Source organism: Streptomyces griseoruber, from assembly GCF_001514205.1.
Taxonomy (GTDB): domain Bacteria; phylum Actinomycetota; class Actinomycetes; order Streptomycetales; family Streptomycetaceae; genus Streptomyces; species Streptomyces griseoruber.
The window spans coordinates 113,661-226,679 of record NZ_KQ948776.1 but is presented as its reverse complement, the minus strand read 5'-3'; the positions used below and the strand labels follow the sequence as shown (position 1 = coordinate 226,679).

The following is a 113,019-nucleotide window of genomic DNA, read 5'->3' as shown; positions in this document are numbered from 1 at the left end:
CATCATCAAGATGCGGTACGGCATCGAGGACGGCCGGGAGCGCACCCTCACCGAGGTCGGCAAGGAGCACGGCCTGACGCGTGAACGCATCCGGCAGATCGAGAAGCACGCCCTGCTGGAACTGAAGAAGCTGGCCCGCGACACCGGGTTCGAGGCCGCGGCCTAGGCGGCGGGGGCTTTTCCTCGGATCCTCGGCACACCCGGGGCACGCCGGTTCCGCCCGCGTGCGCCGGGTGCCGCGACCCCGCGCGAACATGGCGATACAACGTCGCTTCAATGCCGAGGACCGGGGAACAAGACTTCAGGGCACGGGAGTTCGAGACCCACGACCCCGTCCCGCTCCCCGAGGACCACGTCCCGACGCACCATCCCCCCGGCGCCGGGACTTTCCCCGAGCCGGGCTTCGGCGCCTTCCCCCGGGCGCCGGGCCCGGCTCGCCCTCGTCCGCCCGCCAGGTTTCCCGCGCACACCTGCCCGGCTTCCCTCGTTCACCTGCCGGGCTTCCCTCGTCCGCCCGCCCGGTTTCCGCCGACGCCGAGGTGGGCGGGTCACCCCGTACCTGAACCACGGGGTGGCCCGCCCGGATGGCAGATTGTGCCACATGGGCATAGCCTGCCGAGTGTGACCAGCTCCACCCCCGCCACGGCCTCCCTGACCGAGCGGCGCAAGGCGGCGACCCGGATGGAGATCGCCAGGGCCGCGGCGGGCCTCTTCGTCGCCCATGGCCTCAAGGCCACCCGCGCCGAGGACATCGCCCAGGCCGCCGGCATCGCCCCGCGCACCTTCTACCGCTACTTCGCCACGAAGGAAGAGGCCGTCGCCCCCCTCTACGCGGCGGGCGCCCAGCGCTGGGTGGAAGCGGTCCGCGAGGCCCCGCCCGCCCTCCCGCTCCCCGACGCCCTGGCCCACGCCGTCCACCACACCCTCGTCCCGGGCCGGGGCGTCTCGGCCGCCTCCTGGGAATGGGTCCGCACCCTGATCCGCCTGGCGGGGGCCGTGCCCGCCCTGGGGAAGGTCTGGGCGGAGGTCTGCCAGACGTCGGAGGAGTCACTGGCACTGGTCCTGGCGGCACGGCTCGCCGGGAACGGTGGCACAGGCGACGGTGGCGTCGGGAACGGTGGCGCAGGCAGCGGTGGCGCCGGGAACGGTGGCGCAGGCAGCGGTGGCGTCGGGAACGGTGGCGCAGGCGACGGTGGCGCCGGGAAGGGCGGGGTCACGCCGCACCTGCGTTTCGGTGCCGCCGTCGTGAGCGCCGCGGTCCGTGTCGCCGTACAGAGCTGGGCCGCGAGCGACACCCCCGCCACCGCCCCGGACGGCCCGGCAGCCCTGGCACTGCGCAATCTGGAAGCGCTGCGGGAGTTCGCCTGGGAGCCGGAGCGCACCTGACTCAACGCGCGCCCCCCACACCTCCCGCCCGCCCCAACCGCGCCCCCAACTCCCTGACACACTCCACCAGTTCCCGAGGCTCCCGCACCGAGAACTCGCACCCCAGCATCGCCAGCCGCACCGCCAGCCACTCCACCGGATCACCGGTCGTCCCCCGCAGCCGGCTCCCGCCCGCCCCGTCCTCCACCGGCCGGCCCATCCACGCGGGCAGCCGCGCCGCGACGGCCTCCGGCGGCTCCGGGAAGGTGACGTCGAACGCGTACTCGTGCGCCTGCCCCTGCAAGGACCGCCTCAGGTACTCCGCCGCGTCCCCCGTCGGCAGTTCCCGGGGCGCGAACCGCGCCCCGGTCGCGAACGGCTCGCTCACCCGGTCCACCCGGAACGTCCGCCAGTCCGCCCGGTCGACGTCGTACGCCACGAGGTACCAGCGCCGCCCCGTCGACACCAGCCGGTACGGCTCGGTCAGCCGCCGCGACCCGGTGCCGTCCTTCGCCCGGTAGGCGAACCGCAGCCGCTCGTGCCCGGCGACCGCGGACGCCATCACGGTCAGTGTCTCCGGCGCGATGGTCGCCCCGTCCCCGCTGGTCAGCGGGGTGGTCGCGGCCTGGAGCGTGGTGACGCGGCGGCGCAGCCGGGCGGGCAGCACCTGCTCCAGCTTGGCCAGGGCCCGCACGGACGCCTCGTCCACGCCCGCCACCGCGTGCCCGGCGCCCGCCCGCAGCCCGACCGCGATCGCCACGGCCTCCTCGTCGTCCAGCACCAGCGGCGGCATCGCCTTGCCCGCGACCAGCCGGTACCCGCCGTCCGCGCCCTTGCTGGCCTGCACCGGATACCCCAGCTCCCGCAGCCGGTCGATGTCCCGCCGCACGGTACGCCGGGACACCCCGAGCCGCCGGGACAGCTCGCCGCCGGGCCACTCGCGGGGCGTCTGGAGGAGGGAGAGCAACTGCAGCAGCCGTGCCGGAGTGCCCGTGGTCATGCGCCGAGCATGCCGCAGAAGTAGGACGGTTTCCGGCCTAGTGCCGCGGCAGGCAACGTTTGCCCGTCAAGGAGCGGCGTCCGGTGCGTGCTCTCGGCGTGCCGGCCGGAAGTCCTCGTACTGGACGTACTTGGGCTTTCGGCCGGTGCGGCGAGAGTGCGTGCCGGGCGTCGCGACGGGGCGAACGTTGCCTGCCGCGGCACTAGTACCTGATCCCCCGACGTCTCCTGATGTTTTCTGGCTTCCCCTGGCGTTTTCTGGCTCCTCTTGGCGCGTAAGTCCGTTCATGTCCGAATCAAGCCCGAACCTGTTTACTTTCCGGAAATCCGGGCGTAGCCTCGGCTCGAAACCACAAGTTCGGGCATGAGTCGGAAGCGAGCGGACATGTACGCACCGGAGCGGCAGCAGGAGATCCTGCGGCTCGCCCGTGAGGGCGGCCGGGTGGACGTCCTGTCGCTGGCCGAGGAGTTCCAGGTCACCGCGGAGACCGTCCGCCGCGATCTGAAGGCCCTCGACCGCGCCGGCCTGGTGCGCCGGGTCCACGGCGGTGCCATACCGGTCGGACGCCTCGACTTCGAACCGGACCTCGCCGAACGCGAGGGCACCTCCACCGACGAGAAGGACCGCATCGCCAAGGCGGCCCTGACGGAACTGCCCTCCGAAGGAACGATGATCCTCGACGCCGGCACCACGGTCGCCCGCCTCGCGGCCGCGCTCCCGCTGGAGGCCGAGCTCACCGTCGTCACCCACAGCCTGCCCATCGCGGCCCGCCTCGCGGACCACCCCGGTATGCAGCTCCATCTCGTCGGGGGGCGCGTACGGCACCGTACCCGCGCCGCCGTGGACGCCTGGGCGCTCCGCGCTTACGGCGAAATCCGAGCTGATGTACTTTTTGTGGCGGCCAACGGTTTCTCCACCGAGCACGGACTGACCACCCCCGACCTCGCCGAGGCCGCGGTCAAGCGGGCGGCCGTCGCCGCGGCGCGCCGGGTCGTCCTGCTCGCCGACTCCGCCAAGCACGGCCAGGAGCACTTCGCCCGCTTCGGCGACCTGAGCGACGTGGACCTGCTGATCACCGACAGCGGGCTGAGCGACGACGACGCGGCCGCCATCGAGCGCGGCGGCACGGAAGTAGTACGAGCATGAGCGGCACCCCCACGAGCCCCGGGGGCGTGATCCTCACGGTCACCCCCAACCCCTCCCTCGACCGCACCTACGAGGTGCCCTCCCTCGACCGCGGCGAGGTCATCCGCGCCACCGGCGAGCGGATGGACCCCGGCGGCAAGGGCGTCAACGTCTCCCGGGCGGTCGCCGCCGCCGGCCGGCGCACGATCGCCGTCCTGCCCCTCGGTGGTGCGCCCGGCGCACTCGTCGCCGAACTCCTCGACGCACAGGGCATCGAGGTCGCCCCCGTCCCGGTCGCCGGAGCCACCCGCTCCAACATCGCGCTCGCCGAGTCCGACGGCGTCCTGACGAAGATCAACGCACCGGGTCCCGAGCTCTCCCCGGACGAGCAGGAACTGCTCCTGGAGACCGTCCGCGAGCAGTCCCGCGACGCCGACTGGATCGCCTGCTGCGGCAGTCTGCCCCGCGGCCTCGCCCCCTCCTGGTACGCCGAGGTCGTCGCCCGGGCGCACGCCGGGGGCGCACGGATCGCCCTGGACACCTCCGGACGCGCCCTCCTCGAAGCGCTGCGCGAGCGGCCCGACGTGGTCAAGCCGAACGCCGAGGAACTCGCCGAAGCCGTCGGCCGCCCCCTGGCCACGGTGGGCGACGCGGTCAAGGCCGCCGAGGAACTGCGCGAGATGGGCGCCCGTACCGTCCTCGCCAGCCTCGGCGCCGACGGACAGCTCCTCGTGGAAGACGCGGGCACCTGGTTCGCGAGCGCCCGGGTCGACGTCGTCCGCAGCAATGTCGGCGCCGGCGACTCCTCCCTCGCCGGGTTCCTCATCGCCGGCGGGCGCGGCCCGGCGGCGCTCGCCTCCGCCGTCGCCCACGGCGCGGCGGCCGTACAACTGCCCGGCAGCGTCATGCCGACCCCGGGCGACCTGGACCCGGCGGCCGTGACGGTCACCGCGCAGGTGCCGGTGGACCGCGAACTGAAGGAGCCGGCGTCATGACGACCCTCCTGTTACGCGCCGCCCCCCTCCCCTCTCCCCACCCCACCCCCACTCCCGTCCCCACCCTCACCCGCGCCCACCCCACGTCCCGGGCGATACGCGTGCGAAGGAGCCCGCGATGAGCGACATGATCACCGCGGACCTGGTCGACCTCGACCTGTCCGCCGACACCAAGGAAGCCGCGGCGCGGTCCCTCGCCGCACGCATGGTGGCCCAGGGCCGGGTGACCGACCTGGACGGCTTCCTCGCCGATGTGGCCGCCCGCGAGGCCCAGATGCCCACCGGCCTCGACGGCGGCATCGGCATCCCGCACTGCCGCAGCGAACACGTCACCGAGCCGACCCTCGCCTTCGGCCGCAGCACCGGCGGCATCGACTTCGGCGCGGCCGACGGCCCCGCCGACCTGATCTTCCTGATCGCCGCCCCCGCCGGCGCCGACGACGCCCACCTCACGATCCTGTCGTCCCTCGCCCGCCAGCTGATGAACACCGAGTTCACCGACGCACTGCGCGCGGCCGGCGACCCGGCGGCCGCGGCGGCCCTGATCCGAGGCGACGAAACCCCGGCCACCGCGGCCGAGGGCGCCTCCTCGGGCACTTCCGAAGACTCCGTGTCGGTGTCGGCGGCGGCCTCCGCCGACACCGACACGGCCACCACCCCCGAGCCCGCGCCGCGCCCCTTCCGGATCGTCGCCGTCACCTCCTGCCCCACCGGCATCGCCCACACCTACATGGCGGCCGAGTCCCTGGAGAACGCGGGCCGCGAGGCGGGCGTCGAGGTGACCGTCGAGACCCAGGGCTCGGCCGGCTTCACCCGGCTCGACCCGGCCGTCATCGCCGCCGCCGACGGCGTGATCTTCGCCCACGACGTCCCCGTCCGCGAAAAGGACCGCTTCGCCGGAAAGCCCACCGTCGACGTCGGCGTGAAGGCGGGCATCAACCGCCCCGCCGAGCTGATCACCGAGGTGCGCGGCAAGGCGGAACGCGGCGAGGTCACCGCCGCGGCCGCGCCCGGCACTCCGGTGGAACGCGCGGGCGACTCCTCCGAGGGCTATGGCACCAAGCTCCGCAAGTGGCTGATGTCCGGCGTCTCGTACATGGTCCCGTTCGTCGCGGCCGGCGGTCTGCTCATCGCCCTCGGCTTCGCGATCGGCGGATACAAGATCAACAAGGCGCCGTCGGTCATGGACCACTTCGTGTGGACCCAGGGCGACAGCTGGGCCGCGCTGCTCTTCCAGATCGGCGTCGTCTCCTTCGGCTTCCTGGTCCCCGTCCTGGCCGGCTACATCGCCTACGGCATGGCGGACCGACCGGGGCTCGTGCCCGGCTTCGTCGGCGGCGCCATCTCCGTCACCATCAACGCCGGCTTCCTCGGCGGCCTCGCCGCCGGTCTGATCGCCGGTGGTGTGGTGCTGTCGATCCAGAAGGTGAAGATCCCGCCGGCGGTACGCGGCATCATGCCCGTCGTGGTGATCCCGCTGATCTCCTCGGCGATCGTCGGGTTCCTGATGTTCGTCGTCATCGGCAAGCCCATCGCCTCCGCCCAGAAGGCCCTCACCGACGGCCTGAACGGCCTCACTGGCACCAACGCCGTCCTCCTCGGCGCCCTCCTCGGCCTGATGATGTGCTTCGACCTCGGCGGCCCCGTCAACAAGGTCGCGTACACCTTCGCCACCGCCGGCATCGCCGTCGCCAGCCCCAGCGACTCCGCCATGAAGATCATGGCCGCGGTCATGGCGGCCGGCATGGTCCCGCCCCTCGCGATGGCCCTGGCCACGACCGTGCGCGGCAAGCTCTTCACCGAGACCGAGCGCGAGAACGGCAAGGCCGCCTGGGTCCTCGGCGCCTCCTTCATCTCCGAGGGCGCGATCCCGTTCGCCGCGGCCGACCCGCTGCGCGTGATCCCCTCCTCGATGGTGGGCGGCGCGGTCACCGGCGCCCTGTCGATGGCCTTCGGCGCCACCCTGCGCGCCCCCCACGGCGGCATCTTCGTGGTCCCGCTGATCGGCAACCCGTTCCTCTACCTGATCGCCATCGCGGCGGGCGTCTGCGTCACCACGGCCCTGGTCGTCGTCCTCAAGGGCCTGCGCAAGCCGGCACCCGGCAGCACGCCCACCACGGCGACCCGGGGCGACGCGACCGCCACCGCGGCGGAGACGAAGCAGCCGGTCGCGGCCTGACCCACAGGCCCTGAGCCACCCGCACCAGCGGCCGGTCGCAACCCCACGCAACGGGGCGGCGACCGGCCGCTCGGCCTGTGCCCGACATCCTGCCGACGGTCAGGAGACCTGCGCCGCCCGGCGCTCCATCGCCTCCCGGGCCTCGGCCTCCGACTCGTACACCTCGCACATGTGCCGCCCGTCCGGCGTCGCCGTGTGCTCCACCTCCCACAGGGAGATCTCCCGCCCGTCACGCAACAGGAACGCGTGCTCGTACAGCGAGAAGCCCAGACCGGCCCGGCCCGCCCGGCAGGGCCGCCCGAACGCCTGCGTGATCTGGTGCGCGAACGCCGACCTCAACAGCTCGGCGGTGTCCGCACCCGGCCGGTCGGTGTTCTCCGCGCGACGCAGCAGCCGACGCGCATGGTCCGCCGAGTCGTCCGGAACATACACATGCCGGGGCGCGGACACCGGCTCCAGCGGCGCCAGCACCGGAAGCTCGAAATCCGGCTCGTCCGGCGGCAACGGCAGCCGCGCGGTCGCCGTCCGCAACTCCTCCTCGTCGACGTACACCTCATGCTGCGGTTCGCTGCCCGGAGCGGTGTTGTGCACCAGCTCCCACAGCGTCAGCGCACACCCGTCGGCCAGCAGCCAGGTGTGCCGGTAGGTCTCACGGTGCAGACCCGCGCTGTGATGCGCGGAGTGCAGCGAGCTGTCGTGCGCCAGCGCGCAGTCGAGCCGCCGAAGGACGTCGTCCGGCAGCTCGAACGAGTTCAGGGCACGACCTAGCAGCCGCGCGAGATGCTCCTCCGGAGACTCGGGCGACTCGGCTGGTTCGTACGCTGCAGTCTCGTACGGAACGCTCAAGGTTTCTCCCGGCGTTGCTGCATGTCACCTTGTGGGTGCATACCGTAGCCCCTCGGTCCGACATCATGTCCAGGAACCGAGAAACCTACGTCGGGGAAAACGCGCGGGCCGCGCGAAAAGTTCCCGCGCGGCCCCAACGATCCCTCAGAAACCGCCGGTGGGAGGCCTCTTGCCCCGGAACACCGGCATCCGTATCGCCCCGCTCAGGCCGCGCTCCCCGCGGTCCACTCGGCCCACGACATGTTCCAGCCGTTGAGCCCGTTGTCCGGCGCCACCGTCTTGTCCGGCGAGTTCTTCACGATCACGACGTCCCCGATCAGCGAGTTGTCGTAGAACCACTTCGCCGTCGTGTCGCCCTGCGCGCCCTGCACATCGGCGAGCCCCACGCACCCGTGGCTCGTGCCCACCCGACCGAACGGCGGATTCCCCTTGTCGTACCAGTAGTTGCCGTGGATGAACGTCCCCGACGTCGTCAGCCGCATCGCATGCGGCACGTCCGGGATGTCGTACTCCCCGCCCAGACCGACCGTCTGGCTGTTCATCCGCGTCTGCGTGAACTTCTCCGAGATCACCATCTGGCCGTTGTACGTGGTGTGCTGCGGGCTGCCCGAGGAGATCGGCACCTTCCGCAGGACCTGCCCGTCCCGCACGACCGTCATCATCTCCGTGTTCACGTCCACCGTGGACACCTGCGAACGCCCGATCTCGAAACTGACCGTCTTCTTCTGCACCCCGTAGACGCCGTTCGCGCCCTCGACCCCGTCCAGGTCGATCTTCATCGTGACCTTGGAGCCGGCCTTCCAGTACTCCTCGGGCCGGAAGTCGAGCCGCTGCGCCCCGAACCAGTGCCCCACCACCTGCTGCCCACTGCTGGACGTCACCGTGATGTGCGACTGCACGGCCTTCTTGTCACTGATCACCTTGTCGAACGTGAACGACACCGGCATCCCCACCCCGACCGTCGTCCCGTTGTCCGGCGTGTACGTCCCGATGAAACTGTTCGCCGAAGTGACCGTGGTGAAGATCGAGTTGGCGGCGGCGACCTTGCCGCTCCCGTCCTTCGCGGTCGCCGATATCTCGTACTTCGTCCCGCGCTCCAACTGCTCCTTCGGCTTCCAGCTGCTGCCGTCGGCCGACAGGGCGCCCGCGACGGCCTGCGCCGTCCCGGCCACCGTCATCTTCACCTCGGTCAGCCGCCCGTCGCTGACCTTCACCCCGGTCGTGTTGATGGACGCATCCGTCGAGCCGTCCTTGGCCGAGATGACGATCTTCGCGGTGGACGTCTTGGGCGAGGTCCCCTTACCGCCCTTGCCGTCGTCACCGCTCTTGGCGTTGGCGCTTCCCCCACAGGCGGTCAGGGTCAGGGCGCCGACCACCAGGACGGCACAGGCTCCCAGTACGCGCCGCGCTGCTATGTCCGGCGTTGTCACGGGCTGCTCCAGCTTCGTGTGATGTGCGTGATCCGCTCCAGTACGTGAGAAAGGAGGGTCCCGGCACCCGCCGGGGTTCCCTCCTTGGCCCAATGAACGCGATGACGTGACAGAACCAGGACAATCGCCCGCCGCCGGCTCCTCAGCCCCCGTACAACTCCGTGTACGACGGCCAGGCCCCGCCCGGCCCCTCCACCGACACTGCGGCCCGCACGGCCCGCACGATCGCGCGCGTCACCACATCGGCGCCCGCCGCGAGAATGTCGTTCAGGGCCAGGGGATGCGCGGGGGCGAGCGGACGGGCGCCCGTGGCCAGGGTGAACACGGTGTCGCCGTCGTGCAGCAGATGCACCGGACGCACCGCGCGCGCGATCCCGTCATGCGCCGTACCCGCCAGCTTCTGCGCCTGCGCCTTCGTCAGTTCCGCGTCGGTGGCGACCACCGCGAGCGTCGTGTTCAGCGGGGGAGGAGCGTTCCGCGCGGCGCCCTCGGCGAGCCGTCGGCGTGCCACCTCATGCACACCCGCCTCCGGATACTCCACCCGCCCCTGGAACAACTCCCCGTACAGCACCCCCGTCTCCGGATCCGCCACCGACCCCACCGCGTTGGCCACCACCAGCGCCCCCACCGTGATCCCCGAGCCGAGGACGACACTCGCACTGCCGACCCCACCCTTCATCGCCCCGACCGCCGCGCCCGTCCCGGCCCCGACACACCCCTCCGGCACCCGCGCACCCGGCGCGCTCGCCGCGGCCGCCTCGACCGCGGCCCGCCCGAGCTCCGCACCCGGCCGGGCCCGGAAGTCACCGCCCCGCCCCAGATCGAAGACACAAGCGGCGGGCACCACCGGCACCACGTGCGCGGGATCCGGCCCCACGGGCACCCCGCGCCCCCGCTCCTCCAGCCAGGCCATCACCCCGGACGCCGCATCGAGCCCGTAGGCACTGCCGCCGGTCAGCACGACCGCGTCCACCCGCTGCACCACATTGCGCGGATCGAGGGCATCGGTCTCCTTGGTACCGGGACCACCCCCGCGCACGTCCACGGCGGCCACGGCGCCGCCCTCCGGCGCGAGCACGACCGTGGTGCCCGTGAGCCAACCGTCGCCTGCCCGGGTGGCATGCCCCACCCGCACGCCCGCGACATCCGTCAGAGCGTCAACTGTCATGGCAGCCAGTCTCGCCCGGCCCCGGCCCCGGTACGGCTATCCCACTCCGTCCGAAGCGACTGCCGCGCTCTCGCGCGCGGCAGCGCGCGCCGTCAGCGTCGTCCCCGTCGCCACCGTCAGCGCCGCCACCAGGCCGGCCGCGAGGACCGCCCAGTCGCCGAGGAAGGTGCAGCAGATCATCAACAGCGCGGCACCGGGCAGCACCAACTGCTGGGCCAGGCCCACCTTGAAGTGTCGGGCGTGCAGCACCCAGACCGTCAGCAGATACAGCGCCGTGGGCAGCGTCACCGCCGCCGACGCGGCCGGCGTCGACAGATGCGCCTTGCCGACCGCCTGCTCCACGGCCACCTCCAGGCCCGCACCGATCGCCGCGGCAGAGGCGAACACGAAGTAGTGACCGTAGCCCCACACGAACGACTGCTGGTTGGAACGCAGATGACCGTGGATGGGCACCACGAAGTAGATCCACCACGCGGCGAAGACGATCAGCAGACCCCCCACCGCGATCGGCAACAGCTCGCCCAGCGCGTCGCTCTCGTCGACGGCCGACTTCACGGCGACCGTGGCCGCCGCGATCGTCTCGCCCAGCACGATGATCGTGAACAGCCCGAACCGCTCCGCGATGTGATGCGGATGCCAGGTCGTCGGATGGTCCTTCTCCGCGTACACCGGCACGCACATCTCGAGCACCGCCATCACCAGGAACAGCCAGGCCCTGGCGCCCTCCGGCAGGACCAGCAGCCCCACCCAGCCCACCTGGCACAGCAGTACGCCCCCGGCGTACCGCAGCGCCATCGTCCGCTCCGGGCCCTCGGCCGACCACGCGACGCGCAGCCACTGCCAGCTCAGCGCGAACCTCATGATCACGTAGCCCAACCAGACGACCACGAAGTCGTGGTCCTCGAACGCCCGCGAGACGCCTGCCGCCAGCACCAGCACCCCGGCGATCTGCACCAGCGTGACCACCCGGTACAGCACGTCGTCGTTGTCGTACGCCGACGCGAACCACGTGAAGTTCATCCACGCCCACCAGATGGCGAAGAACACCATCGCGTAGTTGAGGATGCCCTCCCCCGCGTGGGACTCGGCCACCGCATGCACCAACTGCACGCCCGCCTGGGCGACGGCAACCACGAAACACAGGTCGAAGAAGAGCTCGAGCGGGGAGGCGACCCGATGCGCCTCCCCGCGCCCCCGCGCGGTGAGTTTGCGCAGGGGTCTCGCGTGATCGCGAGCAGTACTGGACGTCATGGGCCACAGCACAGCAGATGCGCGCCGAAAAGTCCTGACCGGGGGAGACGTACCCTGGAGGCATGAGCACCCCCGCCGCACCCGAGCCGCGCGACCCGAAGGCCACGCTGTCCTTCGACGACCCGCTGGACCAGCAGTCCTCGGACGACACCGACGGTGGCTGGGGCGAGCGTCCGGCCTCGTCCGTCGACAGCGCGGCCGACCTCAGGCGCTTCCTGGACGAGAAGCCGCCCCACCACCTCTGAACCGTGCCGCGCAACGTCTGAACGGCGCCGCACAGCCCCCGGAGAGCGGCGACTACCGCCCGGCGGACCCCGGACCCCGCTGGGTCACCATCACGTCGCGGATCTCCTTCAGCACCTGCAGCTCGGTCACCTCGATGACCTCCTTCGTGCCCTCGCGCGCCTTCCTGCGGGCCTCCACCCGGGACAGGTACTTCGCCATCGGCAGCACCATCAGGAAGTACACCACCGCCGCGGTGATCACGAAGTTCAGCGCCGCGCCCAGGACGGTGCCCCACAGGATCGGCACACCGCTCGTGACCGTCCCGTCCGCCGCGACCTTGCACGGGTCTTCCAGGCAGGAGCTGTAGCTGTCCAGGTTCTTGGTCCCGATCGCGCCGACCAGGGGGTTGATGATGCCCTTCACCACCGAGTTCACGATGTTCGTGAAGGCCGCGCCGATCACCACCGCCACGGCCAGATCGACGACGTTCCCTCGCATCAGGAAGGCCTTGAAGCCGTGCCAGATGCTCGGATTCTTCTTCTCGCTCACCGCGGGAACTCTCCTTGTATGGGCGCTTTGTGGCACATGGGGTGACACAAGTTGTGGAACGAACAGCTCCGCAACCTACGTCACCCTGAGCCACGCGTGCCCAATCCGGTAGCTCCAACGAAGGACTTGACTTCTTCTTCACCACAGAGTCACCGCCAGCCGGGCCGATGCGCTCGCGCCCGCCAGACGCGTCGCGGTGGAGCGGGACACCGACAGCACGACCAGCGCTCCTCCGTCACCGTCACCGGTGACCGCGGACGGGTCCACGGGCTCGGGCACCTTCGTCACGAGCGCCCGGCGCGCGATCACCCGCGCCTCCCCGTCCGCAGCCGTGGGGCCGTCCGCGGGTACGGCGATGACGTCTACCCGGTCACCGGGCCGCAGCAGCCGAACGGTCGCCGCATCGGCGATCCGCACCGGCGCCGTCACCTTCGCCTGCCCGCTCGCGGGGCGCCTGCGGACGGGCTCGCCCGATGACGAGTGAGCGCGGGCGGGTGCGTCGCCATCCGGATGTCCGCGCGCCGGAGCCGGCGCACCGTCCCTCGGGCCCGCCGCCACCAGCGCGGCGGCGGTGACGGCGAGGCCCAGTGCCACGGCGCGCTGCCGATTCCGCACGAGCCGGCGCAGCAGACGCCACCCGCCCTTGACTCGCACGGGAGCGAACTGCGGCACCTCGTACGGCGGAGGGACCGGGTGGGGCGGAGACGAGGGGGAGGAGGCGGAAGGAGAGGGGGAGAAAGCGGACAACGGGATCACCACCTGCGGCGAGGGATCGGCTAGCCAGGCCACGATGCCCGCTCACGCCGCCGTCCGCCGGAACCGGTGGATCATCCACGGATTGTGGAAAACTCCCTCACCCGAACGACGAGTTCCGCTACGGCAGCTCGAACCCCGGATCCATCCCGCCCAGCGCCTTCCCGCACGCGCAGTCCCGCGCCTCGTCCGGCGGCAGCGCGGCCACCGCGTCGAACAGCACACCCCGCAGCCGGTCCACGTTCGCCGCGAACACGGTCAGCACCTCCTCGTGCGACACGCCCTCACCGGACTCGGCGCCCGCGTCCAGGTCGGTGACCAGGGTCAACGACGTGTAGCACAGCTCGAGTTCACGGGCGAGCGCGGCCTCCGGGTGGCCTGTCATGCCCACAACCGACCAGCCCTGTGCCTGGTGCCACAACGACTCGGCACGCGTCGAGAACCGGGGCCCCTCGATCACGACCAGCGCCCCACCGTCCACCGGCTCCCACTCCCGCCCGCGCGCCGCCTTCAGCGCGGCCGCGCGCCCGGTGGGGCAGTAAGGGTCGGCCAGGGACACATGCACCACGTTGGGCACCGTGCCGTCGGGCAGCGGCAGCCCGTCGAAGTAGGTCCCCACCCGGGATTTCGTACGGTCGACCAGCTGATCCGGCACCAGCAGCGTGCCCGGCCCGTACTCGGGGCGCAGCCCGCCCACGGCGCACGGGCCCAGGATCTGGCGCGCCCCCACCGAACGCAGCGCCCACAGATTGGCCCGGTAGTTGATCCGGTGGGGCGGCAGATGGTGCCCCCGCCCGTGCCGGGGCAGGAAGGCGACCCGCCGGCCGGCGATCTCGCCGAGGAAGAGGGAGTCGCTGGGCGCCCCGTAGGGGGTGTCCACCTGGATCTCGGTGACGTCGTCGAGGAACGAGTAGAAGCCCGAGCCGCCGATGACGCCGATCTCTGCGTTCGCCATGACCAGCACAGTAGCCGGAATCGAACACGGTCAGTCCCCGACAGGGGAAACACCTAGGACCCTGCCGTCGTACGACGACAGGGTCCTAGGAGGAAGCCTTACGCGGCGGAGGTACCCGCAGAGGTGCCGGAGCTCGACTTCGAGTCCGAGGAGGACGACGAAGACGAAGAAGAGGACGAGGAGTCCGTGGAGGACGACGAGGAGGTCGACGGCTTCGACGAGGCCGGCGAGCTGCTCGAAGAGGAGCCGCGACTGTCGTTGCGGTAGAAGCCCGAGCCCTTGAAGACGATGCCGACCGCGGAGAACACCTTCTTGAGGCGCCCACCGCAGTTGGGGCACTCGGTCAGGGCGTCGTCGGTGAACTTCTGCACCGCCTCGAGGCCCTCGCCGCACTCGGTGCACTGGTACTGGTAGGTCGGCACTGTCTTCCTCCTGGCACTCTCACTCAATGAGTGCTAACGACGGTCCATAGTGACGTATTCCTGAGGATCAGTCCACTGTCAGCGGCACGCGGTGACCGACGCCACGTGCCACGGTACGGCCCCGGGGGTGCGCCACCAGCCGCGATCGGAGCGCCAGCAGCGTGGTCAGGGCGAGCAGCGTGCCGCCCAGCGGCACCAGGAATCCGGCGCCTCCCCAGAAGCGGTCCTCCAGCTGGCCGGCGACCGTGACGGCGGCCGCCTGCCCGAGCGCGACCGCGCCCGTCAGCCAGGTGAATGCCTCGGTGCGTGCCTGGGCCGGCACCAGGCCCTCGACCAGCGTGTAGCCGGTGATCAGCGCGGGAGCGATGCACATGCCGACCAGCAGGCCCAGGCACGCCAGCAGGAGCACCGACTGCGCGGCCCACAGGCCGGAGGCCGTCAGCGCCAGCGCGGCGTATCCGACGACCAGACGGCGCTGCGGGGCGGTCTTCCAGGCGATGGCACCGCAGACCAGGCCGGAGAGCATGTTGCCGGCGGCGAACGTCCCGTACAGGACGCCGTTGAGGCCGGGCTCGCCGATCGACTCGCTGAACGCGGCCAGCGAGACCTGCATGCCGCCGAACACCGAACCGATGCCCAGGAAGGCCACGACCAGCACGCGCACACCGGGGATGTGCAGCGCCGAGGCGTGCTCCACGCGTGCGTGCCCGACGGTGGCGGTCTGCGGCTGGGTGCTCTTCTGTGCGGCGAACAGCAGACCGCCGATCAGGGTCAGCGAGGCCTCGGCGACCAGTCCGGCGGCCGGGTGCACAGCGGTGCACAGGGCAGTCGCCAGCAGCGGGCCGACGACGAAGGTCAGCTCGTCCGTGACGGACTCGAAGGCCGCCGCGGTGGTCATCAGCGGCGACCCCTTCAGCTTCACGCCCCAGCGGGCCCGCACCATCGGCCCGATCTGCGGCACCGAGGCACCGGTGGGCACGGCCGCGGCGAACAGCGCCCACAGGGGCGCGTCGGCCAGGGCGAGCGCCGTCAGCGTCAGGGCCGAGAACCCGTGCACGAGGACGCCGGGGACCAGCACCGCGCGCTGTCCGTAGCGGTCGGCGAGACGCCCGCCGTAGGGCGCGAACAGGGCCATGGAGACCCCGGTGACCGCGGCGGCGGCACCTGCCACGCCGTAGGAGCCGGTGGTGTGCTGCACGAGGAGCACGAGGGAGATGGTGAGCATCGCGAACGGCTGGCGCGCCGCGAGACCGGGGAGCAGGAACGTCCACGCGCCACGCGTGCGCAGCAGCCGGCTGTATCCGATGGAGACCGTGGATGCCACGGCCGTGCCTTTCTGCCGCCTGGTAGCGCGACCCCACTGTGCGGGCGAGGGGCGCCGAGAGCTGTCCTCTTGCGCTACTGCGGTAGATACCGGGCCTGTGAGGGAGGCGTCCCGGCCGCCATACGGTCGCGCCAGCTCTGCGTCAGGCAGAGTTGGTTCGATCAAGGTGCGGGTTCATCGTACCGGGCGTGGCGTGCTCATGGCCTGTGAGAGTGAGCACGCCGAAACCTGCTCTTAACGGGTTGCGGACCTGACCGGACGCGACGAGGGACGTGCCCTCAGCGGTCTCGGCCGGTGCCCAGCCACCCGGCCAGCTTGCCCCCGTGTCCCACGGCGCGCAGCCGCTTCTCGGCGGCGTCCCGGACGGGGTCGGTGGCGACGACGAGAAGTTCGTCGCCGTGCCGCAGCACGGTCGTCGGCAGCGGAACGAACGATTTTCCCTCGCGGACGACGAGGGTGACGGCGGCCCCTCCCGGCAGCCGCAGCTCGTTGACCTCGACGCCGTGCATCTTCGACCCCTCGGGGATCGCGACGGAGAGCAGATGCCCGCGCAGCCGCTCCAGCGGCGCCGACTCGACCCCGAGGTCGGCGGCCTCGGAGTCCTCGCCCAGGCGCAGCTTGCGGGCCAGCCAGGGCAGCGTCGGCCCCTGGACCAGGGTGTAGACGACGACCAGGACGAACACGATGTTGAAGATGCGGCGACTGGCCTCGATGCCGCTGACCATGGGGATGGTCGCCAGGATGATGGGGACGGCGCCACGCAGCCCCGCCCAGGACATCAGGGTCTGCTCCTGCCAGGGCACCCGGAACGGCGTCAGGCACAGCACCACGCTCAGCGGACGCGCCACCATCGTGAGTACCAGGCCGATGACGAGTGCGGGCCACACGTCGTCGCCCAGTTCGTGCGGGGTGACCAGCAGGCCGAGCAGGACGAACATGCCGATCTGGGCGATCCAGCCGAGCCCGTCGGCGAACCCGCGCGTGGCCGGCCAGTGCGGCAGCTTCGCGTTGCCCATGACCATCGAAGCGAGGTAGACGCCGAGGAAGCCGCTGCCGTGCGCCAGGGCGCCGGCCGCGTACGCCGTGACCGCGATCGCCATGACCGCGATCGGGTAGAGGCCGGAGGCGGGCAGCGCGACGTGCCTGAGGCCCCAGGAGCCGAGCCAGCCCACGGCGAGTCCGATGGCCGCGCCGATGGCCAGCTCCAGGGCTATCTCGCCCACCAGTACGTACCAGTGCTCGACGGGGCCGGTCTGGGAGAAAGCCACCACCAGGATGACCACGGGGGCGTCGTTGAAGCCGGACTCGGCCTCCAGCGTGCCCGTCACGCGCGCGGGGAGCGGGATACGGCGCAGGACGGAGAACACCGCCGCCGCATCCGTGGAGGACACCACCGCGCCGATGATGAGGGCCTGCCGCCATTCCAGCCCGGTCAGATAGTGCGCACCGGCTGCGGTGACCCCCACGCTCACCGCGACGCCGGCGAGTGCCAGCGCGGAGGCGGCCGGAAGGGCCGGCTCGATCTCCTTCCACTTCGTGCCCAGACCGCCCTCGGCGAGGATCACGACCAGGGCCGCGTATCCGATGACCTGGGTGAGCTCGGCGTTGTCGAAGCGGATGTCGCCGATGCCGTCCTGGCCCATGAGGACGCCGATGCCGAGGTAAACGAGCAGGCTGGGGAGCCCGCTGCGTGAGGAGACGCGTACCGCTGCGACGGCGACGAGCAGGACGAGCGAGCAGACGAGCAGGAGCTGGTTGAGGTGGTGGACAGTCAGCGGCGGTTCCCTTCCCTGGCGCGCACGACTCGCGCGCGGGCGCACACGTACATGGGACACGAAGCTGTCCGCCCCGAGCCCAACTACTTCATTACCTTACCTAACTCTTGACGATTTCTTGACGCTCGAAGAGGCAAGATCGAACATCCTTCCGTGCTGGTACCCGACTCCGCGTCAAGTGGCGCAGACCCCTGCGCCTATGGTTGCTCCAGCACTCCAGGACCGCCTGCCGCTCGCGTTAGGACAGCAAGGACAGCGATGCCCCCCAACACCACCGCCTCAACGGGTGACAAGCCCGGCAAGTCCGGCAGGAAGAAGGGGCGAAAAGCCCGTCTTATCGTGCTCGTACTGGTGCTGGCCGTCATCGGCGGCATCGCTTTCGGCGCCTATTGGTCCATCAGTACGGTCCGTGCCTCCTTCCCGCAGACCAAGGGTTCGATCACCCTCGAAGGCCTGTCCGGGCCCGTGGACGTGAAGCGGGACGGCTACGGCATCCCGCAGATCTACGCGTCCTCCGACGAGGACCTGTTCATGGCGCAGGGCTACGTTCAGGCGCAGGACCGGTTCTACGAGATGGACGTGCGCCGCCACATGACGTCCGGCCGCCTGTCGGAGATGTTCGGCAAGAGCCAGGTCGACAACGACGAGTTCCTGCGCACCCTGGGCTGGGACCGGATCGCCAAGAAGGAGTACGACACCACACTGTCGGACTCCACCAAGAAGTACCTCCAGGCGTACGCCAAGGGAGTCAACGCCTACCTCAAGGGCAAGGACGGCGCGGACATCTCCCTGGAGTACGCGGCGCTGGGCTTCACCAACGACTACAAGCCGGCCGAGTGGACCCCGGTCGACTCGATCTCCTGGCTGAAGGCGATGGCCTGGGACCTGCGCGGCAACATGCAGGACGAGATCGACCGCGCCCTGATGACGAGCCGCCTCGGCCCGCAGCAGATCGCCGACCTGTACCCGGAGTACCCGTACAAGGTCGACGGCGAGTCCAACACGATCGTCCAGCAGGGCGAGTACAACGAGCTCACCGAGGCGTTCGAGGACAGCGACGGCACCAGCACGGGCAGCGGCTCCACGGGCGCCGGCAGCTCGACGAGCGGCTCCGGGACCTCCTCCGGGACTTCCGGGGACACCGCGGGCCTGCAGGGGCAGCTGGAGGGCCTCTACAACGTTCTGGACGACCTGCCCACGGCCGTCGGTGTGAACGGCAACGGCATCGGCTCCAACTCCTGGGTCGTCTCCGGCGACCACACCATCACCGGCGAGCCGCTGCTGGCGAACGACCCGCATCTGTCGGCCTCGCTGCCCTCGGTCTGGTACCAGATGGGCCTGCACTGCCGCACCGTCTCCAGCACGTGTCAGTACGACGTCTCCGGCTACACCTTCGCGGGCATGCCCGGTGTGATCATCGGACACAACCAGGACATCGCCTGGGGCATGACCAACTCCGGCGTCGACGTCACCGACCTCTACCTGGAGAAGCTGTCCGGCGACGGCTACCTCTACGACGGCAAGACGAAGCCCTTCGAGACACGCACGGAGACCATCAAGGTCGCCGGCGGCAGCGCGAAGAAGATCGTCGTCCGCAAGACCGAGGACGGCATGCCCCTGCTGTCCGACCGCAGCAAGGAACTCGTCAAGGTCGGCCAGAAGGCCACCGTCGACAACGCGGCACCCGACCGCGGCGACGGCTACGGCGTCGCCCTGAAGTGGACCGCGCTGGAGCCCGGCACCACCATGGACGCCGTCTTCGCGCTGGACCGGGCCAAGGACTGGGACGACTTCCGTGACGCGGCCAAGCTGTTCGACGTGCCCTCGCAGAACCTGATCTACGCCGACACCGACGACAACATCGGCTACCAGCTGCCCGGAAAGATCCCCACGCGCGCGAAGGGCGACGACGGCTCGGTCCCGGTGGCGGGCTGGAACTCCAAGAACGCGTGGACCGGCTACATCGACTTCAAGGCACTGCCCTACGAGCTCAACCCGAAGCGCGGCTTCATCGTCACCGCCAACCAGGCCGTCGTCGACGACACGTATCCGTACACGCTCACCACGGACTGGGGCTACGGCACCCGCAGTCAGCGCATCACCGACCTGATCGAGCAGAAGATCAAGGGCGGCGGCAAGATCTCCACCGACGACATGCGTCAGATGCAGATGGACAACAGCAGCGAGATCGCCAAGCTGCTCGTCCCCACCCTGCTGAAGATCAACATCGACGACCCGGACGTCCGTCAGGCGCAGGAACTGCTCCAGAACTGGGAGCGCACTCAGGACGCCGACTCGGCGGCGGCCGCCTACTTCAACGCCGTCTGGCGCAACATCCTCAAGCTCGCCTTCGGCAACAAGCTGCCCAAGGAACTGCGGGTCGAGGGCCAGTGCCTGTGGGTCGACCCGGCGAACGCGACCAACGCCGTCGACGACACCGCGAAGGTCCGCGAGTGCGGTCAGCGCGACGCCGACCAGGCGCAGCCCGACGGCGGCGACCGCTGGTTCCAGGTCGTGCGCAACCTCATGGACAAGCCGGACAGCGACTGGTGGACCACGCCCAAGTCGGCCACCGGCCGCGAAGGCGCCGACCGCAACCGCGACGACCTGTTCAAGCGCGCCATGATCGACGCGCGCTGGGAGCTCACCGCGAAGCTCGGCAAGGACATCGACACCTGGAGCTGGGGCCGGCTGCACCGCCTGTTCCTGAAGAACCAGACCCTCGGCACCAGCGGCCCCGGCTTCCTGCAGTACATCCTCAACCGCGGCCCCTGGAAGCTCGGCGGCGGCGAGGCGGCGGTCGACGCGACCGGCTGGAACGCGGCCGGCGGCTACGGCGTCGTATGGGTGCCGTCGATGCGCATGGTGGTCAACCTGGAGGACTTCGACAAGTCGAAGTGGATCAACCTCACCGGTGCCTCCGGGCACGCCTTCAGCGCCCACTACACCGACCAGACCAGCAAGTGGGCCAAGGGCGAACTGCTCGACTGGTCCTTCTCGCAGAAGGCGGTCACCAAGAACACCAGCGACACCCTCGTGCTCAAGCCATGAGCGACTGAGAGCGACCACCAAGAAGGGGCCCTTCACGCACACACGCGTGAAGGGCCCCTTCCTCTCAGGAGGCACGTCAGGAGAAGCGCCGCACCCCCGACGGTGTCACTACCGCCCGCACCGGCAGATCGTGCGGCTCCTCGGGGACGTGCTCGACGACCTCGTTGTCGTACAGCAGCACCACCAGCGAGGGGCGTACGCCGGCGCGTTCCAGGCGGGCCAGGACGCGGTCGTACGACCCTCCGCCGCGCCCCAGGCGCATCCCGCGCGTGTCGACCGCGAGCCCCGGCAGCAGCACCACGTCCGCGCCCGTGACGGCGTCCGCGCCGAGCCGCTCGCCGACCGGCTCCAGGAGCTCCATCTTCCCGCCGTGCCGGACCGGAGCGAGGGAGCCCGGACCGTCGTAAGCGCCCCAGTCCAGATCGTTGTCGGGCAGCAGCGCGGGCAGCAGCACGCGCACGCCCCGGGCGCGCAGGGCGTCCAGGAGCGCGAGGGTGCCTGGCTCGGTGCCCACGGAGACGTACGCCGCCACCACGCGCGCGTGCGCCAACTCGGGCAGCTCCAGGGCGTGCCCGGACAGCGCCGCGGCCGCCGTGTGCACGTCGTCCGCCGTCAACCTGTTCCTCATGTCGAGGAACCCTCGCCGCAACACAATTTTGTCAGAGTCCGCTGTGCCGTTCCCACGGCCCATGGATCGCATCCACACTGCTCCAATACGCTCAAATGAACACTTATTAACCGGAGCTACAGATTCCTCTCAAAGTCACCGGATAAGGTTGCGGACATGACTCAGTCTCACCCCAGGATCAGTAAGGCTGTCATCCCCGCAGCGGGCCTCGGCACCCGGTTCCTGCCGGCGACGAAGGCCACTCCCAAGGAGATGCTGCCGGTCGTCGACAAGCCCGCGATCCAGTACGTGGTCGAAGAGGCCGTGTCCGCCGGCCTCGACGACATCCTCATGGTCACCGGTCGCAACAAGCGCCCCCTCGAGGACCACTTCGACCGCAACTACGAACTCGAGTCGGCGCTGGAGAAGAAGGGCGACGCCCGGCGACTCGCCAAGGTCCAGGAGTCCAGCGACCTCGCCACCATGCACTACGTCCGCCAGGGCGACCCCAGGGGCCTCGGCCACGCCGTCCTGTGCGCCGCCCCGCACGTCGGGAACGAGCCGTTCGCCGTCCTGCTCGGTGACGACCTCATCGACCCCCGCGACCCGCTGCTGCAGCGCATGATCGAGGTTCAGGAGCTGTACGGCGGCAGCGTCGTCGCGCTCATGGAGGTCGCGCCCGAGCAGGTCCACCTCTACGGCTGCGCGGCCGTGGAGAGCACCGGCGACCGCGACGTCGTCAAGGTCTCCGGCCTGGTCGAGAAGCCGGAGCCGGCGGACGCCCCCTCCAACTACGCGATCATCGGCCGCTATGTCCTCGACCCAGCCGTCTTCGAGGTGCTGCGCGAGACCGAGCCGGGCCGCGGCGGCGAGATCCAGCTCACCGACGCCCTCCAGCTGCTCGCCCAGGACGAGAAGGTCGGCGGCCCGGTGCACGGCGTCGTCTTCAAGGGCCGCCGCTATGACACCGGCGACCGCGGCGACTACCTGCGTGCCATTGTCAGACTCGCGTGCGAACGTGAAGATCTGGGTCCGGACTTCCGGTCCTGGCTTCGCAGTTACGTCACCGAGGAGATGTAGCCACTTTGAGCACCGCCGCGCCCCGCCCCACCGACCAGGACCACCTCTGGTCGGTGGACGAGCACCTGGAGGACATCCTCGCCACCGTCCGCCCCCTGGAACCCATCGAGCTGCAACTCCCCGACGCCCAGGGCTGCGTCCTGGTCGAGGACGTCACGGTCGCGCTCTCCCTGCCGCCGTTCGACAACAGCTCCATGGACGGGTACGCGGTACGGGTCGCGGATGTCGCGGGCGCGAGCGAGGAGTTCCCGGCGGCCCTGGAGGTCGTGGGGGACGTCGCGGCGGGCCAGGCGGCCGACCTGCTGTACGTGGGGCCCGGCCAGGCCGCCCGCATCATGACCGGCGCCCCGCTGCCCAACGGCGCCGAGACCGTCGTCCCCGTGGAGTGGACCGACGGAGGCCTCGGCGAGGGCCCGGTCACCGGCATGCGCGCCCGCAGCCTCGCCCCCGAGCAGGCCTCCGGGCACGTACGCGTGTACCGCCCGGCGGAGGCACGCGCGCACGTGCGCGCGAAGGGCAGCGACGTCCAGGCCGGGGACCGCGCCCTCGACGCCGGCACCGTCCTCGGGCCGCCCCAGATCGCCCTGCTCGCCGCGATCGGCCGCGGCACCGTCCGGGTGCGCCCGCGCCCGCGCGTCGTCGTCCTGTCCACCGGCAGCGAGCTCGTCCAGCCCGGCGAGGAACTGGGTGCCGGCCAGATCTACGACTCCAACAGCTTCGCCCTGACCGCCGCCGCCCGTGACGCCGGCGCCATCGCCTACCGGGTGGGCGCGGTCGCCGACGACGCCGAGACCCTCCGCTCCACCATCGAGGACCAACTGGTCCGCGCCGACCTCCTGGTCACCACCGGCGGCGTGAGCGTCGGGGCGTACGACGTCGTCAAGGAGGCCCTGTCGCACGTCGGCGACGAGGACGAGGCCGGCAGCGGCATCGAGTTCCGCAAGCTCGCCATGCAGCCGGGCAAGCCCCAGGGCTTCGGCTCCATCGGCCCCGACCACATCCCCCTGCTGGCCCTGCCCGGGAACCCGGTCTCCTCGTACGTCTCGTTCGAACTGTTCGTCCGCCCCGCGATCCGCACCCTCATGGGACTCGAGGACGTCCACCGGCCCACCACGCGCGCGAGGTTGGCCGCCGACAAGGCGATCCGCTCGCCCAAGGGGCGCAGACAGTTCCTGCGCGCCACCTGCGCCGACGGCACCGTCCGCCCCGTCGGAGGCTCCGGCTCCCACCTGGTGGCCGCCCTCGCGCACGCCGACGCGCTGATCGTCGTCCCCGAAGACGTGGAGTCCGTCGAACCGGGCACCGACGTCGAGGTGGTCCTGCTCGGCTGAGCACCCCTCGTTGGGGGTACCGTGTCGCGCACAACAGGCCCGGACCGGGAGCGCCGCACCAGCATGAGTACGCCAGACCGACTGACGCACATCGACGACGCGGGTGCCGCCCGCATGGTCGACGTATCCGGCAAGGACGTCACGGCACGCACCGCGCGTGCCAGTGGGCGCGTCCTCGTCTCGCCCCGGGTGGTCGAGCTGCTGCGCGGCGAGGGCGTCCCCAAGGGCGATGCCCTCGCGACCGCGCGGATCGCCGGGATCATGGGCGCCAAACGCACCCCGGACCTGATCCCGCTGTGTCACCCGTTGTCGGTGTCCGGTGTGAAACTGGACTTGTCGGTCGCGGACGACGCCGTGGAGATCAGCGCCACCGTGAGGACGACGGACCGCACGGGCGTCGAGATGGAGGCGCTCACCGCGGTCTCCGTCGCCGCGCTCACCGTGATCGACATGGTGAAGGCGGTCGACAAGGGAGCGGTCATCACGGACGTGCGCGTGGAGGAGAAGACGGGCGGCAAGTCGGGCGACTGGAGTCGGGCATGACCTTGGACGCGTCGATCGGAGGTGCCCTCCTCGCGCCCTACAGTGCGCTGGTGGTCACCGCTTCCAACCGGGCCTCGGCCGGTGTGTACGAGGACCGGGGCGGCCCGCTGGTCGCCGAGGGACTCAGTGGCTTCGGTTTCGTCGTCGACGGGCCGCAGGTCGTGTCCGACGGTGACCCCGTGGAGGAGGCGTTGCGGGCGGGCGCGGAGGCCGGTTTCGACGTGATCGTCACCACCGGCGGCACAGGTGTGTCGCCCACCGACCGCACCCCCGAGGCGACCCGCCGGGTGATCGACTACGAGGTGCCGGGCATCGCGGAGGCCATCCGGGCGTACGGCCGTGCGAAGGTGCCGACCGCGGTCCTCTCCCGGGGCCTGGCCGGCGTCGCGGGCGGGACCCTGATCGTCAACCTGCCCGGCTCCACCGGCGGCGTGAAGGACGGCCTCACGGTCCTCGAGCCCCTGCTGAAGCACGCCGTGGACCAGATCCGGGGCGGAGACCACCCCAGACCGGCCGCCAGTACGGGGGGTGCGAGCTGAACGGCGCATCCTGGCCCGTGGTGCTGGCGGAGGGCGACATCGTCCTGCGGCCGATAAAGCTGCGCGACCAGCGGGCCTGGCGTGAGGTGAACCGGCGCAACCGGGACTGGCTGCGCCCCTGGGAGGCGACGATTCCGCCGCCCGCGCCCAGCGGGCCGATCGCGCACCGGCCGACCTACCGCCAGATGGTCCGCCACCTGCGCTCCGAGGCGAACGCGGGACGCATGCTGCCGTTCGTCATCGAGTACCAGGGGCAGCTGGTCGGGCAGCTGACCGTGGCCGGGATCACCTGGGGGTCGATGTGCTCCGGGCACGTCGGCTACTGGGTGGACGAGGCGGTGGCCGGCCGCGGGGTGATGCCCACGGCTGTGGCGCTCGTCGTCGACCACTGTTTCCGGACCGTCGGGCTGCACCGCATCGAGGTCTGCATTCGCCCCGAGAACGGGCCCAGCCGACGGGTCGTGGAGAAACTCGGATTCCGGGAGGAAGGGCTGCGGCCGCGCTATCTGCACATCGACGGCGCCTGGCGCGACCACCTCGTGTTCGCGCTGACGGCGGAGGAAGTGCCGGAGGGCATGCTGGGCCGCTGGAGACGTGCGCGCTCACAGAACGCCTCCAATTGAATACGGCGCTCCGGAACCCGGTCGGGAAAAGCTCCGAAGTTCCCGAATAAACGTTCGAAAGTGATCGGTTGATCGCACTGGTCGCAAAAAAAGCTCGAAATATCAGCCAGATCGTGCGACACACCGGCCCAATTGGCGGATGGCCCCATGCGAATCCCTCTACCGTGTGAGGCGTGAGCAGCAGCGGCCTCATCTACGCAGTCATTGTCGGGGCCTGGGCCGCCTACTTGGTGCCGATGTGGCTCCGTAGGCAGGACGAGCTGAACGAGGCCCGTCCGACGGAACGCTTCAGCACCGCCATCCGGCTGCTGTCCGGACGGGCGGGAATGGAGCGCCGGTACGCCAAGGACCTGCAGGCGCGCTCAACCGAGGAGGGGGAGCGGGACGCCGGCGCCCCGGACGCCGTCACCGATTCGGTGGACGTCCGGGCCTTCGCCATGCCTCCGACCCGCCCGCAGGTGAAGGCGCCGGTCCAGGAGCGGACGCAGGAGCGGGCGGCGGAGCGCGGCCACGCGCGCCCGGACACGGCACGCGACCCGGGGCGCGACCCCAAGCGCGATCCGGCACCCAAGTCCGCACGCGCCCACGCCCCCGACTCCGCACGCGCCCACGACCCCGCGCCGGCGCCCGTGCACGAGGGGGGCGCCGCCCCGGCGCGCCAGCGTGTACCGGCCGCGCGGCGCACTCCCGGCGGGCAGGCGGCCGCAGCACGCGCCCAGCGCTCGAAGGCGCTCGCGCGCCGCAGGCGCACCACGATCCTGCTCTTCCTCGCCTTCACGCTCGGCGCGATCGTCGCCGCCGTCGGAGGGCTCGCGTTCCTCTGGGCGCCGGGCGTGCCCGCCGTCCTGCTCAGCGGGTACATCGCCTATCTCCGTGCCCAGGAGCGCCGGCGTTTCGCCTTCCAGATGGACCGCAGACGCGCCGAGGCCGCCGCGCAGCGGCTCCGCGAGCGCCAGCCCCGCCGCCGTGCCTCGGCTCCGGCCTCGGCCGCCGCGACCGCCGAGGCCGCCGCGGACGCGGGCGCAGAGGAGCCGCACGAGGCTGCCGAGCCGGAGACCGACCCGGGCCTGCTGGCCCTCGCCGCCGACCGCAGGGCGCTCGTCGAGCAGACCGATCACGCGGAGTGGGTCGATCAGCAGCGCGAACGGCAGCGCCGGCCGGGCCACGGCGACAGCTGGGACCCGGTACCGGTCCCGCTGCCCACGTACGTGACCGCGCCGGTCGCACCCCGGGCCACCTCCGACGTGGACCTCGGCGCCCCGGACGCGTGGAGCTCCGCCCGCTCCAGCGCGGTGGTGCCGGAGCAGGACACGGCGGACGCCACGGCCGTACCGGACGCGGACCCGCAGGAGCCGGACCACGCGGACGACGGGACGGCGGACGGCGACGAGCGCAGCGATGCGCGGCGCGCGGCCTCGGCCCGGCGCTCGCGCGAGCGCGGCCGGACCCCGCTCTTCGACCAGTACGAGGACGGCGAGCGGCCCCGGGCGGCCAACGAGTGACACGCGCGGGCGCCCCGCAGCGGGTCCCGGAAGCATCCCGGCCCCCGGGCCGCCGGCCTCCGGGAACGGATTTTCAAGCAGCCCGATCGGGGTGCTAGAGTTTCACTCGTTGCAAGGGCCTGTGGCGCAGTCCGGTAGCGCACCTCGTTCGCATCGAGGGGGCCAGGGGTTCAAATCCCCTCAGGTCCACGCAGCATGAAGGTCCGCCCCCATCGGGGGCGGACCTTCTGCCATGTCCGCGGTGACTCGTTCATCCCGGGCAAGCAGCCCGCCGCGCGGCGGACACCGCGGCGGACACCGCCACCGGCACGACCGCCGCCCCCACCGCCAGCACCGCGCACGCCGCCGTCACCACGCCCAGAGCCGGCCAGGGCACGACGAGCGTCGCCGGCGCCGACAGCAGACGCAACGCGCCCCACATCCCCGCCAGGTTGACGACCGTCACCAGCAGGCCCAGCACGGCACCCACCCCCACGACCGCCAGCGCCTCCGCCGCGGTCAGCCGCAGGATCTGCCCGTCGGTGGCCCCCGCCAGCCGCAACACCGCCCGCTCCCGCCCCCGTTCCGCGGCCGCCATGACCAAGGTGTTGGCGAGTGAGATGCCGGTGTACACCAGCGCGATGCCCAGGACGAGCAGCACCCCCAGCCGGGTCGTCCGGTTGGTCTGCGGAGAGGCCGCAGCCACCCACTGCGCCCGGCTCAGCACCCGCGCCCCGCCGACCGCACGCAGCCCCGCCGCGACGCCCTCCGGATCGGCGCCCGCACGCACGCGTACATCGACACGGTCCACCGCCGCGCCCCCCGCATCGGCCGCGCTCACCCACACCCCGCTCTCCCCGGTCCCGGTGGCCAGCACGGCGGCGATCCGCAGCGACCGGGACGTACCGTCACCGAGCCACACCCGAACCCGCTGCCCCACCCGGTGCCGCGACCACTCCTCGGTCACCACGATCGAACCGTCGTCGAGATCCGCGAGCCGGCCCGCCGTCACCGGCAGCCGTACGGGCATGCCGAGCGGCCCCGGATCGACGGCCCGCGCCTCGGACTTCACCAGTGCCACCCCGTCCTCCAGCGTGTACACGGCGGTCGCCGCACTCGCCGACACCAGGGCGCCGGGAACCTTCCGCAGCCGGGCCACGGCATCCGCCGTCAGCGCCGTACCACTCCCCGGTGTCACCACGAAGTCCGCCACCGTCCGCTGCCGTACCTCCACCGTCCGCGCCTCGGTCAGCGTGGCCGTCGCGCCCAGCAGGGAGCCCGCCAGCGCCACGGTGACCAGCACGGGCGCGGCCACGGCGGCGGTACGGCGGACCCCGGCGACCGCGTTCTCCCGCACCAGCAGCCCGATCACCCCCGGCAGCCGCGGCACCAGCGGGCGCACCAGCGCGGGGGACAGCAGCGCCACCGCAGTGATCACGAGCAGGGGGCGGCTGATGTACGTCTTGCGGTGCAGCAGGTCGCCCGGATCCGTCAGCAGGGCGTACGACAGGGTCGCGCACGCCGTGAGAAGCAGCGCGGCACCGAACCACCGGCGCCCGCCCGTCAGCACGCGCCCGTCGACCGAGACCTCACGCAACGCCTGCGCCGGCGCGACCCGCCCGGCCCGCAGACTCGCGGCCAGGGCTCCGCACACGGCGACCGACAGGCCCGTCCAGAACGCGAGATGATAGGGCCACAGATGGCCGCCGATCGTGTACCAGGCCGGCGCGAGGCCGCCGTCGACCACCAGTGCGGCCAGCCACGGAGCGCCGTACGCGCCCAGCGCGCAGCCCGCCGCCGAGGCGAGCGTGCCCACCAGCAGTGCCTCCGCCAGTACCGACCGCCGGATCTGACCCGGTGTCGCACCCGCGGTGCGCAGCAGCCCGAACTCGCGGCGGCGCCGGTCCACGGCGAACGCGAACGTGGAGGCCACCACGAACACCGAGACGAACGCCGTCACCCCGCCCGCCGTGCCGAACAGGGCGTTCAGCGCGGTCAGCGCCTCGGCGTCGCGATCGGGGTCCGCGTCCGCGAACCGTCGGTCGTCACCCGTGAGCACGCGCGCGCTGTCGCCGACGGCCGCGCGGACCGCCGCCGCGTCCGCCGCCACCACCACCTGCTCCGACCTGGGCTCCAGGCGGGCGGCCCGCGCGTCCGTGTAGAACACGGCGTTCTCGAAGTCGCGTGCACGCGCGCGTACGTCGGAACGGGCCGCCCGTTCCGTGCCGCCACGCGCGCGTACCGCGTCATCGCCCGCGCGTCCCGTACCGCCACGCGCGCGTACCGTGCCGACCACCCGCACCGGTCCGTGGCCCGTCTCGAGCCGGTCGCCCACGGACGCCCAGTCCCCGGTGGTCACCACCTCGTCGGCCGTGCGTGGCGCACGGCCCGCGGTGAGGGCGTACGGGGCGAAGCGCGCCGTCGACCAGGGGTGACCGGTCAGACCGGCCGGGCCGTCGGCCGCACGGACCGGGAAGGAACGGTCCTGCACGACCGGGCCGAGGGCGCGCAGCGCGGCGACCGTGGCGGCCGGCACCGCGCGCGGCACCGCCAGCTCCGCCGTCCGCACCCCGACCGGGGTCGTCACCCGCAGGGTGTCCTGCCCCCGCACCACCACCGGCGCCGCGGCGAACCGTTCCGGCGTGCGCACCGGAGCGTCCGCCGAGGCGGCCAGCGCCTGCCCCATCACGGTCAGCAGCCCCACCCCCAGGGCCAGGGCGACGAAACTGCCGGCGAAGGCGGCCCAGCGCGCACGCAGGGTCCGTACGGCGACGCTCAGCACGGGGCGGCCTCCGCGGTGACGCAAGCGCGCGCCGCGCCGCCCGCCACCGGCCCCGGCCCGGGTCCGGGTCCGCCCTCCAGAGCGGCCATCCGCGCCGCGATCCGTTCCGCGCCCGCCCCGGCCAGTTCGCCGTGCACCCGGCCGTCGACCAGGAACACCACCCGGTCCGCGCGGGAGGCTGCCAGCGGATCGTGGGTGACCATGACGACCGTCTGCCCGTGGGCGTCGACCAGGGCGCGCAGCAGGACCAGCACCTCGCGGCCGGTCGTGGAGTCGAGGGCGCCGGTCGGTTCGTCGCCGAAGAGCACCTCGGGGCGGGTGATCAGGGCGCGGGCGAGGGCGACCCGCTGCTGCTGGCCGCCGGAGAGTTCGGCGGGCCGGTGTCCGGCCCGTTCGGCGAGGCCGACCCGCCGCAGCGCCTCGCGCACCTCCGCCTTCGCCGGGCGGCGGCCGGCCAGCCGCAGCGGGAGGGCGACGTTCTGGGCGGCGGTGAGGGCGGGCAGCAGGTTGTACGACTGGAAGACGAATCCGATGCGCTCCCGCCGCAGCAGGGTGAGCCGGCGCTCGCTCAGCCCGGTCAGCTCGGTGCCGGCGATCCGCACCGACCCGGACGTCGGCCGGTCGAGCCCGGCGGCGCACTGCAGCAGTGTCGACTTCCCCGACCCCGACGGGCCCATGACGGCGGTGAAGGAACCCCGGGGGAGGGCGAGCGTGACGTCGTCGAGCGCGGTGACTCCGGTCTCGGCGGTGCCGTATCGCCTGCTCACGGAGGTCAGTTGGACAGCGGGTGTGGTCATGGGTCCACGAAACCGCGGGCGGGGGTGCGCAGTCGGTCGGCCAGGGGCGAGAGTCGGGGTAGGGGCAGCCATACCCCCGGGGCTCGGGCAGGAGGGATGGTCCGCCCGCCGGGCGCCCTTCTACGGTGATCCGTATGGACCCCCGATACCCCAGGGACGTGTGGCAGGCACTGACCCGCCCGCGCTATCTGCTCTCGCCGTGGCCCTGGCGTGCCGCCGCCTATCTGCTGACGGGGGCGGTCCTCGGGGCCGTCCTGCTGGTCGGGCTGGCGGCCTGGGTGACGGTCGGCGGAGTCCTCGCGATCGTGCTCGTGGGGCTGCCCCTGCTCGCGGCCACCGTCCTCGCCGGGCTGCCCGTGGCCGCGCTGGAGCGGCGCAGGCTGGGGTGGATCGAGAGGAAACGCGCGCCCGGCGCGCACGCCGACCCTTCCAAGCCCGGCGCGCACGCCGACCCTTCCAAGCCCGGCGCACACGCCGCCCCCTCCAAGCCCGACGCGCACGCCCGCCCGCTCGCCCCGGACGCGCACGCCCGCCCGCTCCCCCCGGACCCGCACGCCCGACCCTTCGCCCCGGACCGGCACCTCCACCCCCTCGGCCCGGACCGGCATCTCCGATCCCCCGCCCCGACCCCCCACATCGATCCCCCCGCCCCCGGCCTGCGCGCCTGGCTCAGCACCCGGTTGCGGGAGGGGGCCACCTGGCGGGAGTTCGGCCACGCTCTTCTCACCGCCTGCCTCCTCTGGCCGGCCGAGGCGCTCCTGTTGCTCGTCGCGCTGGTCTCGCCCCTCGCGATGATCGCGACCCCGGTACTGCTCGCCACGGCCGGCGGTGGGCGCGAGGTGAAGGTGCTGAAGGTGTGGACGGTCACCGGTCAGCCCGCGGCGTTCGCCGCGGCCGCGCTCGGGGTGCTGCTGCTCGCGGCCGGGGCGTACGCCCTCGGTCTGGCCGCCGCGGCGCGTGCCGCGCTGACGCGCCGTCTGGTCGCCCCGCCCGACGGCGGCACGCGCGCGAGGGTCGCCGAACTCACCCGCTCCCGCGCCCGCCTGGTCGACGCCTTCGAGGCGGAGCGGCGCCGGATCGAACGCGATCTGCACGACGGCGCCCAGCAGCGCCTCGTCGCCCTCACCATGAGCCTCGGCCTGGCCCGGCTCGACGCCCCGCCCGGCGGCCCGCTCGCCGAACAGCTCACGCGCGCGTGCGAGGAGGCGGGCGCGGCCCTGGCCGAGCTGCGCGAGCTGATCCACGGCATCCACCCCCAGGTGCTCGCCGACTACGGCCTGGAGGCCGCCGTCGCCGACGCCGCGGACCGCTCCCCGGTCCCCGTGGACGTCGGGTTCGTGTCGCCCCTGCCCCGGCTTCCGCAGGCGGTGGAGGCCGCCGCGTACTTCGTGGTCCGTGAGGCGCTCGCCAACGTCGCCCGGCACAGCGGGGCGGGGCGGGCCCGTGTCGAGGGGGAGTACGGCGACGGGCGGCTCGTCCTGGAGGTGTCGGACGACGGCCGCGGCGGCGCGGACCCCGGCCGGGGCACGGGCCTCACCGGTCTCGCCGACCGGGTGTCAGTGCTCGATGGAAGACTGTCCGTGACCAGCCCGACGGGCGGACCGACCCTGCTGCGTGTGGAGATCCCTTGCGAGCCGACACCGAAGGACGGACCCTGCGTGTGGTCCTCGCCGAGGACGGCGTCCTCCTCCGCGACGGCCTGACGGCCCTGCTCACCCGCTTCGGCCACGAGGTCGTCGCGGCGGTCGGCGACGCCCCCGCCCTCCTCGCCGCCGTCGCCGTCCACACCCCCGACGTGGTCGTCACCGACGTCCGGATGCCGCCCGGGTTCCAGGACGAGGGGCTGCACGCGGCGGTCCGGCTGCGCAGCGAGCGCCCCGGTCTGCCCGTCCTCGTCCTCAGCCAGTACGTCCAGCGCGCCTACGCCGCCGAGCTCCTCGACTCCGGCGACGGCACCGGTGTCGGCTATCTCCTCAAGGACCGGGTCGGCCAGGTCGAGGAGTTCGTGGCCGCCCTGCACGAGGTGGCGGCCGGCGGCACGGTCGTCGACCCGGAAGTCGTACGGCAGTTGCTGCGCCGCCGCCGCGACCCGCTGGCCCGGCTGACCCCGCGTGAGCGGGAGGTGCTGGCGCTGGTGGCCGAGGGCAGGTCCAACGGCGCGATAGCCAGGGCGCTGGTGGTCTCCGAGGCGGCCGTCGGCAAGCACATGGGCAGCATCCTCACCAAACTGGACCTGCCCCCGGCGGACGACACCCACCGCCGGGTGCTCGCGGTGCTGGCCTACCTCAGAGGCTGAGTTCCCCGGCGGCGAGCGGCTTGGCGAAGCACCGGCTCGAGTCGTACTCCCGGTAGTAGCCGAACTTGGTGCACGGCTCGTACCCGCTGGAGGTGTACAGGGCGATGGCCTCGGGCTGCTCGGTGCCGGTCTCCAGGACCATCCGCACCCGGCCGGCCGCCCGCGCGTCCTCCTCCAGCGCGGTCAGCATCCGCCGCGCCAGCCCGCGCCCGCGCATCTCCCGGATCACGAACATCCTCTTCAGCTCGGCGTCCCCGTCCTCGTTGCCCTCGCCGTTGCTGTCCTGGCTGCGCCAGCCGCCGGTGGCGACGGGCCGGTCGCCCTCGTCGTAGGCGATGAGGTAGACGCCGCTCGGCGGCTCGAAGTGGGTCGGCTCCAGGACCGTGGCGTCGCCGCCGTCGCCGTAGCGTTCGTGGTACTCCGCCTGGACCTCGTCGTTGAGTTTGACGGCATCGGGGTGGTCGAAGGAGACCCGACGTATGTTCATGCGGCTCACAGTACTTCTATGCATAATCCGGCGGAAACTGATTTCTGGACCTCGTCCAGTGTGCCGGTATCGTGCCCGGGTGCTGACTGTGACCTCCGTCAATGTGAACGGTCTGCGTGCCGCCGCGAAGAAGGGCTTCGTGGAGTGGCTCGCGGACACCTCCGCCGATGTGCTGTGCCTCCAGGAGGTGCGCGCCGAGCCGGAGCAGCTGCCGGAGGCGGTCCGCGCGCCCGCGGGCTGGCACGTCACGCACGCCCCCGCCGCCGCCAAGGGCCGGGCCGGCGTCTCCCTCTGCACCCGCCGCGAACCGGACGCCGTCCGGATCGGTTTCGGTTCGTCCGAGTTCGACGGCAGCGGCCGGTACGTCGAGGCCGACCTGCCCGGTGTGACGATCGCCTCCCTCTACCTCCCCTCCGGCGAGGTCGGCACCGACCGCCAGGACGAGAAGGTCCGCTTCATGGACGCGTTCCTCGTCCACCTCAAGGACCTGCGCGAGCGCGCCGCCGCCGACGGCCGCGAGGTCCTGGTCTGCGGCGACTGGAACATCGCCCACCAGCAGGCCGACCTGAAGAACTGGCGCTCCAACACCAGGAACTCCGGCTTCCTCCCCGAGGAGCGCGCCTGGCTCACCCGGGTCCTCACCCCGCAGGACGGCGGCTACGTCGACGTCGTACGCGCCCTGCACCCGGACCTGGAGGGTCCGTACACCTGGTGGTCGTACCGGGGCCGGGCCTTCGACAACGACTCAGGGTGGAGGATCGACCTCCACGTCTCGACGCCCGGTCTCGCGGGCAAGGCCGTCAAGGGCCTCGTGGAGCGCGCCGCCACGCACGCCGAGCGCTGGTCGGACCACGCGCCGGTGACGGTGGTCTACGACCTCTAGGCCTCCCCGGAAGCCCCCTCGGTCCCCTCGGTCCCGTCGGTCCCCTCGGTCCCCTTCCGTAGTCGCCGGTCCAGCGCCAGTGACAGCTCCGCCTCCACCACGCTCCGGGCCAGCGGGCGCAGCCGGGGGAGGTCGGACTCGGTCGCGTGGCGCAGGATCAGGGTGGTGAAGAGGTCGGCGAGGGCGTCGGCGTGTGCGCGGACGCGGGCGCCGGCCGCGAGGACCTCGGCGAGGGGGATGCCCTCGCGGACCAGGGCGGAGGAGACGTCCAGGAGGCGGCGGCTGATGTGGACGATCTCGTCGCCGTCGGTGCCGAGGTAGCCGAGTTCGAGGGCGGCGGCGAGGTTCTCGGGGGTGACCTGGCCCTCGAAGCGGGCGGCGAGCTCCTCGGGGGTGAGGCGGATGGGCTCCTCCTCGGTGGGGCCGCCGACGCCGATCAGGTCGGCCACGTCCCGCCCGTGGTCGAGGGCGTCGGCCAGCTCGGCGATGCCGGTCAGGGTGTGGCCGCGCTCCAGGAGGGCGGCGATCGTGCGCAGCCGGGCCAGGTGATGGTCGTCGTACCAGGCGATACGGCCCTCGCGGCGCGGTGGTGCGAGCAGCTTGCGCTCACGGTAGAAGCGCAGGGTGCGCACTGTGATGCCGGCCTGGCCGGCCAGCTCCTCCGTCCGGTATTCGCGCTTGTCCGCCACGGCGGAAGCCTATGTCGAACCGCCGGTAACTTTCCTTTCCCCGGACCCTACCGCTGAGTACGGAGCTGCTCTACAGTCCGATTGCGCCAGTGTTCACTGGCGCGGTCGCGAGGAGTCGTGGCGTCGTGGGGAGTCGTGGCGTCGTACGGCAGGAGGAGTCGGCATGACCGAACACGTGCGGGTGGCGGTGATCGGGTCCGGGTTCGGCGGACTGGGGGCCGCCGTGCGGCTGCGCCGCGAGGGGATCACCGACTTCGTCGTGCTGGAGCGCGCCGACAGCGTCGGCGGCACCTGGCGGGACAACAGTTACCCGGGATGCGCCTGTGACGTGCCCTCCCACCTCTACTCCTTCTCCTTCGCGCCCAACCCCGACTGGCCGCGCACGTTCTCCGGGCAGGAGCACATCCGCGCCTATCTGGAGCACGTCACGGACACGTTCGGCCTGCGGCCGCATCTGCGGTTCGGCTGCGAGGTCCGGCGGATGACCTGGGACGCGCAGGAGCTGCGCTGGGACATCGAGACGAGCGGCGGACGGTACGCCGCCGACGTCGTCGTCTCCGCGACCGGGCCGCTGTCCGACCCCAAGGTCCCGGACGTCCCCGGCCTCGACACCTTCCCCGGCACGGTCTTCCACTCCGCCCGCTGGGACCACGGCCACGACCTCACCGGCAAGCGGGTCGCGATGATCGGCACGGGCGCCTCCGCGATCCAGATCGTGCCGGCCCTCCAGCCGGGCGTCTCGCGGCTCACCCTGTTCCAGCGCACCCCGCCGTGGGTGATGCCCCGCGTCGACCGGGCCGTCAGCGGTGCCGAACGCGCCCTGCACCGGGCCCTGCCGGTCACCACGCGGATGCGGCGCGGACTGCTGTGGGGCATCCGTGAGCTCCAGGTCCAGGCGTTCACCAAGCACCCGAACGAACTCGGTTTCGTCGAGCGGCTCGCCAAGCTCAACCTGGCCCTCTCCATCAAGGACCCGGCCCTGCGCGCCAGACTCACCCCCGACTACCGCATCGGCTGCAAGCGGATCCTGCTGTCGAACAGCTACTATCCGGCCCTCGCGCAGCCGAACGTGGACGTCGTGGCGAGCGGGCTGAGCGAGATCCGCGGCTCCACACTGGTGGCGGCCGACGGCACCGAGGCCGAGGCCGATGTGATCGTCTTCGGTACGGGGTTCCACGTCACCGACATGCCGATCGCCGAGCGGGTGGTGGGCGCCGGCGGGCAGACCCTCGCGGAGAGCTGGAAGGACGGGATGGCCGCCCTGCGCGGTGCGTCCGCCGCCGGCTTCCCCAACTGGATGTCGATCATCGGCCCGAACACCGGCCTCGGGAACTCTTCGATGATCCTGATGATCGAGTCCCAGCTGAACTACATGGCCGACTATCTGCGGCAGCTGCGCGTCCTCGGAGGGCGCGCCGCCCTCGACGCCCGGCCCGGCGCGGTCGACGCCTGGAACGCGTGCGTGCAGGAACGTATGAAGAGGACCGTGTGGAACACCGGCGGCTGCACCAGCTGGTACCTCGACGCGAACGGCCGCAACACCACCGTCTGGCCGGGCACGACGAGCGAGTTCCGGCGCGCGACCCGGCGGGTGGATCTCGCGGAGTACGAGCTGCTGCGGGCGCCCGCCCCGGTGGCGCAGGCACCGGACGGCGCCGGGAAGAGCGAGGTCACTGCATGAGCGTGAGCATGAGCACGAGCCCCGCCCGTGAACTCACCGCCGTCTCCGCCGACGGCACCCGGCTGCACGTCGAGGTGTACGGCCCCGAGGACGCGCCCCCGGTCGTCCTCGCCCACGGCTGGACCTGCTCCACCGCCTTCTGGGCGGCCCAGATCGGGGACCTCGCCGCCGACCACCGGGTCGTCGCCTACGACCAGCGCGGCCACGGACGCACCCCGCCGTCCCTGGTGTGCAGCACGGACGCGCTCGCCGACGACCTGGAAGCGGTGCTCGCCGCGACCCTCGGGCCCGGGGAACGCGCGGTGATCGCCGGGCACTCGATGGGCGCCATGACCGTGCTGGCAGCCGCCGCGCGCCCCCGGATGCGGGAACACGCCGCCGCCGTCCTGCTGTGCAGCACCGGCGCCTCGCGCCTGGTCGCCGAGTCCACCGTCCTGCCGCTGCGGCCGGGCCGGCTGCGGACCTGGCTGACCGGGCGGGTCCTCGGCTCGCGGGCGCCCCTCGGGCCGGTCACCCCGGTCGCGAAGTCGATCCTCAAGTACGCCACGATGGGCGCCGCTTCCGCCCCGCACCTGGTGGAGACGTGCGCCCGGATCGTGCACGCCTGCCCGCGCAGGGTGCGGCACGCCTGGTCGCGGGTGCTGAGTGTGCTCGACCTCGACCACGCCGTGGGGGAGTTGCGGGTGCCGACGGCCGTCGTGGTCGGCACCGGGGACCGGCTGACCCCGCCGGTGCACGCCCACCGGATCGCGGCGGCGCTGCCGCACTCCTTGGGCGTGACCGAGCTGCCCGGGCTCGGCCACATGACGCCGGTCGAGGCGCCCGAGGTGGTCACCGGCAGGATCCGGGAACTCGTCCGTACGTACACGCAGTCGAAGGAGGGCGCATGAGCAGGGTCGGTCTCGAGGGACAGGTCGTCGTCGTCACCGGTGCCGCGCGGGGGGTCGGTGAGCTGCTCGCCCGCAAGCTCTCCGCGCGCGGGGCGACGATCGCGCTGGTGGGGCTGGAGCCGGACGCGCTCAAGCAGGTCTCCGAGCGGCTGCACGGCGACAGCGGCCACTGGTACGCCGACGTCACCGACCACGAGGCGATGACCCGGGTCGCGGCGGAGGTGAAGGAACGCTTCGGCAAGGTGGACGTCGTGGTCGCCAACGCCGGTGTGGCGTCCGGCGGTCCGTTCGTCGACTCCGACCCGCAGGCCTGGCGCCGGGTCGTCGAGGTCAACCTCATCGGCTCCGCGGTCACGGCCCGCGCCTTCCTCCCGGTGCTGCTGGAGAGCCGCGGCTATCTCCTCCAGATCGCCTCCCTCGCCGCGATCACCCCCGCGCCGATGATGACCGCGTACTGCGCGTCCAAGTCCGGTGTGGAGGCGTACGCGCACAGCCTGCGCGCCGAGGTCGGTCACCGGGGGGTGCGGGTCGGCGTGGGCTATCTGTCCTGGACCGACACCGACATGGTGCGCGGCGCCGATCAGGAGGAGGTCATGCGGGAGTTGCGGCAGCGGCTGCCGTGGCCGTCGAACAAGACGTATCCGCTCGGGCCGGCGGTGGACCGGATCGTCGCCGGCATAGAGCGGCGGTCGTCCCATGTGTACGGGCAGTGGTGGCTGCGCGGGATGCAGGGCGTACGCGGCTGCCTTCCCGGGATCATCGGGACCGTCGGGCAGCGGGAGATGAGGCGGTTCGCGCCCAGGTTGCAGGGGATGCGGACGGGGTTGGTGGGAGCGGGCGGCGCGGCCGACGAGGCGGCCCGTGCTACGCACCGTAGTTGATCGAAATGCGCTGCGTGTCCGCCCGTGTGAATCTGGTCGAGGCCCCACCACGGGGCCCGAACCCCTCATCTCCCTACAGGAGTGAACCCACATGGGCATGAAGGACAAGGCGCAGGACCGGTCCCCGCAGTGGCAGCAGCAGGCCAAGCAGAAGGCCCAGCAGGCCAAGGAGCAGGTCCAGCAGCGTGGCCGCCGCCGTGAGACGGACCCGGAGACGGAGCGGATGCAGCGCGAGGAAGAGGACCGGCTCAACCAGGACTACGACGTGTAGTCGCTGCGCCGGGCTTCGGCCGTGAACGTGGGGTGCCCTTCCCTCCGGGGGAGGGCACCCTGCGTGTGGTGGCGCTCGCGGTGCGGTCGACGGCGCCGCCGACGCAGACGGACAACCGGGTGCTGTGGGATCCGAACGCCCGGACCTTCGACACCCTGCACGGCGGGGCGCTCAACGCCCGTCGGGCCTCGGTCGGGCCGCCGCCGGTGGACGACGTCCACGCGTGCGTCTTCACCGACCGTCCCCGGCCGGCCGCCGACCCGTCCCGGGGCCGTGGCGGGAGACCCCGAGCTCGACGTCGCGCACACCGGTGCGTGGATCCTGCCGGACGAACACCCGCCGCCGTACGGGGCGGGCCGGGTGGCCGCCCTGGGCATCGGGGCGGCCCACGACGGCATCCGCACCGACGGGGCGGCGGTGGCGGCGCGGCCGCTGCTCGCCGTCGCAGGCAGGCCGCTGCTCGCCGCCGCCGGCCCGGTGGGGCCTCAGGCGCGGGGCGGGAGTTTCGGGCGGGAGCGGTCCGGTACGGCGCTGTAGTCCGGTGGGGACGCCGGGGGGTTGGTGTCGAGGAGGTCCAGGGCCAGCCGGACCGCGTCGTCGAGCTGGGCGTAGCGGCCCTCCGCCCAGTCCAGCGGGGTGCGGAGGATCTCCAGGTCGGGGAGGACGCCGCGGTTCTCGATGGTCCAGCCGTAGGCGTCGAACCAGGCCGCGTTCATGGGGACGGTGATGACGGTGCCGTCGCCGAGCTGGTGGCGGCCGGTCATGCCGACGACTCCGCCCCAGGTGCGCTGCCCCACCACCGGCCCGAGCTTGAGCAGCTTGAACGCGGCGGTGATCATGTCGCCGTCCGAGGAGGTCGCCTCGTCGGCGAGGGCGACGACCGGGCCGCGGGGGGCGTTCGAGGCGTACGACACCGGCTGGGCGTTGCGGGTGAGGTCCCAGCCGAGGATCGTGCGGGTCAGCTTCTCCACGACCAGTTCGCTGATGTGGCCGCCCGCGTTGCCGCGTACGTCCACGATGAGCGCGGGCCGGGACACCTCCATGCGCAGGTCGCGGTTGAACTGGGCCCAGCCGGAGCCGCCCATGTCGGGGATGTGGAGGTAGCCGCACCGGCCGCCGCTCAGCTCCCGCACCACCTCGCGCCGTTTGGCGACCCAGTCCTGGTAGCGCAGGGGGCGCTCGTCGACGAGGGGGACCACGGCCACGCGCCGTGCGCGCCCCGCGCTGCCCTCCGCCGGGGTGAACGTGAGCTCCACCGTCGTACCGCCCGCCCCCGCCAGCAGGGGATACGGGCCGTGGAGCGGGTCCACGGGGCGGCCGTCGACATGCGTCAGCACCGCGCCCTCGCGGATGCCGGTGCCCGCGAGGGGTGAGCGTGCCTTGGAGTCGGAGGAGTCGCCGGCCAGGATGCGCTTGACGGTCCAGCCGCCGTCGCGCCGTACGAGGTTGGCGCCCAGCAGGCCCTGCCGGCGCTGGTAGTGCGGTGGTCCCTCGTTGCGGCGGGCGGGCGTGACGTAGGCGTGCGAGGTGCCCAGTTCGCCGAGGACCTCGCGCAGCAGGTCGGCGAACTCGTCGGGGGAGGCGACCCGTTCGACGAGCGGGCGGTACTGGTCGAGCACCGCGTCCCAGTCGATGCCGCACATCCCCGGGTCCCAGAAGTAGGCGCGGATGAGCCGGCCCGCCTCCTCGTACGACTGCCGCCACTCGGCGCCGGGGTCCACCTCGTGCATGATGCGGCGCAGGTCGATCCAGACGGTGGTGTCGAGGTCGCCGGACTCGCTCGACGGCACGGCCCGCAGATCGCCCTCGTCGACCACGACGAGCCGGGAGCCGTCGCCGCTGAGCGCGAACCAGTCGAGATGGCCGACGAGTTCGGACTTCTTGGCCTTGCTGATGGTGAAGTACTCCAGTGTGGGCCGGCCGCTCATGTCGTCCGGGTTGGCGAAGGTCTCGCCGAGCGCGCCGGAGATCGGCCAGCGCAGCCAGACCAGTCCGCCGCCCGCGACCGGGTGCAGCGAGGAGTACTTGGAGGCGGGGACGGGGAACGGGGTGACCCGGCTCTCCAGGCCCTCGACCTCCACGGTCACGGTCCCGTCGCCGCCCTCGTCCTCCTCCACCGGGTCCAGCCCCCCGGCGGCCGGCCGGCCCTCCGGGTTGAGGGCGAAGGGAGAGGGGGTCGCGGAGGACAGCGGGACGAGGTAGGGGCGGCAGCCGAGCGGGAAGGAGAGGTCGCCGGTGTGGACGTCGTACACCGGGTCGAAGCCGCGCCAGGAGAGGAAGGCGAGGTAGCGGCCGTCCCGGGTGAACACGGGGTTCTCGTCCTCGAAGCGGCCGTTGGTCACGTCGACGATCAGCCGCTCGCCCTGTCCCACACCGGGGATCCGGGCCATCTTGATCTGCCGCAGGGATCTGCCGATGCCGGGGTGCGACCAGGTCAGCCAGGTCCCGTCGGGGGAGAAGGCGAGGTCGCGGACGGGCCCGTTGACGGAGGTGATCAGCTCGGTGACCGCGCCTGCCCCGGACTCCGTCCGGGAGGCGCTCCCGGAGTCCTCGCTCGTGTCGAGGAGGAGCAGCCGTCCGTCGTGCGCGGCGATGGCGAGCCGCTCGCCGTCCGGGTCGGCGACCATCTCCAGGACCCGGCCCAGTTCCCCGGAGGCCAGCCGGCGCGGCTCGCGGTCCCCGCTGGCGCGCGGGAGGTAGGCGATCTCGACGGCGTCCTCGCCCTCGGCGTCGGTGACGTACGCGAGCTGTCCGCCCGAGCCGAGCATCTCGGGGAGCCGTACCCGTACGCCGGGTGTGTCGGTGATCGTGCGGGCGGGTCCGTCGCGGTGGGTCAGCCAGTACAGGCTGCCGCGGACGACGACGGCGCTCGCCCGCCCGGTCTCGTCGACCGAGAGGCCGTCCACGTGCTGGGCGGCCGGGATCTGGTAGCGGCGCCGGCCGGCCCGCGGCCCGCCCAGCCGTACGTCGATCCGGCGCGGTGCGGAGCCGGCGGCCAGGTCGTCGACGAGCCACAGGTCGCCGGCGCACTGGTACACCACGCGCGTGCCGTCGGTGGCGGCGTGGCGGGCGTAGAAGGCGTCGTGGTCGGTGTGCCGGCGCAGGTCGGAGCCGTCGTGGGCGCAGGAGTAGAGGTTGCCGACGCCCTCGTGGTCGGAGAGGAAGGCGATCCGGCCGCCGGCGAAGAGGGGGGAGTGGAGGTGGCCGTCGAGGTTCTCCAGGAGGCGCTGTCCGTGCAGCCACAGGCGGCCCGTGGCGCCGCCCCGGTAGCGCTTCCAGCCGGCGGGTTCGTGCGGCGGAGTGCCGGTCAGCAACAGGGTCCTGCGTTCGTCGTCGAGGTCGGCGACCTGGATGTCGGAGACCGGGCCCCAGGGCAGTTTGCTGCCGGGGGAGCCGTCGGTGGGGACCTTGTAGGCCCAGGTGAAGTAGGAGAAGGGTTCGCCGTGGGAGGCGACGGCGAGGATGTCGCCCTCCGGGGTCCAGCCGCACACCTGGGTGTCGGGGCTGCCCCAGTAGGTCAGCCGGCGTCCCGGTCCGCCGTCCACCGGCACCAGGTGGATCTCGGGGACGAGACTTCGCCAGCTCGTGTACGCGATGTGGCGGCCGTCGGGGGAGAAGCGGGGGTGTCCGGTCTTCGTGCGGTCGACGGTGAGCCGCCAGGCGCGGTCCGGACCGTCCAGCCGGGTCAGCCACAGGTCGTCCTCGGCCACGAAGCACAGGAGGTCACCGCTGAGATGGGGCAGGCGCAGATAGCTCACCTCCCCATGCTTTTCCGGCGAAACGGGCCGGGCAACTTCTCGGCGCCCCCCGCCCGCTCTTATCCGCTCTTCACGGACGTGAGTCAGCACACGTACGAAACGGTTTCGTTTCGTTGAGTCTCGGGGTATCTTCATAGGTGTACGGGACCACTGGGTGACGGAGCCGAAAGGTGAGCGGGATGACCGAGACCGCAACCGCGCGTCGCAGTCGGATCACACCCGAGCGCGAGGCCGAGCTGTACGGCGCCGTGCTCGATCTGCTCCGTGAGGTCGGCTACGACGCCCTGACCATGGACGCCGTCGCCGCCCGCACCCGTTCCAGCAAGGCCACGCTCTACCGCCAGTGGGGCGGCAAGGCCGAGCTGGTGGTGAAGGCCATCAAGCACGACAAGCCGGGACTGGCCGACGAGGTCGACACCGGCACGCTCCACGGCGACCTGCACGCGCTGATGGCGCGCGAGGACGACTGCGCCATGGAGCGCAACTCCGCGCTGATGCGGGGGGTGGCCATGGCGATCCACAACGACGAGCATCTGCGCGAGGTGTTCCGCAGCCAGCTGGTGGAACCCGAGATGGCCGCGTTCCGGCGCGTCCTGCAACGGGCCGTCGACCGGGGCGAGATCCGCGCGGACTGCCCGGCGCTGGAGTTCCTGATCCCCATGATGGTCGGGGCCTTCGCCACCCGGGCGCTGATCGACGACCGGCCCCCCACCCGGGCCTACCTCACCTCGTACATCGACGCCGTGGTCCTCCCTGCCCTCGGCGCACCCACCCGCTGACCCTTCCCCGCAGCCCCACCTGACGTCACCGCTCACGTCGTCGGGCCGATCACCCCTGCCTCCCCGCCCAGGTGATCACCCCTGCCCTCGGGGCCCGTGTCGGCCCCCCACCCCACGACCTGACCGGGAGTAACGCCTCCGTGGCCACGTTCCTCTACAAACTCGGCCGGTTCTCGTTCCGGCGGCGGCATTTCGTCGCGCTGCTCTGGATCGCCCTGCTGACGCTCGCCGGCGTCGGTGCCGCCTCCGCGCCCGCCGCGGGGTCCTCCTCCTTCTCGATCCCCGGCGTCGAGGCCCAGAAGGCCTTCGACCTGCTGGAACAGCGCTTCCCCGGCTCCAGCGCCGACGGCGCCACCGCGCGGGTCGTCTTCAAGGCGCCCGACGGGGAGAAGATGACCGACGCCGCCCACAAGGCGACGGTCGAGAAGACCGTCAAGGAGCTGGGCGACGGCTCCGAAGTCGTCTCCGTCACCGACCCCTACACGACGAACGCCGTCAGCAAGGACGGCACGGTCGCCTACGCCTCCGTGAAGTACGAGGTCTCCTCCGTCGAGCTGAAGGACTCCTCCAAGGAGGCCCTGGAGACCACCGCCGACCAGGCCAGGGACGCCGGACTGACCGTCGAGATGGGCGGTGACGCCCTCCAGGCCGAACCCGATCAGGCCGCCACCGGTGAGATCATCGGCCTGGCCCTCGCCGCGGTCGTCCTCGTCGTCACGCTGGGCTCGCTCGTCGCCGCCGGACTGCCCCTGCTGACCGCGATCATCGGCGTCGGCATCGGCGTCTCCACCATCACCGCGCTCGCCAGCGCGCTGGACCTCGGCGACACCACCTCCACCCTCGCCCTGATGATCGGCCTCGCCGTCGGCATCGACTACGCGCTGTTCATCGTCTCCCGCTACCGCGCCGAACTCGCCGAGGGCCGCAGCCGCGAGGAAGCGGTCGGCCGCGCCACCGGCACCGCGGGCTCGGCCGTCGTCTTCGCCGGCCTCACCGTCGTGATCGCCCTCGCCGGACTCTCCGTCGTCGGCGTCCCGATGCTGACCAAGATGGGGCTCGCGGCGGCCGGCACGGTCGTCGTCGCCGTCCTCATCGCCCTCACCATGATCCCGGCGCTGCTCGGCTACGCGGGCCGCAAGGTCAAGCCGGCCGGCGAGAAGGGCAAGCGGTTCGGCCGCCGTACCGCCGAGGACACGGCAGGGGCCGCGGGAGGGGCCGCGGGAGGGGCCGCGAAGCCCAACATGGGCGCCCGCTGGGCCAGTTTCGTCGTCCGCCGCCCCGTCGCCGTCCTCCTGCTCGGCGTGGTGGGCCTCGGCGCGATCGCCCTGCCCGCCACCCAGCTGGAGCTGGGCCTGCCCGACGACGGCTCACAGCCGACGTCCACCACCCAGCGCCGCGCCTACGACCTGCTCTCCGAGGGCTTCGGCCCCGGCTTCAACGGCCCGCTCATGCTCGTCGTGGACGCCAAGGGCAGCGCCGACCCCCAGGCCGCGGCCACCGCGGTGAGCGACGAGGTCAAGGGCCTCAAGGACGTCGTCACCGTCACCCCCGCCACCTTCAACAAGGCCGGCGACACCGCGATGATCACGGTGATCCCGGACTCCAAGCCGTCCTCGACCGACACCGAGGACCTGGTGCACGCCATCCGTGACGCCGGCACCGGCGTGACCGCCGACACCGACGCCAAGGTGCTGGTCACCGGCACCACGGCCATGAACATCGACTTCTCGCAGAAGCTCACGGACGCGCTGATCCCGTATCTCGCCCTGGTGGTGGGCCTGGCCTTCCTCCTGCTGATCGTGGTCTTCCGCTCGATCCTGGTCCCGCTGAAGGCCGCCCTCGGCTTCCTGCTCAGCGTGCTGGCCGCGCTCGGCGCCGTCGTCGCGGTCTTCCAGTGGGGCTGGCTGGCGAGCCTGATCGGCGTCGAGGAGACCGGCCCGATCATGTCGATGATGCCGATCTTCATGGTCGGCGTGGTCTTCGGCCTGGCCATGGACTACGAGGTGTTCCTCGTGACCCGGATGCGCGAGGCGTACGTCCACGGCGAGAGCCCGGGCCAGGCCGTGGTGACCGGGTTCAGGTACAGCGCCCGGGTGGTCGCCGCCGCCGCGGTCATCATGATGGCCGTGTTCGCCGGCTTCATCGGCTCCGGCGAGTCGATGATCAAGATGATCGGCTTCGGCCTCGCGATCGCCGTCTTCTTCGACGCCTTCGTCGTCCGCATGGCGATCGTCCCCGCGGTCCTCGCCCTGCTCGGCAAGAAGGCCTGGTGGCTGCCGAAGTGGCTGGACCGCGCGCTGCCCAACGTGGACGTCGAGGGCGAGGGACTGCGCACCTCCGCCGACGCCAAGGACACCGACCCCGACGAGGACAGGGAGCTCGTACGGGCGTGATCCGACCGCTCGGGTGAAGACCGCCGGTGAGGGTTCCGTGGGGACGGGGCGCCCTCACCGGCTTTTTGTTCTCCTCGCCCGTTGTGACCCACTTTCGGGTGACGGCGGATCACCGCGACCGCCCGGAGGGTAGATCTGACAACGACTCAGAGCGTTCAGTACATAGATGGACATAGAAGGTTACTGTCACTGAAATATGGATGATTCGTAACGTGAGGCGTCAATCGGATGCTTGCGGGACGTGTGATGGTCAAGTGTGGGTTCTGCGGCCGATGCGGTCGTAACTCGCACAAAACTAGGAGACCTTGTGTCCGCTTCCGTTGTTTCCGCCCGCAGTCTGGCTGCCGCCACCCTCGCGGCCGCCGCCGTGGTCGGCGCCGTGGCGCTCCCGGCGTCCGCCGCCGGCTACCCCCGCGCCGAGCGGCCGAAGGTGGAGATCAGCGCCGTCCAGTACGACGCACCGGGCCGTGACGACCGCTCCAACCGCTCCCTGAACAAGGAGTGGGTCGAGCTCACCAACACCACCCGCCACGCGGTCAACCTGGACGAGTGGACGCTGTCGAACCGGGACGGCGACACCTACACGTTCGGCGACTACCGCCTGGCCCCCCGCGCCACCGTCCGGATTCACACCGGTGAGGGCCGCGACACCCGCACCGACCTGTTCCAGGACCGCCGCCGCGAGGTGCTGGACGACCGCAGCGACACGGTCACCCTGCGCAACGACCGCGACCGCTTCGTCGACGACGAGTCCTGGGGCGGCCGCCGCCACCACGGCTGGGGCCGCCACCACGGCGACGACCGCCGTGACTACCGCGGCGACTACCGCCACCACGGCGACGACCGCCGTGACCACCGCGGCGACTACCGCCACCACGGCGACGACCGCCGCGACCACCGCGGCGACCGTGGCGACCGCCACTGACGCACCCGCACCGGCGGCGCGCCCGACCCCTTCTGCCAGGGGCGGGCGCGCCGTCGTGTGCCGTCCCTCTGTCCCGCGTTGTCCGGGCTGTCGTGCGTGTCGTCGGGGTACGCCTGCGCGTTGGGGGTGGTCATGAACGAGGTTGTGGACGAGTCGGGTTGGGACGTCGAGCCCGGCGACGAGATCGAGCCGGTCGTACAGGCGGTGGGACGCCTGCTGAGGGTGTGCCGGGAGTCGGCGGGGATGCGGCCCGGTGAGTTCGGCGAGTTCATGGGCCACGGCGAGGACTTGATCCGCAAGATGGAACGCGGACATCGCATTCCCCGGCCCGAGTTCGTGGACAGGGCGGACGAGCCGCTGAGGGCCCAGGGGCATCCGCGAGTGTTCATGGAGGACATGAGGAAGGCGCGGTACCCGAAGAAGGTGCGGCGACTCGCGGACCTGGAGGCGCGGGCCGTCGAGCAACTGCTGTACAGCAACCACAACATCCACGGTCTGTTGCAGACGCCGGCATACGCGAAGGCGCTGTTCGAGATGACGCAGCCGCCCCTCTGCCGGAAGTCATCGAGCGCGAGGTGGCCGCGCGACCGGACCGCGCCGCGGTCTTCCGGAGGGACGATCCGGCGCCTGCGCTCAGCTTTGTCTCAAGTTCGACGGCGGCACGGCGATCGGGCGTTCCGAGGGAGCATTCAACGGTCGCCCCGTCTCAAGTCCGAGGGATCTTCGTATCCTTGAAATGCGCTATGGGATGATCCGAGCCCAGGCCCTCCCGCCGAGGGAGTCACTCGCCTTCATCGAGAAAGCGCTGGGGAGACCATGAGCGCCACGGAACTCGGCTGGTTCAAGAGCAGCTACAGCAGCAGCGGCGAGCCCGGCGACTGCGTCGAAGTCGCCACCACCCCCGCCACCATCCACATCCGCGACTCCAAGAACCCCGCCCACGGCACCCTCGCCGTCTCTCCCGTCACCTGGACCGGGTTTCTCGCCGGCGTCGGATGAGCACGCGCGTCCGGATACACCAGGTCCGGCAGGGCGGCGGTACCGGGCTGCGGGTGATCCGGGCGGCGCCCGCCCCCGTACGGCTGGCCCTGCGGGACGACCGGCACTGGCTGTCGATGTACGCCGACCGGGAGGGCGCGGGGCGGCTCGTCGAGCTGTGGGCGCTGGCCGCCCGGTCCGCGCACTCGCTGGTGTATCTGCCGATCCGGGCCAACGCGGCGCCCGAGGGCGTGCCCGGCGACGGTGAACCGGTCGCGCTGGACCTGGTGCTGCTCCACCACAGCCTCCAGTTCCCCACCGCGTCCTGGAAGGAGGTACGGGGACGGCTCGGGGCGGGGAAGCCGCACACCGCGTCCACCCCCGACCGGGACTTCCCCGACGAGACGGACGTCGACCACGGCCGGTGGCGCCACCAGGAGTACCGCGACCACCTCGACTTCCACGTCGCGGCGCACACCCTCTTCGTCGTCGGCAGTTCCACCGCCTTCAGAGAACACGGCGCGGCACTGCGCGGTCTCGTCGACGAGGCGCCCTCCTACCTGCACCGCCACCCCGGTGCCTCGCACTACTGCGTCGAACTGGGCCCCGGCCCCTGGCCGCACGCGAGGACCCGCCGTCAGGTACCGGGCAGCCTGCACATCCAGTACGCCGACACCTGGCGCGTCTAGGGGGAGTCCGTCAGTCGAGGATCGCGGTCGCCTCGATCTCCACCAGGTGCTCGGGGATGTGCAGAGCCGCGACGCCCAGCAGGGTGACCGGCGGGGTCGCGGTGACACCCATCCGGCCCGCTGCGCGGGCGACGCCCGCCATGAACGCCGGCATCTTCTCCGGGGTCCAGTCGACGACATGGACGGTCAGCCGGGTGACGTCGTCGAAGCCGGCGCCCACCCCGGCGAGGGCGGCGCCGACATTGACGTAGCACTGCTCGACCTGGGCGGCGAGATCGCCCTCGCCGACCGTGGTGCCCTCGGCGTCCCAGGCGACCTGCCCGGCGACGGAGACGAGCCGGGAGCCGGTCCCGACGGACACCTGGCTGTAGGCGTCGGTCTTCGGCAGTCCGGGCGGATTCACGAGCGTGACGGGCATGGGGCGCCTGCCTTCCGTAGGAGCGGTCGTGCTCTCTTGTGGTTACTGGGAAACCGTAGGAGAGTGAGCGCTGACATGGAAGAACGCACTTTTCGGTGACTGGGGAACCTGATGGTGACCAAGCAGTACACGGGCACGCCCGACGAGCAGGCGGACCTGAGGAGGGCCGACTCGCTCGGCCGGGAGATCTTCTCGGACGTGGCCAACAAGTGGGCGCTGCTGATCATCGAGGCGCTCGGCGAACGCACCCTGCGCTTCAGCGGGCTGCGCGACGAGGTCGAGGGCGTCAGCCACAAGATGCTCACCCAGAACCTGCGCATGCTGGAGCGCAACGGCCTGGTGGTGCGGACCGTGCACCCCACCGTGCCGCCGCGCGTCGAGTACACCCTGACCGAGGCGGGGCGGGGACTGCGGGCCACGGTCGACGGGATGTGCGAGTGGACCTACCGCTACTTCGGGCACATCGAGGACTCCCGCCGCCGCTTCGACGGCTGAGCACGAGGCGGGGCGGGTAACTCCGTCGCGTGGCCCCTACAGCGACCGCTAGCGTGCCGTGCATGACGACCACCACCGGTGCCCACCCCCGTTTCGCCGAGGCCCTCACCGAGCTGGGGCTCGACGATCTGACCGCCCGGGTCCGCCGCTTCCCGGCGGCGACCCGCACCGCCGCCGAGGCGGCCGCCGCGATCGGGTGCGAGCTGAGCCAGATCTGCAAATCGCTGATCTTCGCGGCGGACGGGGTGCCGGTGCTGGTGCTGATGGACGGCGCGTCCCGGGTCGACGTGGAGCGGGTGCGCGAGGAACTCGGCGCCGAGAAGGTGACGAGGGCCGACGCGGGCGTCGTACGCGAGACCACCGGGTACGCCATCGGCGGCGTGCCGCCCTTCGGGCATCGCACCCGCACCCGGGTCCTCGCCGACCGCGGTCTCCTCACGCACGAGGTCGTCTGGGCCGCCGCCGGCGATCCGCACGCCGTGTTCCCCATGACCCCGGACGCCCTCGTCGCCCACGCGGCCGCCACCGTCGTGGACGTCCGCGAGCGCACCGCGTGACGCCACTGGTCACCGCCGCCGTGCTGCTGGCGGCGGTCACCCACGCCGGCTGGAACGCCATCGCGCACAACATCACCGACAAGCTGGTCGGCTTCACGCTGATCGCGGGCGGCGGCATGCTCATCGGCCTCGTCCTCGCCCCGTTCGTCGCGTTCCCGGCGGCCGGGGCGTGGCCGTACCTGCTGTGCTCCGCCGTCATCCACATCGCGTACTACGCGCTGCTGATGCGGTCCTTCCGGCTCGGCGACTTCGGGCAGGCCTACCCCCTCGCGCGCGGCTCCGCGCCGCTCGTCGTCACCGTCCTCGCCGCCGTCTTCGCGCACGAGGTGCCGGGCGGCTGGGCGGCCGCAGGCATCGCGCTGTCCTGCGCGGGCCTGACCGGCGTCGCCCTGTGGGGCCTGCGCGGGCGGAAGCCGAACCGGGCGGCGATCGGCGCCGCCCTGGCGACCGGGCTGACCATCGCCGCATACACGGTCGTCGACGGCCTCGGGGTGCGCGCCGCCGGCTCCTCCCTCGGCTACATCGCGTGGCTGATGGCCGTTCAGGGCGCGGTGATCCCGGCGTACGCCGTCACCCGCTGGCGCGGCGGGACCGTCGCCGTCCTGCGCCCCTTCGTCGTCCTCGGCCTCCTCGGTGCCGCCCTGTCCGTCGCCGCCTACGCCCTCGTCCTGTGGGCCCAGACCCGCGCCGAACTGGCCCCCGTGGCCGCCCTGCGCGAGTCGTCCATCATCGTCGGCGCCGCCATCGGCGCCCTCTTCTTCAAGGAGACGTTCGGCGCCCGGCGCATCGTCGCCGCCTGTCTGCTGGTCGTGGGCATCGGCCTGATGCTGCACGCCGGTTGACCGCCATGGACCCCTCTTCCCTGAGCCGTGAAGACCTCGACGCCTACTGCGAGCGCATCGGCCACCACGGTGGCCGGAACGCCGACGCGGGCACGCTGCGCGCGTTGCACCACGCGCACGTGCGCGCGTTCCCCTTCGAGAACCTGGACCCCGTGCGGGGTGTCGTGCCCTCCCTGGCCCCCGCCGATCTGATGGCCAAGCTGGTGCGGGGCCGGCGCGGGGGCTACTGCTTCGAGCAGAGCACGCTGTTCGCGGAGGTGCTGGTGGCCCTCGGGTTCCGGGTGACCCGGCTCGCGGCACGGGTGGTGCTGGGCGCGGCGCGTGCGGAGGACCGTCCGATGACCCACATGGCGCTGCTCGTCGAGGCCCCCGGCGACCGGCAGCCCCGTCTCGCCGACGTCGGCTTCGGCGCCCCCGGCGCACCGCTGGAGCCGGTCCCGCTGGCCCCGGGCGAGCACTGCGGCGCCGGACGCCGCCACCGGCTCGTCCGGGTCCCCTCCGACGGGCCGCTGGAACTGTGGTCGCTGGAGTTCCGTACGGAGGACGCCTGGCAGGCGCAGTACGTCTTCACCCTCGCGCCCTTCGCACGGCCGGACTTCGAGGTCGCCAACTGGTACATCGCCACCCACCCGCGCTCCCCGTTCCGCAGCCGTCCGCGCGTCCTGCGCCTCACCCCGGACGGCGGCCACCTCCTCCTGGACGGCCGCCGGCTCGTGCGCACCGGCGCCGACGGCCGGGTCGTCGAGCGGGAGCTGACCGGCCAGGCCCAGGTGCGGCGGATCTGCGCGGAGGAGTTCGGCATCGACGTGCCCGAGGGGCCGGTCCTGCCGGGCTGAGCCCGCGTGGGTGCGGGCGCCGGTCCGGAGGAGCACCCTGGAAGCAGGAGTTCCGGAGGTGACCGACATGATGCACACCGCTGTGGGATGGCACGTCGAGCTGGAGTTCAAGGAGGACGACCAGCACACGAGAGCCGCCGCGCTGGTCCGGCTGCCCGACGGGACCGAGGTACGGTCCCACGGGCACGCCAGCCGCCACCGGATTGACAGCAACCAGCCCCGGGTCGGCGAGGAGATAGCGGGCGCCCGCGCCCTCAACGAACTCGCCATGCAGCTGCTGACGAAGGCCCACGGGGAGATCGACGACGCGTCGGGGCGGACGTCTCATTCGATCAACATCTGAGGTCCGTCAGGTGGTGGTGATCGCCGTCCGGACCGCCCGCAGCAGCGCCTGGGCCCTCGGGTCGGCCGTCACGCTCGTACGGAAGCCGTTGGTGACATAGCCGAAGGCGATGCCCGACCCGGGGTCCGCGAGGCCGAGCGCGCCGCCGCGGCCGGGGTGGCCGAAGGAGGTGGGGGACAGCAGCGGGGACGCACCGCCGTGCAGCATGTAGCCGAGGCCGAACCGGGTGGTGACCACCAGCACCCGGTCCGGTCCTGCGGACTGCTCGGTGCGCGCCAGGGCGGCCGTCTCGGGGGCGAACAGCCGCACCCCGCCCTCGACTTCGCCGATGAGCGAGGCGTAGAAGCGGGCCAGGCCGTCGGCGGTGGCGATGCCGTTGGAGGCGGGCAGGGCGGCCGCGCGGTAGGCGGGGTCGTTCTCGTCGGGCAGCGGGGTGATCGCGGCGAAGGCGCGGCGGGTGAGGGAGGCGGGGTCGGCGTAGGCGTCGGCGACGGACCGCTTGGGCCGGGTCCGCAGCCCGCCGGCCGGCCCGGGTGCGTCGATCTGCCCGACGCGCCCCACGCGCGCGTGCAGCGACGGCGGCAGCCCCAGCCACAGACCGGCCCCGAGCGGTCCGGCGATCTCGTCGGCGATCCACTCGCCGATCGGCCGCCCGGTGACCCGCCGCACCAGCTCGCCGGTCAGCCAGCTGTAGGTCTGCGCGTGGTACCCGTGGTCGCTCCCCGGCTCCCAGACGGGTGCCTGCGCGGCGACCGCCGCCGCGCCGAGATCGGGGTCGGCGGCCTCGGCGGGCGTCAGCGGCCGGTCGAGGACCGGCACACCGGCGCGGTGCGCGAGCAACTCCCGCACCAGCGTGCGCTCCTTGCCGGCCGCCTTGTACTGCGGCCAGTACGCCCCCACGGGCGCGTCCAGGTCCAGCTGGCCGCGCTGGTGCAGCAGCAGGAGTACGGCGGCGGCGACGCCCTTGGTCGCGGAGCGCACGATCTGCGCGGTGCCGTGCTCCCAGGGTGCCGTGCCGTCCACGTCCCGCGTGCCGCCCCACAGGTCGACGACCTTGCGCCCGTCCCGGTAGACGGCCACCGCCGCGCCCCGCTCCCCGAGCGTCTCGAAGTTCCGTACGAACGCCTCCCGGACCGGCTCGAATCCCTCGGCCACCGCACCGTTCGCGCTCATGTTCACGCCCGGACCCTTTCACTCGCTTGCGACAGTGAGTGAAACACGGCGGGTGCGCCTTGGATTCCTTCGGGGCCGGGGCCGGGGCCGGGGCGCGTGGGCTTCAGCCCAGCAGAATCGTCACGTCGATGTTGCCGCGGGTGGCGTTGGAGTACGGGCACACCTGATGGGCCGCGTCGACGAGTTTCTCGGCGAGGCCCTGGTCGAGGACGGGCAGCGAGACGCTGAGGGCGACCGCGAGGCCGTAGCCCTTCGTCTTGTTGGGCCCGATGCCGACCTTCGCCGCGACCGTGGAGCCGGTCAGGTCGAAGCCCGCGCGGTTGCCGACGAGGATCAGCGCGTTGTGGAAGCAGGAGCTGTAGCCGGCCGCGAAGAGCTGTTCCGGGTTGGTGCCGTTGCCGTCGCCGCCCAGCTCCGGCGGCATCGCCACCTTCAGCTCGATATGGCCGTCCTGGCTGGTCACATACCCGTCGCGTCCTCCGTGCGCGGTCGCCTCGGCGACGTACATGATCTTCGTCGGACGGGTGTCGACGGCGTCGACGGCGGCACCTTCGCTCACAGCGGGACCCCTCCCCCAGAAACGTTCCCCAATTACATCGTGCACAAGGTACCGGCCGGTAGGTCGGGGTGTATCCAGCAGGGGGTGGTAACCGCGGGTAACCTCAGCTCGCGCGGGCTAGCGCGGGCGGCCCGACGCGCCGTGGGCGCGCTCCGCGAGGCCCCAGAGTTCCTCGCGGAGGCGGGCGACCTCGGCCGCCTCCAGGCCGGTCGCGGTCATCAGGGCGCCGGGGACGCGGGCCGCGCGGCTCCTCAGCTCGTCGCCGCGGCCGGTGCAGGCGACGAGGACCGTGCGCTCGTCGCGCTCCGAACGCTCCCGGCGGACCAGGCCCGCCGCCTCCAGGCGCTTCAGCAGCGGCGACATCGTGCCGTAGTCCAGCCGCAGGGCCGCCGCCAGTTCCTTGACCGTGGTCTCGCCGCGCTCCCACAGGGCCAGCAGCACCAGGTACTGCGGGTAGGTGAGCCCCAGCTCGTCCAGGACCGGGCGGTAGGCGGAGGTCACCGCGCGCTGGGCCGCGTACAGCGCGAAGCACAACTGCTCGTCGAGCAGCGGCGTACGCTCGGCCGTCCGGTTCTCGTCGGTCACGCGCCCATCTGTCACGCACCCATTGTGACGGAGCGCGGGTCGAACCCGAAGGGCAGCTCCAGGCGATGCGCGTTCATCAGTGCCTCGTCGGCGAGGAGTTCGCCCGTGCGGCCGTCCGCGGCGATCACGCCCTCGCTCAGGATCAGCGAGCGCGGGCACAGTTCCAGGGCGTACGGCAGGTCGTGCGTGACCATCAGCACGGTCACGTCCAGCGAGCGCAGGATGTCGGCGAGCTCACGGCGCGAGGCGGGGTCGAGGTTGGAGGACGGCTCGTCCAGGACGAGGATCTCCGGCTCCATCGCCAGGACGGTCGCGACGGCGACCCGGCGGCGCTGACCGAACGACAGGTGGTGCGGCGGGCGGTCCTTGAACTCCGCCATGCCGACCTGTGCGAGCGCGCGGTCCACCCGCTCCTCCAGCTCCGCGCCCTTCAGCCCGGCGGCGGCCGGACCGAACGCCACGTCCTCGCGGACCGTCGGCATGAACAGCTGGTCGTCCGGGTCCTGGAAGACCAGGCCGACCTTGCGGCGGATCTCCGCCATGTGCCGCTTGCCGACGGGCAGTCCGGCGACCGTCACCGTGCCCGCCCCGCCGGTCAGGATGCCGTTGAGGTGCAGCACGAGGGTCGTCTTGCCGGCGCCGTTCGGCCCGAGCAGCGCGACCCGCTCCCCGCGCGCGACGCTGAAATCCACGCCGAACAGCGCCTGATGGCCGTCGGGGTAGGCGAAGGCGAGGCCGGAGACCTCCAGTGAAGCAGTCGGTGAAGCAGTCACAGTGTCCATCCCACCACGCAGACGACCAGGGCGGCGACCGGCAGGGCGAGGGCGTACGACCACTGCGCCCGGGACGCGGTCACCTCGTCGATCACCGGCATCGAACCGGCGTACCCCCGGCTGACCATCGCCAGATGCACCCGCTCGCCGCGTTCGTAGGAGCGGATGAACAGCGCGCCCGCCGACTTGGCGAGGACGCCCCAGTGCCGTACGCCCTTCGCCTCGAAGCCGCGCGACTCGCGCGCGATCCGCATCCGCCGCATCTCGTCGGTGATGACATCGCCGTAGCGGATCATGAAGGACGCGATCTGCACCAGCAGCGGGGGCAGCTTCAGGCGCTGGAGGCCGAGGAGCAGCTCCCGCAGCTCCGTGGTGGCCGCCAGGAGCACGGAGGCGGCGACGCCCAGGGTGCCCTTGGCGAGGACGTTCCAGGCGCCCCAGAGGCCGTTCACGCTGAGGGAGAGCCCGAGGACGTCCACCCGCTCGCCCTCCGCCACGAACGGCATCAGCACCGCGAACGCGACGAACGGCACCTCGATCAGCAGACGTTTGAGGAGGAAGCGAGCGGGCACGCGCGCGTGCCGGGCGACGGAGGCGAGCAGCACGGCGTACAGGCCGAACGCCCACATCGCCTCCCGGGGCGTCGACACGACGACGACCACGAACGCGAAGACGGCGGCGAGTTTGGTGTGCGGCGGCAGCCCGTGCACGGGCGAGTGTCCGTGCCGGTAGAGCCGGTGCGCGTGTCCCGCTCCCACGCCGTCAGACGTTCTCTACGGCGGTGGGGGAGGCGTCCGCCGTACGGCGCCGGCGCACCGCCCAGAACACCGCGCTGCCCGCGACGACGGTCACGCCCACGCCGATCACGCCCGCGAGACCGCCGGACAGCCGGGCGTCCGTGACGTCCTTGACGCCGTAGCCGGCGAGCGGGGAGTCCGCGCTCGCGTGGCCCTCGGTCCTCTGGTCGATGCCCTGGTCGGCGGCGACCTTCTCCAGGCCGTCGGGGTTCGCGGAGGCGTAGAAGCTGACGAAGCCCGCGAGGACCAGGGAGGTGACCAGGCCGGTCACCCACAGCGTGCGCCGCGAGGTGCGCGCCGGGGCGGGCGCCGGGTGCGCGGCGGGGGCGTCGACCAGTTCGCCGTTCACGCGCAGTCTGAGCCTCTGCTGGAGGCCGCGCGCGCCGTACACGAGATCCGGTCGTACGGCGATCACGGCGCCGACCGTCAGCGCGGTGATGGCGGCCTCGCCGATGCCGATCAGCACGTGCACGCCGACCATCGCGGTGGCGACCTTGCCGATCGCCACGTCGGTGGTGCCGCCGATCCAGTACAGGAACGTGAAGACCACGGCCGCCGCGGGGACGGACAGCAGGGCGGCGACGAAGGAGGCGACCGTGACCGAGCGGCGGGTGCGCGGCAGCACCTTCACCAGGCCGCGGAAGACGGCGTACGCCACGACCGTCGTCACGATCGCCATGTCGGTGATGTTCACGCCGAGCGCGGTCAGCCCGCCGTCGGCGAAGAGGATGCCCTGCATCAGCAGCACCACGGACACGCAGAGGACGCCGGTGTAGGGGCCCACGAGTATCGCGGCCAGCGCGCCGCCCAGCAGATGGCCGCTGGTGCCCGCCGCGACGGGGAAGTTCAGCATCTGCACGGCGAAGATGAACGCCGCGACCAGGCCGGCCAGCGGGGCCGTCCGTTCGTCGAGCTCACGGCGCGCGCCGCGCAGGCTCACGGCGATGGCGCCCGCGGCGACGACTCCGGTCACGGCGGAGGTCGGGGCGTTGATGAATCCGTCGGGTACGTGCACCCGTCGATGATAGAGGCTTAATGCGAATGGTTCGCAAGAGCGAGGGGCTTGTGAATCGAGGCGCTTCGTGCGGCGTATCGCACATGTGAGATACCCCCGCTCGGAGGAGCGCATTCCGGAAAATATGCGACATTGGAGGGGGAGTCGACACACAGCTTCCCCCTGGGTCACGCAGCGTGAGAGGGCCGGCCGATGTCCGTAGTCGAGCAGTACGAGCGAGCCCACATCGTCACGGACGCGGACCTGGTCGCGGAGGAGCGCGACGCCGTTCCCGTCGTCCTGCGCTACGACCCCGAGGACGATCCGCGGTCCGTGCGGGTGGGGCTGCCCGACCGGCACGAGTGGACGTTCGCGCGGACCCTGCTGGAGCAGGGGCTGCGGGCGCCGGCCGGGACGGGGGAGGTGCGGGTGTGGCCGCTCGGGCGGGTGCAGGCGGTCGTCGAGTTCCACTCCTCGCAGGGTGTTTCGGTGGTGCAGTTCGATGCGCAGGCGCTGCTGCGGTTTCTGCGGCGGACCTATATGGCGGGGGAGCCGGTGGCGCGCTAGGGCCGCTGATCAGCCGCCCATCTTCAGGAGTGCTGCCACGATGGGCCCGGCGGTGTCTCCCCCGTGGCCGCCGGCCTGGACCACTCCCGCCGCCGCCAGGTCGCCCTTGTAGGCCGTGAACCAGCCGTTCGGCTGGGACTGGCCGTCGACCTCCGCCGAGCCGGTCTTCGCGCCGTAGTCGGGGCCGAGGCCCGACATCGCCTCGGCGGCGGTGCCGTAGGCCGCGGTGTAGTTCATCAGCTCGCGCAGCTGGGACAGGGTGGACGCGGACATCGTGCGGGAGGCCGTGGCGAGGGTGCGGTGGTCGACCGACGGGGAGACCAGGTACGGCTGGTGGAAGGCGCCCGACTTCACCGTCGCCGAGACCGACGCCATGTTCAGCGGGTTCATCCGCACCCCGCCCTGGCCGATCAGGGACGCCGCCATCTGGGCCGCCGACTGCACCGGCACCGAGCCGTCGAACGACGGGACGCCGATGGCCCAGTTGTTCATCGACAGACCGAACACCTCCTGCGCCTGCTGCGTCAGGGTGTCGTCGTCGAGCTCACCCGCCTGGCTGATGAAGGCCGTGTTGCAGGAGCGCGCGAAGCTCGCCTTGAAGGTGCCGCCCTTGATCTGGAAGTCGTCGTCGTTGTGGAACTTCCAGCCGCCGTAGGTGAACGTCTTCGGGCAGGGGTGCACCTTGTCCGCCGACGCCAGCCCCTTCTCGATGAGCACCGACGAGCTGACGATCTTCCAGGTGGAGCCGGGCGCGAGGGAGCCGTTGAACGCGGTGTTGAAGCCGTGGCCGGTGTTGGCCACCGCGAGGATCTCGCCGGTGGAGGGGCGCAGGACGACGACGGACGCGCGCGCGGTCTTCGCGACCTGCTGCTCGGCGGCGGCCTGGAGGGTCGGGCTCAGGGTGGTCCTCACGGTGCCCGGGGTGCCCTTGCCGAGCTCCAGGAGGGTCTTGTCGGAGGCCTTCTTCGCCTTCGACGCCTTGCCGCGCACCACCCGCAGTTCGACGCCCGCCGTACCGCCCGCCTTCTTGCCGTACTTCTCCCGCAGGCCGTCCAGCACCGTGCCCAGGGAGGGGTACTCGGCGGCCGTGATCTCGCCGCCGTCCCGGTCGAGCGCCCTGACCGGGGGGTTGCCCGCCTCGCCGGTCACCAGGGTGTCCCCGTCGGAGAGGTCGGGGTGGACGACGGACGCGTGCCAGTCGACGGTCGCCCGGCCGTCCTTCGCCCGGCGTACGACGGTCAGCGCGCTGTCGTACGACAGCGGCTTGCTGACCTTCTTGTACGTCACCGTCCCCTTCACCGAGAAGGCGACGGTGTCGCCCGTGCGCCGGCCGGCGGTGAGGGTGACGTCCGAGACCCGGGCGTCCTCGGTGTAGCCGGTGAGCAGGGCGGTGGCGGCCGTGGAGTCGTCGGTGGCGGCCGCCGCCTTCGCGACCGAGCCCTGCTGCCAGGCCGTGAGGAACGTACGGGCCGCGGTGGTCACCTCGGTCGCCGACAGCGGGCCGGTCTTGACGACCGGCTTCGGCTTCGCCGCCGTTCCGGCCCCGGCCGCCGCGCCGCCGTAGAGCGCGTAGACGCCGATCCCGGCCCCGACGACGACGACGGCGACCATGCCGCCGACGACGGCGGGCCGTCGTGTGCTGCGCCGCTCGTCGACGCGCCTTCTCTTGCCCACAGCCTGTGATCCTCCGGATCCCCAGGGGGCTCCCCTTGCCCCAGTGCCCTCGTTGCCCTCACTCACCCCAACGACGGCAACCACCCTAGAGTCCCGTGCTGTGGGGGTGACGTCATGTGTGACGTCACCCACTCACCTGTTACAGACTTGAACCGGCGGATTCGGCGTGACGTCACCCGGCGCGCAGGACCTGCGCGACGAGCGGGCCGGACGCGTCCACGCCGTGGCCGCCGTCCTGGACCAGAGCCGCGGCGGCCACGTCGTCGCGGTAGCCGGTGAACCAGCTGTCCGACTTGGCCTGGCCGTCGACCTCGGCGGAGCCGGTCTTCGCGCCGATGCGGCCGCCGAGGCCGGACATCACCTCGGCGGCGGTGCCGCTGGTCGCGGTGCGGTTCATCATGGCGCGCAGTTGCTCCACGGTGCTCGCCGACAGCCCACGCGCGCGTGCCAGTTCACGGTCGTCCAGGCTCTGCGGCACGATCACCGGCTGCCGGAAGGCGCCCGTCATCGCGGTCGCCGTCACCGAGGCCAGGTTCAGCGGGTTCACCTGGACCTGGCCCTGTCCGATCAGGTTGGCCGCGGTGTCCGGGCCGCCGGAGGCGGGGACCGAGCCGTCGAAGGACGGGATGCCGGTCTTCCAGTCGAGGCCGATCCCGAAGCGGTCCTCGGCCTCGTTGGTGAGGGAGTCGACCTTCACCTCGTCGGCGAACTTCACGAAGGCCGTGTTGCAGGAGCGGGCGAAGCTCTCGGAGAGGGTGGCGTTCTCGTCGGGGGGCATGTTCTTGATGTTGTGGAAGGTCTGGCTCTGCCACACGGCGTCGGCGGGACAGGGCGCGGGCCCGTTCGCCGTGGTGATCCCGTTGTCGATGAGGGTGGCGGCACTGACGATCTTCCACGTGGAGCCGGGGGCGACCTGGCCGAGGAACGCGGCGTTCCAGCCGTCGGTGCGGTTGTTGGCGACCGCCAGCACCTCGCCGGTGCTCGGCTTGACGGCCACCACCGAGGACTGGGAGTACTTCGTGACCGCCTTCTCGGCCGCCGCCTGCACGCTCGCGCTGAGTGTGGTGGGCAGCTTGCCCGCCTTGCCCTGCGCGAGGGTCAGCAGCGGGGTGTCGGCGGTGTCCGGGGCGGCGTGCCGGATCGCCAGCTCGATGCCCGGGGTGCCGCCCGCCTTGTCGCCGTACTTGGCGCGCAGCTCGTCGAGGATCGGGCCGAGCGAGGGGTACTTCTCCTTGGTGAGCACCTTGCCGCCGCGGTCGACGGCCTCGATCGGCGGGGCGGACGCGTCGCCGGTGACCAGGGTGTCGTCCATGTCCTTCAGCCCGGGGTGGACGACCGACGGCTGCCAGTCCACGAGCGCCTTCCCGGTGGTCAGCCCGCGCACCACGGTCAGCTCGCTCCTGTAGTCCAGCGGCTTGGACTTCCCCTCGTACGACACGGTCGCCCTGACGCTGAACGGCACGGTGTCCCCGGTGGCGGCGCCCGGGGTGATCTTCACGCCGCCGATGTGGGCGGTCCCGCCGTACGCGGTCAGCAGCGGCTCCGCCTTCTCCGCGTTGTTGGTGAGCGCGGCCGCGCTCGCCGCCTCGCCCTTCTCCCACGCGGCGAAGAACTTCGTGCTGGTGTCCTTCACCTCGCCGCTGCTCGGCGGCCCGGTCTTCACGGGCGCGGGCCCACCGCCGCCCGCGCCGCCCCCGCTCACCGCGTTCACGATGTTGAAGGCCCCGTACCCGGCCCCGCCCACCATCACGACGAACACCGAGCCGACTATCGCCGCCTTCGCCCCCTTGCGCATGTGCGAATCCTCCCCGTCGACACCCTCACGGCATTTCTGAACACGTTCAGAAATCTCTGCTCAGGCTCACAGTAAGCAGAAAGGAAGGGGCGGGCGACGGGAGTTTCCGCAATCGTTAGCCGAGGGTGCTCAACCGCATACGTGAACGCCGGCTACACCCACGTATCGATCCACATCCGCGACCGCCACTGGTCGATCGGGATCGACGTCCCCGTGAACAGCGGCCAGAAGTAGATGAAGTTCCAGGCGATCAGGAGGACCAGGACGCCCGCGCCGGTGGCGCCGGCCACGCGGCGGGTGTCCGTGGAGCCCGGGGGGCCGATGATCGCGCCGAGCATCATCGCGACCGCGAGGCACAGGAAGGGGAGGAAGACGACGGCGTAGAAGAGGAAGATCGTGCGCTCCTGGTACATGAACCAGGGGAGGTAGCCGGCCGCGATGCCGCAGGCGATCGCGCCCGCGCGCCAGTCACGGCGGAAGAGCCAGCGCCACAGGACGTAGAGGACCGCGAAGCAGGCGGCCCACCACAGCAGCGGGGTGCCGATCGCGAGGACCTCGCGGGCGCACTTCCCGCCCGCGTCGACGGGGCAGCCGTCCGTCCCGGGGGAGGGGGACTCGTAGAAGTAGGAGACCGGGCGGCCGAGGACCAGCCAGCTCCACGGGTTCGACTGGTAGTTGTGCGGAGAGGTGAGGTGGGTGTGGAACTCGTACACCTCGTGCTCGTAGTGCCACAGGCTCCGCCACCAGTCCGGGAACAGCCAGGTCCAGCTGCCGCCCTTGCCGTCGGTGGCCGCCCAGTTGCGGTAGTAGCCGCCCGAACCGTCGCTCGGGGAGAGGATCCAGCCCGTCCAGGAGACCAGGTAGGTGACCAGGGCGACCGGGATCGTCGCGAGGAAGGTCAGGCCCGTGTCGTGCCTGAGGACCGCCCGGTAGGGGCGGCGGGCGCCGGCCACCCGGCGGGAGCCCACGTCCCAGAGCAGGGTCATCAGAAGGAACGCGGCCATGATGTACAGCGCGTTCCACTTGGTGCCGATGGCCAGGCCGAACATCAGACCCGCCGCCCAGCGCCAGGGGCGCAGCCCGAGGCGCGCGGTCTCGGCGATGTGCGCGTCCGGGCGCACCCGGCCGTCCCCGTCCGGCGGCAGGGCCGCGGCGAGCCGCGCGCGAGCCCGGTCCCGGTCGATCACCAGACACCCGAACGCCGCCAGCACGAAGAACATCAGCACCCCGTCGAGCAGCGAGGTGCGGCTCATCACGAAGGCCAGCCCGTCCACCGCCATCAGCGCGCCCGCGAGACAGCCGAGGAAGGTGGAGCGGAAGATGCGGCGGCCGATCCGGCACAGCAGCAGCACGGACAGCGTGCCCAGCAGCGCCGTCATGAAGCGCCAGCCGAACGGATCGAACCCGAAGATCAGCTCGCCCAGCCCGATGACGTACTTGCCGACCGGCGGATGCACGACGTACGCCGCGTCGGTGGGGACGGCGACATGGCCGCCTGAGGAGAGGATGAGGTCGTTGGCGTTCTTGTCCCAGTTGACCTCGAACCCGCGGTGGACGAGCGCCCACGCGTCCTTGGCGTAGTACGTCTCGTCGAATATCACCTTCTTCGGGTTGCCCAGGTTCCAGAACCGCATGACGCCCGCCACCAGTGTGACCAGCAGCGGACCGCCCCAGCCCGACCAGCGCGTGATCCGGTCCGCCCACACCGGCGGCAGCCCCAGCGTCTGCCACAGCCGGGGACTGGGCCGCGTGTACGGCGGCACCAGCCTCGCCCGGACATCGGCCGCGGGCTCGGCCGCGTACCCGAAGCGGCGCAGCCGCTCCCGCCACGACGACGGCCGCCGGTCGTGCGGGCCGTCGTGCGCGGTCGCTGCGGTCGCTGCGGGCCGGTGGTCAGTGGAGCCCGTGGAGCCCGTGGAGTCCATGGAGGACGCGGTACTGGTCACCGCGCCATCGTAGGGAACAGGGCTGTGTGAGTCCCGTGCATGGGTCCAGTCGGCCGGTCACGCCGGGCGTCACGCCGGGCGTCACGCCGGGCACACGGCGCCTGCGAGGATGGGGAACGTGACAGACACGCCCGCTCTCGCGCCCGGAACCCTCGTCCTCGCCGGCACCCCCATCGGCGACGTCTCCGACGCCCCGCCGCGGCTCGCCGAGGAGCTGGCCGGTGCCGATGTCGTCGCCGCCGAGGACACCCGCAGGCTGCGCCGGCTGACCCAGGCCCTCGGTGTGACGCCCAAGGGGCGGATCGTGTCGTACTTCGAGGGCAACGAGTCGGCCCGTACGCCCGAGCTCGTCGAGGACCTGCTGGGCGGCGCGCGCGTGCTGCTCGTCACCGACGCGGGCATGCCGTCGGTCTCCGACCCGGGCTACCGGCTGGTCGCCGCGGCCGTCGAACGGGACATCCGGGTCACCGCCGTGCCCGGCCCGTCCGCCGTGCTCACCGCGCTCGCCCTGTCCGGGCTGCCCGTCGACCGGTTCTGCTTCGAGGGGTTCCTGCCGAGGAAGGCGGGGGAGCGGCTGTCGCGGCTGCGGGAGGTCGCCGAGGAGCGGCGCACCCTCGTCTACTTCGAGGCCCCGCACCGCCTCGACGACACCCTCGCCGCGATGGCGGAGGTGTTCGGCGCGGACCGGCGGGCCGCGGTCTGCCGTGAGCTGACCAAGACGTACGAAGAGGTCAGGCGCGGCCCGCTGGACGAGCTGGCCGCGTGGGCGGCGGAGGGCGTACGCGGGGAGATCACCGTCGTCGTCTCCGGTGCGCCCGAGCGCGGCCCCGAGGAGCTCGACGCGGCGGAGCTGGTGCGGCGGGTGCGGGTGCGCGAGGAGGCCGGAGAGCGCCGCAAGGAGGCCATCGCGGCGGTCGCGGCCGAGGCGGGACTGCCCAAGCGCGAGGTGTTCGACGCGGTGGTGGCGGCGAAGAACGCCGGGGGTCTGTGAGGTTCGAGAAGGTGTCGTGAAGGCGTTCGCAGGAGTGCCGTGAGGCCGCTCACACCCCCTCTGAGCAGGGCGCATGTCGGATGAGCGTGCGCCCCATGTGCGGGCAAAGGGCGCCGGGTCTTGTGGCAAGGGACGCCCAAATCGGCTTCAACACTGCACAGATCGGGTGCCTTTCGGCCGGTGCGAGGCATCCACTGGATGACGGGACGTGACACGTCCCTCCAGCGGACAACAGGAGCTGGCCATGAGTGAGATCACAGGGCAGACCGGCCTTCGCAACGGGGCGACCGGCGTGGTCAACGAGTCGTACTCCTTCGCCTGCATGCGCTGCGGGCACGGGTGGGAGCAGTCGTACGCGATAGAGCACCACATCGACGCCGGCGGACACGAGTTCGTGCAGTACGTGGCGGACGGGCGCGTCGTGCCGTCCCCGCTGAGCCGGCCCGCGTGCCAGAACTGCGACGGGCACGTGGTGCGCATCATGCGGGCCGGACAGGTGTCGTCGGTGCAGGGCGCGGCCCGCCGGGAGCGCGCGGTGTCCCCGGCGGGACCGGTGGAGGTGCCCGAGGTGCCGGCGCGGACCGGGGAACCCCATCACTGGCATCTGTCCGACCTCCTGCACCCCTTCCGCAGGGCGAGCTGAGCGCACGGCGGTCCGCGCGGGCGGAGCGCGGGCGGGGGCGGGGCATGCCCCTTCCGTAGGATCGGGGCATGCCTTCCTCCAGCGACAAGAACGCGGCGCCGCCGCTGCCGGAGCCCCTGCGGGTGCCGGTCGCCGACTCCCACACCCACCTCGACATGCAGTCCGGCACGGTGGCGGAGGGCCTCGCGAAGGCCGCGTCGGTCGGGGTCACGACGGTCGTGCAGGTCGGCTGTGACATCAAGGGCTCCCGCTGGGCGGCCGAGACGGCGGCGGCGTACGAGAACGTCCACGCGGCCGTCGCCCTGCATCCCAACGAGGCGCCCCGCATCGTGCACGGCGACCCCGACGGCTGGTCCCGGCAGGGCGCCCGCGAGCCGGGGGGCGCGGCGGCGCTCGACGAGGCGCTCGCCGAGATCGACCGCCTGGCCGCACTCGGGCACGTCAAGGCGGTCGGTGAGACCGGCCTCGACTACTTCCGCACCGGTCCCGGGGGCAAGGAGGCGCAGGAGCGTTCCTTCCGCGCCCACATCGAGATCGCCAAACGGCACGGCAAGGCCCTCGTCATCCACGACCGCGACGCCCACGCCGACGTCCTGCGGGTCCTGAAGGAGGAGGGCGCCCCCGAGCGGACCGTCTTCCACTGCTACTCCGGCGATGCCGAGATGGCGGAGATCTGCGCCCGCGCCGGGTACTACCTGTCCTTCGCCGGCAACGTGACCTTCAAGAACGCCCAGCACCTGCGCGACGCCCTCGCGGTCGCCCCCCTGGAGCTGGTCCTGGTCGAGACCGACGCCCCCTTCCTCACCCCGGCCCCCTACCGCGGCCGGCCCAACGCGCCCTATCTGATCCCCGTCACGGTGCGCGCCATGGCCGCCGTACGGGACCTCGACGAGGACACCCTGGCGACGGCCCTCGCGGCCAACACCGCACGCGCGTTCGGTTACTGAGGTCCGACCGGGACGCCCGCCGGGGCGCTCGAACACCACGCTGGGTAGCTGTGCCGCTTTGGAGAGTGACCGCCTCTCCGCTAGGTTCTGGGGGCCCGATCTGGACCCCCAGGACCCCTGGAGCATGTCGGCGTGAGCAACTCGCAGCAGTACCACGAGCCGTACGGCGGCGGCGACACGTACGTCGACCTGCACAACGCGGAGACCGTCGCCCACGGCGTGCACACGGGCCATCAGGCCGGTGACGCCCCCCGCCGGCCGCCGTACGACGACACCTACCGGCCCGCCTACGAGGCGCCCCGGCCCCCGGACACGCTCCGGCCGGCGGAACCGTTCCTGCCGCAGCAGGGCGCCCCGGTGCCCGCGGAGGCGGGCCGGCGGGCCGCGCGCCGGCGCAGGGCACGGACCGCCGACCGCCCCGACTCCGCCATGCGCCGGCTGCTCCCGCAGGCCCTCGTCGTCGCCTTCCTCGCCGGCGGCACCACCGCCTTCGTCGCCGAGGACAAGGCGGTCGAGCTGACCGTCGACGGGCGGACGCGCACCCTGCACACCTTCGCCGACGACGTCACCGAACTGCTGGCGGACGAGGGCGTGCCGGTCGGCGCGCACGACGTCGTGGCGCCCGCCCCGGGCACGGCCCTCACCAGCGGCGACGAGATCGAGGTGCACTACGGGCGGCCCGTACGGCTCACCCTGGACGGCCACCGGCACGACCTGTGGACGACCGCCCGCACGGTGGAGGCGGCGCTCGAACAGTTCGGGGTGCGCGCGGACGGCGCGTACCTCTCCCTGGCGCGCACCCGGCGCATCGGGCGGGAGGGGCTCGCGCTGGACGTGCGCACCGAGCGCTCCGTGACGGTCCTGGCCGACGGCCGGGCCCGCACCATCCGCACCAACACGGCGACCGTGCGCGAGGCCGTCGAGCAGGCCGGGATCACCCTGCGCGGCGAGGACACCACCTCCGTCCCGCCCGGCAGCTTCCCGCGCGACGGGCAGACGGTCACCGTGCTGCGGATCACCGGCGGCAAGGAGGTGCGCGAGGAGCCGATCCCGTTCGCCGTGCGGCGCACCGAGGACCCGGCCCTCTTCCGGGGCACGCAGGTCGTCGAGCGGGCCGGACAGCCCGGGCTGCGGCGGATCACCTACGCCCTGCGCACCGTCAACGGGGTGCGGCAGAAGCCGCGGCGGATCGGCACCGAGGTGGTGCGCGCCGCGCGGGACCAGGTGGTGAAGGTCGGGACGAAGCCGCTGCCGACGTCGGCGCGGGGGACCGACGGGCTGAACTGGCAGGGGCTCGCGGCCTGCGAGTCCGGCGGCCGGCCCGACGCGGTCGACCCGTCGGGGACCTACGGCGGGCTGTACCAGTTCGACCACCGCACCTGGCACGCCCTCGGCGGCAGCGGGCGCCCCCAGGACGCACCGGCGGCGGAACAGACCCTGCGCGCGAAGAAGCTGTACGTACGCCGGGGGGCGAGTCCCTGGCCGCACTGCGGGGCACGGCTGCACGGGTGACGGACCGCCCGCCGGGCCCCCGTACCCTTGTCCCGTGAGCAGCCCCACCCCCGACGCCCTCCTCGGCCCCGCCGACATCCGTGAACTCGCGGCGGTCCTCGGTGTGCGTCCCACCAAGCAGCGCGGCCAGAACTTCGTGATCGACGCGAACACGGTCCGCCGTATCGTCCGCACCGCGCAGGTCCGCCCCGACGACGTGGTCGTCGAGGTCGGCCCGGGGCTCGGCTCCCTCACGCTCGCCCTGCTGGAGGCCGCCGACCGGGTCACCGCCGTCGAGATCGACGACGTCCTGGCCGGCGCCCTCCCCGCGACGATCACGGCGCGCATGCCGGAGCGCGCGGAGCGGTTCGCGCTGGTGCACTCCGACGCGATGCACGTCACCGAACTGCCCGGCCCGGCCCCGACCGCGCTGGTCGCGAACCTCCCCTACAACGTGGCCGTGCCCGTCCTGCTGCACATGCTCGCCACCTTCCCGAGCATCGATCGCACCCTCGTGATGGTCCAGTCCGAGGTCGCCGACCGCCTCGCCGCCGCGCCCGGCTCGAAGGTGTACGGCGTCCCCTCCGTCAAGGCCAACTGGTACGCCGAGGTCAAGCGGGCCGGTGCCATCGGCCGCAACGTCTTCTGGCCGGCCCCGAACGTCGACAGCGGGCTCGTCTCACTCGTCCGCCGCACCGAGCCGCTCAGGACCACGGCGTCCAGGGCCGAGGTGTTCGCCGTCGTCGACGCGGCCTTCGCCCAGCGGCGCAAGACCCTGCGCGCGGCGCTCGCCGGCTGGGCGGGTTCGGCGGCGGCGGCCGAGGCGGCGCTGGTCGCGGCCGGGGTGTCCCCGCAGGCGCGCGGCGAGTCGCTGACCGTCGAGGAATTCGCCCGGATCGCCGAGAACAAGCAGGAGACCGCAGCGTGAGCGTCACCGTCCGCGTGCCGGCCAAGGTCAACGTCCAGCTCGCGGTGGGTGCCGCGCGCGCGGACGGGTTCCACGACCTGGCGAACGTGTTCCTGGCCGTCGGCCTGTACGACGAGATCACGGTGACCCCGGCCGACGCACTCCGCGTCACCTGTGAGGGCCCGGACGCCGCCCAGGTCCCCCTGGACCGTACGAACCTCGCCGCCCGCGCGGCACTCGCCCTCGCCGAGCGCTACGACCGTGACCCCCGCGTCCATCTGCACATCGCCAAGGACATCCCGGTGGCCGGCGGCATGGCGGGCGGCAGCGCGGACGGGGCGGGCGCGCTGCTGGCCTGCGACACGCTGTGGGGCATCGGCGCGCCCCGCGGTGAGCTCCTCGACATCTGCGCCGAGCTGGGCAGCGACGTCCCCTTCAGCCTGGTCGGCGGGGCGGCCCTCGGCACCGGGCGCGGTGAGAAGCTGACGCCGCTGGAGGTGGGCGGCACCTTCCACTGGGTGTTCGCGATGGCCGAGCGGGGGCTGTCGACCCCGGCCGTGTTCCGTGAGTTCGACCGCCTGGCCGAGGGCCGGGACATCCCCGAGCCGGTCGCCTCCGAGGCACTCCTGGACGCCCTGGCAGCCGGCGACCCCGACGCACTCGCGGCCACCGTCTCCAACGACCTCCAGCCGGCCGCGCTCTCGCTCTTCCCCGAGCTGGCGGACACGCTGGCGGCAGGGCGCGGGGCGGGCGCACTGGCCGCGCTGGTCTCCGGGTCCGGCCCGACGACGGCCTTCCTCGTGCGTGACCCGGGATCGGCCGAGTCGGTGGCCGAGGCCCTGCGCGTCTCCGGCACCTGCCGCACGGTGCGGGTGGCGACGGCGCCTGCGGCGGGGGCGACGGTTCTCTGAGGGGCGGTTCCGCCTCAGAGTTCGTCGATGGCGGTCAGGTCGATGTCGATGTCGAACGGCACGCTGAGCTTGACGTGGTCGTGGTGGATGCCGGTCAGCACGTACGTGCCAGTGGCCTCGCCGCGCTCGTAGACCTGGACGGTCGGCCGGTCGTCCTGGCCCGCCATCTCGACCAGCCAGAAGTGCGGGATGCCCGCCGCCGCGTACTTCTGCGGTTTGGTGTTGCGGTCGCGGGCCTCGGAATCCGGTGAGACCACCTCGATGGCGAGCAGGACATCGGCGACTTTGAAGTACGTCTGCGCCCGGCTCCTGACCGCTTCTGCGCGGACAACGGAGATATCCGGTTCTGGGCCGTTGCGGCTGTCGAGCACGACGGTCATCTCACGTTTGACCTTCACTTCTGGCGGGGCCGTGCGCCTCAGGCCGCTCATCAGCATGTCGATCGCATCCGCGTGGAAGATGCGCTGCGCACTCACGAAAACCAGGCTCCCGTCGATCAACTCCGTGTGCGGCGGGAGATCCGGCAGCGTGAACAGGTCATCCACGGTCCAGCCGCCCTGCGGCGGCACCGGCCACTGGACGGGGTCCTGCGCGGACTCGGCGGTCATGGTTCCTCCCATGGACGGGATCCTGCTGCCCGTCCTCCACGGTAGCGACCCCTTCCGATCACGTCATCACAAAGAGTGACAACCCCCTCGCGCTCCGCCCCTCACCCGGCAGGCCCTACGCTAGAAGGCTGACCGACCCCCATGCGCAGGAGAAAAATGGCCGTCAACCTGGTCAATGTCGAGAACGTCAGCAAGGTGTACGGCACCCGTACCCTCCTCGACGGCATCTCGCTCGGCGTGTCCGAAGGGGACCGGATCGGGGTCGTCGGCCGCAACGGCGACGGCAAGACCACCCTGATCCGGATGCTCGCCAAGCTGGAGGAGGCCGACTCCGGTCGGGTCACCCACTCCGGCGGGCTGCGCATGGGCGTCCTCACCCAGCACGACTCCCTCGACCCCGCCGCGACCGTGCGGCACGAGGTCATCCGGGACCTGGCCGACCACGAGTGGGCGGGCAACGCCAAGATCCGGGACGTGCTGACGGGGCTGTTCGGCGGCCTCGACCTGCCCGGCTTCCCGCAGGGGCTCGACACCGTCATCGGACCGCTCTCCGGTGGTGAGCGCCGCCGGATCGCGCTCGCCAAGCTGCTCATCGACGAACAGGACATGATCGTCCTCGACGAGCCGACGAACCACCTCGACGTCGAGGGCATCTCCTGGCTCGCCCGCCATCTCCAGGCCCGCCGCTCGGCGCTGGTGTGCGTCACCCACGACCGCTGGTTCCTCGACCAGGTCTGCACGCGCATGTGGGACGTCCAGCGCGGTGACGTCCACGAGTACGAGGGCGGCTACTCCGACTACGTCTTCGCGCGCGCGGAGCGGGAGCGGATCGCGGCGACCGAGGAGGTCAAGCGGCAGAACCTGGTCCGCAAGGAACTGGCCTGGCTGCGACGCGGCGCCCCCGCGCGCACGTCGAAGCCGCGCTTCCGCGTCGAGGCGGCCAACGAGCTGATCAAGGACGTGCCGCCGCCCCGGGACAGCAGCGAACTGATGAAGTTCGCCTCGTCGCGCCTCGGCAGGACTGTCTTCGACCTCGAGGACGTCTCCGTGCAGGCCGGCCCCAAGGTGCTGCTCGAGCACGTCACCTGGCACCTCGGCCCCGGCGACCGCATCGGCCTGGTCGGCGTCAACGGCGCCGGCAAGACCTCCCTGCTGCGCGCCATGGCCGAGGCATGGCGCACCGAGGGCGAGGCCCAGCCCGCGGGCGGCCGGGTCGTCGTCGGCAAGACCGTGAAGCTCGCCTATCTCTCCCAGGAGGTCGGTGAGCTCGACCCGAACCTGCGGGTCCTGGAGGCCGTCCAGCGGGTGCGCGAGCGCGTCGACCTCGGCAAGGGGCGGGAGATGACGGCGGGCCAGCTGTGCGAGACGTTCGGCTTCAACAAGGAGAAGCAGTGGACGCCGGTCGGCGACCTGTCCGGCGGTGAGCGGCGCCGGCTCCAGCTCCTGCGGCTGCTGATGGACGAGCCCAACGTCCTCTTCCTCGACGAGCCCACCAACGACCTCGACATCGAGACCCTCACCCAGCTCGAGGACGTCCTCGACGGCTGGCCCGGCTCGATGATCGTCATCTCCCACGACCGGTTCTTCGTCGAGCGCACCACCGACCGGGTGTTCGCCCTCCTCGGCGACGCCACGCTGCGGATGCTGCCGCGCGGCATCGACGAGTACCTGGAGCGCCGGGCGCGCTTGGAGGAGGCCGCGGCCTCCTCCGCCCCGGCGGCCGCGCCGAAGCCGGCCACGACCGAGAAGAGCGCCGCCGACCAGCGCGCCGCCAAGAAGGAACTCCAGCGGATCGAACGCCAGTTGGACAAGATCTCCGAGCGGGAGTCCGGGCTGCACGCCCGGATCGCCGACAACGCCACCGACTTCGCGAAGGTCGCCGAACTCGACGCGGAGCTGCGCGGGTTGGCGGGGGAGCGGGAGGACCTGGAGCTGCGCTGGCTGGAACTCGCCGAGGACGCGTAGCACTTCGACACGCGTGCGTGGGCCCCGTGAAGGGGGCGTGAAGGCGCATCACAACGGCATCACGGCCCGGTCCTCCCTTGGGTACAGGGGTGGATCCGGGCCGTTTCGGTGTCCGTGCCGGTGATACAAAGGGCTGGCCAAAAATCAGTGACAAGGGGGAACACGCTGATGGCCCAGCCGCCTGATCAGCCGCCGCAGCAGGGCGGTTTCGGAGCACCGCAGATGCCGCCCCGGCCGCAGGGCCCGCCCGGGTACGGCCATCCGCAGCAGGCAGGACCCTACGGCCCGCCGGCCGCACCGGGACCGTACGGACCGCCCCAGCCGCAGGGGCCGTACGGTCAGCCGGGATCGTACGGTCAGCCCGCCGGCCCGTACGCGCAGCCGCCCCAGCCGGGGTACGGCTATCCGCCCGGCGCGCCCCGGTTCCCCGGTGCCCCCGGCACCCCGCCGCCCGGCCCCGGCCCGCGGGGCCCCTTCAAGGGGCGCCCCGCGATGGTCGTGGCCGCCGCCGTCGCCGCGCTGCTGGTGATCGGCGGGGTCGTGTTCGCGGTCACCGGCGGCGGCGACGACGGCAAGAAGCCGGTCGCGGGCGCGAGCGACGACAAGAAGGGCGCGAGCGACGGCCCGGTCAACCCCGGGGACGGCAGCGGTGACGGCGGCACGGACCCGCAGGACCTCAACGCGGGCCGCAAGGCGGGCGAGGCCAGGGTGCTCTGGTACAAGGAGGCACCGGACGCGCCCGCCGACGGCGCCGACGCACCCGGCATGTGGATCACCTCGAAGGTGGCGGCGAAGGCGGCGTACAAGGAGGTCGTCGCGTACGGCGTCGGCGACGGCAAGCCGGCCTGGGACCCGATCACGTTTCCCCAGAAGATCTGTTCGGTCACCCAGGACAGGACCGCCGACGACAAGATCGTCGTCGCGTACATGAGCGGGGTCAGCGACCGCGCCCAGTGCAATCAGCTCCAGCAGATCGACCTCGCCACCGGCGCCAAGGGCTGGACCGCCAAGGTCGCGGACGGGCAGCTCTTCGACAGCGTCGGCAGCGGCATCGGGCTCTCCCTCGCCGGAAACACGCTGGTCGTGGGCCGCTCGCAGTCCGGGGTGGCGTACGACGCCCGGACCGGCAAGAAGCTGTACGACATCGAGAAGTACGGCGACTCGTGCTTCCCGAAGGCGTTCGCGGGCGGGGCCCGGCTGGTCATGGTGGCGTCCTGTGCCGCCCTGAAGGCCGACGAGCACGTCGAGCTCCAGGAGCTGGACCCGGCGACCGGCAAGGCGAAGTGGACCCGCAAGCTCGACAAGGGCTGGGAGGCCGAGCGGGTCTACTCCCTCGACCCGCTCGTCGTCTACAGCACCAACGACGACAAGAACAGCTGGAACATCTCGACGTTCAAGGCGGACGGCAGCTTCCGTTCGCAGGTCGGTGTCGACGAGGACTTCGACCCGCAGTGCGGCTGGGCGCTCTTCGACAGCGACCTCACCGGCTGCCTCGGCACGGCGGTCGACGCGAACACGCTCTACCTGCCCACCGACGCGAGCGGCGGTGCCAACGAGATCGTCGCGCTCGACCTCTCCACGGGCAAGGAGAAGTGGCGCGTGAAGTCGCCCACCGACGAGCCGATGTCGCCGATGACGACCGGGAGCGGCAGGCTCGTGGCGTACGTCGAGCCGTCCTCCGGCGCGGGCGGCCGGGTGGTGTCGATCCCGACGGCCGGATCCGCGCACACCCCGACGACGCTGCTGCAGATGCCCGCGGGCACGGTCGACCTCGAGGACGGCTTCCACGACGGCGACCGCGCCTGGGCCGACGGCCGTCTCTACCTCTCCTCCACCCAGCTGACCGGCGAGGACGACGGGAAGGAGAAGCTGATGCTCGCCTACGGCAAGTGAGCGGATCCCCTCCACGCCCTTTCCGTCCCGTCGTCCCCAGCGCTTCGCCGAGCGTTCCGCCTCCGCCGAGGAAATCCACACCATGACCCAGCCGCCGCCCCCACCCCCGAACCAGCCCCCGCAGCAGGGCGCTTTCGGCCCGCCCGAACAGCCGCAGGACGCGGTACCGCAGGACGGAGTACCGCAGGGGCCCGCGCCCGAGGGTGCCCCGCCGTTCCGGCCGCCGGCACCGCCGCCCGCCCCGCCCGGGGGCCCGCGGCTCAGCCAGTCGCCCGAGGGTCCCCTGCCGCACCAGGCACCCGTCGCGGACCAGCTCCGGAAGAACGCCCAGGCGGCCCAGGCGGCCCAGGCTCCGCAGCCGCAGCCGCAGCCGCAGCCCGGCCACGGTCAGCCGACGCCCCCGCAGCCCCAGCCCGGTTACGGCTATCCGGCCACCGCGCCCCCTCCGCCCCAGCCCCAGCCGGGCTACGGTTATCCAGGGGCCCCGCAGGCCCCGCAGCCCCAGCCCGGTTACGGCTACCCGGCCGCCGCGCCCCAGCCTCCGCAGCCCCAGCCGGGCTACGGGTACCCCGGGGCCGCTCCCCAGCAGCCGTCCCCGTACGGCGCCCCGGCCCCGTACGGGCAGCAGCCCGGCTACGGCCACCCCGGGCAGCCGATGACCGTGCCGATGCAGTCGCACGCGCCCGCCGCCCCGGCCGGCGGCCGGAGGATGAACGCCTCGATGGTGATCATCGTCGCGGCGGTCGCGGCGATCGCGCTGATCATCGGCGGCGGTGTGTGGTACGCGAAGTCCTCCGGCGGCGGCGGGCAGGACGGCCCCACGGCCTCCGGCGGCACCGGAGGCGGCGACGACAAGGGCGGGGTCGCCCAGGGCAGCGAGAAGGTGCCCTCCGACCCGGGCGCCAAGGCCCTCTTCCAGCTGCCGATGCCCACCGTCGCCAAGGACGACAGCGTGGCCGTGGACGGCTCCTGGCTGACCGACAAGGCGTATGTGAAGAGCGGGGTCGCCGAGATCGTCGGTTACGACCGCGACAAGGGCACCGAGCTGTGGTCGGTGAAGCTGCCGGGCCCGGTGTGCGCGGCGAGCCGGCAGACCGACGACGACGGCCGCACCGCCATCGTCTTCCAGCCGAAGATGCCCCCGAAGGACTCCACGGCCGGCTGCACCCAGGTCGCGGCGATCGACCTGAACGCGGGCACACGGCTGTGGACGAAGACGGTCACCTCCGGTGACGCCCTGATCGACTTCGACAACGTCACCGTCAGCGCGCACACGGTCGCCGTGGGCAGCACCGACGGCGGCGCCGCCTTCGACATCACGAGCGGCAAGGTGCTGTGGTCGCCCAAGACCTCCGACACCTGCTACGACGCGGGCTACGGCGGCGGCGCCAAGCTGGTCGCGGTGCGCAAGTGCGGTGCGTACGACGCGCCGCAGCTGCACATCCAGACCATCGACCCGGTCTCCGGGAAGGTGCTGTCCGAGTACAAGATGGCCACCGACATCGAGTACGCCGGCGTGGTCTCGACGGACCCGCTGGTCGTGGCCGCCGACGTCGGCGACAGCGCCGGTGACGGCAGCGGCATCTCGGACTTCTTCTCCATCGACAACAGGACCGGCGAGCTGCGCACCCGGATCTCGGCGCCGGGCGACGCATACGCGGCCGAGTGCGACAGCATCGACACGCCCGAGGCCTGCACGGGCCTCACCGTCGGCAACGACCGGCTGTACGTCGCGACCGAGGAGCGCGACGACAACGCCGACGGCGCCCGCAGCAACTCGATCGTCGCCTTCGACCTCGCCACCGGCAAGCAGACCGGCCAGCGTGCCGACTCCGGCACCGGCTACACGCTCTTCCCGCTGCGGATGGACGGCGGCAACGTGATCGCGTACAAGGAGCCGCCGTACGACAAGGGCGGACAGGTCGTCAGCATCGACGGCGGCTCGTTCAAGGAGACCACGCTGCTGGAGAACACCGACTCGGAGGACACACGGGAGACGGAGAGCGACATGTCCCCCGAGTACTCGGAGATCCTGTACTCCCAGGGCCGGCTGTACCTGGCGGACACCTACGCCGACGCCGGTAGCGGTGGCGACAAGGGGTACCTGGCGATCGCGTTCGGCACCTCCGGCTGAGCCGATCCGGCCCGCCCGGACCCACGGCCCCGTCCCTGCTCAGGGGCGGGGCCGTGCACTTACCGCTCATCACCCTCGAATGCGAGGAATTTCGGCGATCCGGGGCACTTCTCGCCGGTAGGGGGAGCGCAACGTCGAACAAGCGTGTAGCTTCCGGGGGCATGAAGGGCGGGGTGCCGGGGGGCACCTTTTGTCTGTTGTGACAGTTCTGTTGTGTTCCGTCTGTTGTGTTCCGTGGGGGGACTGGGGGGTTGGCGATGGGAGTGCGGCTGATGGTGGTCGACGACCACCGACTGCTCGCCGAGGCGCTGGCCTCGGCGCTGAAGCTGCGGGGGCACCGGGTGCTCGCCGCGGCGGCGCCCGCCGCGGGGGCGGCGGAGCTGGTGATCACCCGGGCGCCGGAGGTGTGCCTGCTCGGGACGGCGGCCCCCGCCGAGCCGGGCATCTTCGACCCGGTGGTGCGCATCAAGCGGGAACGCCCGCAGGTGGCGGTCCTGGTCCTCGGGCCGGTGCCCAGCCCCCGGGGCATCGCCGCCGCCTTCGCCGCGGGCGCCTCCGGCTATGTGCGCCACGACGAGCGCATCGAGGGCGTGGAGCGGGCCATCATGAAGGCGAGGGCGGGTGAGGCCGCGGTCGCCCCGCAGCTCCTCCAGGGTGCCTTCGGCGAACTCCTCAACCCCGCCGCCCAGCCGGACGACGAGGGACAGCGGCTCCTGCAGATGCTCACCCCGCGCGAGGTCGAGGTCCTGGTCCGGGTCGCCGACGGCGAGGACACCCGCCTCATCGCCGCCGGCATGGGCATCGCCCCCTCCACGGCCCGCACCCACGTCCAGCGCGTCCTCATGAAACTCGGCGTCGGCTCCCGTCTGGAGGCGGCGGCCCTGGCCGCCCGCACCGGCCTGCTCGACCGCGCGGGCCCCCTGGGCCTCGACCGTGCGGGCGCGGACCCGGCACCATAGCCGCCCCTGGCCTGCGACTACGCCATTCGGGTGGCCCTCCCCGGCATTCCCGACGGGCACGACCGCCCTGTCCGCCTCCCTCGACCTCCTCCTCGGCCTCCTCCTCAGGCCTCCTCCCCGACCTGTGCGGACGCGGTGTGCGCGCGATGCCCGCGGCCTCGGCCGCGTCGTCGCCCGGACACCGCCACCGCTGTCAGCATCCTGTGCAGGAGCACCGAGTCGACCGACGACCTCGTACCCGAGAGCCTGCCCAGGGAGCCGCGATGACCCTGCCCGCCCCGCCGGCCGGAGTGATCCCGCCGGTCTGCACCCCCCTGACCCCGGACCGTGAGGTGGACGTCCCCTCGCTGCGCCGGCTCGTCGACCATCTCCTGGACGCCGCCGTGGACGCTCTGTTCGTGCTCGGCTCCACCTCGGAGGTCGCGTTCCTCACCGACCGGCAGCGCCGGCTGGTCACCGAGACCGTCGTCGGGCACGTGGCGGGCCGGCTGCCCGTCCTGGCCGGCGCCGTCGACATGACCACGTCCCGGGTGCTGGACCACGTCGCGGCCGCCGAGGCGGCCGGCGCGGACGCCGTCGTCGTCACCGCGCCGTTCTACACCCGCACCCACCCCGCCGAGATCGCCCGCCACTACCGGCTGGTCGCCGAGCGCGGCGCCCTCCCGGTGATCGCCTACGACATCCCGGTCGCCGTGCACACCAAGCTGCCCGCCGGGCTCGTCCTGGACCTGGCCGCCGAGGGCGTGCTGGCCGGGCTGAAGGACTCCAGCGGCGATCTGGCCGGCTTCCGCGAGGTCGTCACCGGCGCCCGCGACCTGCCCGGCTTCGGTGTCCTCACCGGCTCCGAACTGCTGGTCGACGCGGCCCTGGCGCTGGGCGCGCACGGCGCGGTGCCCGGTCTGGCCAACGTCGACCCGCACGGGTACGTCCGGCTCGTCCGCCGGTGCCGGTCGGGCGACCTGGAGGGCGCGCGGGCCGAACAGGAGCGGCTGTGCGCCCTGTTCGGCATGGTGTCCGTCGGCGACCCGGCCCGGATGGGCGGGGGGTCGGCGGCCCTGGGCGCGTTCAAGACGGCCCTGCACCTGCGCGGCGTCATCGACTGCCCGGCGACGGCCGAGCCCCAGATCCCGCTGTCCCCCGAGGAGACCGAAGGGGTGGCCACGTTCCTGGCGGGGGCGGGGCTGCTCTAGCGGCTCACTCGGAGGGCGCGTCCTCCGGCGCCGGCAGCGGCGGTGCCGGGGCCGACGCCGGCCGCAGCCACAGCCACACCAGGAAGAAGACGCCGAGGGCGAGCATCCCGAGGCCCGTCCAGAGGTTGATGTTGATGCCCTGGGCCTTGTCGATCTCGGCGTCGCTGTCGGTCAGGCCGGTGAGCGTGAGGATGACGCCGTACAGGACGAACAGGCCGCCGATGATGCGGCGCAGGTCGAAGATGCGGGCCGCGGTCGTCGACTTCTGCTCCAGCTCGGTGACCTCGCGCTGGACGTCGGCCTCGGAGTACCCCGCGCGCCGCAGCCGCTCGGCGGCCTCATGGCGTTCCCCGGGTTCGAAGTGCTCGGACATGGTCTCTCCAGTCTCCCGCGTGCGGCGGTCTCCCGCGTGCGGCGCGAACGGGCTCAGAACGAGAACGGGATGTAGCAGGCCGCCGCCAGGACCACGGCTCCCCAGCCCAGCAGCGCGGGCCTGCGGTACCAGGCGTCGTCGCCGGCCGCCGGGGGTTCGGCCATGCCGGGGGAGCGGGTGCCGTAGACCAGGCCCTGGAGCTCCTCGTCGGGCTTGGGCGCGGTGAACAGCGAGACCGCCACCATGACGACCGCTCCCGCGACGAATCCGGCGATGGCGGAGACGAAGTTCGCGCCCTGGTCGGTGGGGATGCCGATGACGTCCTGCTTGTAGAGGACGAAGTAGTTGATCATCGCCGCGGTGGTGCCGGCGAGCAGGCCCCAGAAGCCCGACTTCATCGACGCCCGTTTCCAGAACATCCCCATGATGAAGACCACGAACATGGGGACGTTGAAGAAGGAGAACAGCGTCTGGAGGTAGCTCATGATGTTGGAGAAGGAGGAGGCCAGGAAGGCCGTCCCCACCGACGCCGCGACCCCGATCGCGGTGATCAGCCGGCCGAAGCGGACGTAGTACGCGTCCTCGCGGTCGCGCACCACGTACTTCGCCCAGATGTCGGTGGTGAACACCGTGTTGAAGGAGGACACGTTGGCCGCCATGCCCGCCATGAACGCCGCCAGCAGACCGGTCACCGCGATGCCGAGCACGCCGTTGGGCAGCAGCTGGGCCATCAGGTAGGGGATCGCGTCGTTGTACTGGAGGTCCGAGTCGGCGGTGCCGATGTCCGGCACCAGGACCGCCGCCACCAGCCCCGGGATCATCACCAGGAACACGATGAAGATCTTGGGGTACGCCGCGATGAGCGGCGTCCGCTGGGCCGCGGAGAGGTTCTTCGCCGACAGGGCGCGCTGGACCTCGGCGAAGTTCGTCGTCCAGTAGCCGAAGGAGAGGACGAAGCCGAGGCCGAGCACGATCGTGAGCCAGTTCGCGCCCAGCGGGTTCGCGCTGCCGATGCCGGTGCCGCCCCAGGCGGTGGTGAAGTTCTCCCCGTGGGTCGCGGTGAGCTGGTCGGTGAGGCCGTCCCAGCCGTCCACCCGCTTCAGGCCGAGCACCGACAGCGGGATCAGCGCGGCCAGGATCACGAAGAACTGGAGCACCTCGTTGTAGATCGCCGAGGACAGGCCGCCCAGGGTGATGTACGCGAGGACGAAGAAGCCCGCGACCACGATGGCCACCCACTGCGGCCAGCCCAGCAGGGCCTCGACGACGATCGCCAGCGCGTAGAGGTTGACGCCCGCGATGAGGATCGCCGCGAAGGCGAACAGGGCCGAGCTGAGCAGATGGGCCCACTTGTCGAAGCGCAGCAGCAGGAACTCGGGCACCGAGCGGACCTTGCTGCCGTAGTAGAACGGCATCATCACCAGGCCGAGGAACACCATCGCCGGGATGGCGCCGATCCAGTACCAGTGCACGGTGTAGGCGCCGTACTGGGCGCTGTTCGCGGCCATCCCGAGGATCTCGGTGGCGGCGAGGTTGGCCGAGATGAAGGCGAGGCCGGTGATCCAGGCGGGCAGCGAGCGCCCGGAGAGGAAGAAGTCGAGGGTCGTCTTCACCGACGTGCGGGCGGCGAAGCCGATGCCGAGGACGACGACGAAGTAGATGCCGAGGATCGTGTAGTCGAGCGCGTTCGTGGGGAGCCGCAGCTCGGCTGCCAGCTGCACGGAGTCTGTGGGGGTCTGCATCCGGAGCTTCACCTTGTCTGGTGGTCTTTGTTTGGTTGTGGGGGGTTACTTCCTGCGCGGGTTTATGTTTCTATGTGTTCGGTTCTGTTTGAAGTCTTACGTAGCACTTGCTTGGCACTTACTGGGCACTTACTTGGCAATGGAGAGTCGCGGTGAAGAAGACCTCGACCCGGCTGGCCGACGGTCGTGAGCTGATCTACTACGACCTGCGGGACGACTCGGTGCGCGACGCGGTGGACCGGCGTCCGCTGGACCCCACGGTCACCACTTCGGAAGTACGCCGGGACCCGCTGCTGGGCGACTCGGTCGCGATCGCCTCGCACCGGCAGGGGCGCACCTACCACCCGCCGGCCGACGAATGCCCCCTGTGCCCCTCCCAGGGCCAGCGGCTCAGCGAGATCCCGGACTCGTCGTACGACGCCGTCGTCTTCGAGAACCGTTTCCCCTCGCTGGCCGGCGACTCCGGGCGGTGCGAGGTGGTCTGCTTCACCTCCGACCACAACGCGTCCTTCGCCGACCTCACCGAGGAGCAGGCGCGCCTCGTCCTCGACGCGTGGACGGACCGGACCTCCGAGCTGTCGCATCTGCCCTCCGTCGACCAGGTGTTCTGCTTCGAGAACCGGGGTGCCGAGATCGGTGTGACACTGGGTCACCCGCACGGGCAGATCTACGCCTACCCGTTCACCACCCCCCGCACCGCCCTGATGCTTCGTTCGGTCGCCGCGCACAAGGAGGCCACCGGCGGGGAGAACCTCTTCGACGCCGTCCTGGAGCGTGAACTCGAGGGCGAGCGGGTCGTCCTGGAGAGTGAACACTGGGTCGCCTTCGTGCCGTACGCGGCGCACTGGCCGTACGAGGTGCACCTGTACCCCAGGCGGCGGGTGCCCGACCTGCTCGCGCTCGACGAGGAGGCCCGCACAGAGTTCCCCCAGGTCTACCTGGAACTCTTGAGGCGCTTCGACCGTATCTTCGGTGAAGGTGAACCGCCCACGCCCTACATCGCAGCCTGGCACCAGGCGCCGTTCGGTGGGCTGGAGGAGTTCGACGGCGTCAACCGCGACGACTTCGCTCTCCACCTCGAGCTTTTCACCATCCGCCGGACGTCCGGCAAGCTGAAGTTCCTCGCGGGCTCCGAATCCGGCATGAACGTCTTCATCAACGACGTGCCACCGGAGCGCGCGGCCGAGCGACTGCGAGAGGTAGCGAGTTCATGAAGTACCTGGTGACCGGAGGGGCCGGCTACGTCGGCGGCGTCGTCGCCCAGCACCTGCTGGAGGCGGGGCACGAGGTCGTCGTCCTCGACAACCTCTCCACCGGCTTCCGCGAGGGCGTCCCCGCCGGCGCCGCCTTCGTCGAGGGCGACATCCGCGACGCCGCCAAGTGGCTCGACGCCTCCTTCGACGCCGTGCTGCACTTCGCCGCGTCCTCGCAGGTCGGCGAGTCCGTCGTGAAGCCCGAGAAGTACTGGGACAACAACGTCGGCGGCACCATGGCCCTGCTCGCCGCCATGCGCGAGGCGGGCGTGCGCAAGCTCGTCTTCTCCTCCACCGCCGCCACCTACGGCGAGCCCGAGCAGGTCCCGATCGTCGAGACCGCGCCGACCAGGCCCACCAACCCCTACGGCGCCACCAAGCTCGCCGTCGACCACATGATCACCGGCGAGGCCGCGGCGCACGGCCTGGGCGCGGTCTCCCTGCGCTACTTCAACGTCGCGGGCGCGTACGGGGCGTACGGCGAGCGCCACGACCCCGAGTCGCACCTCATCCCGCTCGTCCTCCAGGTCGCCCAGGGCCGCCGCGAGGCCATCTCCGTCTACGGCGACGACTACCCGACGCCCGACGGCACCTGCGTGCGCGACTACATCCACGTCGCCGACCTGGCCGAGGCCCACCTCCTCGCCGTCGCCGCCGCCACCCCGGGCGAACACCTCATCTGCAACCTGGGCAACGGCAACGGCTTCTCGGTCCGCGAGGTGATCGAGACCGTCCGCGAGGTCACCGGCCACCCGATCCCCGAGGTCGTGGCCCCCCGCCGGGGCGGCGACCCGGCCGTCCTGGTCGCCTCCGCGGCCACCGCCCGCGAACGGCTGGGCTGGAACCCGTCCCGCGCGGACCTCGCCGGAATCGTCGTGGACGCCTGGGAGTTCGCGCAGCACATCGCAAGGGAGCAGTAGTGGGGGCAGCAGTGGCGGCACAGGAAGTGCGCGAGGCGTTCGCCGGGCTGTACGGCGCCGAGCCCGACGGGGTGTGGGCCGCGCCCGGCCGTGTCAACCTCATCGGTGAGCACACCGACTACAACGACGGCTTCGTGATGCCCTTCGCGCTGCCGCACCAGGCGCTCGCCGCGGTCTCCCGCCGCGCGGACGGCCGTCTGCGCCTGCACTCCTCCGACATCGAGGGCGGCGTCGCCGAGCTGCGCCTCGACGACCTCGTCCCGGAGTCCGACGAGAGCTGGACGGCGTACCCGGCCGGGGTCGTCTGGGCGCTGCGCGAGGCCGGCCACCCGGTCACCGGCGCCGACATCCATCTGACCTCGACGGTCCCGACCGGCGCGGGCCTGTCCTCGTCGGCGGCGATCGAGGTCGTCGTGGCCCTCGCCCTGAACGACCTCTACGAACTGGGCCTCCAGCGCTGGCAGCTCGCCCGCCTGTGCCAGCGCGCGGAGAACGTCTACGTCGGCGCCCCCACCGGGATCATGGACCAGACGGCCTCGGCCTGCTGCGAGGAGGGCCACGCCCTCTTCCTCGACACCCGTGACCTCTCCCAGAAGCAGATCCCGCTCGACCTCGCGGCCGAGGGAATGCGGCTGCTGGTGGTGGACACCCAGGTCAAGCACTCCCACAGCACCGGCGAGTACGGCAAGCGCCGCGAGGGCTGCGAGAAGGGCGCCGCCCTGCTCGGCGTCGACGCGCTGCGGGACGTCCCGTTCGCCGGCCTGGACGCGGCCCTCGCCCGCCTCGGGGACGAGGAGGAGGTCCGCCGCCTGGTCCGCCACGTCGTCACCGAGGACGCGCGCGTCGAACGCGTGGTCGCGCTGCTGGAGGCCGGGGACACCCGGGCGATCGGCCCGGTCCTCACCGAGGGCCACGCCTCCCTGCGGGACGACTTCCGGGTCTCCTGCCCGGAGCTGGACCTGGTCGTCGACACCGCCGTCGCCCACGGCGCCCTCGGCGCCCGGATGACCGGCGGCGGCTTCGGCGGCTCGGCGATCGTCCTCACCGACATCACCGAGGTCGACACCCTCACCAAGGCGATCGGGGAAGCCTTCGCGGCGGCCGGCCACACGGCTCCCCGCGTCTTCGAGGCGGTCCCGTCCCCGGGGGCGCGCCGCCTGGTCTGACCGGCCGTCAGGACGACGGGGTGAGGCGGGAGGTTCCCGCCTCACCCCAGCCGTTTCGTCAGCGTGTACTCGGTGATGCCCGGCGGATAGTCCTCGATCACGCACACCACCTCGTAGCCGAGGCGTCGGTAGAAGTCCGGGGCCTGGAAGTCCCAGGTCTCCAGGCGGGCGTGGCGGCAGCCGCGTTCCTCGACGGCGACACGTTCCGCCTCGGCGAGGAGGCGGGTGCCGAGGCCGGTGCCGCGGTGGCGTTCGTCGACCCAGAGGTAGGCGACGTGCAGCCAGGTCGTCCAGGTGTGGCCGACCAGCCCGCCCGCGAGTTCGCCGGCCGCGGCCGAGGCCCACACGTGCAGGGGGGTCTCCCGTTCGGCGGGGGTGCCGCGCAGCGCCCGCAGGACGGGGGAGGCCGCCGTGTTGGTGTCGCGGAGCCGCGAGCGAAGAAGATCGCGCCTCGTGCTGTCGACTTCTGTCTCAAGACGAAACATGCGGCACACCATAAACGCCCTGGCCAACCAGTTCTGCGTTTTTCCTTCCGCTGTCCGCCCACAGCCCTACGCTGATGAACAGCACCGGTGGGGGCCGGTGCCGATCAGGGGGCGAGACAGTCGGGTACGACGCCCGGAGTCGGGGTAGCAGTCTCTGCACGGCGGCGGCCGTGCGGTGACCCGCATCCCCTCCGGGCGTCGTACCCGCGCCGGTCGTCGTTCTCCGTCTTTGAGGACCTTGGGGTATCCCCTGCTCCGGACAGGAGCCTGGGGAAGGGGGTTTCGTGGTTCGCATCCGAGTCCTGGTCGTCGACGACCATCGCATCTTCGCCGAGTCGCTCGCCGCGGCGCTCGCCGCAGAGCCCGACGTCGACGTCTCCGCGGCCGGCAGCGGCCCCGCGGCGCTGCGCAGCCTGGAGCGCGCGGCCGCCGAGGGACGCCGCTACGACGTGCTGCTCGTCGACGCCGATCTCGGCGCCGGAGCGGGAGCGGGAGGTGGTCCGGGCGGTGCGCTGCCCGGCATACGGCCCGCCGCGCCCGTGCACGAGGTGGGCGAGGACGGGCTCGTCGACGGGATCTCCCTCGTCGCGGGCGTGCGCTCCGGCCAGCCCCATGTCCGGGTCGTCGTCCTCGCCGAGAAGGACGACCCGCGCCGCGCCGCCCTCGCCCTCCAGGCCGGGGCCTCGGGGTGGGTGGCCAAGGACTGCTCGCTGTCGCGGCTGCTCACCGTCATCCGCGGGGTGCTGCGCGAGGAGACCCATCTGCCGCCCGCCCTGCTCACCGGCGTCCTGCGCGAACTCACCGCCGCCCGCAAGCACCGCACCGAGAGCGAACGGCTCGTGGAGTCCCTGACCCCGAGGGAACGCGAAGTGCTCCGGTGCATGGTGGCGGGCCTGGGGCGCAAGGCCGTCGCCGAGCGCCTCTTCCTCTCCCCGCACACCGTCCGCACCCATATGCAGAACGTTCTCGGCAAGCTGGGCGTCCACTCCACCCTCGCCGCCGTCGCGCTGGCCCGCAGGGCGGGCGTCGGGCCGGTCGATCTAGCCGGGGATGTTGTCGAACGGGGCGGTCAGCTGGCGTAGCAGGGCGGCCAGTTCGCCGCGCTGGGCGTGCGAGAGCTCGGCCAGGATCGCCCGTTCCTGGTCGAGCAGCCCGGCCAGCGCCTGGTCGGCGCGGTCCTTGCCGTCGTCCGTGAGGCGGACGAGCACACCGCGCCGGTCGCTCGGGTCCGGCAGCCGCTCCACCAGGCCCTTCTTCGCGAGCCGGTCGATCCGGTTCGTCATCGTGCCCGACGTCACCAGCGTCTGCGTCAGCAGCTGCCCGGGGGAGAGCTGGTACGGCGCCCCCGCGCGCCGCAGCGCGGTCAGCACGTCGAACTCCCAGGGCTCCAGCTGATGCTCGGAGAACGCCAGCCGACGCGCCCGGTCCAGATGCCGGGCCAGTCTGCTCACCCGGCTGAGTACTTCCAGCGGCTCCACGTCGAGGTCCGGGCGCTCCCGGCGCCACGCTGCGACCAGCCGATCGACCTCGTCCTCCATGGCGATCAGTGTAGTGGTTGTGTCGACGTGAAGTCTCTTGATGTCGAGTCTCTTGACATCAAGATAAAATCGGGGGGAAGGTTACGGGCATGACGACCAACCCCTCCTGGAACCCCGCCCAGTACCTCCGTCACGCCGGCCACCGCGCCCGCCCCTTCCACGACCTCCTCGCCCGCGTCCCCGACCTCCCCGGCGACCCGCCCCGCATCGCCGACCTCGGCTGCGGCCCCGGCAACGTCACCGCCGTCCTCGCCGACCACTGGCCCACCGCCCGCGTCACCGGCTACGACAACTCCCCGCAGATGCTCGCCGACGCCGCCGCGCACGCCGGCCCGCACCTCGACTTCGCCCACGCCGACCTCACCACCTGGACGCCCGAGGAGACGTACGACCTGCTGATCTCCAACGCCGCCCTGCACTGGGTCGCCGGCCACCTCGACGCCCTCCCCGCCTGGCTCGACGGCCTCGCCCCCGGCGGCACCCTCGCCTTCCAGGTCCCCCACAACACCGACGCCCCCCTGCACGCCCTCATGCGCACCCTCGGCGACACCCCCCGCTGGAAGGACCGCCTCGCCCACGTCCTGCGCCCCGAGGACTCCGTCCACGCCCCCGGCGTCTACCTCGACCGCCTCGCCCGCCTCGGCTGCGCCACCGACGTCTGGACGACGACGTACCACCACGTCCTCACGGGCGAGGACCCCGTCCTCGACTGGGTCAAGGGCACCGGACTGCGCCCCGCCCTCGACGCCCTGGCCGGCGACCCCGAGGCCCGGGACGCCTTCGTTACCGAGTACCGCGACCTGCTCCGCGAGGCCTACCCGCGCACCCCGTACGGGACCGTCCTGCCGTTCCGGCGGCTGTTCGCCGTGGCCACCAAGGCGGCGTGAGGGCCCTAGGAGGTGCGGCCCGGGTGGGTGACCAGGATGTGGATCACCTCGTCGCCGATGACGTACAGGGCGCGGTAGTCGCGCACCCGCAGGCGCCGGACCGGACGGCCGCGTTCATGAGTGCCTTCCGCCTTGCGCCGCTGATGGTCCGCCACCGCCAGCGCGTCTTCGAGATCCTCTATCACCTGCGGCGAGACCAGCAGGGCGGCCACGTGTCCGTGGTCGGTGAGGGCGATGAGGAACGTTTGTTCAGCTCTTGCGGCGCCCTATCAGGTGAGGCTTCGCCTCCAGCCCGTCCAGCCCGTGCCAGGCCAGGTTGACCAGATGGGCCGCGACCTCGGCCTTCTTCGGCCGGCGCACGTCCAGCCACCACTGGCCGGTCAGCGCCACCATCCCCACCAGCGCCTGCGCGTACAGCGGCGCCAGCTTGGGATCGAAACCGCGGCTCTTGAACTCACGGCCCAGGATGTCCTCCACCTGGGTGGCGATGTCCGAGATCAGCGAGGCGAAGGAGCCCGTCGACTGCGGGATCGGGGAGTCCCGGACCAGGATCCGGAACCCGTCCGTGTGCTCCTCGATGTAGTCGAGCAGCGCGAACGCCGCCTGTTCGAGCAGTTCACGGGGGTGACCGGCGGTGAGCGAACCGGTCACCATGTCCAGCAGCCGCCGCATCTCCCGGTCCACGACGACCGCGTACAGCCCCTCCTTGCCGCCGAAGTGCTCGTACACCACCGGCTTGGAGACCCCGGCCTTCGCCGCGATCTCCTCCACCGACGTGGCCTCGAAGCCCTTCGCCGCGAACAGGGTGCGACCGATCTCCAGCAACTGCTGGCGACGCTCGGCCCCCGTCATCCGGGTGCGCCGGGCGCGCCGCGGCTTCGCTTCGCCGCCGGGACTGGGGGTACTGCTGGAGTCGGTCGCCACGCCGTCAATCATGCCGCCTTCGCGGCCGCCTTCCGGCGCCGGGAGCCGTCCGCATCCGTGTTGCGACGCGAATCGATACGCGAGCGTGACGGCCAGCGCACGTCGTACGCCCACCCGAACATCTCGAACCAGCGGATCAGCCGCGCCGAGGAGTCGATCTGCCCCCGCTCCACACCGTGCCGCGCCGACGTCGGATCCGCGTGGTGCAGGTTGTGCCAGGACTCACCGCAGGACAGCGCGGCCAGCCACCACACGTTGCCCGAGCGGTCCCGCGACTTGAAGGGGCGCTTGCCCACCGCGTGGCAGATCGAGTTGATCGACCAGGTGACGTGGTGCAGCAGCGCCACCCGCACCAGCGACCCCCAGAAGAACGCCGTGAACGCGCCCCACCAGGACATCGTCACCAGCCCGCCCACCAGCGGCGGGATCGCCAGGGACACCACCGTCCAGAAGACGAACTGCCGCGAGATCGCCCGGATCGCCCCGTCCTTGATCATATCCGGCGCGTACTTGTCCTGCGGGGTCTGCTCCTCGTCGAACATCCAGCCGATGTGCGCCCACCACAGGCCCTTCATCAGCGCCGGAACCGTCTCCCCGAACCGCCACGGCGAATGCGGGTCGCCCTCCGCGTCCGAGAACTTGTGGTGCTTGCGGTGATCCGCCACCCAGCGGACCAGCGGCCCCTCCACGGCCAGCGACCCCATGACCGCCAGCGCGATCCTCAAAGGCCGTTTCGCCTTGAACGAACCATGGGTGAAGTACCGGTGGAAACCGATCGTGATGCCGTGGCACCCGAGGTAGTACATGAAGACCAGCAGGCCCAGATCCAGCCAGCTGACCCCCCACCCCCACGCCAGCGGCACCGCCGCGAGCAGCGCCAGGAACGGAACGATGATGAAGAGGAGAAGGGTGATCTGCTCCAGCGAACGCTTCTGCTCGCCGCCGAGCGTCGCGGAGGGAAGCGGAGCGCCGTCGTTCGCCTTCGGGGCGTCGTCGATCACATCGGAGCGCGTGGTCATGGGGCGTCCCCTGGGGGATTCGAGGGTGTTGTGGCAGGTCGCCGGGTCACGGCAGCCTTCCGCAGGGTGCTGGGTACAGCTTCCTACGGTTCCGTAACCTACGGCATCGTAAGTATGGCAGTGCCCTGCTCGGCGGCAAGAGCCCGACCATCTGCGCGTCCCGTCCGCCACCTATCCTTGGAGACGGTCGGACAGCGCGGTCCGCTCTGTTTTCTTCCCGGATGTCCGGCCCGTATGCGGCACCCGCCGCCAGGACGGTCCCGGGCCCCGCCCAGACGAGCCTCAGACGAGCTTCACCACTGCAAGGAGCCGCACCTGTGAGCAGTGCCGACGACCAGACCGAGTCCACGGCGACCACCAGCACCGAACTGAGGGCCGACATCCGCCGACTGGGTGACCTCCTCGGAGAGGCCCTCGTCCGGCAGGAGGGCCCCGAGCTGCTCGACCTGGTCGAGAAGGTCCGCCGCCTCACCCGCGAGGACGGAGAGGCCGCCGCCGAGCTGCTGCGCGGCACCGAACTGGAGACCGCGGCCAAGCTCGTCCGCGCCTTCTCCACCTACTTCCACCTCGCCAACGTCACCGAGCAGGTCCACCGCGGCCGTGAGCTGCGCGCCAGGCGCGCCGCCGAGGGCGGTCTCCTCGCCCGCACCGCCGACCGCCTCAAGGACGCCGACCCCGAGCACGTCCGCGAGTCCGTCCGCCATCTCAACGTCCGCCCGGTGTTCACCGCCCACCCCACCGAGGCCGCGCGCCGGTCGGTACTGAACAAGCTCCGGCGCATCGCCGCGCTTCTGGAGACCCCCGTCATCGAGGCCGACCGCCGGCGCCACGACACGCGCCTGGCCGAGAACATCGACCTCGTCTGGCAGACCGACGAGCTGCGCGTCGTACGCCCCGAGCCCGCCGACGAGGCCCGCAACGCGATCTACTACCTGGACGAACTGCACGCGGGCGCCGTGGGTGACGTCCTGGAGGACCTCACCTCCGAGCTGGAGCGGGTCGGCGTCCACCTTCCCGAGGACACCCGCCCCCTCACCTTCGGCACCTGGATCGGCGGCGACCGCGACGGCAACCCCAACGTCACCCCCCAGGTCACCTGGGACGTCCTCATCCTCCAGCACGAACACGGCATCAACGACGCCCTGGAGACGATCGACGAACTGCGCGGCTTCCTGTCGAACTCCATCCGCTACACCGGGGCGACGGAAGAACTGCTGGAGTCCCTCAAGGCCGACCTCGAACGCCTGCCCGAGATCAGCCCCCGCTACAAGCGCCTCAACGCCGAGGAGCCCTACCGCCTCAAGGCCACCTGCGTCCGGCAGAAGCTGGAGAACACCAAGCAGCGCCTCGCCAAGGGCACCCCGCACGAGCCCGGCCGCGACTACCTCGGCACCGGCGAACTCCTCCAGGACCTCACCCTCGTCCAGACCTCCCTGCGCGAGCACCGCGGCGGCCTCTTCGCCGACGGCCGGATGAACCGCACCATCCGCACCCTGGCCGCCTTCGGTCTCCAGCTCGCCACCATGGACGTCCGCGAACACGCCGACGCCCACCACCACGCCCTCGGCCAGCTCTTCGACCGCCTCGGCGAGGAGTCCTGGCGGTACGTGGACATGCCCCGCGAATACCGTACGAAGCTGCTCGCGAAGGAGCTGCGGTCGAGGAGGCCGCTCGCCCCCACCCCGGCGCCCGTCGACGCGGCCGGCGAGAAGACCCTCGGTGTCTTCCTCACCGTCAAGCGGGCCCTGGAGGTCTTCGGACCCGAGGTCATCGAGTCGTACATCATCTCCATGTGCCAGGGCGCCGACGACGTCTTCGCCGCCGCCGTCCTCGCCCGCGAGGCCGGCCTGATCGACCTGCATGCCGGCTGGGCGAAGATCGGCATCGTGCCCCTCCTGGAGACCACCGACGAACTCAAGGCCGCCGACACCATCCTCGAGGAGATGCTCTCCGACCCCTCCTACCGGCGCCTCGTCGCCCTGCGCGGAGACGTCCAGGAGGTCATGCTCGGCTACTCCGACTCCTCCAAGTTCGGCGGCATCACCACCTCCCAGTGGGAGATCCACCGCGCCCAGCGCCGGCTGCGCGACGTCGCCCACCGCTACGGCGTACGCCTGCGCCTCTTCCACGGCCGCGGCGGCACCGTCGGCCGCGGCGGCGGCCCCTCCCACGACGCGATCCTCGCCCAGCCCTGGGGCACCCTCGAAGGCGAGATCAAGGTCACCGAACAGGGCGAGGTCATCTCCGACAAGTACCTCATCCCCTCCCTGGCCAGGGAGAACCTGGAACTGACGGTCGCCGCCACCCTCCAGGCCTCCGCCCTGCACACCTCACCCCGCCAGTCCGTCGAGGCCCTCGCCCGCTGGGACGCCGCCATGGACGTCGTCTCCGACGCGGCGCACGCGGCGTACCGCGAGCTGGTCGAGGACCCCGACCTGCCCGCGTACTTCTTCGCCTCCACCCCCGTCGACCAGCTCGCCGACCTCCACCTCGGCTCCCGGCCCTCGCGCCGCCCCGACTCCGGCGCCGGACTCGACGGACTGCGCGCCATCCCCTGGGTGTTCGGCTGGACCCAGTCCCGGCAGATCGTCCCCGGCTGGTACGGCGTCGGCTCCGGCCTGAAGGCCCTGCGCGAGGCGGGCCTCGACACCGTGCTCGACGAGATGCGCGACCAGTGGCACTTCTTCCGCAACTTCGTCTCCAACGTCGAGATGACCCTCGCCAAGACCGACCTGCGGATCGCCCAGCACTACGTGGACACCCTCGTCCCCGACGACCTCAAGCACGTCTTCGACCGCATCAGGGCCGAGCACGAGCTCACCGTCACCGAGGTCCTCAAGATCACCGGCGAGCGCGAACTGCTGGACGCCACCCCCGTCCTCAAGCAGACCTTCACCATCCGCGACGCCTACCTGGACCCCATCTCCTACCTCCAGGTGACCCTGCTCAAGCGGCAGCGCGACGCCGCGGCGGCGGGCGCCGAACCCGACCCGCTGCTCTCCCGCGCCCTGCTCCTCACGGTCAACGGCGTGGCGGCGGGCCTGCGCAACACCGGCTGACCCGCGGCGGCCACCGGGTGCCCCTTCCGAGGGGCACCCTCCGGTTCACACGGCCAGGAACGCCGCCGTCAGCAGCGCCGCCCCGGACCCCGCCAGCACCCACCCCCACCGCGCCCGCCCCAGCCCGCCCGCGACCACCACCGACGCGAGCAGCAGCGCGCCGCCCATCGGTACCCACGCGTACAGCACCCCGGCCGGACCCGACCGCACCACCTCGTCACCGTCCGGCTTGACCACGACCGCGTACGTCCCGCCGCTGCGCACCGCCACCGACTTCTCGATCACCACCCGCGACCGCGCCGTCGACCCCGCCGACACCGGCGTGTACGGCCCCCAGCACGTGTCCTCGCCGCACCGCTCCACCGCGATCGTGCCGCGCTCGCGCCCCTTCGTCAGCATCACCTGCTGCGCCGTGCCCCACGAACCCCACACCCCCGCGAACAGGATCACCGCGGCGACCACCCCCATCGCCGCCAGCCGCCCCAGACGCAGGGCGGCCGCGGAGGCCCCACGGGCTTTCGGGGACGCCCTCCTGCGGCGGTGGGACGAGGCTGCTGTGGCAGGCATGGCCGGGATCATTGGCCAAGCCTCAGCGGTCAGTCAACCTCCCTGGGCGACACATCACGAGTTGTACGTACTCTGCGCCCGCTCCAGCCCCTCGGACACCAGACACTCCACCGCGTCGGCGGCCCGGTCCACGAACCAGTCCAGCTCTTTGCGCTCCGCCGAGGAGAAGTCCTTCAGCACGAAGTCCGCCACCTGCATCCGCCCCGGCGGACGCCCGATCCCGCACCGCACCCGGTGGTACTCCGCACCCATCGCCTTCGTCATCGACTTCAGACCGTTGTGCCCGTTGTCCCCGCCGCCCAGCTTCACCCGCAGCGTGCCGTAGTCGATGTCCAGCTCGTCGTGCACGGCCACGATGTTCGCCACCGGCACCTTGTAGAAGTCCCGCAGCGCGTTCACCGGACCGCCGGACAGATTCATGAACGACATCGGCTTCGCCAGGACCACCCGCCGGCTCCCCGGCCCCGGCGGCCCGATCCGCCCCTCCACGACCTGGGCCTGCGCCTTGCCCGCCCGCTTGAACCTCCCCCCGATCCGCTCGGCCAGCAGATCGGCCACCATGAAACCGACGTTGTGGCGGTTGCCGGCGTACTCCGGCCCGGGGTTCCCGAGGCCGACGATCAGCCACGGGGCGTTGGCGGGGGTCGTCACGTCCAAGTCTCCTTGCACAGCAGCCGCTGCTCCCCCCGGAAGAGGGAAACAGCGGCTGTAGCTGATGTACCGCTACGAAAGCTACGCGGCTCAGGCCTCGGCGACCTCTTCGCCCTCGGCGGCCTCGCCCTCCGGGGCCTCCTCGGCCTGCGCGGCCAGCACCTGAAGGACGACGGTGTCGCCGTCCACGGCCAGCGTGGTGCCCTTCGGCAGCGTGATGTCCTTGGCGAGGACGGAGGCACCGGCCTCCAGGCCCTCGACGGACACCGTGACGCCCTCGGGGATGTGGGTGGCCTCGGTCTCGACCGGCAGCGCGTTCAGGACGTGCTCCAGCAGGTTGCCGCCGGCGGCCAGCTCGCCCTCGGTCTGCACCGGGATCTCGACCGTGACCTTCTCGCCCCGCTTGACCAGCTGCAGGTCGACGTGCTCCAGGAAGCCCTTGATCGCGTCACGCTGCACGGCCTTCGGGATGGCCAGCTCGTTGGTCTTGCCGTCGATGTCCAGGGAGATCAGGACGTTCGGCGTACGCAGCGCGAGCAGCAGGTCGTGACCCGGGAGGGTCAGGTGCAGCGGGTCCGAGCCGTGGCCGTACAGGACACCGGGGACCTTGCTGTCACGACGGATACGACGGGCGGCACCCTTGCCGAACTCGGTGCGGGTCTCGGCGGAGATCTTGACCTCGGACATGATCACTCCTCGTGGAAAACAGGAACGGACGTGGTCACCCGGCCACGAACGGCCTGCTACGAAGAGCGCGTCGATAACGGAGCGTCGCGTCCAAGGACGCGGCCTCCCTCGCCGAGCAACTGGGGAAGTCTACTCGGCGAAGGAGGCCGCAGAAAAATCGATCATCCTGAAGGGCGAAGAGGGACGAACAGGCTCACTGCTCGTCGAACAGGCTCGTCACCGACCCGTCCTCGAACACCTCACGCACCGCACTCGCGATGGTGTGCGCGATGGACAGGACCGTGATCTTGTCCAGCTCCAGCTCACCCGGCGTCGGCAGCGTGTTGGTGAACACGAACTCGCTGACCTTCGAGTTCTTCAGACGGTCCGCCGCCGGACCCGACAGCACACCGTGCGTCGCCGTCACGATGACGTCCTCCGCACCGTGCGCGAACAGCGCGTCCGCCGCGGCGCAGATCGTGCCACCCGTGTCGATCATGTCGTCGACCAGCACACAGACCCGGCCCTTGACCTCGCCCACGACCTCGTGGACCGTCACCTGGTTCGCCACGTCCTTGTCGCGCCGCTTGTGCACGATCGCCAGCGGCGCGCCCAGCCGGTCGCACCAGCGGTCGGCCACCCGCACCCGGCCGGCGTCCGGCGAGACCACGGTCAGCTTCGACTTGTCCACCTTGCTGCCCACGTAGTCCGCCAGCAGCGGAAGCGCGAACAGGTGGTCCACCGGACCGTCGAAGAAGCCCTGGATCTGGTCCGTGTGCAGATCCACCGTCAGGATCCGGTCCGCACCCGCCGTCTTCATCAGGTCCGCGATCAGCCGCGCCGAGATCGGCTCACGGCCACGGTGCTTCTTGTCCTGCCGCGCATAGCCGTAGAACGGCACGATCACCGTGATCGAACGCGCCGAAGCACGCTTCAGCGCGTCGATCATGATCAACTGCTCCATGATCCACTTGTTGATCGGAGCCGTGTGGCTCTGGATCAGAAAGCAGTCCGCACCACGCGCCGACTCCTGGTAGCGGACATAGATCTCACCATTGGCGAAGTCGAAGGCCTTCGTCGGGACGACCCCGACACCCAGCTCGTGGGCGACCTCCTCGGCAAGCTCGGGGTGGGCGCGGCCGGAGAAGAACATCAACTTCTTCTCGCCGGTCGTCTTGATCCCGGTCACAGCACTGTCTCCTCAGAGGTCTCTCAGGGGGGTGCGGATTCGCACTTATCACGGTACGCCGTGTTTGACGCACCCGTTTCCGGTCAGTCTTCGCGCTCGCCCTGCCGCGCAGCGGCCTCGGCCGCCTGCGCGGCGGCACTCCCCGGACGCTTACGAGCCACCCAACCCTCGATATTCCGCTGCTGACCACGGGCCACGGCCAGCGAACCGGGCGGCACATCCTTCGTGATCACGGACCCGGCGGCGGTGTACGCACCGTCCCCGACCGTGACAGGAGCCACAAACATGTTGTCCGAGCCCGTACGACAGTGCGAGCCGACGGTGGTGTGATGCTTGTCCTGCCCGTCGTAGTTCACGAACACACTCGCGGCACCGATGTTCGAGTACTCACCGATCGTCGCGTCACCGACGTAGGACAGGTGCGGGATCTTCGTCCCTTCCCCGATCGAGGCGTTCTTCGTCTCGACATACGTCCCGATCTTGCCCTTCGCGCCCAGCCGCGTACCCGGCCGCAGATAGGCGTACGGCCCGACACTCGCGCCCGCGCCGATGTGCGAGGAGTAGGAGACCGCGTTGTCGACACGGGCCCCCGCGCCGACGACCGTGTCCGTGAGCCGGCTGTTCGGACCCACCTGCGCGCCCTCACCGAGGTGCGTGGCGCCGAGCAGCTGGGTGCCCGGGTGGACGACGGCGTCCTGCTCGAACGTGACCGTCACATCGACCCACGTGGTCGCCGGATCGATCACCGTCACACCGGACAGCATCGCGGCGGTCAGCAGCCGGTCGTTGAGAATCCGACGCGCCTCGCTCAGCTGCACCCGGTTGTTGATCCCGGCGATCTCCCGGTGATCGGCGGCCACGGACGCCCCCACCCGGTGCCCGGCCTCCCGCAGAATCCCGAGCACGTCCGTGAGGTACTCCTCACCCTGGCTGTTGTCCGTCCGCACCTTCTTCAGCGCGTCGGCCAGCAGCGCCCCGTCGAACGCGAACACCCCGGAGTTGATCTCACGGATCGCCCGCTGGGCGTCGGAGGCGTCCTTGTGCTCCACGATGGCCGTCACCGCACCGGTGACCTCGTCCCGGACGATCCGCCCGTACCCGGTGGCGTCCGGCACCTCGGCGGTCAGCACGGTGACCGCGTTGCCGTCGCCGTGGTGGGTCGCGGCGAGCGCGGAGAGGGTCGCGCCGGTGAGGAGAGGCGTGTCGCCGCAGACGACGACCACGGTCCCGTCCACCCGGCTGCCCAGCTCCTCCAGCGCGATCCGCACGGCGTGACCGGTGCCGTTCTGCTGCTCCTGCACGGCGGTCCGTACGGCGGCGTCGACCTCGGCGAGGTGCGCGGTGACCTTCTCGCGCGCGTGCCCGACCACGACGACCAGGTTCTCGGGGTCCAGCTCACGGGCGGCGGCCAGCACATGCCCGACGAGACTGCGGCCGCAGAGCTCGTGCAGGACCTTGGGTGTGGCCGACTTCATACGGGTGCCCTCACCCGCTGCGAGAACGACGACGGCTGCCGGGCGAATGGCGCTCACGGATGTGCCCTTCGGCTGTGGAGTGAGGTGGGGACATCCGAAGGATACCGGGGCGTTTCCTGGCGGACATGAGAGCGGGCCCTGACAGTGCTGTCAGGGCCCACACCTGGTAAAGCTCCCCCGCCAGGACTCGAACCCGGACATATGGCACCAAAAGCCACAGTGCTGCCAATTACACCACAGGGGAACAAGCTCGCCCAAACCGGACATTCAGTCAGGCCGTCGAGTGGCGTCTCCTACTATGCCGTACCACCAGCCCTCGATGCGACGGTGTAGGTCAGCGCTCTGGAGTACGGCCACCCGTAGGCACCCGTGGTAGTCCTCGCCGACGTTGGTGCGGTTGGTCTTGGGGTTGTGCTTCTTGAGGCTCGTCTTCAGGAGGCCGCCGACCTTGATCCCTACCCGGTTTGCCCAGGAGGCCTCGGCCGCCGGTACGTCTGCGGATTCGTGGATGTCGAGCCAGGCCGGGAAGAGCGTGATCATGTTGGCGTCGCTGTTCACGAAGATGACCCGCCGGTTGGAGCCAGGCTTGGCTTTCGCGCCGAGCTCTGCGTGCGCGATGGCGCGCTTCTCGGTCGCACGCTGTGCGCCCTGTCGTGCTGCACCTGTGTCGGGCCTCGGTCGCTCCGGTGAGGGCAGATCCCGCATCCACAGCGAGATCGAGCTCTTCGAGCAGCCCAGCTCGAAGTGCGCGTACTTGCCAGGGGAATGTGCCATACGCATACCGTCTGGGCGGAATGAAGGGTTCCGGTGTCGAACAGGTGCAGTTCGCCTGTTCGAGGGAAAGTGCCGGGTTTCGGTCGTAGAAAGTCGACAGAAACGCAAGGGGTCGCGCCCGTAGGCTGGAGGCATGACCTCGACGGGGGAAGAGACCGCGGCGGAACGGAGGGGGCCACTGTGGTGGCCCAGGTGGCGTAGCGCCGCGTTCGACTGGAGTCTGGCCGCCGTGTCCGCCGTGGAGTGCGCGGCGGAGGGCGTGGCGTTCGCGCGGGACGCGGGGATCCCGGTGGCGGCGGGGGTCGTCTTCGGGTGGCTCGCCGGGTCGGTGCTGGTGGTGCGGCGGCAGTGGCCGATCGCCGTGGTGCTGGTGGCCATCGCGATCACGCCGGCCCAGATGGGCTTCCTGATGGGCCTGGTCGGGCTGTACACGCTCGCCGCGTCCGAGCTGCCCCGCCGGATCATCGCCTCGCTCGCCGGGATGCAGCTGATGGGGACGTTGATCGTGACGTTCGTACGGGTGCGGCAGAGCATGGATTCGGGGCGGCTGACCATCGGGGACTGGTTCATACCGTTCGCGGCGCTCGTGATGTCGCTGGGGCTGACCGCGCCGCCCGTCCTGCTGGGTCTCTATGTCGGTCAGCGGCGCCGGCTGATGGAGAGCCTGCGGGAGCGGGCCGACAGTCTGGAGCGGGAGTTGCAGCTGCTCGCCGAGCGGGCCGAGGAGCGGGCCGAGTGGGCGCGGGGCGAGGAGCGGACGCGGATCGCGCGGGAGATGCACGACGTGGTCGCTCACCGGGTGAGTCTGATGGTCGTCCATGCCGCCGCGTTGCAGGCCGTGGCCCGCAAGGATCCGGAGAAGGCCGTACGGAACGCCGCTCTGGTCGGGGACATGGGGCGGCAGGCGTTGACCGAGTTGCGGGAGATGCTCGGGGTGCTGCGCAGTGGTGGGGCGCGGGAGCGGGCGGCGGCTTCGGTGCCGTTGGCGGCGGTGGGGGTGGCGGCCGCGGCGGCGGCGTCGCGGGCGGTGGTGGAGCAGCACGGTGAGGGGCCGTGTCTGGAGGAGCTGGAGGAGTTGGTGGGGCAGTCGGCGGCCGCGGGGATGGTGGTGGATCTGTCGGTGGAGGGGGAGGTGCGGACGTATGCGGGGGAGATCGAGCAGACGGCGTACCGGGTGGTGCAGGAGGCGTTGACGAACGTGCACAAGCATGCGGCGGGGGCGAAGACGCATGTGCGGTTGGCGCATCGGGTGGCCGAGATCGCGATGCAGGTGGAGAACGAGCCGCCGCCGGAGGTGGGTTCGGCGGGTTCGGCGGGGTTGCCGTCGGGGGGGAACGGTCTGGTGGGGATGAAGGAGCGGGTGGTGGCGCTGGGCGGGGTGTTCGTGTCGGGGCCGACGGAGGCGGGGGGTTTCCGGGTGTCGGCGGTGATTCCCTCCCCGTGAGGGTCAGCCTGCTGTGAGGCGTACGGGTTCGATGCCGGAGACGAGGGCGGCGAGGGCCTGGTCGATGTCGGGGCCGAGGTACCAGTCGCCGGTGTGGTCGAGGGCGTAGACGCGGCCTTCGGCGTCGATGGCGAGGAGGGAGTGGGTGTCGGTCTCGGTGCCGAGGGGGCTGACGTCGGTGTCGAGGGCGCGGCCGAGGTCGGCGAGGGTGCGGGCCATGTGGAGGCCGTGGAGGGGGTCGAGGTGGAGGGGGGCGGGGGCGACCTGGCGGCCGGGTCCGCCGGGGGTGAGGGTGAGGCCGCCGAATTCGGCCCAGGCTTCGACGGCGGCGGGGAAGACGGCGTGGCGGTGGCCGGCGGGGCTGGTGTGGTCGCGGAGGGTGTCGGCCCAGATCTCGGCCTGTTTGATGTCCCAGCGTCCGGGTTGCCAGCCGGCGGCGCGCAGGGTGGCGTCGACGGGGACGGGGAAGCGGGATGGGGGTCCCCCCGGCCCGAGCGGAGCCGAGGGAGAGGGGGAGGAGGTGCGCGGGTCCGGGTGCATCGGCCTTCGTTCGTCGTGCTGCGTTCTGCGTGCTGCGTTCTGCGTGCTGCGGGTGTGGTGCTGTGCCGGGGTGGGTCAGTCGTTCGCTTCCGGGTCGACGATGCGGACGCCGAAGTGGGCGCTGAGGGCGGTGCAGGCGCGGCAGGGTGCGGCGAAGCTGCCGTGGAGGGGGTCGCCGTCCTCGCGGATGCGGCGGGCGGTGAGTTTGGCTTGTTTCAGTGCTTTGCGGGCTTCGCCGTTGGTCATGGGTTTGCGGGCGGCGCGTCTGCTGCGGGCGGCGTCGGCGGCGGTGATGTGGCGGGAGATGAGGAGTGCTTCGGCGCAGCGTCCGGTGAAGCGGTCGCGTTGGGCGCTGCCGAGGGTATCGAGGAAGTCCTGGACGAGGTGGTGCAGGGCCGGGGGCTGGTCGCCCCGGGCCGCGGTGCTGGTGAGGGTGGCGCCGCGTACGGAGAGGGCGGCGGCGATGGTGGGGAGTATGCCGTCGCGGCGGTGACGGAGTGTGGGGGTGTGGGGGGTCTCGGCGCTGGACCAGCCGATGCGGGGGTCGCCGGATGCGGGCGTTTGCGGCCCGTTGTGCTGCCCCGTTTGCGTTGCGTTCATGATCGTCATCCCCTCCCGAGCATGCCCTCGGACGTCACAGGGTGCCAAATGGCGTGGCGGGTGCGGAAGCTGGGGCGGTGCGACACGCCCGGGTTTGGGCGGTCCGTGAGGGCGGGGTGACGGCTGGTCACGGATGCGGGGGGCGTCGAACGGAGCGCCGGTGACCCGTGTCGTCGTACCGCATAGGCTGTCGGCACCGTGATGCGCGCGGTGGGCGCGTGTTGGAGAACCGTTGGAGACAGTCGATACGGGGCGTGGTGGTCCGGGTCCGGAAGCGGAACCGGTCGCTGCGGGCCGTACCAGAGTGCCGCAGGGGGCAACCGCCATGACGACGAGTCGGCTCGGGCAACAGGCCGCGCCGCCGAACGCGGCCTATGCCGGGCAGGTCGTGCACTTCCCGGATCCGGTGCGGGCGGCACGGCACCCGAGAGGGGTGCGGGTGGACGAGCACGGCTATCCGGACTTTTCGCCGTACGCGCGTGCGGCGGCGGAGATCGCGGAGCCCCCGGAGGGTTTCGGGGTCGACGAGTTGCGGCTGACGGACTACGTGTCGGCGAACGCGGTGCTCGCGGCTTCGGGGCACGCGTTGTGGGACACGGTGCCGAATGTGGCGACGCCGCACGGCTGGACGTGGCATCACGTGGTGGGTTCGCGGCGGCTGGAGCTGGTTCCGGTCGAGGTGAAGGCGCTGCTGAGGCATCACGGTGGGCTGGCGACGGCTCCGGTGGATCAGTCGAAGCGGGGGACGCGGCCGTTGCAGGAGACGCGTCCGGCGCATGTGGGGCTGCCGAAGTCGGGTGTGGCGGTGACCGAGGCGCAGGTGCAGGGGGTCGAGGAGGACCTCGGGTACCGGCTGCCGGGGGCGTACCGGTCGTTCCTGAAGGCGGCGGGCGGGTGCGCGCCGGTGGGCGCGGCGCTGGACGCCGAGGTGGGGCTGCTGGTGGACCAGCCGTTCTTCACGGTGCGGGACGAGGCGGCGGTCAACGATCTCGTGTACGTCAACAAGTGTCTGCGGGACCACCTGACGAAGGACTACCTGGGCGTCGGGTTCGTACAGGGCGGGCTGCTGGCCGTGAAGGTGAAGGGCGAGCGGGTCGGTTCGGTGTGGTTCTGCGCGTACGACGACGTCCGGGACGTGGATCCCGCGTTGCCGCCGGCGGAGCGTACGCGGCGGCTGCTGCTGCCGTGCGGTGAGGACTTCGACGTGTTCCTGTCGCGGCTGGCCGGTAATCCGCCGGAGTTGGAGACGGTGGCGAATCTGATGGTGGACGGCGGGTTCGCGCGTGCGGTGCCCGTGGCGTCCGTCGGCGCGGGGGAGTGAGCTCAGGCGATGGTGACGTTCGCGCAGGCGCAGGAGCGCGCCGAGGAGTGGATCAACGGGGACGTTCCGGCGTACCAGCATCGTGAGGTGCGGGTGCGGGAGTTCGGGCTCGGGTTCGTGGTGTGGGCGGAGGACCGCGCGGAGGGTCCTCGGTCGGACGGGGGTGCGCAGCGGCTGGTGATCGCCCGGGACAGCGGGGAGGCCACGTTGTGGCCGGCGCTGCCGGTGGGTGAGGTGATCCGCCGTTACGAGGAGGAGTACGGCCGTCCGGACGAGCCCCGGGACGCGGTGCCGGCGCCTGCGGCGCGGGTGGATCTGAATCAGACGTCGTTCTTGTTGTCGCCGCCGGAGTGGTTGCAGGAGGCGGCGGACAAGCTGGGCATCGGGGAGCGGGGGGAGTCCGGCGGCGGGGCTGCCGGTGCCGGTACGGGTGCCGGTGTGTCCGCGGGTGCTGCGGCCGGTGCCGCGGCGCCGGATCCCTCGCTGCCGCGGACGCAGGCCGGGGTGCCGGGGAGCGGGCTGCCGCGGACGCAGGCCGGGGTGCCGGGGAGCGGGCTGCCGCGGACGCAGCCCGGGGTGCCGACGGGGCCCGCGTCCGGTGCGCCGGGGGGTCCTGTCGCGCCGCCGCCCGCCGGGGCCACGCCCTGGACGGGGACGGACACCAACGCCGACGCCGGCGACGACCGTTCGGTGCCGCTGCCCGCGACGGTCTTCGCGCCGCCGCTGAGCGGCTCCGACGAGCCCGCGCCGCCGCCCGCCGGGCTGCCGGACGCCAAGACGGCCCTGATGAAGGGTGGCAGCCGGCTCCCGCCGACGGCGGTCGCCCCGGCGATGGACGCCCCGGGCGCGCCGGGTGCCGCGGATACGCAGGGCGGCACACCGGCTCCGCCCCCGCCGCCCGGGCCGGGCGGGTCGTCGTACGGGTACCCGCAGGGGCCGGCCACGCCCGCGCCGCCCGCTCCCCCACAGGGGCCCGGTGGGTCGTCGTACGGGTACCCGCAGGGGCCGGGGGGTGCCGGTGCCGGGCAGGGGGCCACGCCCCCGCCTCCCCAGCCGCAGTCGGGTGTGCCGTCGTACGGGGCCGGAGCCGCGGGCGGGGGTGCGCCGGGGCGGCCGCTCGCGCCGAACGCCGGTGAGATCGCCGATGCCGCGACCAGCAAGGCGGCTCCGCCTCCGCGCCGTGCGCGCGGTGGGGCCACGCCGCCGCCTCCGCCGGGTGCGCCGGGGGCTCCGGGTGCGCGGCCGGGCGGTACGCCGCCGCCTCCGCCGCCCGGTCCGGGTGCGCCCGGTGGCGGTGCGGCGGGTGGCTATGTGCCCACGCAGTTGGTGTCGGCCCTGGAGCCGGAGGGGCCGGCCGGTCCCGGTGCGCCGAACGCGCCCGCCGGGCCGAACACGCCGGGTGGTGCTCCTCCCGGTGGTGTTCACCATGCCGCGACCATGCTGGCCGACCCCGGGCGGATGGGTCCGGGTGGGCCTGGTGGGCCGGGCGGGCCTGGTGGGACCGGTGGCCCGGGTGGGGTCGGGGGCGCGCCGCAGCCTCCGGGCGCCCCTGGGGTGCCGCAGGCTCCGGCGGGTGCTCCCGGCGTACCTCAGGCGCCCGGGGTTCCGGGGGCACCCGGTGCGCCCGGTGCCCCGCATCAGGCGCGGACCGTGCTGGCCGGACCCCCGGTCGGCGCCCCCGGTGCGCCCCCGCCGCCCGCCCCGGGTGCGCCGGGCGCTCCGGGTATGGCTCCGGGCGCCCCTGGGATGCCTCCGGGTGTCCCTCAGGGCATGCCCGCGGGTGTGCCCGGAGCGGGGCAGCCGCCGGCGTACGGGTATCCGCAGCAGCCGCCCGGGCAGCCGACGGTCGGTCCGGGCTACCAGGCCGTGCTGCGCTACCGCGCGCAGGACGGGTCGGAGCAGCAGGTGATCCGGCGTTCGGCGCCGGGCACCCCGCACCCGGAGTGGCAGATCTTCCACGAGCTGCGGGCCATGAACGTGCCCCCGGACCAGGTGCTGGAGCTGCACACCGAGCTGGAGTCCTGCGAGCTGCCGGGTGCGTACTGCGCGCGGATGATCCGGGAGCAGTGGCCGCAGGCGCGGCTGGCGAGCATCGCGCCGTACGGCACGGACCACGCGAGCCGGCAGCAGGGCATGCGGCAGTTGCTGGCGCACCAGGGCGAGTTGCACCAGGTGGCCGACGGTCCCGCGCGGCCCGCGCCGGTGCGGGCGCCGTTGCCGCCGGTGCAGCCGGTCCCGCCGGTCCCGCCGGAGGCGATCGCGCAGGAGCTGGGCGGGGCGTTCGGGCCGGGGCTGTTCCGGTTCGAGCAGGCCGCGGTGTCCCGGCAGGGGGTGCCGCCGGTGGTGGCGCACACCCTGGTGGTGGCGGGTCTGCCGATGGACATGGGGCCGTTCTTCTGGGCGCAGGCCCAGCCGGGGCGGCCGGTGCCGACGCTGGCGGAGCTGGCGGCGGAGCGCGGTGTGCGGCCGGCGCCGGACGCGGGGTCGTACCTCGTCATGGGCAGTGATTTCGGCAGGGCGATCTGTGTGCAGTACGGGACCGCGAACATCGTCGCGGTGCCGGTGGAGGCGGGGCCGGGCGGTGGGGTCGTGCCGCCGCAGTTCGTGAACACCGGGCTGCCCGAGTTCCAGCGGTGCCTCGCCCTGCTGGGCCGGATGTGGCGGCTGCGGTTCGGGCTGAACCAGGAGCAGGCGGGTCGCTGGACGGTGGACTTCCAGGCCCAGTTGGCCTCGCTGGACCCGGCGGCGCTGGGTTCGCCGGAGAGCTGGTGGTCGGTGCTGCTGGAGCAGATGTGGGACGGGCTGCTGTGAGGCGGGCGTCCCGCTGACGCCGGGTGTGTCGGGGGCCGGGCCGGTCATATGACCGGCCCGGCCCTTTTCCGTGCGGGAAGGACCGCACCATGCGCCCGGAGTGTCGCGTTATGAACACTTAAGTCCGATACATCAAGATATGCGGGAAATCATCATTTCGCGTCCGTCTGGTGGAAGGGGCTACAGCATGAGCAGCGCACGGGTGTCATCGCCTGGGTTCGTGACCGTTCTCGGGCGCGGCTACCGGCCCAAAGAAGTCGACATGTTCACCGCCGCGCTCTCCGCCGAACGCGACGCGGCCTGGGAGCGGGTCACCCGGCTCACGGTGCTCGCCAAGGAGATGGTGGTGGAGGCCAAGCGGCTGCGCGAGGCCTGCACGGAGATCAAGCCGCAGACGTACGACACCCTCGGGGAGCGCGCCCGGCGCGTGTGGGATCTCGTACAGGAAGAGGCGGCCGGGATGGTCGAGCGCGCCCGGCGGGAGGCGGCGGAGGAGGTCGCGCAGGCCGAGGAGCACGCCGAGACGCTGGGCCGCACGGCGCAGGAGCAGGCGGAGGCGATCCGCACGCAGGCCAAGGAGGACGCCCACAAACGGCTGCTCGCCGCGCGCGCCGAGGCGCAGGGCATCCGGGTCACCGCGCGGCGCAAGGTGAAGGAGTTCCGCGGTGCGGAGCTCGACGCGCTGCGTGACGTACGGCAGCGCACCGCGGGCCTGCTGGTGGAACCGAAGCACGAGCACGCCGAGAAGTGGGCCGAGGCGGACCGTGAGCTAGCCGAGCGGATCGCCGCCATGGAGGCGAACAACGAGCGGGCGGTGGCCCGTGCCGAGGAGGCCCTGGCCGCGGCGCAGCGGGAGTTCACCGAGGCCCAGGAGTCGATCGGCCGGCGTCAGGAGGAGGCACGCGCGCGTGCCACGCAGATCCTCGCCGAGGCCCGGCTGAAGGAGGACCGCATCGCCCAGGAGACGGAACGGGTGGTGCGCAAGCACCATGAGCTCTCGGACGAGGTGCGGGCGCACATGGAGCAGGTCCAGGAGAGCCTGAGGGCGCTCACGGGCCGCCCTGCGGAGTGATCGGGCCGGGACCCTCGCCGGCCCCGGTCCGAGGGACCGGGGGCCCGTCCTGCGCGCCGCATCACGCGGCGGGGCGCAGGACGGGCCCACGTGCCGTGCCGTCCGCCGGGGCGTCAGTCGCCCTTGCGCCCCGCCGCTCCCGCCAGGATCCAGCCCTCCACGGCCTCGTACCGGCGGCGCTGCTCCTCGGCGCCTTGCCGGCCGGAGGCCAGGGTGCCCAGCCAGCCGAAGGCGAAGCCGAGCGGGACGGTGACGATGCCGGTGGTGGTGAAGGGGAACCAGTTGAAGTCGGCCTCGGGGAACGCGGCGGCGGGTGAGCCGGAGACCAGGTTCGTGCCCGGCATCAGGAGCAGGACGGCGAGGGTGCCGCCGATGAGCGTGCACAGCAGGCCGGTGCGGGTGTAGCGGCGCCAGAAGAGGCTGTAGACGAGGGCGGGGGCGAGGGCGGAGGCGCCCAGGCAGAAGGAGAGCGTGACCAGGGGTTGCAGGCTGCGGTGCTGCACCTGGGTGGCGAGCAGGATGGTCGGTACGCCGACGGCCAGCGCGGACAGCCGGGCGATCAGCATCTCGCGCTGCGGGGTCGCGGTACGCGCGCGTGCCGCGAAGACGTCGTGGGCGAGGGAGTTGGCGCAGGCGAGGATCATGCCGGCGACGGAGGCCAGGACGGTGAGGAAGATCGCCGTGGTGACCGCCGTGAACAGCAGGGTCTCCGCGGTGGACACGTCCGTGCCGAACGCGGCCCGTGAGCCCAGCAGATAGGCGGTGTTGCCCTGCGGGTCCGCGGCGGCGATCGCCGCGCGGCCGATCAGGGCCGTGGCGCCGAATCCGACGACGGTCATGACCAGGACGAACACGGCCACGCCGGACACCGCCCAGGACAGCGAGCGGCGCACCTGGCGGGCGCTGGACGCGGTGTACATGCGCATGGTGATGTGCGGCAGGCAGGCACCGCCCAGGACCACCGACAGCTGGGCCGTGATCATGTCGATGCGGGGGTAGGGGCTGCCGGCGAACTCCAGGCCGGAGCGCAGGAACGCGTCGCCGACCCCGCTGCCCTTCGCGGCCGCGTCGAACAGGGTGCCCGGGTTCCAGTCGAAGCGAGCGAGGACGACGAGGGCGACGGCGGCGCCGGAGCCGAGCAGGGTGACGATCTTCAGGATCTGGATGAGGGCGGTGCCCTTCATGCCGCCGATCGCCGCGTAGCTGATCATCAGCGCGCCCATGACGACGACGCAGCCGGTCTTCACGGAGTCTCCGGAGAAGCCCAGGATGAACGCGAGGAGCTGTCCGGTGCCGGCGAGCTGCACCAGCATCATCGGCAGCAGCGCGGCGAGGGTGACGGCGCAGGCGGTGATCCGTACGGCGCGGCCGGGCATCCTTCTGGCCAGCGCGTCGCCCATGGTGAACCGGCCCGCGTTGCGCAGGGGTTCGGCCAGCAGGAACATCAGCAGCATCAGCGACAGGGCCGTGCTGAGGGCGAGGACGACACCGTCGTAGCCGCACAGGGCGATGACTCCGCCGGTGCCGAGGACGGTGGCGGCGGAGATGTAGTCGCCGGCGATGGCGAGGCCGTTGCGCAGCGGGGACAGGGAACGGTAGCCGGTGTAGAACTCGTCGAGGTCGTCGCGGTCGGGGCCGGTCATCACGCACAGCAGCAGGGTGACGGTGGCGACCGCGGTGAAGGCGGCCAGTGACATGGTCTGCGCGTCGCCGCTGAACTCCGTGACGGAGGCCGCGAGAGGGGTGCGTGCATTGCTCACCGGGTGGCTCCCCGCCGTACGTCGATCTCGGACTGCTTGCGGATGCGGTCGGCGAGCGGGTCGACCCGGCGCCGGGCGGTGTGCTCGTAGACGCCGATCGCCAGCCAGGTGACGGGGAGCTGGATCAGCCCGAGGAGGAGGCCGGCGGGCACTCCGGTGGTGACGGTGGCCGTCATCAGGGACGGCGCGAAGCCGGACAGGGCCAGGAACACGACGAAGTAGCCGAGCGCGGTGAGCGTGGCCACGCGGCGCTGGCGGCGGTAGGCGCTGCGCAGGGTCCGCAGGTCGCTGTGGTGCCCGAGCGGGGTGGGGTGGTCGGGTCGGTGGCGCGGGGGTGCGGGGGGTGGTGGGGGTGGCGGCTGCCAGGGGTACGTCGGGTGGGGGCGGGACGGGTCGTGGGACATCCCGTGCTCCTTGCGCGGCTCGGGTCCGTGGCGGCGGACCGCAGGGAGGTGGGGTGGGGGGTGGCGAGCCACGCACGTTACTCGGGAGTACGGTCGGTGCGAAGTCTTTTCACCAAACTGGTCGGTCGGTATGCGCTTACTGTGCGAACCGGTCCCTGACCTGGGGTGTTACCCGCGTTAACCGCGCCTCTCCGCCCGGCCCTCCGGCTGCTCGTCCGCCGCCGGCGACTCGACCCGGTCCTGCTCCCCCAGTACCGGGAACCGGCGCGGCGCCACGCACAGCAGCACCAGGAAGGCCAGCGCGGCGGCGCCCGACGCGCCCAGATACACGGCGTGCACGGCGCCCGCGACAGCGCGCCGGACCGACTCGGGCGCCGTACCGGCATCGAGCGCGCGGGTGACCGAGTCCAGATCGCCCGCCCCGCCCAGCCGGGCCGCCAGCACCCCGTTGGCCACCGCGCCGAACACCGAGGCGCCGATCGTCTGCCCGGTCTGCCGGCAGAACAGCACCGACGCCGTCGTCGTCCCGCGCTCCGACCAGCCCACCGTCGACTGCACCCCCACGATCAGCGGCAGCTGGAAGAGGCCGAGCGCCGCCCCGAGCACCAGCATCAGCAGGGTCGGCTGCCAGGCCGCCCCGGGATACGGCAGGAAGGGGAACGCCAGCAGGATCAGCGCGGCGGCGCCGATGCCGAGCAGCGCGGTGTCACGGAAGCCGATCCGCCGGTAGACGTGCTGGCTCAGCGCGGCGGACACCGGCCAGCTCAGCGTCCACACCGAGAGCACGAAGCCGGCCGCCACCGGGCCGAGCTCCAGCACCGACTGCGCGTACGTCGGCAGGAACACCGAGGGGGCCACCATCAGCAGGCCCAGCGCGCCCAGGGCCAGATTGACCGCCGCGATCGTACGGCGCCGCCACACCCACCCCGGGATGATCGGCTCCGCCGCCCGGCGTTCGACGACCACCACGAGCCCCGCCAGCGCCAGCCCCGCACCGAACAGCCCGAACGAGGGCCCCGACAGCCACGGCCACGCCACCCCGCCCTGCACCAGCGCGGTCAGCAGCACCCCACCACACGCGAACACGGCCGACGCCCCGACCCAGTCCACGCGCGCGCGGGGCGCCGACTCCGGCCGCGGTGTCCTGCCTGCACGCGCGCGTGGGGAGGATTCCGGCCGCGGCGTCCGGCCCTCACGCGCGCGTGGCGACGATTTTGCCCGCGACGCCCGCTGGGGCTCGTGCAGATGACGGACGATCAGCCACAACGCCACCGCCCCGATGGGCAGGTTGACCAGGAAGATCCAGCGCCAGTCCGCGTACGCCGCGAGCACCCCGCCCAGGCCGGGACCCGCCACCGCCGCCACCGCCCACACCGTGGACAGCTTCGACTGGATCTTCGGCCGCTCCTCGAGCGGATACAGATCGGCGGCGAGCGTCTGCACCGTGCCCTGGAGCGCGCCGCCGCCCAGCCCCTGCACCACGCGGAAGGCGATCAGCGCCGCCATGTTCCAGGCGAGCGCGCACAGCAGCGACCCCAGCAGGAACAGTGCGGCGCCCACCACCAGCACCGGTTTGCGGCCGAAGGTGTCGGAGAGCTTGCCGTAGACGGGCAGGGTGACCGTCACCGCGAGCAGATAGCCCGAGAACAGCCAGGAGAACACCGCGAACCCGCCCAGGTCGCCCACGATCTGCGGGACGGCCGTGGAGACCACGGTGGAGTCCAGGGCGGCCAGCGCCATGGAGAGCATCAGCGCGGCCACCACCGCGCCCCGCCGCTGTCCGCCCGTGCGCCGTGGTGCGGCCTCGCGTGTCGCGGGTCTCGTGTCCCCCACCGGATGCCCTCCCCTGCCGTCTCCCGTGTCCCCTGCATCTATCTGCCGGAGGACAGCTTCCCACTCGACCTTCGCACCGGGGGAGCCTTGACCTTCACGCGACGGAAGGGTGCGGCCCGGGACCACCGGGGGTGGAGCGGCGCGGGGCCGAAGGGTGGAGTCGACCCCGAGGGCCGCTCCACCCGGCGGTGGAGAGCCCCTAGGGGTACCTCCGTACCAGGTCTCGGGGAGGGTTCGTACCGGCGGAGGACGAGACCGACCGGGGTGCCTTCTTAACCTGGCTTTATGCCGTTGGGGGTGGCCAGCCCCAGTGGCGGAGGGTGGGGTTAACCCCCCGGCAGGACGGGTCCCGGCACCAGCGCGCCGGACCCCCTCCCACCGCCAGACTCTTCGACGTAGCACTTCTCGCACTTCTCGCACTTCCCCCCGGGGCATCCACCGCGGTCCAGTGCGATCCATCCATTTCCGACATAGGAGATCTACCGTGACTTCGGCTGTGACCATTCCCAGGCACGGGGGCACTGGAGGGCGTACGGCCGTCGCCGCGCGGGCGCGGCAGGTCGTCAAGGCGTACGGGTCCGGCGAGACCCGTGTCGTCGCCCTCGACCACGTCGACGTGGACATCGCGCGCGGGCAGTTCACCGCGATCATGGGCCCCTCGGGGTCCGGCAAGTCCACCCTGATGCACTGCCTCGCCGGTCTCGACACCGTGACGAGCGGTCAGATCCATCTGGACGACACCGAGATCACCGGCCTGAAGGACAAGAAGCTCACCCAGCTGCGCCGGGACCGGATCGGGTTCATCTTCCAGGCGTTCAACCTGCTGCCCACGCTCAACGCCATCGAGAACATCACGCTCCCCATGGACATCGCGGGCCGCAAGCCCGACAAGGAGTGGCTCGCGCGCGTGGTCGACACCGTCGGACTGTCCGACCGGCTCAAGCACCGGCCCACCCAGCTCTCCGGCGGTCAGCAGCAGCGTGTCGCCGTGGCGCGCGCCCTGGCGGCCCGCCCCGAGATCATCTTCGGTGACGAGCCGACCGGAAACCTCGACTCGCGCGCGGGCGCCGAGGTCCTCGGCTTCCTGCGCCGCTCCGTCGACGAGCTGGGCCAGACCATCGTGATGGTCACCCACGACCCGGTGGCGGCCTCGTACGCGGACCGGGTGCTGTACCTCGCCGACGGCCGGATCGTCGACGAGATGTTCAAGCCGACCGCGGACGCCGTCCTGGACCGCATGAAGGACTTCGACGCGCGGGGGCGTACGTCATGACCGTCCTGAAGACCTCGATGCGCAACTTCTTCGCGCACAAGGGACGCATGGCCCTGTCGGCCGTCGCGGTCCTGCTCTCCGTCGCCTTCGTCTGCGGCACGCTGGTGTTCACCGACACCATGAACACCACCTTCGACAAGCTGTTCGCCGCCACCTCCTCCGATGTCACGGTCAGCGCCAAGGACGCCTCGGACACCGGTGAGACCACCTCCGACAACGGCAAGCCGCCGGTCATGCCGGCCTCCGTGCTCACCAAGGTGCGCGAGTCCCAGGGCGTGAAGACGGCGGAGGGGACCGTCTTCTCGACCTCGGTGACCGTCGTGGACGCCGACAAGGACAACCTCTCCCCGTCCAGCGGCGCCCCGACCATCGTCGGCAGCTGGAACGGCAACGACGCCCGCACCATGAAGATCACCTCCGGTGCGGCGCCCCGGGGCTCCGGCCAGGTCATGGTCGACAAGGACACCGCCGACAAGCACCACCTCAAGCTCGGCGACGAGATCGGCGTGATCAGCGCGGTCGGCACGCACACCGCGCGGATCTCCGGCATCGCCGCGTTCCAGGTCACCAACCCCGGCGCCGCGATCTTCTACCTGGACACCAGGACCGCCCAGCAGACCCTGGTCGGCGAGCCGGACGTGTACACCAACGTCAACGTCACGGCCGCGGCCGGCGTCAGCGACGAGCAGCTGAAGAAGAACGTCACGGCGGAGCTCGGCACGGCCGGCTACAAGGTGCAGACCGCCAAGGAGACGGCCGACGCCAACCGCGCGGACGTCGGCGGCCTGCTGAACGTCATGAAGTACGCGATGCTCGGCTTCGCCGGGATCGCCTTCCTCGTCGGCATCTTCCTGATCATCAACACCTTCTCCATGCTGGTCGCCCAGCGCACCCGGGAGATCGGCCTCATGCGGGCCATCGGCTCCAGCCGCAGGCAGGTCAACCGCTCCGTCCTCGCCGAGGCGCTGCTGCTCGGTGTCGTCGGCTCGGTCCTCGGCGTCGGCGCGGGCATCGGTCTCGCCGTCGGCCTGATGAAGCTCATGGGCATGACGGGCATGAACCTCTCCACCGACGACCTGACGGTGGCCTGGACGACCCCGGTGGTCGGCCTCGCCCTCGGCGTGATCGTCACCGTCCTCGCCGCCTGGCTGCCCGCCCGCCGCGCCGGCAAGGTCTCCCCGATGGCCGCCCTGCGCGACGCGGGCGCCCCGGCCGACGCCAAGGCCGGTGCCGTACGGGCCGTGCTGGGCCTGCTGCTGACCGGCGCGGGCGGCTACGGTCTCTACCTGGCCTCCGCCGCCGACAAGGCGAAGGAGGGCTCCCTCTGGCTCGGCCTCGGCGTGGTGCTGTCCCTGATCGGCTTCGTGGTCATCGGCCCGCTGCTCGCCGGCGGCGTGGTCCGCGTCCTCGGCACGGTCCTGCTGAGGGCCTTCGGCCCCGTCGGCCGCATGGCCGAACGCAACGCCCTGCGCAACCCGCGCCGCACCGGCGCCACCGGCGCCGCCCTGATGATCGGCCTCGCCCTGGTCGCCTGTCTCTCGGTCGTCGGCTCCTCCATGGTCGCCTCCGCGACCGACCAGCTCGACAAAACCGTCGGCACCGACTTCATCATCCAGAGCGACAACGGGCAGCTCATCACCCCGCAGGCCGTCCGCGCGGTCAAGGACACGCCGGGCCTGGAGCGGGTCACCGAGTACAAGTGGACCAAGGCCGACTTCACCACGCCCGACGGCAGGACGCTCGACGGCACCGCCATCACCGCGGCCGACCCGAGCTACGCGACGGACCTGCGCACCGAGACGGTCGCCGGCAAGCTCGCCGACGCCTACGAGCCGGACTCGATGTCCGTCCACGAGAAGTTCGCCGAGGACCACGACATCCACCTCGGGTCCAAGATCGCGGTGGCGTTCGACAACGGCTCCACGGCCCGCCTCACCGTCCGCGCGATCACCAGCAGTGACGTCGTCATCGACCAGGGCGCGATGTACACCTCCATCGACACGATGAAGAAGTACGTCCCCGCCGACAAGCTCCCGCTCGACCAGCTGGTGTTCGCCTCGGCGAAGGACGGACAGCAGGACGCCGCCTACACGTCCCTGAAGTCCGCCCTGCACGACTACCCGCAGTACAGCGTCCGCGACCAGACCGACTACAAGCAGGCGCTGAAGGACCAGATCGGCCAGCTCCTCAACCTGATCTACGGCCTCCTGGCGCTCGCGATCGTCGTCGCGATCCTGGGCGTGGTGAACACCCTGGCCCTCTCCGTGGTGGAACGCACCCGCGAGATCGGCCTGATGCGCGCCATCGGTCTCTCCCGCCGCCAGCTGCGCCGCATGATCCGCCTGGAGTCGGTGGTCATCGCCCTCTTCGGCGCCCTCCTCGGCCTCGGTCTGGGCATGGGCTGGGGCGCCACCGCCCAGCAGCTCCTCGCCCTGGAGGGCCTGACCGTCCTCGAGATCCCCTGGCCGACCATCACCGCCGTCTTCGTCGGCTCGGCCTTCGTGGGCCTGTTCGCGGCCCTGATCCCCGCCTTCCGCGCCGGCCGCATGAACGTCCTGAACGCGATCGCGACGGACTAGACGGCACCACGCCGCACGAGAAAGGCACCGAGAAGCCACGGGGGCTTCTCGGTGCCTTTCTCTCCGACCGCACCCCGAGAAACCCTGGTTGTCCACAGCCCCCGGCGAACGGCAGCGCCCCGTCGTACCCTGGACACCCCCGGCCCGTGACGCGTGTCGGGTCCTTCGCGTTGCCCACCCGCGTTGCCCACCCACCGACGAAAGCCGCCCCGAATGAGCCTGCACGGTCTGCTCGACGCCGTCGTCAAGGACACCGCCCTCGCCGAAGCGATCCCCGCGGCCGCAGACGGCAACCGCATGCACATCGACCTGGTCGGCCCCCCGGCGGCCCGCCCCTTCGCCATCGCCGCCCTCGCCCGCGAGACCGGCCGCACGGTCCTCGCCGTCACCGCGACCGGCCGCGAGGCCGAGGACCTGGCCGCCGCCCTGCGCTCCCTGCTCCCGCCGGACACGGTCGCCGAGTACCCCTCCTGGGAGACGCTCCCGCACGAACGCCTCAGCCCCCGCAGCGACACCGTGGGCCGCCGCCTCGCCGTCCTGCGCCGGCTGTCCCACCCCCGCCCGGACGACCCCGAGACGGGCCCGGTCTCGGTCGTCGTGGCACCGGTCCGCTCGGTCCTCCAGCCGCAGGTCAAGGGCCTCGGCGACCTGGAACCGGTGGCCCTGCGCACCAGTCAGCAGGCCGACCTGAACGAGATCGTCGAAGCCCTCGCGGCGGCCGCCTACGCGCGCGTGGAGCTCGTCGAGAAGCGTGGCGAGTTCGCCGTACGGGGCGGCATCCTGGACGTGTTCCCGCCCACCGAGGAACACCCCCTGCGCATCGAGTTCTGGGGCGACGACGTCGAGGAGATCCGCTACTTCAAGGTCGCCGACCAGCGCTCCCTCGAAGTCGCCGAGCACGGACTGTGGGCCCCGCCCTGCCGTGAACTCCTGCTGACGGACGACGTCCGCACGCGTGCGCGTGCCCTCGCCGAGCAGCACCCGGAACTCGGCGAACTGCTCCACAGGATCGCCGAGGGGATCGCGGTCGAGGGCATGGAGTCCCTCGCCCCCGTCCTCGTCGACGACATGGAGCTGCTGATCGACGTCCTGCCGAAGGGCGCGATGGCCGTCGTGTGCGACCCGGAGCGGGTCCGCACGCGCGCCGCCGACCTGGTGGCGACCTCGCAGGAGTTCCTTCAGGCGTCCTGGGCGGCCACGGCCGGCGGCGGCGAGGCGCCCATCGACGTCGGCGCGGCCTCCCTGTGGTCCATCGCGGACGTCCGCGACCGCGCGCGCGAGCTGGACATGATGTGGTGGTCGGTGTCGCCGTTCACCGCCGACCTCGAGCTGGAGGCCGACACCCTCCAGCTCGGTATGCACGCCCCCGAGACGTACCGCGGCGACACCGCGAAGGCCCTCGCCGACACCAAGGGCTGGCTCGCCGACGGCTGGCGCGTCGTCTTCGTCACCGAGGCCCACGGCCCGGCGGCCCGCACGGTGGAGGTCCTCGGCGGCGAGGGCGTCGCCGCCCGCCTCGACACGGACCTCGCCTCGCTGAGCCCCTCCGTCGTCCATGTGGCGTGCGGTTCCGTCGAGTACGGTTTCGTCGACGCGGCGCTGAAGCTGGTCGTCCTCACCGAGACCGACCTCTCGGGCCAGAAGGCCGCCGGCAAGGACGGCGCCCGCATGCCCGCGCGCCGCCGGAAGACGATCGACCCGCTCACCCTGGAGGCGGGCGACTACATCGTCCACGAGCAGCACGGCGTCGGCCGCTACATCGAGATGGTGCAGCGCACCGTGCAGGGCGCCACGCGCGAGTACCTCGTCGTGGAGTACGCCCCCGCCAAGCGCGGCCAGCCCGGCGACCGCCTCTACATCCCCACCGACCAGCTGGAGCAGATCACCAAGTACGTCGGCGGCGAG

At 72.0% G+C, this 113,019-nt stretch carries 101 protein-coding genes, 2 tRNA genes and 2 pseudogenes (2 of these 105 running past the window's edge); 58 read left to right on the top strand and 47 right to left on the bottom strand.

The window, feature by feature from the left end:
* Together AQJ64_RS31470 and AQJ64_RS31465 are read left to right on the top strand one after the other, a co-directional pair.
* Window positions 1-166, top strand: the 3' portion of a protein-coding gene (locus AQJ64_RS31470) for a sigma-70 family RNA polymerase sigma factor (RefSeq protein ID WP_055638623.1). 830 nt of this gene lie to the left of the window's left edge; the window shows 166 of its 996 coding nt (coding positions 831-996); its start codon lies beyond the left edge, outside the window; it ends in the stop codon at window positions 164-166.
* Window positions 167-681: 515 nt separating this feature from the next.
* Window positions 682-1,386, top strand: coding sequence for a TetR family transcriptional regulator (locus tag AQJ64_RS31465; protein ID WP_059203213.1), 705 nt, complete (start codon window positions 682-684; stop codon window positions 1,384-1,386).
* Window position 1,387: 1 nt separating this feature from the next.
* Here the strand turns inward: AQJ64_RS31465 and AQJ64_RS31460 are convergent, their stop codons facing one another.
* Window positions 1,388-2,365, bottom strand: a complete 978-nt coding sequence (locus AQJ64_RS31460; RefSeq protein ID WP_055639178.1) for a helix-turn-helix transcriptional regulator — start codon at window positions 2,363-2,365, stop codon at window positions 1,388-1,390.
* 384 nt (window positions 2,366-2,749) lie between these two features.
* On the opposite strand from AQJ64_RS31460, the gene AQJ64_RS31455 reads away from it, so the two are divergent.
* The 3 genes from AQJ64_RS31455 (at window position 2,750) to AQJ64_RS31445 (ending at window position 6,664) form a co-directional block, all read left to right on the top strand.
* A complete protein-coding gene (locus tag AQJ64_RS31455) occupies window positions 2,750-3,511 on the top strand; it encodes a DeoR/GlpR family DNA-binding transcription regulator (RefSeq protein ID WP_055638489.1) in 762 nt (253 codons plus the stop codon).
* Window positions 3,512-3,537: 26 nt separating this feature from the next.
* Window positions 3,538-4,485: a 1-phosphofructokinase gene (pfkB, locus tag AQJ64_RS31450; RefSeq protein ID WP_059203212.1), complete on the top strand. Its 948-nt coding sequence runs from the start codon at window positions 3,538-3,540 to the stop codon at window positions 4,483-4,485.
* Between the two features lie 118 nt (window positions 4,486-4,603).
* Window positions 4,604-6,664, top strand: a complete 2,061-nt coding sequence (locus AQJ64_RS31445) for a PTS fructose transporter subunit IIABC (RefSeq protein WP_059203207.1) — start codon at window positions 4,604-4,606, stop codon at window positions 6,662-6,664.
* 99 nt (window positions 6,665-6,763) lie between these two features.
* On the opposite strand, the gene AQJ64_RS31440 is transcribed toward AQJ64_RS31445, so the two are convergent.
* From AQJ64_RS31440 to AQJ64_RS31425, 4 genes are all read right to left on the bottom strand, one after another.
* Entirely contained in the window at window positions 6,764-7,510 is a 747-nt protein-coding gene (locus AQJ64_RS31440; RefSeq protein WP_055638520.1) for a DUF6227 family protein, read from the bottom strand.
* 203 nt (window positions 7,511-7,713) lie between these two features.
* On the bottom strand, window positions 7,714-8,940 hold the full coding sequence (locus AQJ64_RS31435) for a L,D-transpeptidase (protein WP_079062058.1): 1,227 nt from the start codon (window positions 8,938-8,940) through the stop codon (window positions 7,714-7,716).
* Between the two features lie 142 nt (window positions 8,941-9,082).
* Window positions 9,083-10,108 carry a P1 family peptidase gene (locus AQJ64_RS31430; RefSeq protein ID WP_059203206.1) on the bottom strand — a complete coding sequence of 342 codons (1,026 nt, stop codon included), beginning with the start codon at window positions 10,106-10,108 and terminating at the stop codon, window positions 9,083-9,085.
* 36 nt (window positions 10,109-10,144) lie between these two features.
* Complete coding sequence (locus AQJ64_RS31425; protein ID WP_059203205.1) at window positions 10,145-11,359, bottom strand: low temperature requirement protein A; 1,215 nt, start codon at window positions 11,357-11,359, stop codon at window positions 10,145-10,147.
* A gap of 62 nt (window positions 11,360-11,421) precedes the next feature.
* On the opposite strand from AQJ64_RS31425, the gene AQJ64_RS31420 reads away from it, so the two are divergent.
* Window positions 11,422-11,604 carry a hypothetical protein gene (locus AQJ64_RS31420; RefSeq protein ID WP_055631332.1) on the top strand — a complete coding sequence of 61 codons (183 nt, stop codon included), beginning with the start codon at window positions 11,422-11,424 and terminating at the stop codon, window positions 11,602-11,604.
* Between the two features lie 52 nt (window positions 11,605-11,656).
* Here AQJ64_RS31420 and mscL read toward each other — a convergent pair whose 3' ends face one another.
* The 6 genes from mscL to AQJ64_RS31395 all read right to left on the bottom strand — a co-directional run bounded on the left by mscL (window position 11,657) and on the right by AQJ64_RS31395 (window position 17,422).
* Window positions 11,657-12,133, bottom strand: coding sequence for a large conductance mechanosensitive channel protein MscL (gene mscL, locus AQJ64_RS31415; RefSeq protein ID WP_055631331.1), 477 nt, complete (start codon window positions 12,131-12,133; stop codon window positions 11,657-11,659).
* A 138-nt stretch (window positions 12,134-12,271) separates the two neighbouring features.
* Window positions 12,272-12,880 carry an RcpC/CpaB family pilus assembly protein gene (locus AQJ64_RS31410; RefSeq protein WP_079062057.1) on the bottom strand — a complete coding sequence of 203 codons (609 nt, stop codon included), beginning with the start codon at window positions 12,878-12,880 and terminating at the stop codon, window positions 12,272-12,274.
* 127 nt (window positions 12,881-13,007) lie between these two features.
* A complete protein-coding gene (locus tag AQJ64_RS31405) occupies window positions 13,008-13,841 on the bottom strand; it encodes an S-methyl-5'-thioadenosine phosphorylase (RefSeq protein ID WP_055631335.1) in 834 nt (277 codons plus the stop codon).
* Window positions 13,842-13,939: 98 nt separating this feature from the next.
* A complete protein-coding gene (locus tag AQJ64_RS46680) occupies window positions 13,940-14,263 on the bottom strand; it encodes an FmdB family zinc ribbon protein (protein WP_079062056.1) in 324 nt (107 codons plus the stop codon).
* 67 nt (window positions 14,264-14,330) lie between these two features.
* Window positions 14,331-15,587 carry an MFS transporter gene (locus AQJ64_RS31400; protein WP_055631329.1) on the bottom strand — a complete coding sequence of 419 codons (1,257 nt, stop codon included), beginning with the start codon at window positions 15,585-15,587 and terminating at the stop codon, window positions 14,331-14,333.
* Between the two features lie 278 nt (window positions 15,588-15,865).
* Entirely contained in the window at window positions 15,866-17,422 is a 1,557-nt protein-coding gene (locus AQJ64_RS31395) for a potassium/proton antiporter (RefSeq protein WP_240512433.1), read from the bottom strand.
* Between the two features lie 198 nt (window positions 17,423-17,620).
* Here AQJ64_RS31395 and AQJ64_RS31390 point away from each other — a divergent pair, with 198 nt between their 5' ends.
* Complete coding sequence (locus AQJ64_RS31390; RefSeq protein WP_055631328.1) at window positions 17,621-20,413, top strand: penicillin acylase family protein; 2,793 nt, start codon at window positions 17,621-17,623, stop codon at window positions 20,411-20,413.
* Window positions 20,414-20,489: 76 nt separating this feature from the next.
* Here the strand turns inward: AQJ64_RS31390 and AQJ64_RS31385 are convergent, their stop codons facing one another.
* On the bottom strand, window positions 20,490-21,041 hold the full coding sequence (locus tag AQJ64_RS31385) for a 5-formyltetrahydrofolate cyclo-ligase (protein WP_397805203.1): 552 nt from the start codon (window positions 21,039-21,041) through the stop codon (window positions 20,490-20,492).
* Between the two features lie 156 nt (window positions 21,042-21,197).
* Here AQJ64_RS31385 and galU point away from each other — a divergent pair, with 156 nt between their 5' ends.
* The 7 genes from galU to AQJ64_RS31350 all read left to right on the top strand — a co-directional run bounded on the left by galU (window position 21,198) and on the right by AQJ64_RS31350 (window position 26,827).
* On the top strand, window positions 21,198-22,100 hold the full coding sequence (gene galU / locus AQJ64_RS31380) for a UTP--glucose-1-phosphate uridylyltransferase GalU (protein WP_055631326.1): 903 nt from the start codon (window positions 21,198-21,200) through the stop codon (window positions 22,098-22,100).
* 5 nt (window positions 22,101-22,105) lie between these two features.
* Window positions 22,106-23,431: a molybdotransferase-like divisome protein Glp gene (gene glp, locus AQJ64_RS31375; protein ID WP_055631325.1), complete on the top strand. Its 1,326-nt coding sequence runs from the start codon at window positions 22,106-22,108 to the stop codon at window positions 23,429-23,431.
* A gap of 63 nt (window positions 23,432-23,494) precedes the next feature.
* Window positions 23,495-23,974, top strand: a complete 480-nt coding sequence (moaC, locus tag AQJ64_RS31370) for a cyclic pyranopterin monophosphate synthase MoaC (RefSeq protein WP_055631324.1) — start codon at window positions 23,495-23,497, stop codon at window positions 23,972-23,974.
* Window positions 23,971-24,513, top strand: coding sequence for a MogA/MoaB family molybdenum cofactor biosynthesis protein (locus AQJ64_RS31365; protein WP_055631323.1), 543 nt, complete (start codon window positions 23,971-23,973; stop codon window positions 24,511-24,513). Before moaC ends, AQJ64_RS31365 begins: the two co-directional genes overlap by 4 nt.
* 20 nt (window positions 24,514-24,533) lie before the next feature.
* Entirely contained in the window at window positions 24,534-25,136 is a 603-nt protein-coding gene (locus AQJ64_RS31360) for a GNAT family N-acetyltransferase (protein WP_206189586.1), read from the top strand.
* A gap of 173 nt (window positions 25,137-25,309) precedes the next feature.
* Window positions 25,310-26,638 (top strand): YoaK family protein, encoded by a 1,329-nt coding sequence (locus AQJ64_RS31355; protein WP_055631321.1) that lies wholly within the window; start codon window positions 25,310-25,312, stop codon window positions 26,636-26,638.
* Between the two features lie 115 nt (window positions 26,639-26,753).
* Window positions 26,754-26,827 (top strand) — tRNA-Ala (locus AQJ64_RS31350).
* A gap of 61 nt (window positions 26,828-26,888) precedes the next feature.
* Here AQJ64_RS31350 and AQJ64_RS31345 read toward each other — a convergent pair.
* On the bottom strand, window positions 26,889-29,399 hold the full coding sequence (locus AQJ64_RS31345) for an FtsX-like permease family protein (protein ID WP_059203203.1): 2,511 nt from the start codon (window positions 29,397-29,399) through the stop codon (window positions 26,889-26,891).
* On the bottom strand, window positions 29,393-30,196 hold the full coding sequence (locus AQJ64_RS31340; RefSeq protein ID WP_079062054.1) for an ABC transporter ATP-binding protein: 804 nt from the start codon (window positions 30,194-30,196) through the stop codon (window positions 29,393-29,395). Before AQJ64_RS31340 ends, AQJ64_RS31345 begins: the two co-directional genes overlap by 7 nt.
* Before the next feature lie 134 nt (window positions 30,197-30,330).
* Here AQJ64_RS31340 and AQJ64_RS31335 point away from each other — a divergent pair, with 134 nt between their 5' ends.
* Window positions 30,331-31,899: a sensor histidine kinase gene (locus AQJ64_RS31335; protein ID WP_244902698.1), complete on the top strand. Its 1,569-nt coding sequence runs from the start codon at window positions 30,331-30,333 to the stop codon at window positions 31,897-31,899.
* Entirely contained in the window at window positions 31,824-32,492 is a 669-nt protein-coding gene (locus tag AQJ64_RS31330) for a response regulator (protein WP_079062053.1), read from the top strand. Before AQJ64_RS31335 ends, AQJ64_RS31330 begins: the two co-directional genes overlap by 76 nt.
* On the opposite strand, the gene AQJ64_RS31325 is transcribed toward AQJ64_RS31330, so the two are convergent.
* Window positions 32,482-32,979, bottom strand: coding sequence for a GNAT family N-acetyltransferase (locus AQJ64_RS31325; protein ID WP_055633235.1), 498 nt, complete (start codon window positions 32,977-32,979; stop codon window positions 32,482-32,484). The genes AQJ64_RS31330 and AQJ64_RS31325 overlap by 11 nt on opposite strands.
* 79 nt (window positions 32,980-33,058) lie before the next feature.
* Here AQJ64_RS31325 and AQJ64_RS31320 point away from each other — a divergent pair, with 79 nt between their 5' ends.
* Window positions 33,059-33,862, top strand: a complete 804-nt coding sequence (locus AQJ64_RS31320) for an exodeoxyribonuclease III (protein ID WP_055633234.1) — start codon at window positions 33,059-33,061, stop codon at window positions 33,860-33,862.
* On the opposite strand, the gene AQJ64_RS31315 is transcribed toward AQJ64_RS31320, so the two are convergent.
* The gene (locus AQJ64_RS31315) at window positions 33,859-34,551 is read right to left on the bottom strand and encodes a MerR family transcriptional regulator (RefSeq protein WP_055633233.1); all 693 of its coding nucleotides are present in this window, start codon (window positions 34,549-34,551) and stop codon (window positions 33,859-33,861) included. The genes AQJ64_RS31320 and AQJ64_RS31315 overlap by 4 nt on opposite strands.
* 163 nt (window positions 34,552-34,714) lie before the next feature.
* On the opposite strand from AQJ64_RS31315, the gene AQJ64_RS31310 reads away from it, so the two are divergent.
* From AQJ64_RS31310 to AQJ64_RS50235, 5 genes are all read left to right on the top strand, one after another.
* Window positions 34,715-36,232: a flavin-containing monooxygenase gene (locus AQJ64_RS31310; protein WP_055633232.1), complete on the top strand. Its 1,518-nt coding sequence runs from the start codon at window positions 34,715-34,717 to the stop codon at window positions 36,230-36,232.
* A gap of 8 nt (window positions 36,233-36,240) precedes the next feature.
* Window positions 36,241-37,122, top strand: coding sequence for an alpha/beta fold hydrolase (locus AQJ64_RS31305; protein ID WP_240512568.1), 882 nt, complete (start codon window positions 36,241-36,243; stop codon window positions 37,120-37,122).
* Complete coding sequence (locus AQJ64_RS31300; RefSeq protein ID WP_055633230.1) at window positions 37,119-38,003, top strand: SDR family oxidoreductase; 885 nt, start codon at window positions 37,119-37,121, stop codon at window positions 38,001-38,003. Before AQJ64_RS31305 ends, AQJ64_RS31300 begins: the two co-directional genes overlap by 4 nt.
* A gap of 91 nt (window positions 38,004-38,094) precedes the next feature.
* Entirely contained in the window at window positions 38,095-38,274 is a 180-nt protein-coding gene (locus AQJ64_RS31295; RefSeq protein ID WP_055633229.1) for a hypothetical protein, read from the top strand.
* A 273-nt stretch (window positions 38,275-38,547) separates the two neighbouring features.
* Complete coding sequence (locus AQJ64_RS50235; RefSeq protein WP_055633228.1) at window positions 38,548-38,811, top strand: hypothetical protein; 264 nt, start codon at window positions 38,548-38,550, stop codon at window positions 38,809-38,811.
* Here the strand turns inward: AQJ64_RS50235 and AQJ64_RS31285 are convergent.
* Complete coding sequence (locus tag AQJ64_RS31285) at window positions 38,760-42,032, bottom strand: S41 family peptidase (protein ID WP_055633227.1); 3,273 nt, start codon at window positions 42,030-42,032, stop codon at window positions 38,760-38,762. The two genes, AQJ64_RS50235 and AQJ64_RS31285, sit on opposite strands and share 52 nt — an antisense overlap.
* Before the next feature lie 179 nt (window positions 42,033-42,211).
* Between AQJ64_RS31285 and AQJ64_RS31280 the strand changes: the two genes are divergently transcribed.
* From AQJ64_RS31280 to AQJ64_RS31255, 6 genes and pseudogenes are all read left to right on the top strand, one after another.
* The gene (locus tag AQJ64_RS31280) at window positions 42,212-42,811 is read left to right on the top strand and encodes a TetR/AcrR family transcriptional regulator (RefSeq protein WP_055633226.1); all 600 of its coding nucleotides are present in this window, start codon (window positions 42,212-42,214) and stop codon (window positions 42,809-42,811) included.
* A 140-nt stretch (window positions 42,812-42,951) separates the two neighbouring features.
* The gene (locus AQJ64_RS31275; protein WP_055633225.1) at window positions 42,952-45,204 is read left to right on the top strand and encodes an MMPL family transporter; all 2,253 of its coding nucleotides are present in this window, start codon (window positions 42,952-42,954) and stop codon (window positions 45,202-45,204) included.
* A 367-nt stretch (window positions 45,205-45,571) separates the two neighbouring features.
* Window positions 45,572-46,129, top strand: a complete 558-nt coding sequence (locus AQJ64_RS31270; RefSeq protein WP_079062069.1) for a lamin tail domain-containing protein — start codon at window positions 45,572-45,574, stop codon at window positions 46,127-46,129.
* Window positions 46,130-46,261: 132 nt separating this feature from the next.
* Window positions 46,262-46,949: pseudogene (locus AQJ64_RS31265) on the top strand (Scr1 family TA system antitoxin-like transcriptional regulator).
* Window positions 46,946-47,128 (top strand): DUF397 domain-containing protein, encoded by a 183-nt coding sequence (locus AQJ64_RS31260; RefSeq protein ID WP_055633223.1) that lies wholly within the window; start codon window positions 46,946-46,948, stop codon window positions 47,126-47,128. The pseudogene AQJ64_RS31265 and the gene AQJ64_RS31260 overlap by 4 nt, the downstream one beginning before the upstream one ends.
* On the top strand, window positions 47,125-47,796 hold the full coding sequence (locus AQJ64_RS31255) for a hypothetical protein (RefSeq protein ID WP_055633222.1): 672 nt from the start codon (window positions 47,125-47,127) through the stop codon (window positions 47,794-47,796). The genes AQJ64_RS31260 and AQJ64_RS31255 overlap by 4 nt, the downstream gene beginning before the upstream one ends.
* Before the next feature lie 10 nt (window positions 47,797-47,806).
* Here the strand turns inward: AQJ64_RS31255 and AQJ64_RS31250 are convergent, their stop codons facing one another.
* Window positions 47,807-48,214 (bottom strand): RidA family protein, encoded by a 408-nt coding sequence (locus tag AQJ64_RS31250; RefSeq protein WP_055633221.1) that lies wholly within the window; start codon window positions 48,212-48,214, stop codon window positions 47,807-47,809.
* Between the two features lie 111 nt (window positions 48,215-48,325).
* On the opposite strand from AQJ64_RS31250, the gene AQJ64_RS31245 reads away from it, so the two are divergent.
* The 5 genes from AQJ64_RS31245 (at window position 48,326) to AQJ64_RS31225 (ending at window position 51,287) form a co-directional block, all read left to right on the top strand.
* The gene (locus AQJ64_RS31245; RefSeq protein ID WP_055633220.1) at window positions 48,326-48,709 is read left to right on the top strand and encodes a winged helix-turn-helix transcriptional regulator; all 384 of its coding nucleotides are present in this window, start codon (window positions 48,326-48,328) and stop codon (window positions 48,707-48,709) included.
* Between the two features lie 62 nt (window positions 48,710-48,771).
* On the top strand, window positions 48,772-49,266 hold the full coding sequence (locus AQJ64_RS31240) for a YbaK/EbsC family protein (RefSeq protein WP_055633219.1): 495 nt from the start codon (window positions 48,772-48,774) through the stop codon (window positions 49,264-49,266).
* Window positions 49,263-50,108 carry an EamA family transporter gene (locus tag AQJ64_RS31235; protein ID WP_055633218.1) on the top strand — a complete coding sequence of 282 codons (846 nt, stop codon included), beginning with the start codon at window positions 49,263-49,265 and terminating at the stop codon, window positions 50,106-50,108. The genes AQJ64_RS31240 and AQJ64_RS31235 overlap by 4 nt, the downstream gene beginning before the upstream one ends.
* Window positions 50,109-50,113: 5 nt before the next feature.
* The gene (locus AQJ64_RS31230; RefSeq protein WP_079062052.1) at window positions 50,114-50,944 is read left to right on the top strand and encodes an arylamine N-acetyltransferase family protein; all 831 of its coding nucleotides are present in this window, start codon (window positions 50,114-50,116) and stop codon (window positions 50,942-50,944) included.
* Between the two features lie 67 nt (window positions 50,945-51,011).
* Window positions 51,012-51,287 (top strand): DUF1876 domain-containing protein, encoded by a 276-nt coding sequence (locus tag AQJ64_RS31225; protein WP_055633239.1) that lies wholly within the window; start codon window positions 51,012-51,014, stop codon window positions 51,285-51,287.
* A 6-nt stretch (window positions 51,288-51,293) separates the two neighbouring features.
* On the opposite strand, the gene AQJ64_RS31220 is transcribed toward AQJ64_RS31225, so the two are convergent.
* The 6 genes from AQJ64_RS31220 to AQJ64_RS31195 form a co-directional block, all read right to left on the bottom strand.
* Window positions 51,294-52,460: a serine hydrolase domain-containing protein gene (locus AQJ64_RS31220; protein ID WP_055633238.1), complete on the bottom strand. Its 1,167-nt coding sequence runs from the start codon at window positions 52,458-52,460 to the stop codon at window positions 51,294-51,296.
* Between the two features lie 103 nt (window positions 52,461-52,563).
* Window positions 52,564-52,968, bottom strand: coding sequence for an organic hydroperoxide resistance protein (locus AQJ64_RS31215; RefSeq protein ID WP_206189672.1), 405 nt, complete (start codon window positions 52,966-52,968; stop codon window positions 52,564-52,566).
* A 168-nt stretch (window positions 52,969-53,136) separates the two neighbouring features.
* Complete coding sequence (locus tag AQJ64_RS31210; RefSeq protein ID WP_055633215.1) at window positions 53,137-53,604, bottom strand: MarR family winged helix-turn-helix transcriptional regulator; 468 nt, start codon at window positions 53,602-53,604, stop codon at window positions 53,137-53,139.
* 11 nt (window positions 53,605-53,615) lie between these two features.
* Complete coding sequence (locus AQJ64_RS31205; protein ID WP_206189671.1) at window positions 53,616-54,386, bottom strand: energy-coupling factor ABC transporter ATP-binding protein; 771 nt, start codon at window positions 54,384-54,386, stop codon at window positions 53,616-53,618.
* Window positions 54,374-55,135, bottom strand: coding sequence for a cobalt ECF transporter T component CbiQ (cbiQ, locus tag AQJ64_RS31200; RefSeq protein WP_055633213.1), 762 nt, complete (start codon window positions 55,133-55,135; stop codon window positions 54,374-54,376). The genes AQJ64_RS31205 and cbiQ overlap by 13 nt, the downstream gene beginning before the upstream one ends.
* Window positions 55,136-55,139: 4 nt before the next feature.
* Complete coding sequence (locus AQJ64_RS31195; protein ID WP_055633212.1) at window positions 55,140-56,189, bottom strand: energy-coupling factor ABC transporter permease; 1,050 nt, start codon at window positions 56,187-56,189, stop codon at window positions 55,140-55,142.
* Window positions 56,190-56,381: 192 nt separating this feature from the next.
* Here AQJ64_RS31195 and AQJ64_RS31190 point away from each other — a divergent pair, with 192 nt between their 5' ends.
* A complete protein-coding gene (locus AQJ64_RS31190; RefSeq protein ID WP_055633211.1) occupies window positions 56,382-56,735 on the top strand; it encodes an SsgA family sporulation/cell division regulator in 354 nt (117 codons plus the stop codon).
* A gap of 9 nt (window positions 56,736-56,744) precedes the next feature.
* On the opposite strand, the gene AQJ64_RS31185 is transcribed toward AQJ64_RS31190, so the two are convergent.
* The 3 genes from AQJ64_RS31185 to AQJ64_RS31175 all read right to left on the bottom strand — a co-directional run bounded on the left by AQJ64_RS31185 (window position 56,745) and on the right by AQJ64_RS31175 (window position 62,150).
* Window positions 56,745-58,409 (bottom strand): penicillin-binding transpeptidase domain-containing protein, encoded by a 1,665-nt coding sequence (locus AQJ64_RS31185; RefSeq protein WP_055633210.1) that lies wholly within the window; start codon window positions 58,407-58,409, stop codon window positions 56,745-56,747.
* A 172-nt stretch (window positions 58,410-58,581) separates the two neighbouring features.
* Window positions 58,582-60,204 carry a penicillin-binding transpeptidase domain-containing protein gene (locus AQJ64_RS31180; RefSeq protein WP_055633209.1) on the bottom strand — a complete coding sequence of 541 codons (1,623 nt, stop codon included), beginning with the start codon at window positions 60,202-60,204 and terminating at the stop codon, window positions 58,582-58,584.
* Window positions 60,205-60,356: 152 nt separating this feature from the next.
* Window positions 60,357-62,150: a dolichyl-phosphate-mannose--protein mannosyltransferase gene (locus tag AQJ64_RS31175; RefSeq protein WP_055633208.1), complete on the bottom strand. Its 1,794-nt coding sequence runs from the start codon at window positions 62,148-62,150 to the stop codon at window positions 60,357-60,359.
* Between the two features lie 118 nt (window positions 62,151-62,268).
* Here AQJ64_RS31175 and rsmI point away from each other — a divergent pair, with 118 nt between their 5' ends.
* The 6 genes from rsmI (at window position 62,269) to AQJ64_RS31145 (ending at window position 68,040) form a co-directional block, all read left to right on the top strand.
* On the top strand, window positions 62,269-63,141 hold the full coding sequence (gene rsmI, locus AQJ64_RS31170; protein WP_240512567.1) for a 16S rRNA (cytidine(1402)-2'-O)-methyltransferase: 873 nt from the start codon (window positions 62,269-62,271) through the stop codon (window positions 63,139-63,141).
* Window positions 63,142-63,385: 244 nt separating this feature from the next.
* Window positions 63,386-63,784 carry a hypothetical protein gene (locus AQJ64_RS31165; protein WP_055633206.1) on the top strand — a complete coding sequence of 133 codons (399 nt, stop codon included), beginning with the start codon at window positions 63,386-63,388 and terminating at the stop codon, window positions 63,782-63,784.
* 68 nt (window positions 63,785-63,852) lie between these two features.
* Complete coding sequence (locus AQJ64_RS31160; RefSeq protein WP_055633205.1) at window positions 63,853-64,731, top strand: TatD family hydrolase; 879 nt, start codon at window positions 63,853-63,855, stop codon at window positions 64,729-64,731.
* 132 nt (window positions 64,732-64,863) lie between these two features.
* On the top strand, window positions 64,864-66,243 hold the full coding sequence (locus AQJ64_RS31155) for a resuscitation-promoting factor (RefSeq protein ID WP_059203201.1): 1,380 nt from the start codon (window positions 64,864-64,866) through the stop codon (window positions 66,241-66,243).
* A 34-nt stretch (window positions 66,244-66,277) separates the two neighbouring features.
* On the top strand, window positions 66,278-67,150 hold the full coding sequence (rsmA, locus tag AQJ64_RS31150; RefSeq protein ID WP_055638145.1) for a 16S rRNA (adenine(1518)-N(6)/adenine(1519)-N(6))-dimethyltransferase RsmA: 873 nt from the start codon (window positions 66,278-66,280) through the stop codon (window positions 67,148-67,150).
* On the top strand, window positions 67,147-68,040 hold the full coding sequence (locus AQJ64_RS31145) for a 4-(cytidine 5'-diphospho)-2-C-methyl-D-erythritol kinase (protein ID WP_055638144.1): 894 nt from the start codon (window positions 67,147-67,149) through the stop codon (window positions 68,038-68,040). The genes rsmA and AQJ64_RS31145 overlap by 4 nt, the downstream gene beginning before the upstream one ends.
* 14 nt (window positions 68,041-68,054) lie before the next feature.
* Here the strand turns inward: AQJ64_RS31145 and AQJ64_RS31140 are convergent, their stop codons facing one another.
* On the bottom strand, window positions 68,055-68,648 hold the full coding sequence (locus AQJ64_RS31140; protein WP_055638143.1) for a Uma2 family endonuclease: 594 nt from the start codon (window positions 68,646-68,648) through the stop codon (window positions 68,055-68,057).
* A 156-nt stretch (window positions 68,649-68,804) separates the two neighbouring features.
* On the opposite strand from AQJ64_RS31140, the gene AQJ64_RS31135 reads away from it, so the two are divergent.
* From AQJ64_RS31135 to AQJ64_RS31115, 5 genes are all read left to right on the top strand, one after another.
* A complete protein-coding gene (locus tag AQJ64_RS31135) occupies window positions 68,805-70,613 on the top strand; it encodes an ABC-F family ATP-binding cassette domain-containing protein (RefSeq protein ID WP_059203200.1) in 1,809 nt (602 codons plus the stop codon).
* A 168-nt stretch (window positions 70,614-70,781) separates the two neighbouring features.
* Complete coding sequence (locus tag AQJ64_RS31130; RefSeq protein WP_059203199.1) at window positions 70,782-72,506, top strand: outer membrane protein assembly factor BamB family protein; 1,725 nt, start codon at window positions 70,782-70,784, stop codon at window positions 72,504-72,506.
* An 82-nt stretch (window positions 72,507-72,588) separates the two neighbouring features.
* On the top strand, window positions 72,589-74,640 hold the full coding sequence (locus AQJ64_RS31125; RefSeq protein ID WP_059203198.1) for an outer membrane protein assembly factor BamB family protein: 2,052 nt from the start codon (window positions 72,589-72,591) through the stop codon (window positions 74,638-74,640).
* A 257-nt stretch (window positions 74,641-74,897) separates the two neighbouring features.
* Window positions 74,898-75,599 carry a helix-turn-helix transcriptional regulator gene (locus AQJ64_RS31120; RefSeq protein ID WP_055636617.1) on the top strand — a complete coding sequence of 234 codons (702 nt, stop codon included), beginning with the start codon at window positions 74,898-74,900 and terminating at the stop codon, window positions 75,597-75,599.
* Window positions 75,600-75,862: 263 nt separating this feature from the next.
* The gene (locus AQJ64_RS31115; RefSeq protein WP_055636618.1) at window positions 75,863-76,789 is read left to right on the top strand and encodes a dihydrodipicolinate synthase family protein; all 927 of its coding nucleotides are present in this window, start codon (window positions 75,863-75,865) and stop codon (window positions 76,787-76,789) included.
* Window positions 76,790-76,793: 4 nt separating this feature from the next.
* Here the strand turns inward: AQJ64_RS31115 and AQJ64_RS31110 are convergent, their stop codons facing one another.
* The gene (locus AQJ64_RS31110) at window positions 76,794-77,162 is read right to left on the bottom strand and encodes a hypothetical protein (protein WP_055636619.1); all 369 of its coding nucleotides are present in this window, start codon (window positions 77,160-77,162) and stop codon (window positions 76,794-76,796) included.
* 53 nt (window positions 77,163-77,215) lie between these two features.
* Window positions 77,216-78,904, bottom strand: a complete 1,689-nt coding sequence (locus tag AQJ64_RS31105) for a sodium:solute symporter family protein (RefSeq protein ID WP_055636620.1) — start codon at window positions 78,902-78,904, stop codon at window positions 77,216-77,218.
* A 152-nt stretch (window positions 78,905-79,056) separates the two neighbouring features.
* Between AQJ64_RS31105 and galT the strand changes: the two genes are divergently transcribed.
* From galT to galK, 3 genes are read left to right on the top strand one after another with little or no spacing between them, the layout of a single operon-like run.
* On the top strand, window positions 79,057-80,118 hold the full coding sequence (gene galT / locus AQJ64_RS31100; protein ID WP_055636621.1) for a galactose-1-phosphate uridylyltransferase: 1,062 nt from the start codon (window positions 79,057-79,059) through the stop codon (window positions 80,116-80,118).
* A complete protein-coding gene (gene galE / locus AQJ64_RS31095; protein WP_055636622.1) occupies window positions 80,115-81,077 on the top strand; it encodes a UDP-glucose 4-epimerase GalE in 963 nt (320 codons plus the stop codon). The genes galT and galE overlap by 4 nt, the downstream gene beginning before the upstream one ends.
* Window positions 81,077-82,243, top strand: coding sequence for a galactokinase (gene galK, locus AQJ64_RS31090; protein WP_055636623.1), 1,167 nt, complete (start codon window positions 81,077-81,079; stop codon window positions 82,241-82,243). The genes galE and galK overlap by 1 nt, the downstream gene beginning before the upstream one ends.
* 41 nt (window positions 82,244-82,284) lie before the next feature.
* On the opposite strand, the gene AQJ64_RS31085 is transcribed toward galK, so the two are convergent.
* Window positions 82,285-82,740 (bottom strand): GNAT family N-acetyltransferase, encoded by a 456-nt coding sequence (locus AQJ64_RS31085; RefSeq protein WP_206189814.1) that lies wholly within the window; start codon window positions 82,738-82,740, stop codon window positions 82,285-82,287.
* Between the two features lie 272 nt (window positions 82,741-83,012).
* Between AQJ64_RS31085 and AQJ64_RS31080 the strand changes: the two genes are divergently transcribed.
* Complete coding sequence (locus AQJ64_RS31080; protein ID WP_055636624.1) at window positions 83,013-83,810, top strand: response regulator transcription factor; 798 nt, start codon at window positions 83,013-83,015, stop codon at window positions 83,808-83,810.
* On the opposite strand, the gene tamR is transcribed toward AQJ64_RS31080, so the two are convergent.
* Window positions 83,769-84,266 (bottom strand): MarR family transcriptional regulator TamR, encoded by a 498-nt coding sequence (gene tamR / locus AQJ64_RS31075; RefSeq protein ID WP_055636625.1) that lies wholly within the window; start codon window positions 84,264-84,266, stop codon window positions 83,769-83,771. The genes AQJ64_RS31080 and tamR overlap by 42 nt on opposite strands.
* Window positions 84,267-84,355: 89 nt before the next feature.
* On the opposite strand from tamR, the gene AQJ64_RS31070 reads away from it, so the two are divergent.
* Window positions 84,356-85,153: a trans-aconitate 2-methyltransferase gene (locus tag AQJ64_RS31070; protein ID WP_059203197.1), complete on the top strand. Its 798-nt coding sequence runs from the start codon at window positions 84,356-84,358 to the stop codon at window positions 85,151-85,153.
* A gap of 5 nt (window positions 85,154-85,158) precedes the next feature.
* Here the strand turns inward: AQJ64_RS31070 and AQJ64_RS46675 are convergent.
* The 3 genes and pseudogenes from AQJ64_RS46675 to AQJ64_RS31055 form a co-directional block, all read right to left on the bottom strand.
* Window positions 85,159-85,389, bottom strand: a pseudogene (locus tag AQJ64_RS46675) (type II toxin-antitoxin system RelE family toxin); the annotation flags it as partial.
* A 13-nt stretch (window positions 85,390-85,402) separates the two neighbouring features.
* On the bottom strand, window positions 85,403-86,089 hold the full coding sequence (locus AQJ64_RS31060) for a TetR/AcrR family transcriptional regulator (protein ID WP_055636673.1): 687 nt from the start codon (window positions 86,087-86,089) through the stop codon (window positions 85,403-85,405).
* Window positions 86,086-87,096: an acyl-CoA desaturase gene (locus AQJ64_RS31055; RefSeq protein WP_055636674.1), complete on the bottom strand. Its 1,011-nt coding sequence runs from the start codon at window positions 87,094-87,096 to the stop codon at window positions 86,086-86,088. Before AQJ64_RS31055 ends, AQJ64_RS31060 begins: the two co-directional genes overlap by 4 nt.
* Before the next feature lie 317 nt (window positions 87,097-87,413).
* Here AQJ64_RS31055 and ppc point away from each other — a divergent pair, with 317 nt between their 5' ends.
* Window positions 87,414-90,155, top strand: a complete 2,742-nt coding sequence (gene ppc, locus AQJ64_RS31050) for a phosphoenolpyruvate carboxylase (protein ID WP_059203196.1) — start codon at window positions 87,414-87,416, stop codon at window positions 90,153-90,155.
* A 45-nt stretch (window positions 90,156-90,200) separates the two neighbouring features.
* Here ppc and AQJ64_RS31045 read toward each other — a convergent pair whose 3' ends face one another.
* From AQJ64_RS31045 to AQJ64_RS31015, 7 genes are all read right to left on the bottom strand, one after another.
* Window positions 90,201-90,734, bottom strand: coding sequence for a hypothetical protein (locus AQJ64_RS31045; RefSeq protein WP_059203195.1), 534 nt, complete (start codon window positions 90,732-90,734; stop codon window positions 90,201-90,203).
* A gap of 42 nt (window positions 90,735-90,776) precedes the next feature.
* Window positions 90,777-91,379, bottom strand: a complete 603-nt coding sequence (gene pth / locus AQJ64_RS31040; protein ID WP_055635122.1) for an aminoacyl-tRNA hydrolase — start codon at window positions 91,377-91,379, stop codon at window positions 90,777-90,779.
* Window positions 91,380-91,463: 84 nt separating this feature from the next.
* Window positions 91,464-92,060, bottom strand: a complete 597-nt coding sequence (locus AQJ64_RS31035; RefSeq protein ID WP_055635123.1) for a 50S ribosomal protein L25/general stress protein Ctc — start codon at window positions 92,058-92,060, stop codon at window positions 91,464-91,466.
* Between the two features lie 193 nt (window positions 92,061-92,253).
* Window positions 92,254-93,228, bottom strand: a complete 975-nt coding sequence (locus AQJ64_RS31030; protein ID WP_055635124.1) for a ribose-phosphate diphosphokinase — start codon at window positions 93,226-93,228, stop codon at window positions 92,254-92,256.
* A gap of 83 nt (window positions 93,229-93,311) precedes the next feature.
* Window positions 93,312-94,760, bottom strand: coding sequence for a bifunctional UDP-N-acetylglucosamine diphosphorylase/glucosamine-1-phosphate N-acetyltransferase GlmU (gene glmU / locus AQJ64_RS31025; RefSeq protein ID WP_079062050.1), 1,449 nt, complete (start codon window positions 94,758-94,760; stop codon window positions 93,312-93,314).
* 115 nt (window positions 94,761-94,875) lie between these two features.
* A tRNA-Gln gene (locus AQJ64_RS31020) sits at window positions 94,876-94,947 on the bottom strand.
* 23 nt (window positions 94,948-94,970) lie between these two features.
* Window positions 94,971-95,477: a hypothetical protein gene (locus AQJ64_RS31015; protein ID WP_055635126.1), complete on the bottom strand. Its 507-nt coding sequence runs from the start codon at window positions 95,475-95,477 to the stop codon at window positions 94,971-94,973.
* A 133-nt stretch (window positions 95,478-95,610) separates the two neighbouring features.
* Here AQJ64_RS31015 and AQJ64_RS31010 point away from each other — a divergent pair, with 133 nt between their 5' ends.
* Window positions 95,611-96,921 carry a sensor histidine kinase gene (locus tag AQJ64_RS31010; RefSeq protein WP_059203194.1) on the top strand — a complete coding sequence of 437 codons (1,311 nt, stop codon included), beginning with the start codon at window positions 95,611-95,613 and terminating at the stop codon, window positions 96,919-96,921.
* A 3-nt stretch (window positions 96,922-96,924) separates the two neighbouring features.
* Here AQJ64_RS31010 and AQJ64_RS31005 read toward each other — a convergent pair whose 3' ends face one another.
* Window positions 96,925-97,461, bottom strand: coding sequence for an SUKH-3 domain-containing protein (locus AQJ64_RS31005; protein ID WP_059203193.1), 537 nt, complete (start codon window positions 97,459-97,461; stop codon window positions 96,925-96,927).
* A gap of 75 nt (window positions 97,462-97,536) precedes the next feature.
* Complete coding sequence (locus AQJ64_RS31000) at window positions 97,537-98,070, bottom strand: YwqJ-related putative deaminase (protein WP_055638758.1); 534 nt, start codon at window positions 98,068-98,070, stop codon at window positions 97,537-97,539.
* 316 nt (window positions 98,071-98,386) lie between these two features.
* Here AQJ64_RS31000 and AQJ64_RS51820 point away from each other — a divergent pair, with 316 nt between their 5' ends.
* The 3 genes from AQJ64_RS51820 to AQJ64_RS30980 all read left to right on the top strand — a co-directional run bounded on the left by AQJ64_RS51820 (window position 98,387) and on the right by AQJ64_RS30980 (window position 103,265).
* Window positions 98,387-99,382, top strand: a complete 996-nt coding sequence (locus AQJ64_RS51820; protein WP_079062049.1) for an SMI1/KNR4 family protein — start codon at window positions 98,387-98,389, stop codon at window positions 99,380-99,382.
* A gap of 9 nt (window positions 99,383-99,391) precedes the next feature.
* Complete coding sequence (locus tag AQJ64_RS46670) at window positions 99,392-102,193, top strand: SUKH-4 family immunity protein (RefSeq protein ID WP_079062048.1); 2,802 nt, start codon at window positions 99,392-99,394, stop codon at window positions 102,191-102,193.
* Window positions 102,194-102,413: 220 nt separating this feature from the next.
* Entirely contained in the window at window positions 102,414-103,265 is an 852-nt protein-coding gene (locus AQJ64_RS30980; protein WP_338060011.1) for a cellulose-binding protein, read from the top strand.
* A gap of 113 nt (window positions 103,266-103,378) precedes the next feature.
* Here AQJ64_RS30980 and AQJ64_RS30975 read toward each other — a convergent pair whose 3' ends face one another.
* The 3 genes from AQJ64_RS30975 to AQJ64_RS30965 form a co-directional block, all read right to left on the bottom strand.
* Entirely contained in the window at window positions 103,379-104,962 is a 1,584-nt protein-coding gene (locus tag AQJ64_RS30975; RefSeq protein ID WP_055637498.1) for a sodium/solute symporter, read from the bottom strand.
* A gap of 59 nt (window positions 104,963-105,021) precedes the next feature.
* Window positions 105,022-105,429, bottom strand: a complete 408-nt coding sequence (locus tag AQJ64_RS30970) for a DUF485 domain-containing protein (RefSeq protein ID WP_059203192.1) — start codon at window positions 105,427-105,429, stop codon at window positions 105,022-105,024.
* 177 nt (window positions 105,430-105,606) lie between these two features.
* A complete protein-coding gene (locus AQJ64_RS30965) occupies window positions 105,607-107,262 on the bottom strand; it encodes an MFS transporter (RefSeq protein ID WP_059203191.1) in 1,656 nt (551 codons plus the stop codon).
* A 484-nt stretch (window positions 107,263-107,746) separates the two neighbouring features.
* On the opposite strand from AQJ64_RS30965, the gene AQJ64_RS30960 reads away from it, so the two are divergent.
* From AQJ64_RS30960 to mfd, 3 genes are all read left to right on the top strand, one after another.
* Window positions 107,747-108,535 carry an ABC transporter ATP-binding protein gene (locus tag AQJ64_RS30960; RefSeq protein ID WP_055637163.1) on the top strand — a complete coding sequence of 263 codons (789 nt, stop codon included), beginning with the start codon at window positions 107,747-107,749 and terminating at the stop codon, window positions 108,533-108,535.
* Window positions 108,532-111,114, top strand: coding sequence for an ABC transporter permease (locus AQJ64_RS30955; protein WP_055637164.1), 2,583 nt, complete (start codon window positions 108,532-108,534; stop codon window positions 111,112-111,114). Before AQJ64_RS30960 ends, AQJ64_RS30955 begins: the two co-directional genes overlap by 4 nt.
* A gap of 213 nt (window positions 111,115-111,327) precedes the next feature.
* Window positions 111,328-113,019, top strand: the 5' end (the start) of a protein-coding gene (gene mfd, locus AQJ64_RS30950; RefSeq protein WP_055637165.1) for a transcription-repair coupling factor. 1,842 nt of this gene lie beyond the right edge of the window; only the first 1,692 of its 3,534 coding nucleotides appear in the window; its start codon is at window positions 111,328-111,330; its stop codon lies beyond the right edge, outside the window.

What these genes read in the sequence shown, in the direction of transcription:
- AQJ64_RS31035 (WP_055635123.1), bottom strand. Translation starts at nt 92,060, where the DNA reads ATGTCCGAGGTCAAGATCTCCGCCGAGACCCGCACCGAGTTCGGCAAG.
- AQJ64_RS31060 (WP_055636673.1), bottom strand. Translation starts at nt 86,089, where the DNA reads ATGATTGACGGCGTGGCGACCGACTCCAGCAGTACCCCCAGTCCCGGC.
- AQJ64_RS31190 (WP_055633211.1), top strand. Translation starts at nt 56,382, where the DNA reads ATGTCCGTAGTCGAGCAGTACGAGCGAGCCCACATCGTCACGGACGCG.
- AQJ64_RS31230 (WP_079062052.1), top strand. Translation starts at nt 50,114, where the DNA reads ATGGACCCCTCTTCCCTGAGCCGTGAAGACCTCGACGCCTACTGCGAG.
- AQJ64_RS31445 (WP_059203207.1), top strand. Translation starts at nt 4,604, where the DNA reads ATGAGCGACATGATCACCGCGGACCTGGTCGACCTCGACCTGTCCGCC.
- AQJ64_RS31260 (WP_055633223.1), top strand. Translation starts at nt 46,946, where the DNA reads ATGAGCGCCACGGAACTCGGCTGGTTCAAGAGCAGCTACAGCAGCAGC.
- AQJ64_RS31110 (WP_055636619.1), bottom strand. Translation starts at nt 77,162, where the DNA reads ATGTCCGAGCACTTCGAACCCGGGGAACGCCATGAGGCCGCCGAGCGG.
- AQJ64_RS30975 (WP_055637498.1), bottom strand. Translation starts at nt 104,962, where the DNA reads ATGTCACTGGCCGCCTTCACCGCGGTCGCCACCGTCACCCTGCTGCTG.
- AQJ64_RS31405 (WP_055631335.1), bottom strand. Translation starts at nt 13,841, where the DNA reads ATGGCGAACGCAGAGATCGGCGTCATCGGCGGCTCGGGCTTCTACTCG.
- AQJ64_RS31250 (WP_055633221.1), bottom strand. Translation starts at nt 48,214, where the DNA reads ATGCCCGTCACGCTCGTGAATCCGCCCGGACTGCCGAAGACCGACGCC.
- AQJ64_RS31010 (WP_059203194.1), top strand. Translation starts at nt 95,611, where the DNA reads ATGACCTCGACGGGGGAAGAGACCGCGGCGGAACGGAGGGGGCCACTG.
- AQJ64_RS31385 (WP_397805203.1), bottom strand. Translation starts at nt 21,041, where the DNA reads ATGAGGAACAGGTTGACGGCGGACGACGTGCACACGGCGGCCGCGGCG.
- AQJ64_RS31460 (WP_055639178.1), bottom strand. Translation starts at nt 2,365, where the DNA reads ATGACCACGGGCACTCCGGCACGGCTGCTGCAGTTGCTCTCCCTCCTC.
- AQJ64_RS31365 (WP_055631323.1), top strand. Translation starts at nt 23,971, where the DNA reads ATGACCTTGGACGCGTCGATCGGAGGTGCCCTCCTCGCGCCCTACAGT.
- AQJ64_RS31325 (WP_055633235.1), bottom strand. Translation starts at nt 32,979, where the DNA reads ATGAACATACGTCGGGTCTCCTTCGACCACCCCGATGCCGTCAAACTC.
- AQJ64_RS31225 (WP_055633239.1), top strand. Translation starts at nt 51,012, where the DNA reads ATGATGCACACCGCTGTGGGATGGCACGTCGAGCTGGAGTTCAAGGAG.
- AQJ64_RS31425 (WP_059203205.1), bottom strand. Translation starts at nt 11,359, where the DNA reads ATGACGTCCAGTACTGCTCGCGATCACGCGAGACCCCTGCGCAAACTC.
- AQJ64_RS46670 (WP_079062048.1), top strand. Translation starts at nt 99,392, where the DNA reads ATGGTGACGTTCGCGCAGGCGCAGGAGCGCGCCGAGGAGTGGATCAAC.
- AQJ64_RS31280 (WP_055633226.1), top strand. Translation starts at nt 42,212, where the DNA reads ATGACCGAGACCGCAACCGCGCGTCGCAGTCGGATCACACCCGAGCGC.
- AQJ64_RS31000 (WP_055638758.1), bottom strand. Translation starts at nt 98,070, where the DNA reads ATGACGATCATGAACGCAACGCAAACGGGGCAGCACAACGGGCCGCAA.
- AQJ64_RS31455 (WP_055638489.1), top strand. Translation starts at nt 2,750, where the DNA reads ATGTACGCACCGGAGCGGCAGCAGGAGATCCTGCGGCTCGCCCGTGAG.
- AQJ64_RS31070 (WP_059203197.1), top strand. Translation starts at nt 84,356, where the DNA reads ATGACGACCAACCCCTCCTGGAACCCCGCCCAGTACCTCCGTCACGCC.
- AQJ64_RS31115 (WP_055636618.1), top strand. Translation starts at nt 75,863, where the DNA reads ATGACCCTGCCCGCCCCGCCGGCCGGAGTGATCCCGCCGGTCTGCACC.
- AQJ64_RS31340 (WP_079062054.1), bottom strand. Translation starts at nt 30,196, where the DNA reads ATGACCACACCCGCTGTCCAACTGACCTCCGTGAGCAGGCGATACGGC.
- AQJ64_RS30955 (WP_055637164.1), top strand. Translation starts at nt 108,532, where the DNA reads ATGACCGTCCTGAAGACCTCGATGCGCAACTTCTTCGCGCACAAGGGA.
- AQJ64_RS31245 (WP_055633220.1), top strand. Translation starts at nt 48,326, where the DNA reads ATGGTGACCAAGCAGTACACGGGCACGCCCGACGAGCAGGCGGACCTG.
- AQJ64_RS31125 (WP_059203198.1), top strand. Translation starts at nt 72,589, where the DNA reads ATGACCCAGCCGCCGCCCCCACCCCCGAACCAGCCCCCGCAGCAGGGC.
- AQJ64_RS31240 (WP_055633219.1), top strand. Translation starts at nt 48,772, where the DNA reads ATGACGACCACCACCGGTGCCCACCCCCGTTTCGCCGAGGCCCTCACC.
- moaC (WP_055631324.1), top strand. Translation starts at nt 23,495, where the DNA reads ATGAGTACGCCAGACCGACTGACGCACATCGACGACGCGGGTGCCGCC.
- AQJ64_RS31295 (WP_055633229.1), top strand. Translation starts at nt 38,095, where the DNA reads ATGGGCATGAAGGACAAGGCGCAGGACCGGTCCCCGCAGTGGCAGCAG.
- AQJ64_RS31180 (WP_055633209.1), bottom strand. Translation starts at nt 60,204, where the DNA reads ATGCGCAAGGGGGCGAAGGCGGCGATAGTCGGCTCGGTGTTCGTCGTG.
- AQJ64_RS31390 (WP_055631328.1), top strand. Translation starts at nt 17,621, where the DNA reads ATGCCCCCCAACACCACCGCCTCAACGGGTGACAAGCCCGGCAAGTCC.
- AQJ64_RS31165 (WP_055633206.1), top strand. Translation starts at nt 63,386, where the DNA reads ATGAGTGAGATCACAGGGCAGACCGGCCTTCGCAACGGGGCGACCGGC.
- AQJ64_RS31005 (WP_059203193.1), bottom strand. Translation starts at nt 97,461, where the DNA reads ATGCACCCGGACCCGCGCACCTCCTCCCCCTCTCCCTCGGCTCCGCTC.
- AQJ64_RS31205 (WP_206189671.1), bottom strand. Translation starts at nt 54,386, where the DNA reads ATGGACACTGTGACTGCTTCACCGACTGCTTCACTGGAGGTCTCCGGC.
- AQJ64_RS31135 (WP_059203200.1), top strand. Translation starts at nt 68,805, where the DNA reads ATGGCCGTCAACCTGGTCAATGTCGAGAACGTCAGCAAGGTGTACGGC.
- AQJ64_RS31160 (WP_055633205.1), top strand. Translation starts at nt 63,853, where the DNA reads ATGCCTTCCTCCAGCGACAAGAACGCGGCGCCGCCGCTGCCGGAGCCC.
- tamR (WP_055636625.1), bottom strand. Translation starts at nt 84,266, where the DNA reads ATGGAGGACGAGGTCGATCGGCTGGTCGCAGCGTGGCGCCGGGAGCGC.
- AQJ64_RS31420 (WP_055631332.1), top strand. Translation starts at nt 11,422, where the DNA reads ATGAGCACCCCCGCCGCACCCGAGCCGCGCGACCCGAAGGCCACGCTG.
- AQJ64_RS31055 (WP_055636674.1), bottom strand. Translation starts at nt 87,096, where the DNA reads ATGACCACGCGCTCCGATGTGATCGACGACGCCCCGAAGGCGAACGAC.
- AQJ64_RS31310 (WP_055633232.1), top strand. Translation starts at nt 34,715, where the DNA reads ATGACCGAACACGTGCGGGTGGCGGTGATCGGGTCCGGGTTCGGCGGA.
- AQJ64_RS31305 (WP_240512568.1), top strand. Translation starts at nt 36,241, where the DNA reads ATGAGCACGAGCCCCGCCCGTGAACTCACCGCCGTCTCCGCCGACGGC.
- AQJ64_RS31300 (WP_055633230.1), top strand. Translation starts at nt 37,119, where the DNA reads ATGAGCAGGGTCGGTCTCGAGGGACAGGTCGTCGTCGTCACCGGTGCC.
- galU (WP_055631326.1), top strand. Translation starts at nt 21,198, where the DNA reads ATGACTCAGTCTCACCCCAGGATCAGTAAGGCTGTCATCCCCGCAGCG.
- AQJ64_RS31105 (WP_055636620.1), bottom strand. Translation starts at nt 78,904, where the DNA reads ATGCAGACCCCCACAGACTCCGTGCAGCTGGCAGCCGAGCTGCGGCTC.
- AQJ64_RS31015 (WP_055635126.1), bottom strand. Translation starts at nt 95,477, where the DNA reads ATGGCACATTCCCCTGGCAAGTACGCGCACTTCGAGCTGGGCTGCTCG.
- AQJ64_RS31215 (WP_206189672.1), bottom strand. Translation starts at nt 52,968, where the DNA reads ATGTACGTCGCCGAGGCGACCGCGCACGGAGGACGCGACGGGTATGTG.
- AQJ64_RS30970 (WP_059203192.1), bottom strand. Translation starts at nt 105,429, where the DNA reads ATGTCCCACGACCCGTCCCGCCCCCACCCGACGTACCCCTGGCAGCCG.
- AQJ64_RS31085 (WP_206189814.1), bottom strand. Translation starts at nt 82,740, where the DNA reads ATGGTGTGCCGCATGTTTCGTCTTGAGACAGAAGTCGACAGCACGAGG.
- AQJ64_RS51820 (WP_079062049.1), top strand. Translation starts at nt 98,387, where the DNA reads ATGACGACGAGTCGGCTCGGGCAACAGGCCGCGCCGCCGAACGCGGCC.
- AQJ64_RS31045 (WP_059203195.1), bottom strand. Translation starts at nt 90,734, where the DNA reads ATGATCCCGGCCATGCCTGCCACAGCAGCCTCGTCCCACCGCCGCAGG.
- AQJ64_RS31465 (WP_059203213.1), top strand. Translation starts at nt 682, where the DNA reads ATGGAGATCGCCAGGGCCGCGGCGGGCCTCTTCGTCGCCCATGGCCTC.
- AQJ64_RS31120 (WP_055636617.1), top strand. Translation starts at nt 74,898, where the DNA reads ATGGGAGTGCGGCTGATGGTGGTCGACGACCACCGACTGCTCGCCGAG.
- AQJ64_RS31220 (WP_055633238.1), bottom strand. Translation starts at nt 52,460, where the DNA reads ATGAGCGCGAACGGTGCGGTGGCCGAGGGATTCGAGCCGGTCCGGGAG.
- AQJ64_RS31140 (WP_055638143.1), bottom strand. Translation starts at nt 68,648, where the DNA reads ATGACCGCCGAGTCCGCGCAGGACCCCGTCCAGTGGCCGGTGCCGCCG.
- AQJ64_RS31430 (WP_059203206.1), bottom strand. Translation starts at nt 10,108, where the DNA reads ATGACAGTTGACGCTCTGACGGATGTCGCGGGCGTGCGGGTGGGGCAT.
- AQJ64_RS31255 (WP_055633222.1), top strand. Translation starts at nt 47,125, where the DNA reads ATGAGCACGCGCGTCCGGATACACCAGGTCCGGCAGGGCGGCGGTACC.
- galE (WP_055636622.1), top strand. Translation starts at nt 80,115, where the DNA reads ATGAAGTACCTGGTGACCGGAGGGGCCGGCTACGTCGGCGGCGTCGTC.
- AQJ64_RS31130 (WP_059203199.1), top strand. Translation starts at nt 70,782, where the DNA reads ATGGCCCAGCCGCCTGATCAGCCGCCGCAGCAGGGCGGTTTCGGAGCA.
- AQJ64_RS31335 (WP_244902698.1), top strand. Translation starts at nt 30,331, where the DNA reads ATGGACCCCCGATACCCCAGGGACGTGTGGCAGGCACTGACCCGCCCG.